General features: G+C 59.1%; 87 protein-coding genes and 17 pseudogenes (1 of these 104 running past the window's edge). 49 read left to right on the plus strand and 55 right to left on the minus strand.

The window, feature by feature from the left end; translation table 11 throughout:
- Positions 1 to 24: 24 nt before the first annotated feature.
- The 4 genes from FHT86_RS12440 to FHT86_RS12455 all read right to left on the minus strand — a co-directional run bounded on the left by FHT86_RS12440 (position 25) and on the right by FHT86_RS12455 (position 3934).
- Positions 25 to 654 (minus strand): HlyD family efflux transporter periplasmic adaptor subunit, encoded by a 630-nt coding sequence (locus tag FHT86_RS12440; protein WP_133707142.1) that lies wholly within the window; start codon positions 652 to 654, stop codon positions 25 to 27.
- A 12-nt stretch (positions 655 to 666) separates the two neighbouring features.
- Positions 667 to 1563 (minus strand): fructose bisphosphate aldolase, encoded by an 897-nt coding sequence (locus FHT86_RS12445; RefSeq protein WP_133707143.1) that lies wholly within the window; start codon positions 1561 to 1563, stop codon positions 667 to 669.
- Between the two features lie 558 nt (positions 1564 to 2121).
- Entirely contained in the window at positions 2122 to 3351 is a 1230-nt protein-coding gene (locus FHT86_RS12450) for a type II toxin-antitoxin system HipA family toxin (protein WP_133707144.1), read from the minus strand.
- Positions 3344 to 3934 (minus strand): helix-turn-helix domain-containing protein, encoded by a 591-nt coding sequence (locus FHT86_RS12455; protein WP_133707145.1) that lies wholly within the window; start codon positions 3932 to 3934, stop codon positions 3344 to 3346. The genes FHT86_RS12450 and FHT86_RS12455 overlap by 8 nt, the downstream gene beginning before the upstream one ends.
- A 253-nt stretch (positions 3935 to 4187) precedes the next feature.
- Between FHT86_RS12455 and FHT86_RS12460 the strand changes: the two are divergent.
- Positions 4188 to 4433, plus strand: a pseudogene (locus tag FHT86_RS12460) (DDE-type integrase/transposase/recombinase); the annotation flags it as partial.
- Between the two features lie 241 nt (positions 4434 to 4674).
- Here FHT86_RS12460 and FHT86_RS12465 read toward each other — a convergent pair.
- From FHT86_RS12465 to FHT86_RS12490, 6 genes are all read right to left on the minus strand, one after another.
- A complete protein-coding gene (locus tag FHT86_RS12465) occupies positions 4675 to 5727 on the minus strand; it encodes an asparaginase (RefSeq protein WP_312862305.1) in 1053 nt (350 codons plus the stop codon).
- Positions 5694 to 6590, minus strand: a complete 897-nt coding sequence (locus tag FHT86_RS12470) for a polysaccharide deacetylase family protein (protein ID WP_133707147.1) — start codon at positions 6588 to 6590, stop codon at positions 5694 to 5696. Before FHT86_RS12470 ends, FHT86_RS12465 begins: the two co-directional genes overlap by 34 nt.
- Positions 6591 to 6865: 275 nt before the next feature.
- Positions 6866 to 8077, minus strand: coding sequence for an alpha/beta hydrolase family protein (locus tag FHT86_RS12475; protein WP_133707148.1), 1212 nt, complete (start codon positions 8075 to 8077; stop codon positions 6866 to 6868).
- Positions 8078 to 8098: 21 nt separating this feature from the next.
- Entirely contained in the window at positions 8099 to 10678 is a 2580-nt protein-coding gene (locus FHT86_RS12480) for an ATP-binding cassette domain-containing protein (protein ID WP_133707149.1), read from the minus strand.
- Positions 10675 to 11616 carry a branched-chain amino acid ABC transporter permease gene (locus FHT86_RS12485; protein WP_133707150.1) on the minus strand — a complete coding sequence of 314 codons (942 nt, stop codon included), beginning with the start codon at positions 11614 to 11616 and terminating at the stop codon, positions 10675 to 10677. The genes FHT86_RS12480 and FHT86_RS12485 overlap by 4 nt, the downstream gene beginning before the upstream one ends.
- Positions 11617 to 11680: 64 nt before the next feature.
- Positions 11681 to 12835, minus strand: coding sequence for a branched-chain amino acid ABC transporter substrate-binding protein (locus tag FHT86_RS12490; RefSeq protein ID WP_133707151.1), 1155 nt, complete (start codon positions 12833 to 12835; stop codon positions 11681 to 11683).
- 216 nt (positions 12836 to 13051) lie between these two features.
- Here FHT86_RS12490 and FHT86_RS12495 point away from each other — a divergent pair, with 216 nt between their 5' ends.
- The 3 genes and pseudogenes from FHT86_RS12495 (at position 13052) to FHT86_RS12505 (ending at position 15283) form a co-directional block, all read left to right on the plus strand.
- Complete coding sequence (locus FHT86_RS12495) at positions 13052 to 13645, plus strand: cupin domain-containing protein (protein ID WP_133707152.1); 594 nt, start codon at positions 13052 to 13054, stop codon at positions 13643 to 13645.
- A 338-nt stretch (positions 13646 to 13983) separates the two neighbouring features.
- Positions 13984 to 14496: pseudogene (locus FHT86_RS12500) on the plus strand (IS5 family transposase); the annotation flags it as partial.
- A 104-nt stretch (positions 14497 to 14600) separates the two neighbouring features.
- Positions 14601 to 15283 (plus strand): annotated as a pseudogene (locus tag FHT86_RS12505) (IS6 family transposase).
- Between the two features lie 66 nt (positions 15284 to 15349).
- Here FHT86_RS12505 and FHT86_RS12510 read toward each other — a convergent pair.
- The 6 genes from FHT86_RS12510 to FHT86_RS12535 form a co-directional block, all read right to left on the minus strand.
- Positions 15350 to 16357, minus strand: coding sequence for an ABC transporter ATP-binding protein (locus tag FHT86_RS12510; protein WP_246779488.1), 1008 nt, complete (start codon positions 16355 to 16357; stop codon positions 15350 to 15352).
- On the minus strand, positions 16354 to 17322 hold the full coding sequence (locus tag FHT86_RS12515; protein WP_133707153.1) for an ABC transporter ATP-binding protein: 969 nt from the start codon (positions 17320 to 17322) through the stop codon (positions 16354 to 16356). The genes FHT86_RS12510 and FHT86_RS12515 overlap by 4 nt, the downstream gene beginning before the upstream one ends.
- Positions 17319 to 18170 (minus strand): ABC transporter permease, encoded by an 852-nt coding sequence (locus FHT86_RS12520; RefSeq protein ID WP_133707154.1) that lies wholly within the window; start codon positions 18168 to 18170, stop codon positions 17319 to 17321. Before FHT86_RS12520 ends, FHT86_RS12515 begins: the two co-directional genes overlap by 4 nt.
- Positions 18167 to 19096 (minus strand): ABC transporter permease, encoded by a 930-nt coding sequence (locus tag FHT86_RS12525; RefSeq protein WP_133707155.1) that lies wholly within the window; start codon positions 19094 to 19096, stop codon positions 18167 to 18169. The genes FHT86_RS12520 and FHT86_RS12525 overlap by 4 nt, the downstream gene beginning before the upstream one ends.
- A gap of 86 nt (positions 19097 to 19182) precedes the next feature.
- Complete coding sequence (locus tag FHT86_RS12530; RefSeq protein WP_166656803.1) at positions 19183 to 20697, minus strand: ABC transporter substrate-binding protein; 1515 nt, start codon at positions 20695 to 20697, stop codon at positions 19183 to 19185.
- 155 nt (positions 20698 to 20852) lie between these two features.
- On the minus strand, positions 20853 to 21626 hold the full coding sequence (locus FHT86_RS12535) for a DeoR/GlpR family DNA-binding transcription regulator (protein WP_133707157.1): 774 nt from the start codon (positions 21624 to 21626) through the stop codon (positions 20853 to 20855).
- A gap of 136 nt (positions 21627 to 21762) precedes the next feature.
- On the opposite strand from FHT86_RS12535, the gene FHT86_RS12540 reads away from it, so the two are divergent.
- Genes FHT86_RS12540 through FHT86_RS12565 form a run of 6 tightly spaced genes read left to right on the plus strand, consistent with a single transcriptional unit; the run spans position 21763 to position 28191 of the window.
- On the plus strand, positions 21763 to 22890 hold the full coding sequence (locus tag FHT86_RS12540; RefSeq protein WP_133707158.1) for an SIS domain-containing protein: 1128 nt from the start codon (positions 21763 to 21765) through the stop codon (positions 22888 to 22890).
- Between the two features lie 32 nt (positions 22891 to 22922).
- Complete coding sequence (locus tag FHT86_RS12545) at positions 22923 to 24104, plus strand: SIS domain-containing protein (RefSeq protein WP_133707159.1); 1182 nt, start codon at positions 22923 to 22925, stop codon at positions 24102 to 24104.
- Between the two features lie 9 nt (positions 24105 to 24113).
- Positions 24114 to 25022, plus strand: coding sequence for a carbohydrate kinase family protein (locus FHT86_RS12550; RefSeq protein WP_133707160.1), 909 nt, complete (start codon positions 24114 to 24116; stop codon positions 25020 to 25022).
- A 16-nt stretch (positions 25023 to 25038) separates the two neighbouring features.
- Positions 25039 to 25767, plus strand: a complete 729-nt coding sequence (locus FHT86_RS12555) for an aspartate/glutamate racemase family protein (protein ID WP_133707161.1) — start codon at positions 25039 to 25041, stop codon at positions 25765 to 25767.
- Position 25768: 1 nt separating this feature from the next.
- Positions 25769 to 27295 carry an amidohydrolase family protein gene (locus FHT86_RS12560; RefSeq protein WP_133707162.1) on the plus strand — a complete coding sequence of 509 codons (1527 nt, stop codon included), beginning with the start codon at positions 25769 to 25771 and terminating at the stop codon, positions 27293 to 27295.
- A gap of 14 nt (positions 27296 to 27309) precedes the next feature.
- On the plus strand, positions 27310 to 28191 hold the full coding sequence (locus FHT86_RS12565; protein ID WP_133707163.1) for a polysaccharide deacetylase family protein: 882 nt from the start codon (positions 27310 to 27312) through the stop codon (positions 28189 to 28191).
- 58 nt (positions 28192 to 28249) lie between these two features.
- On the opposite strand, the pseudogene FHT86_RS12570 reads toward FHT86_RS12565, so the two are convergent.
- The 6 genes and pseudogenes from FHT86_RS12570 to FHT86_RS12595 form a co-directional block, all read right to left on the minus strand.
- A pseudogene (locus tag FHT86_RS12570) lies at positions 28250 to 28651 on the minus strand (DDE-type integrase/transposase/recombinase); the annotation flags it as partial.
- A gap of 6 nt (positions 28652 to 28657) precedes the next feature.
- Positions 28658 to 28864, minus strand: a pseudogene (locus tag FHT86_RS12575) (IS6 family transposase); the annotation flags it as partial.
- Between the two features lie 317 nt (positions 28865 to 29181).
- Entirely contained in the window at positions 29182 to 29811 is a 630-nt protein-coding gene (locus FHT86_RS12580) for a hypothetical protein (RefSeq protein ID WP_183868794.1), read from the minus strand.
- 75 nt (positions 29812 to 29886) lie between these two features.
- On the minus strand, positions 29887 to 30690 hold the full coding sequence (locus FHT86_RS12585) for an ATP-binding cassette domain-containing protein (protein WP_133707165.1): 804 nt from the start codon (positions 30688 to 30690) through the stop codon (positions 29887 to 29889).
- Positions 30691 to 30692: 2 nt separating this feature from the next.
- Positions 30693 to 31604, minus strand: coding sequence for an ABC transporter permease (locus FHT86_RS12590; protein ID WP_208116646.1), 912 nt, complete (start codon positions 31602 to 31604; stop codon positions 30693 to 30695).
- Between the two features lie 245 nt (positions 31605 to 31849).
- Positions 31850 to 32851 (minus strand): substrate-binding domain-containing protein, encoded by a 1002-nt coding sequence (locus FHT86_RS12595; RefSeq protein WP_166656804.1) that lies wholly within the window; start codon positions 32849 to 32851, stop codon positions 31850 to 31852.
- Positions 32852 to 33060: 209 nt separating this feature from the next.
- Here FHT86_RS12595 and FHT86_RS12600 point away from each other — a divergent pair, with 209 nt between their 5' ends.
- The 4 genes and pseudogenes from FHT86_RS12600 to FHT86_RS37955 all read left to right on the plus strand — a co-directional run.
- Positions 33061 to 34881 (plus strand): alpha/beta hydrolase fold domain-containing protein, encoded by a 1821-nt coding sequence (locus tag FHT86_RS12600; RefSeq protein ID WP_133707168.1) that lies wholly within the window; start codon positions 33061 to 33063, stop codon positions 34879 to 34881.
- Between the two features lie 33 nt (positions 34882 to 34914).
- Positions 34915 to 35603: pseudogene (locus FHT86_RS12605) on the plus strand (IS6 family transposase); the annotation flags it as partial.
- Between the two features lie 235 nt (positions 35604 to 35838).
- On the plus strand, positions 35839 to 36447 hold the full coding sequence (locus FHT86_RS12610) for a J domain-containing protein (protein ID WP_133707169.1): 609 nt from the start codon (positions 35839 to 35841) through the stop codon (positions 36445 to 36447).
- Between the two features lie 53 nt (positions 36448 to 36500).
- Positions 36501 to 36599 (plus strand): annotated as a pseudogene (locus FHT86_RS37955) (DNA mismatch repair protein MutT); the annotation flags it as partial.
- A 15-nt stretch (positions 36600 to 36614) separates the two neighbouring features.
- Here FHT86_RS37955 and FHT86_RS37960 read toward each other — a convergent pair.
- Positions 36615 to 36938: pseudogene (locus FHT86_RS37960) on the minus strand (transposase); the annotation flags it as partial.
- Positions 36939 to 37303: 365 nt separating this feature from the next.
- Here FHT86_RS37960 and FHT86_RS37965 point away from each other — a divergent pair.
- Both FHT86_RS37965 and FHT86_RS37970 read left to right on the plus strand, forming a co-directional pair.
- Positions 37304 to 37546, plus strand: a pseudogene (locus FHT86_RS37965) (Mu transposase domain-containing protein); the annotation flags it as partial.
- Positions 37533 to 37661, plus strand: a pseudogene (locus FHT86_RS37970) (IS110 family transposase); the annotation flags it as partial. The pseudogenes FHT86_RS37965 and FHT86_RS37970, both read left to right, overlap by 14 nt.
- Before the next feature lie 56 nt (positions 37662 to 37717).
- Here FHT86_RS37970 and FHT86_RS12620 read toward each other — a convergent pair.
- From FHT86_RS12620 to FHT86_RS12635, 4 genes and pseudogenes are all read right to left on the minus strand, one after another.
- The gene (locus FHT86_RS12620; protein ID WP_133707170.1) at positions 37718 to 38548 is read right to left on the minus strand and encodes an ATP-binding cassette domain-containing protein; all 831 of its coding nucleotides are present in this window, start codon (positions 38546 to 38548) and stop codon (positions 37718 to 37720) included.
- The gene (locus FHT86_RS12625; protein ID WP_133707171.1) at positions 38545 to 39630 is read right to left on the minus strand and encodes an ABC transporter permease; all 1086 of its coding nucleotides are present in this window, start codon (positions 39628 to 39630) and stop codon (positions 38545 to 38547) included. Before FHT86_RS12625 ends, FHT86_RS12620 begins: the two co-directional genes overlap by 4 nt.
- Positions 39631 to 39723: 93 nt before the next feature.
- Entirely contained in the window at positions 39724 to 40821 is a 1098-nt protein-coding gene (locus FHT86_RS12630; RefSeq protein ID WP_166656805.1) for a sugar ABC transporter substrate-binding protein, read from the minus strand.
- A gap of 211 nt (positions 40822 to 41032) precedes the next feature.
- Positions 41033 to 41212, minus strand: a pseudogene (locus FHT86_RS12635) (IS6 family transposase); the annotation flags it as partial.
- A 290-nt stretch (positions 41213 to 41502) separates the two neighbouring features.
- Between FHT86_RS12635 and FHT86_RS12640 the strand changes: the two are divergent.
- From FHT86_RS12640 to FHT86_RS37975, 3 genes and pseudogenes are all read left to right on the plus strand, one after another.
- Positions 41503 to 42618 (plus strand): helix-turn-helix domain-containing protein, encoded by a 1116-nt coding sequence (locus FHT86_RS12640; protein WP_133707173.1) that lies wholly within the window; start codon positions 41503 to 41505, stop codon positions 42616 to 42618.
- 101 nt (positions 42619 to 42719) lie between these two features.
- Entirely contained in the window at positions 42720 to 44297 is a 1578-nt protein-coding gene (locus tag FHT86_RS12645) for a serine hydrolase (RefSeq protein WP_133707174.1), read from the plus strand.
- 357 nt (positions 44298 to 44654) lie between these two features.
- Positions 44655 to 44791 (plus strand): annotated as a pseudogene (locus FHT86_RS37975) (IS6 family transposase); the annotation flags it as partial.
- 14 nt (positions 44792 to 44805) lie between these two features.
- Here FHT86_RS37975 and FHT86_RS12650 read toward each other — a convergent pair.
- Entirely contained in the window at positions 44806 to 45027 is a 222-nt protein-coding gene (locus FHT86_RS12650) for a hypothetical protein (protein WP_166656806.1), read from the minus strand.
- Positions 45028 to 45098: 71 nt separating this feature from the next.
- Here FHT86_RS12650 and FHT86_RS12655 point away from each other — a divergent pair, with 71 nt between their 5' ends.
- Positions 45099 to 45377 carry a TOBE domain-containing protein gene (locus FHT86_RS12655; RefSeq protein ID WP_166656807.1) on the plus strand — a complete coding sequence of 93 codons (279 nt, stop codon included), beginning with the start codon at positions 45099 to 45101 and terminating at the stop codon, positions 45375 to 45377.
- A gap of 251 nt (positions 45378 to 45628) precedes the next feature.
- Here the strand turns inward: FHT86_RS12655 and FHT86_RS12660 are convergent.
- Together FHT86_RS12660 and FHT86_RS12665 are read right to left on the minus strand one after the other, a co-directional pair.
- Positions 45629 to 46484 (minus strand): annotated as a pseudogene (locus FHT86_RS12660) (urea carboxylase-associated family protein).
- A 120-nt stretch (positions 46485 to 46604) separates the two neighbouring features.
- Positions 46605 to 48179: a diguanylate cyclase domain-containing protein gene (locus FHT86_RS12665; RefSeq protein ID WP_246779489.1), complete on the minus strand. Its 1575-nt coding sequence runs from the start codon at positions 48177 to 48179 to the stop codon at positions 46605 to 46607.
- Between the two features lie 211 nt (positions 48180 to 48390).
- On the opposite strand from FHT86_RS12665, the gene FHT86_RS38860 reads away from it, so the two are divergent.
- A complete protein-coding gene (locus FHT86_RS38860) occupies positions 48391 to 48594 on the plus strand; it encodes an NAD(P)-binding domain-containing protein (protein ID WP_133707176.1) in 204 nt (67 codons plus the stop codon).
- A gap of 32 nt (positions 48595 to 48626) precedes the next feature.
- Here FHT86_RS38860 and FHT86_RS12675 read toward each other — a convergent pair whose 3' ends face one another.
- The 7 genes from FHT86_RS12675 to FHT86_RS12705 form a co-directional block, all read right to left on the minus strand.
- A complete protein-coding gene (locus tag FHT86_RS12675) occupies positions 48627 to 49682 on the minus strand; it encodes an aldo/keto reductase (protein ID WP_133707177.1) in 1056 nt (351 codons plus the stop codon).
- A 185-nt stretch (positions 49683 to 49867) separates the two neighbouring features.
- Positions 49868 to 50503 carry a dihydroxyacetone kinase family protein gene (locus FHT86_RS12680; RefSeq protein WP_133707178.1) on the minus strand — a complete coding sequence of 212 codons (636 nt, stop codon included), beginning with the start codon at positions 50501 to 50503 and terminating at the stop codon, positions 49868 to 49870.
- A 10-nt stretch (positions 50504 to 50513) separates the two neighbouring features.
- Positions 50514 to 51515: a dihydroxyacetone kinase subunit DhaK gene (locus tag FHT86_RS12685; protein ID WP_133707179.1), complete on the minus strand. Its 1002-nt coding sequence runs from the start codon at positions 51513 to 51515 to the stop codon at positions 50514 to 50516.
- A 16-nt stretch (positions 51516 to 51531) separates the two neighbouring features.
- The gene (locus FHT86_RS12690; protein WP_133707180.1) at positions 51532 to 52566 is read right to left on the minus strand and encodes an ABC transporter permease; all 1035 of its coding nucleotides are present in this window, start codon (positions 52564 to 52566) and stop codon (positions 51532 to 51534) included.
- Positions 52563 to 54119, minus strand: a complete 1557-nt coding sequence (locus tag FHT86_RS12695; protein WP_133707181.1) for a sugar ABC transporter ATP-binding protein — start codon at positions 54117 to 54119, stop codon at positions 52563 to 52565. The genes FHT86_RS12690 and FHT86_RS12695 overlap by 4 nt, the downstream gene beginning before the upstream one ends.
- Positions 54120 to 54217: 98 nt before the next feature.
- Positions 54218 to 55228, minus strand: coding sequence for a substrate-binding domain-containing protein (locus tag FHT86_RS12700; protein WP_133707182.1), 1011 nt, complete (start codon positions 55226 to 55228; stop codon positions 54218 to 54220).
- Positions 55229 to 55249: 21 nt separating this feature from the next.
- Positions 55250 to 56281 (minus strand): ABC transporter permease, encoded by a 1032-nt coding sequence (locus FHT86_RS12705; protein ID WP_133707183.1) that lies wholly within the window; start codon positions 56279 to 56281, stop codon positions 55250 to 55252.
- 201 nt (positions 56282 to 56482) lie between these two features.
- On the opposite strand from FHT86_RS12705, the gene FHT86_RS12710 reads away from it, so the two are divergent.
- Both FHT86_RS12710 and FHT86_RS12715 read left to right on the plus strand, forming a co-directional pair.
- On the plus strand, positions 56483 to 57577 hold the full coding sequence (locus tag FHT86_RS12710; RefSeq protein ID WP_133707184.1) for a LacI family DNA-binding transcriptional regulator: 1095 nt from the start codon (positions 56483 to 56485) through the stop codon (positions 57575 to 57577).
- Between the two features lie 102 nt (positions 57578 to 57679).
- Complete coding sequence (locus FHT86_RS12715) at positions 57680 to 58609, plus strand: aldo/keto reductase family oxidoreductase (protein ID WP_133707185.1); 930 nt, start codon at positions 57680 to 57682, stop codon at positions 58607 to 58609.
- A 229-nt stretch (positions 58610 to 58838) separates the two neighbouring features.
- Here the strand turns inward: FHT86_RS12715 and FHT86_RS12720 are convergent, their stop codons facing one another.
- Both FHT86_RS12720 and FHT86_RS12725 read right to left on the minus strand, forming a co-directional pair.
- Positions 58839 to 59216, minus strand: coding sequence for a glycoside hydrolase family 95-like protein (locus tag FHT86_RS12720; protein ID WP_133707186.1), 378 nt, complete (start codon positions 59214 to 59216; stop codon positions 58839 to 58841).
- Between the two features lie 435 nt (positions 59217 to 59651).
- Positions 59652 to 60464, minus strand: coding sequence for an IclR family transcriptional regulator (locus FHT86_RS12725; RefSeq protein ID WP_133707187.1), 813 nt, complete (start codon positions 60462 to 60464; stop codon positions 59652 to 59654).
- Positions 60465 to 60546: 82 nt separating this feature from the next.
- Between FHT86_RS12725 and FHT86_RS12730 the strand changes: the two genes are divergently transcribed.
- From FHT86_RS12730 to uxuA, 12 genes and pseudogenes are all read left to right on the plus strand, one after another.
- Positions 60547 to 61839 carry an MFS transporter gene (locus FHT86_RS12730; RefSeq protein ID WP_133707188.1) on the plus strand — a complete coding sequence of 431 codons (1293 nt, stop codon included), beginning with the start codon at positions 60547 to 60549 and terminating at the stop codon, positions 61837 to 61839.
- Between the two features lie 75 nt (positions 61840 to 61914).
- The gene (locus FHT86_RS12735; protein WP_133707189.1) at positions 61915 to 62658 is read left to right on the plus strand and encodes an SDR family NAD(P)-dependent oxidoreductase; all 744 of its coding nucleotides are present in this window, start codon (positions 61915 to 61917) and stop codon (positions 62656 to 62658) included.
- A gap of 27 nt (positions 62659 to 62685) precedes the next feature.
- Positions 62686 to 63585, plus strand: coding sequence for a polysaccharide deacetylase family protein (locus FHT86_RS12740; protein WP_133707190.1), 900 nt, complete (start codon positions 62686 to 62688; stop codon positions 63583 to 63585).
- A gap of 127 nt (positions 63586 to 63712) precedes the next feature.
- Positions 63713 to 65320, plus strand: coding sequence for a gamma-glutamyltransferase (locus FHT86_RS12745; RefSeq protein WP_133707191.1), 1608 nt, complete (start codon positions 63713 to 63715; stop codon positions 65318 to 65320).
- 242 nt (positions 65321 to 65562) lie between these two features.
- Positions 65563 to 65724, plus strand: a pseudogene (locus tag FHT86_RS38865) (mannitol dehydrogenase family protein); the annotation flags it as partial.
- A gap of 39 nt (positions 65725 to 65763) precedes the next feature.
- Positions 65764 to 66402, plus strand: a complete 639-nt coding sequence (locus tag FHT86_RS12750) for a hypothetical protein (RefSeq protein ID WP_409527593.1) — start codon at positions 65764 to 65766, stop codon at positions 66400 to 66402.
- Positions 66403 to 66622: 220 nt separating this feature from the next.
- Positions 66623 to 67336, plus strand: coding sequence for a GntR family transcriptional regulator (locus tag FHT86_RS12755; protein WP_133707193.1), 714 nt, complete (start codon positions 66623 to 66625; stop codon positions 67334 to 67336).
- 47 nt (positions 67337 to 67383) lie between these two features.
- Positions 67384 to 68235, plus strand: a complete 852-nt coding sequence (locus FHT86_RS12760) for a substrate-binding periplasmic protein (protein WP_208116648.1) — start codon at positions 67384 to 67386, stop codon at positions 68233 to 68235.
- A 43-nt stretch (positions 68236 to 68278) separates the two neighbouring features.
- Positions 68279 to 68944, plus strand: a complete 666-nt coding sequence (locus FHT86_RS12765; RefSeq protein WP_133707194.1) for an amino acid ABC transporter permease — start codon at positions 68279 to 68281, stop codon at positions 68942 to 68944.
- Positions 68941 to 69600 carry an amino acid ABC transporter permease gene (locus FHT86_RS12770; protein ID WP_133707195.1) on the plus strand — a complete coding sequence of 220 codons (660 nt, stop codon included), beginning with the start codon at positions 68941 to 68943 and terminating at the stop codon, positions 69598 to 69600. Before FHT86_RS12765 ends, FHT86_RS12770 begins: the two co-directional genes overlap by 4 nt.
- Entirely contained in the window at positions 69597 to 70376 is a 780-nt protein-coding gene (locus tag FHT86_RS12775) for an amino acid ABC transporter ATP-binding protein (protein WP_133707196.1), read from the plus strand. Before FHT86_RS12770 ends, FHT86_RS12775 begins: the two co-directional genes overlap by 4 nt.
- A gap of 40 nt (positions 70377 to 70416) precedes the next feature.
- Positions 70417 to 71613, plus strand: a complete 1197-nt coding sequence (gene uxuA / locus FHT86_RS12780) for a mannonate dehydratase (protein WP_133707197.1) — start codon at positions 70417 to 70419, stop codon at positions 71611 to 71613.
- Between the two features lie 307 nt (positions 71614 to 71920).
- On the opposite strand, the gene FHT86_RS12785 is transcribed toward uxuA, so the two are convergent.
- Positions 71921 to 87439, minus strand: coding sequence for a VCBS domain-containing protein (locus tag FHT86_RS12785; protein ID WP_133707198.1), 15519 nt, complete (start codon positions 87437 to 87439; stop codon positions 71921 to 71923).
- A gap of 241 nt (positions 87440 to 87680) precedes the next feature.
- Here FHT86_RS12785 and FHT86_RS12790 point away from each other — a divergent pair, with 241 nt between their 5' ends.
- Both FHT86_RS12790 and FHT86_RS12795 read left to right on the plus strand, forming a co-directional pair.
- A complete protein-coding gene (locus FHT86_RS12790; RefSeq protein WP_133707199.1) occupies positions 87681 to 88871 on the plus strand; it encodes a hypothetical protein in 1191 nt (396 codons plus the stop codon).
- Positions 88872 to 89129: 258 nt separating this feature from the next.
- Positions 89130 to 90080, plus strand: coding sequence for a transglutaminase-like cysteine peptidase (locus FHT86_RS12795; RefSeq protein ID WP_133707200.1), 951 nt, complete (start codon positions 89130 to 89132; stop codon positions 90078 to 90080).
- Positions 90081 to 90142: 62 nt separating this feature from the next.
- On the opposite strand, the gene FHT86_RS12800 is transcribed toward FHT86_RS12795, so the two are convergent.
- The 4 genes from FHT86_RS12800 to FHT86_RS12815 are packed head-to-tail and all read right to left on the minus strand — an operon-like array spanning position 90143 to position 95725.
- Positions 90143 to 90760, minus strand: a complete 618-nt coding sequence (locus FHT86_RS12800; protein ID WP_246779490.1) for a ribbon-helix-helix domain-containing protein — start codon at positions 90758 to 90760, stop codon at positions 90143 to 90145.
- 44 nt (positions 90761 to 90804) lie between these two features.
- Positions 90805 to 92109: an HlyD family type I secretion periplasmic adaptor subunit gene (locus FHT86_RS12805; protein ID WP_133707202.1), complete on the minus strand. Its 1305-nt coding sequence runs from the start codon at positions 92107 to 92109 to the stop codon at positions 90805 to 90807.
- Positions 92106 to 94259 (minus strand): type I secretion system permease/ATPase, encoded by a 2154-nt coding sequence (locus tag FHT86_RS12810; protein WP_133707203.1) that lies wholly within the window; start codon positions 94257 to 94259, stop codon positions 92106 to 92108. Before FHT86_RS12810 ends, FHT86_RS12805 begins: the two co-directional genes overlap by 4 nt.
- A gap of 29 nt (positions 94260 to 94288) precedes the next feature.
- Positions 94289 to 95725 carry a TolC family outer membrane protein gene (locus tag FHT86_RS12815; RefSeq protein ID WP_183868796.1) on the minus strand — a complete coding sequence of 479 codons (1437 nt, stop codon included), beginning with the start codon at positions 95723 to 95725 and terminating at the stop codon, positions 94289 to 94291.
- Positions 95726 to 96527: 802 nt separating this feature from the next.
- On the opposite strand from FHT86_RS12815, the gene FHT86_RS12820 reads away from it, so the two are divergent.
- Positions 96528 to 97274, plus strand: coding sequence for a hypothetical protein (locus tag FHT86_RS12820; protein ID WP_312862308.1), 747 nt, complete (start codon positions 96528 to 96530; stop codon positions 97272 to 97274).
- Between the two features lie 448 nt (positions 97275 to 97722).
- Positions 97723 to 98172: a hypothetical protein gene (locus tag FHT86_RS12825; RefSeq protein ID WP_133707206.1), complete on the plus strand. Its 450-nt coding sequence runs from the start codon at positions 97723 to 97725 to the stop codon at positions 98170 to 98172.
- Here FHT86_RS12825 and FHT86_RS37980 read toward each other — a convergent pair.
- From FHT86_RS37980 to FHT86_RS12840, 3 genes are all read right to left on the minus strand, one after another.
- Positions 98143 to 98382 carry a transposase gene (locus tag FHT86_RS37980; RefSeq protein ID WP_312862361.1) on the minus strand — a complete coding sequence of 80 codons (240 nt, stop codon included), beginning with the start codon at positions 98380 to 98382 and terminating at the stop codon, positions 98143 to 98145. The genes FHT86_RS12825 and FHT86_RS37980 overlap by 30 nt on opposite strands.
- A gap of 313 nt (positions 98383 to 98695) precedes the next feature.
- Entirely contained in the window at positions 98696 to 99055 is a 360-nt protein-coding gene (locus tag FHT86_RS12835; protein WP_246779492.1) for a hypothetical protein, read from the minus strand.
- Between the two features lie 135 nt (positions 99056 to 99190).
- Positions 99191 to 99517, minus strand: coding sequence for a transposase (locus FHT86_RS12840; RefSeq protein ID WP_246779493.1), 327 nt, complete (start codon positions 99515 to 99517; stop codon positions 99191 to 99193).
- Between the two features lie 144 nt (positions 99518 to 99661).
- Here FHT86_RS12840 and FHT86_RS12845 point away from each other — a divergent pair, with 144 nt between their 5' ends.
- On the plus strand, positions 99662 to 100030 hold the full coding sequence (locus tag FHT86_RS12845) for a hypothetical protein (RefSeq protein ID WP_133707208.1): 369 nt from the start codon (positions 99662 to 99664) through the stop codon (positions 100028 to 100030).
- On the opposite strand, the pseudogene FHT86_RS12850 reads toward FHT86_RS12845, so the two are convergent.
- Positions 100031 to 100476, minus strand: a pseudogene (locus FHT86_RS12850) (Fic family protein); the annotation flags it as partial.
- 451 nt (positions 100477 to 100927) lie between these two features.
- On the opposite strand from FHT86_RS12850, the gene FHT86_RS12855 reads away from it, so the two are divergent.
- Positions 100928 to 101548, plus strand: a complete 621-nt coding sequence (locus tag FHT86_RS12855) for a GGDEF domain-containing protein (RefSeq protein ID WP_246779494.1) — start codon at positions 100928 to 100930, stop codon at positions 101546 to 101548.
- A gap of 123 nt (positions 101549 to 101671) precedes the next feature.
- On the plus strand, positions 101672 to 102178 hold the full coding sequence (locus FHT86_RS12860; protein ID WP_246779495.1) for a helix-turn-helix domain-containing protein: 507 nt from the start codon (positions 101672 to 101674) through the stop codon (positions 102176 to 102178).
- Positions 102179 to 102212: 34 nt separating this feature from the next.
- Here FHT86_RS12860 and FHT86_RS12865 read toward each other — a convergent pair whose 3' ends face one another.
- The 5 genes from FHT86_RS12865 to FHT86_RS12885 form a co-directional block, all read right to left on the minus strand.
- The gene (locus FHT86_RS12865; RefSeq protein ID WP_133707847.1) at positions 102213 to 102398 is read right to left on the minus strand and encodes a GMC oxidoreductase; all 186 of its coding nucleotides are present in this window, start codon (positions 102396 to 102398) and stop codon (positions 102213 to 102215) included.
- 106 nt (positions 102399 to 102504) lie between these two features.
- Positions 102505 to 102870, minus strand: a complete 366-nt coding sequence (locus FHT86_RS12870; protein WP_133707211.1) for a hypothetical protein — start codon at positions 102868 to 102870, stop codon at positions 102505 to 102507.
- Positions 102871 to 102945: 75 nt separating this feature from the next.
- Positions 102946 to 103473, minus strand: a complete 528-nt coding sequence (locus tag FHT86_RS12875; RefSeq protein ID WP_133707212.1) for a universal stress protein — start codon at positions 103471 to 103473, stop codon at positions 102946 to 102948.
- A gap of 238 nt (positions 103474 to 103711) precedes the next feature.
- Positions 103712 to 105166 carry a GntP family permease gene (locus FHT86_RS12880; protein ID WP_133707213.1) on the minus strand — a complete coding sequence of 485 codons (1455 nt, stop codon included), beginning with the start codon at positions 105164 to 105166 and terminating at the stop codon, positions 103712 to 103714.
- A gap of 3 nt (positions 105167 to 105169) precedes the next feature.
- On the minus strand, positions 105170 to 106210 hold the full coding sequence (locus tag FHT86_RS12885) for a patatin-like phospholipase family protein (protein WP_133707214.1): 1041 nt from the start codon (positions 106208 to 106210) through the stop codon (positions 105170 to 105172).
- Between the two features lie 315 nt (positions 106211 to 106525).
- Between FHT86_RS12885 and FHT86_RS12890 the strand changes: the two genes are divergently transcribed.
- Complete coding sequence (locus FHT86_RS12890) at positions 106526 to 106918, plus strand: hypothetical protein (protein WP_133707215.1); 393 nt, start codon at positions 106526 to 106528, stop codon at positions 106916 to 106918.
- Between the two features lie 428 nt (positions 106919 to 107346).
- Here the strand turns inward: FHT86_RS12890 and FHT86_RS37985 are convergent.
- A pseudogene (locus FHT86_RS37985) lies at positions 107347 to 107454 on the minus strand (transcriptional regulator); the annotation flags it as partial.
- A gap of 581 nt (positions 107455 to 108035) precedes the next feature.
- On the opposite strand from FHT86_RS37985, the gene FHT86_RS12895 reads away from it, so the two are divergent.
- The 5 genes and pseudogenes from FHT86_RS12895 to FHT86_RS12915 all read left to right on the plus strand — a co-directional run bounded on the left by FHT86_RS12895 (position 108036) and on the right by FHT86_RS12915 (position 112346).
- Positions 108036 to 108383, plus strand: a complete 348-nt coding sequence (locus FHT86_RS12895; protein WP_246779496.1) for a hypothetical protein — start codon at positions 108036 to 108038, stop codon at positions 108381 to 108383.
- Positions 108287 to 109240, plus strand: a pseudogene (locus FHT86_RS12900) (GSU2403 family nucleotidyltransferase fold protein); the annotation flags it as partial. The gene FHT86_RS12895 and the pseudogene FHT86_RS12900, both read left to right, overlap by 97 nt.
- A 265-nt stretch (positions 109241 to 109505) precedes the next feature.
- Complete coding sequence (locus FHT86_RS12905; protein WP_133707217.1) at positions 109506 to 109748, plus strand: hypothetical protein; 243 nt, start codon at positions 109506 to 109508, stop codon at positions 109746 to 109748.
- A 237-nt stretch (positions 109749 to 109985) separates the two neighbouring features.
- The gene (locus FHT86_RS12910) at positions 109986 to 110357 is read left to right on the plus strand and encodes a hypothetical protein (RefSeq protein ID WP_133707218.1); all 372 of its coding nucleotides are present in this window, start codon (positions 109986 to 109988) and stop codon (positions 110355 to 110357) included.
- 612 nt (positions 110358 to 110969) lie between these two features.
- Entirely contained in the window at positions 110970 to 112346 is a 1377-nt protein-coding gene (locus tag FHT86_RS12915) for a PLP-dependent aminotransferase family protein (protein ID WP_133707219.1), read from the plus strand.
- Positions 112347 to 112910: 564 nt separating this feature from the next.
- Here FHT86_RS12915 and FHT86_RS12920 read toward each other — a convergent pair.
- Positions 112911 to 113567, minus strand: a complete 657-nt coding sequence (locus FHT86_RS12920; protein WP_133707221.1) for a phosphotransferase-like protein — start codon at positions 113565 to 113567, stop codon at positions 112911 to 112913.
- A 903-nt stretch (positions 113568 to 114470) separates the two neighbouring features.
- Here FHT86_RS12920 and FHT86_RS12930 point away from each other — a divergent pair.
- Positions 114471 to 115343, plus strand: the 5' portion of a protein-coding gene (locus FHT86_RS12930) for a nucleotide disphospho-sugar-binding domain-containing protein (RefSeq protein ID WP_133707222.1). The gene runs 423 nt beyond the window's last position; 873 of the gene's 1296 nt are visible here — the first part of the coding sequence; it begins with the start codon at positions 114471 to 114473; the stop codon falls past the right edge of the window.

The following is a 115343-nucleotide window of genomic DNA, read 5'->3' on the forward strand; positions in this document are numbered from 1 at the left end:
CGATGGCCTGCTTGATGAATAATCTCAATATACGGGCCGTATACGGGCCTTCAGAAGATTGAACACCTCGCCGTTCCTGAGCATTTCCACAGATCTATGCGGCCAGCACCAATGAGGCCGCCTTGAAGGGTATCGAACCGACTCCGGAACAGCGTCTGTCGCGACCGAGGTGACATGACCGTGGATCACGCCATAACGCGTGAACGGGAAGGCTTCGACCTTGATCACCGCTTCCTGTCCGGCCGCGACGAAGCCGATGTCGCTGTTAGGAAGGAAGGCCTCGATTTCGAGGGCGGTATCGGCCGGTACGATGCGCATCAGTTCCGAACCGGGATTGACGACCTGGCCGATGGTGGTGATGGCCGAGGCCGTGACGACACCGTCGATCGGACTTTCGATTGTCATCGCCTGGCGGCGCTTGCGGGCTTTGACCAGTTGCTTGTCCAGCTCGTCCGCCTGTTTTGCGGCATCGCCGAGTTTCTCGGCATTATCGGCGATGAAGGCGTGCAGGACCTTTTCTCCGTCGCCGGTCGCGACAACCAATGCGGCCTTCGCCTCGGAGAGCTGTCCGACCTCTTCGCCGACGCGCCCTGCGTTAGTATAAGGAAAGCTTCGCCTAGGCGGCAGCGACGACAGCTTCCGTCGCGATGCCAAGGTATTTCGTGCTCAGACCTTTGTGACGCTCGCGTCATGGATCTGATCGATGGTCGTGCCGAGGCTCGCGTCGAATTCTCCGTCGCTCATCGTGACGCGCAGATCCTCCGTCAAGGCGCGCGAGAAACTGGCGATCATGCCGTGGTTATGGCTGAGCTTCTCGCAGGCGTCGACGCGGCTGTAGCCGCCCGACAGGGCCACGACGCGGGTGACCGCCTTGTGGGCGATCAGGGGAGCGTAAAAATCGGCCACGGTCGGGATGGTGAGCTTCAGCATGACCTGCGTGCCCGACGGCAAGGCGTCGAGTTCCTTGGCGATCGCGTCGCGCAAGATGGCCTCCGCCTCTTGCTTGGTCGGGCTCTTGATCGAGACTTCCGGCTCGATGATCGGGATGAGCCCGTGGCCGAGGATCTGTCGACCGACTTCGAACTGCTGCTTCACGATGGCGGCGATGCCGGTCCTGGCCGCATTGGCGATCACCGAGCGCATCTTGGTGCCGAAGATGCCCTTTCTCACCGCGCGGGCGAGCAAGGCATCGAGATCGGGCATCGGCTTCATCAACTGCACACCATTCTCCTCGGCGGCCAGCCCCTTATCGACTTTGAGGAAAGGCACCACACCGCGATCCTCCCACAGATAGGAAGGGACCGGCTTGCCCTCGGCCTCGCCATCCATGGTCCTTTCGAACAGGATGGCAGCGATGACCTTGTCGCCGGAAAAACTAGGCGCCGTCATGATGCGCACACGCATCTCGTGCATCAGTCTGAACATCTCCTCGTCGCCGCTATAATCCGAACCCGCGATCCCGTAGAGACGCAAGGCGCCTGGAGTGGAACCACCGCTCTGATCGAGGGCGGCGATAAAGCCCTTCTTCTCGGCCATCTGCGACATCTGCTTAGCGTCGACCATGTCTCTCTCCTTGTGACATTCGTACTTGCGTAGACCGAAGCTGGCGCTAGAGCTTCACGAGCTCCCAGAAGGTGATTTCCTCTGGATGCGCCGATTTCGATCGACCTCTTATGGGCTCCCGAACGGGGCATGTCTTACCACCAGAGTGGAAGCGCGCTGTAAAGTGCGGCCTAAAGAAAATTCAACCGACTCCGAGAAGTCTAAACATTATTAAATCGATTTTAATTTTTTGAACCGATTTAAACGTGGACGAGAACTTGAGCTCGGATGCATGCTAACAAGGTGTTGTCGCACTTGCAGCCGACAGCGATATGGGGCGGTGCCCTCGACGCCGGTTATCGGACAGGACGGAACCTGTCTATGAAAGCCGATGTAAGCGAGCCAGAAACGAATGGAGTTCGCCATTTAAATGATCGAAGGCTCCGATCACCTTGTCGAGCACATGGTCCAATGCTCGCCGCGTCTGCCTTCACCGAAGACGCACGGAGCCGCGGCTGGATCTACTCTGGGCTGACAGGGCATCATCCTCCAGGTTGGCGGCCCACCTTGCCTGTCGGACTATTGCGTGAATTCGCGGTACAGCTCGATCGTCGGCAGGTGCGCATCGATCGTCCCGGCGACTTTCCTGGCCATGGGAAGGTTGTCTTTCTCGGCCTCCCACACCTCTCTGAAGTGCTCGACTGTCTCCCGCGCCGTGTCGATCACCAGCTTCTCTGAAAGCTCCGCCTTGGCGGCCAGATGCGCCAGCTCGTCCTTCGACAGTGCCGCCATTTTCTTGGTGCGGGAAAAGTTCAGCGCTGCCGTATCTTCACCTTCCATATAGGGAATCGTCGATAGAAAGTCATAGGCTGGCGATAGCGCAGGCGTGCGACGGTCGGGATAGACGAGCGACCAGTTCTTCAGGTGCATGTCGCCATTACCGATCAGTGTGCTGAAGACAAGGCGGCGGATGAACTCGGCTACGTCGGCCGTGCTCGTCTCGATCCCCAGTACACGACCAATCATCCGGTAATTGCCCTTGTCGTATTTATGGTCAGGAAACACCCCGAAGACCTGCGCGAAATCCTCGATATGCACCGGACCTTCCGGCCTGCGGTCAAAGCGTTTGATCGCCAGCGCTTGCCCGCGCAGCTCACCTACGCCCTGCGGCAGGCCGCTCACGGCGTCGAGATCGACCAGCTGGATCTCGGGCACGTCCATGCCCATCCTGCGGGCAATGGTCATCATCGAAAACTCGTTCTCGGGCACGCCGGTATATTGCTGTGACGGCAATTTCACGATCCATGAGCCACCGGTACCCTCGGCCGGAATGGTCAGACCGCCGCCCTTGTTGTCGTTCTTGAAGGCCGAAAACTTGAGCTGCACACCGGCCAGCGAAAAGCGCAGCGCATTTGGCCTTGCTTTGATTTCCCCCTGTTCGTCATCCGGACGTGCGTCGTCCCCTTCGGAGGGATGCACTGTCACAGCGCCAGGCAGGTCGCGGCCGAGCATCCAGAGTAGGAAGAACTCTCGCGTCGGTTTGACGCCGGCGCGCGCGGCGAGATATTTCCGTAGCGGTCCTTCCGGCAGCAGGTTCGAGAAGAAGGGCGGGACAACTATGTTGTACGGCCGGAACTTGGTGATCAAGCCACCGAAAGGGTCTTTCAATGAAAGGCTGAGCGTCGGCCGCTTTTCGTCTTCGATATAAGCATCGTTGAATACGAAGATGGTGCGCCCGTCCTGCAGATTTGTCAGGGTTGCTACCGGTTCGCCGTAGAGCCTGACATCAAGCACCGTGACCTTAGGCATTGTCGTCCTCCTCTTCCAGCGCATAAGCCGAGCGGGGAATCGCATCATCGCGGTCGCGATGCACTGCCGAGTTACGCAGCTGCCTCACGCTGTGCGCGAACTCGCTCAGTTCCTTACTGGAGGGAGGATCGGCCTGCCAGCGATCGAGACGTTCGGTCGCGTCTTTTAGCCTGTCCAACTCGTCGGCCGACAGGGGTAAATGCCGCAGGAGTGCGAGGCTATCCCTGAATGTGTCAGCTTCCGAGGCGATGGCGAACCCATCCCTGAATTGTGCGAACCACCGCTCAAGACGTCCAACCAGCTTGCGCTGCTCCAAGGTCAGCGTATCGCTCGTGGCCGATGCACTCTCGAGGATGTTACGGATCGCTGGCATCAGTTTTTTCGGGGCAAGGACGATCTCGAGGTCGAGCGCGCGCGCAACATCCACTAGGCTGGAAAGCCCCGGCTCCATAGTACCTCGTTCAATCTGGGAAATATGGCTTTGCGTCAGACCCGAGCGCGCGCTTAATTCACGCTGGCTCATTTTCATGGCCTCGCGCGCTGCGCGTATCCGCTGGGTGAGGTACTCGGTCTTGTATGCCATATCATTATCCTGTATCAGCCGCCATTTTTCATACAGAATAATATATAGAGAATTCCGCAAGCGTGCGCAATCATGATACATAGAAGCATATCATTGCGCTAAATTATGCATTATACTATATGAGGCTCCAGATTGGCCAGCGCCCCTGCATGGTCAGTCGAGATCGTGATGCCGTCCAGACGTTCCAGATTGATATACCTGCTTAGCGCATTCACGTAGGCGCTCGCTCGGCAACGGCACTGTAACGCTAACCAAGCATCGATCCCACAAAGGCCTGAATAACCGGGCAGAGAATTCCCATCAACCGACCCGGCGGCGAGAGAGGATCATGAAGGGCTTCAAGTCAGCCCGACATCTCCGACGTTTTGTGTCCATGCATGACCCGGTTGCTAATCTTTTTCACATTCCCCGCCAGGACATTCCTTCCGATCATCACTGCGAACTGAGAACCGCAGCAATGCAGATGTGGAATGAGATCGCACGCCTGCAGTTCGCATAAGTCAAAGTCGAAGGCGACACTTTCGATCGGAGCCCGTTAACTTTACGGTGCCCTTTGCTGTGTTCGGGTGAGGAATGGGTCACGATCGTGGACGTCGACGTTGTGACCTCTTCCTCCAGCATGCCGCGTAAGGAAGTGGCGAACTGATTGACAAGCTGAGCGCGAGGTCGCCGCTGCTCGAACTGCGATGAAGGCCTTGATCCCTGAAAAAGCCAAACCGGAGAAGGTCGCGCCGGCGCAGTCAGGTTCGTTGCGCGGAACTATGGAACCCGTATTTCAAAAATTGATCTACACTCCTTGCAGAGATCCCCGAAGCCAACAACATCGACAGCAAGAGCCTCGCCTTAAGTGCCGACAGATAACCCGCCGACCAAACGCCACGTGAGAGAAGATCCCGTTCCGAGCCCGAAAAGCCGTAAGTATCGCGCAACGTCGGGCCGTTTGGAACGCGGCTTGCCAGGACGATCGGCATTTCCATGACAGTCGCTTCGATCGAAGGGACCATGTTGGAGGGAACATGTCCGACACCCATGGCGGCAAGGACCACAGCCTGATATCCGAGCCGCGGCAATTCGCGAAGCAGGCGACCATCGTCTCCAAGTCCGACCGTCAGCAGCGCCACCTGGGGGCTGAAATCGATCGGCATCGGCATTGGTGGCAAGCGCTCGATTTTCGTCAGAATATGCGCCTTGCCTTCGATCACCAATCCTAGTGGCCCGAGCTGTCCGGATGTGAAGGCACTGGGCAGGGTCGTATGGGATTTTTGAACGTAGCGGGCGGCATGAATCTGGTCGTTGAGGACGACCAGGCAACCCAGACCCCGTGCGGCCTTCGCGCTGGCAACCGTGACGGCAGCCAGAATGTTGGCAGGACCATCGGCGCCGGCTGTATCGGCACCGCGCATTGCGCCCGTCACGATGACCGGCTTGTCACCATCGATCAGACAATCGAAAACCCAGGCGGTTTCCTCGATCGTGTCGGTGCCCTGAATTATGACGGCACCGTCACAATCACTCGCCAGTCGCATCGAAACCTGTCTTACGACATCGGCAAGAAGGGAGAGCGTCAGGGACGCGCCGGGTAGCCTGAACGGAGAAATCGTCTCGATGTCGGCATAATGATCGAGTTGCGGCACGGCCGCGACCAGATCTGCAGCATCGAGAGTGGGGGCAATGCCCCCTGCCCCTGTTTTCGTCATGGTGATCGTGCCGCCAAGCGAGACAATCAGGACTCTTGGGCGAGTCGATGGGCTCGTCTCGGTCATGCGGATGCTTTGGGTTGGGTCTTGTACCAATCGAGGATCTCCGCTCCTGTCCACATCACGACGCCTTCGTGGCCGAGGATATAGTCGTAAAGTGCTTCGAGATACTTGATCCGGTGGGGAACCCCGGTCAGGTAGGGATGGATGGAAATCGCCATGACACGCGGGGCCTTCGCACCCTCAAGATAGAGGCGGTCGAACTGATCCTTGCCACGGCGCAAGATCTCGTCTGAAGGCTGCTGCTGAACGGCACTCATGACTACGTCGTTGATTTCGACGGTGTAAGGCACCGAGACGATCGGGCGACTGCGCGTTTTCAGTTCCACTGGCTGATCATCGAGCACCCAGTCGGCGACATATTCGATACCGGCTTCGGCCAGAAGGTCGAGCGTTTCGTCGGTTTCGGTCAGACCCGGGCTCTCCCAGCCGCGCGGGGCATGCCCGGTGAAGTCGGAAATTGCCGCGATGGTATCCCTGATCGCCGCTTTCTGATCGTCGACCTTGTGCATGGGACGCTGAATAAAGCCGTGACCCATAAAATCCCAGCCGGCATCGCGCGCAGCGGCGCAGGCCTGGGGATAGACCTTGCAGGCCGATCCGTTCACCGCGAAGGTCGCCTTGAGGTTGCGCGACGATAACGCTTCAAGAAACCGCCAGAAGCCGACCCGCATGCCATATTCGTGCCAGGACCAATTGGGGATGTCAGGAAGAAGAGGCTGACCCATTGGTGGCGGCAGGACAGCGCGGGGCATTGCGCCGGCGGGGCTCCAGTTTTCGACATTTACAATCGTCCAGACGGCAACCCGGGCATCGCCGGGGAGCTTCAATCCTGGACGCTCGTGAATTGGTTGATAGGCAAGCCGATCTCGCAGGGAATATCCAAGTTCGGATGTCATTCTTTTCTCCTTCAAGGTGATGACGACTCGTAGATATACGAGCCAACCACAGGTGGAATGCGATCGGCGAGCGGGCGCCATCAGGAATGCCAGGCATCAAGGGTAGTCCGATGCGGGAGGAAATATTGTGCGCCGCACGGGCGGCGCACGTTCCAATGGACGACTTGACGATCATTCAGACGTGCATCATGGCGCTGGCCGATAGCGTAACGTTCTGCCTATCAATGATCGTCTCGTATGCAATCCGATCGCCTGGCTTGATCTATGCGGCTATCCTAAAGTCGCGCGACGCGGTGGATGAGCTTTTGAGCGACGGGCTTTCCGTCGAGGCGATCACGCAGCCAGTCTGCCGACAATTCATAGGCTTCGACCGCCACGCCTCCCATCGGATGGAATTCGTTCTCATAGATGCGCATCTCATGAGGAGCCTTGGCATTGGCGAGAATGGCCTCGACCTGGTCCGGCGTGCAGAGCTCATCAAATTCGCCCTGAACGATCAGGATCGGGCAGGTGATTTCGCCGATGTCCTGCCGAAGATCATGGAGAGGAGCCTTGCTGTCAAAGGCCTCTTCGGAATCTTCGCCTGCCATGTACATGTAGTTGCTCTTGAAATTGGGCTGCGCATACTCGAATTCAGTGACAAAATGCGGCTCCCATTGCGCCGCGAGACCGCCGGCCGCCTTGATACGGTTCTTGTGCCGCGCTTCCCAGATCGCAGCCCGGGGCGACCAGTACGAGCCGGTGCTGACGCCGAAAGTCGCAATGCGGCTGGCGTCGATTTCCGGCCGTGTCTCGAGGTAATCGATCGCGGCACTCACTGCGCGTTCGTAGTTCCAGGTATCGACCCGTACCTTCAGCATTCGCAGCAGGCTCTCGCCCTGACCCGGCCCATCCAAAGCCAGCACGGCCATACCGCGCTTGATGAATATGTTGTCTTCCGGGTTCGGCACTTGCTCCTTGTGCATGTCGGTGCCGGGAATGAAGATCACACAGGGAAACGGGCCTTCGCCCTTCGGCAGATGAAGGACGCCCGGAAAGGTCGTTGCCTCGTAGGCCGGCTCATCGACGAACGGAATCTCCACCTTCTCCATGGGATAATCCGCATATTTTATTACCTTGGCGAAGGCGTTCTGGCATTTGTCATGAAGCGCCTTCTTCAGCGGGCTGTAGTCCTCCTGCACCGTGTACTGGGCAAAACCGTAGGCGAGCGAAGCGTAATAATAGTGCCTGCGTGCAGTCACGGTGTAGCCGTCCGACTCTGCGGATTTCGCCAGGTTCGCACGATAATCTCCGACCTTGCGGTAGGTCTCGCGCATGCTCACGACACCCTTGGTGTGGGCCGAGATATAATCGAGATCGGCGTTGTTGAAGCCGACAATAGGGCTCGCCATGAATGTCATGAAGCCGGGCATCAATGCGTTGACGCCGAGCGTTCCGATAAAACGGTCGAGAATCCAATCCTGTCCGGAACGGGCGATCTTGGGCATGTAACCTCCTTTGAGTAATTGTTATGCGCCTAGGTAGGCAGCCTTGACTTCGGGATTGTCGAGCAGTGACCGGCCGCTGCCGGAAAGACGGATGCGGCCGCTCTCGATTACGTAGGCACGGTGAGCGATCTCGAGCGCCATCTCGGCATTCTGTTCGACCAGGAGCACGCTCACGCCTATGCGATTGATGTCGGTGATGACGTCGAAGATCTTCTCGACGATCTGGGGCGCCAGACCCATGGATGGCTCGTCGAGCAGCAGCAGGGATGGCTTCGAGATCAACGCCCGGCCGATTGCCAGCATCTGCTGTTCGCCGCCGGAAAGCGTGCCGCTTTGCTGTGCTGCCCGCTGCCCCAGGATCGGGAATAGATCGAACACGCGCTCGATGTCGGCCTGGTCGACGATCGCTTTTGAATAGCCGCCCATCAGCAGGTTTTCACGGACCGTCATGTGCGGGAACACGCGCCTGCCTTCAGGCACGTGAGCCAATCCGAGCGATGCAATGCGGTGCGCCGGCAAGCTGGTGACAGGCGATCCGGCAAAGGTCACGACCCCGGATGCAGCGCGCTGGATGCCGGAGATTGCAAGGAGCGTCGACGACTTGCCTGCGCCATTGGCGCCAACGAGGGCGACGATCTCACCACGCGCGACAGACAGATCGACCCCGTGCACCGCCTCTATGGGCCCGTAGGATACCTTGACCTCCTTCAGTTCGAGGATCGTCGTTGCCTCTGTGGAAGGCTGCGCTGTGGCGGCCGCTTCAGCAGAGGACCCCCGCGCGGCGCGGCGACCCAGATAGGCCTCGATGACACGCGGGGCATTCCGCACCTCATCCGGCTTGCCGGACGCAATGACCGCGCCGCTTTCAAGCACCAGAACATGGTCTGAGATGCCCATGATGAGGTTGATGTCGTGCTCGACGATGACGACCGTCACCCCGGCTTCGCTGATGCGGCGGATCAACTGCGCCAAAGCCTTCCGCTCTGTGGGGTTCATGCCCGCGGCCGGTTCATCCAGCAGCAGAAGCTTGGGCGAGGAGGCGAGGGCCCGCGCGATCTCGACACGACGCTGGTCGCCATAGGACAGGCTCGAGGCCTGGGCATGGGCGAGGTGACCGATCTCGCAGAAGGCAAGTGCCGCCTGGGCAATGGCCAGGGCATGCGTCTCCATTCTGCGCGCGACCGGTAAGCCCAATGCGATCGATACGGGGTTGGCTCCGACATGCACATCCGCACCGACGAGGACGTTCTCGATCACCGAGACGGACGTGAACAGGCGGATCAGCTGGAAGGTGCGAGATATGCCGGCGGCGGCAATATCATGCGACTTAAGGCCGGCCATCGACTTACCGTCGAGCAAGACCTCCCCGCCATTGGGACGCACATTGCCGCTGATGAGATTGAACAGCGTACTCTTTCCCGCACCATTGGGGCCGATGATGGCAAATATGCCGCCAGCCGGTACCGCCAGATCGACGCCCTTTACCGCGGTCAGTCCACCGAAGCGCTTCACGACGCCCCGGCATTCCAGCAGAGGCCTGCTCTGCTGCTCCGTGCGGCCGGTATCGAGCTTGAGGTTGCTCGCGTCGGCAGGCGGCAGCTTCCGATATCGTCGCGGCCGCAAGGGGAATAGGCCTTCCGGGCGCAAGATCATCATGACGACGAGGATGCCGCCGAAGATCAGAAACCGTGCGGTGTCAAACGCGCGGAAGATCTCGGGCAGAAAAACCACGAGCGCCGCGCCCACCATGGCGCCCTTCATGTTGCCCATACCGCCGAGAACGACAGACGCCAAAACCATGATCGCCGCAAGCAGGACGAAATTCGATGGGATGATGTAGCCCACATAAGAGCTATACACTGCGCCTGCAAAACCGGCCGTCGAAGCCCCCGTTGCAAACGCGATCAGCTTCATGCGGAAGGTTGGAACACCAAGAATCTCGGCCGCATCCTCGTCCTGCTTGGTGGCATACCAGGCGCGGCCGACACGCGACCGCCACAGATTGGCGATCAGGAAATACAGGACGCCGATGAAGAGCCAGATCAACGCAACGTAGTGGCGCGGATCCAGCCCGAAATCGAACCCGAACAGTACAGGATGGGCGATATCGGTGATGCCGCTCGGCCCGCCGGTGACACTGTCCCACGAGTTGGCGATAATGCGGACGATTTCGCCGAAACCGAGCGTGACGATGGCAAGGTAGTCACCGCGTATGCGCAGGGTAACCAGTCCAAGAAAGACGCCACTGACAACCGCAGCCAGGATTGCGATGGGGATCGCTTGCCAGAAGCCGAGAGCAAAAGGATGGAAGGGTGCCGCGCCGGTCACTATGGCGGTCGTGTAGGCGCCAACCGCCCAAAAGCCCGCATAGCCGAGATCCAGCAGGCCGGCGAACCCGACCACGATATTGAGGCCCATCGCCAGGAGCATGTAGATGCCTGCCATGACGATGATGGCACTGAGATAGGGCGATCCGATACCGAACGGCTGCAGACCCAGGATCCCGAGCCCGATCACGATGACGATCGGCGTCGCCTCGCTGATCATTCCGCCAATGGTTTGCGAATTCGACAGTTTCGCTGATGTGTGGGAGCTATTCATGTGCGGCGTGCGACCCGTGCGCCCAGAATGCCATTCGGCCTGAAGATCAACACCAGCAGCAGTGCGCCGAAACCAACGACATCCTTGAGCTGCGCCGGCAGGCAGATAGCGCCAACATTTTCCATGATCCCAAGCAGCAGCCCGCCGAGGACCGCGCCCGGCAAGTTGCCGATGCCGCCCAGAATTGCCGCGGTGAGACCTTTAAGACCAGGGATGAAACCCAGGACATAAGACGTCTTGCTGAAGTAGAGCCCATAAAGGACGCCGCCCAGCCCGGCCGCTATACCGCCGACCAGGAACGCGGTCAGGATGGCCCTCGAGATGTTGACGCCCATCAATTCGGCTGCGACCGGATCCTGGGCCAATGCCCGGATGCCCCGGCCCGATTTGGTTTTGGAGACAAACCAGTTCAGCACGAGCATCATGACCAGGGTGCAGACCATGATCAGCGCCATCTTGAAGGTAACGCGGCCGCTACCGACGGTGAACAGCGTGCCCAAAGGCAGAAGGCTCGGATAGGAGATATTTGCGCGGCCGAAGGCCAGGGCGAAGATTTCCTGCAGTGCAATGCTGCAACCCATGCCGGAGATCATGGTGGCATGGCGGGGAGCCCGGAAGCGGCGCAGAGGCCTGTAGGCCACAATCTCGAGGAGCATCGCGGCCCCCCCGGACGCAGCCATGGCTGCGATCGACCCAAGGATGACAACCAGCGTGACCGTGGCCCAGCCGGCATTGAGGTCGACCCCAATTGCCGAAAACAATCCAAGGGCCGCGAAAGCGCCGACCATAAATACTTCGCCGTGCGCGAAGTTGATAAGGTTCAAAATGCCGTAGACTATGCTCAAGCCAAGGGCGACGAGGGCGTAGATCGAGCCGATCGCGAGGCCGTTGAACAGCGCCGCAAGAAATTGTTGTTCAAGATTGGCAAAGCAGCTCATTGTCATTCCCCTCGATGCGGGATGAAAGGGCTGCGCGGTTCGCGCGCAACCCGCTGGAAAAGCTTCACTTGGCTAGGTCGGTGCTAACGCCCAGCCATGCTATCTTGCCATCCTTAATGCGGTAGATATTGATGCTTGGGGCACCCTCAGGCTCACCGTTGGGCTGAAATTTGTAAGCCCGGGCGATACCTTGATATGATTTGGTCCGAAAGAATTCGACCATACCCTTGCGATCTCGCACGCCTGCTTTGATGGCGGAAATAATCATGTTCGCCGCGTCGTAGCCTTCGGCGCTGTAAGCCTGAGCGGGAACATTGAAGCGCTTTTGGTAGGCTGCGTAGAAATCGGCCATAGGTCCCTGAGTTGGCCCGCCGTAATCGGCGACAGGAGCTGCTTGCGACGTAAAATACGTTCCGTTCGACGCTGGTCCCGCAAGTTTAATGTAGTCGTTCGAAAGCGTCCCGTCGGGAGCGAAGAAAGCGCCGTCAAACCCGGCTTCGACCAGCTGTCTGTTGAACACCGTTTCTGTGTTGACACTGGCGCCAAGGAAAACACCTGTCGCGCCGGCCGAAAGAATCTTCGTCACCGTGCTTGAGAAGTCGTCGGCATTGGGATCGATCGCCTCCTCGACGACAACTTCGCCGCCGTTTTTGCGCACTTGAGCCTTGACGGCTTGGGCAAGCCCGTGACCGTATTGGGTGCCATCATCAATAACGCCTATCTTCGTCATTTTAAGCGCTTTGCCGAGATAGTCGGCGACAGCGGCAGCCTGGATATCGTCGTTGGGAACCACCCGGAACATGGTCCAGCCTTTGGTCGAAAGGTCGGCTGCTGTTCCCATGCTCAGCATGACGACGTCTGCCTGCGTGTACAGGGGGCCGACCGCGTTGGTCGTGCTGCCGAAAATCGGACCGACCACCCCGATCACCGACTGATCCTGGATCACCTTCCGGGCAATGGTCGGCGCCTGTGCCGCATCGACCTGATCGTCGGCAGGAAAATACTCAAGATCGATCCCCTGCTTGGCAAGCTCACCCTTCTGTTCCTCGATCGCCAATTCAACGGCATTGCCGATCGGGATGCCGAAGAAGGCAATGCCTCCGGTCAAGGCACCTTCGTAGGCAATCTTGATTACCTGATTTTCAGCATGACTTTGCCCGGCAGCAGCGATGCTGATGCCCAATGTCATTGCCGCCATTGCGGTTTGAAGCTTCATCATGTCACGTTCCCTCTTGATTGGACTTGCTATCGTTTGAATGAGATGCGATTTTATTCAAGTCACTTGAACTGTATGACGCAGACTTTCTCTGTGTCAAGTATCTTTCATGAGGTGTAGAATTCTTGCACTATTGAAAGGTGTGTTCATGTTGGTATCGCTACTTGATCCATGCGACACAGTCTTTCATAAGCGCACAAAACTGCCCGAGGAAACATTATGCCCAGACCGAGAAAAGCCGCGCACATAACTGAAACCGACGACAAGTCCCCTATCCAGGTCGGCGCGAAGTTAAAGCACACACGATTATTGCTGGGCATGACGCTCAAGCAGGTGGCGGAAGCGTCGCAATGCTCAGAGAGCCTTCTCTCGAAAATTGAAAACGGCCACGCATATCCATCGCTTCAGACGCTTTATCGGATCGCCGTCAGCCTCGGCACGAATGTGGCGGCCCTGCTTGCCTCGGGAGGTGATCCATCTGCTGTTGTTTTTTACCCCGAAGAGCGCCTTGCGACATGGATCGATGTCGACGGCATCCGCCTTGAACGGCTTTTTCCATACAAAGATGGTAACCTCCTCGAAAGCACCATCCATATGGTGGCGCCAGGAGCGGGGATCGAACCGATTTCGCACCAAGGCGAGGAACTGGGCTATGTGCTCGAAGGAGAGATAGCGCTGACCGTCGATGGCAAAACTTACCAAGTCCCAGCGGGGGCGTCGTTTCATTTTCGCTCCGAGCAGGCGCACAGTTTTCGCAACACGACGCAGCACCCCGCCAAAATCCTATGGGTGAGTACGCCGCCGACATTCTAACTGCGACCCGCCCTGAACGGGAAAAGACCAAATTCGGCAGTATACCCTGCGCATTAGACCGCCCACCTTCGCTGCTTTTTATTGGGCGAAGTCCGAACTTGTCACCGCGCCGATGAGCGGTGTTGGTCGGGCGCGCAGCCCCTTCTGCGCGGCGTCATACAGCGGGACGAGATTTTTGGCAGAAGGCAGAAATGATACCTCATGCTCTTGATGAGATTCGAACCGGCGACCTGGTTTCGGCGCATCGAGGAATCAATGAGCATTGGTGCAGGGATCGAATTTCAACGATTACCGCCTATGGGTCTGCGATCGCTACCAGCGTGATTGATCCGCACACCATGCCGCATAAGCATAACGCCGCCCGCGGTCATCGCGTCTGCAAGATGAAATTCAAGGTGACGAACTGGCGGGAGTATGACGCGGGTCTTCGCCGTCGCGGCAGTCTGACGCTGTCGCTGACACCGGAAGCGCTTGCCGGATGGGCTGCGCCAAGACGCACGACACGCGGCGGCCAGCCGCGCTATTCGGATCTCGCCATCGAGACCACCTTGACGCTCGGAATGGTGTTTGGGTTACCGCTCCGCCAGGGTGAAGGATTGCTGGGCTCGGTGCTTAAGCTGATGGGACTGGAGCTTCCCGTGCCCGACCATACGACCCTCAGCCGGCGGGCAAGAACCTGGAGGCCACCTGCCAAAGGCAATGACCGTCAGCCAATCGCGGATGGCCCCCTTCACGTTCTGGTCGATAGCACCGGGCTGAAGATCTACGGCGCGGGCCAAGGGTTGGAAGAAAAGCATGGCGCGAAGTCCCGCCGTGGCTGGCGCAAACTGCATCTGGCGCTTGATGCCGACTGTCGCCAGCATGGTTTTGTCGCAAACTTCGCTGGATTTGCAACCTGTATGGTCGTGCCATAGATTTGGGCTGAAGACGAGCAGGCACGTTGAGTTTCCCGATCATGGTTGATTTCAAAGGCAGCCACTACCCGAAAGACGTGATTTTATACGCAGTGTTTTTTACGTCAGATATTCGGTCTCTTATCGTGATTTGGAAGAGATTATGGCCGAGCGCGGCGTTGCTATTGACCACGCGACGCTCAACAGATGGGTCGTGAAATATTCGCCGCTTATAGCCTGCCAGGCCCCAGCGCTGTAAATCCGGGACCAGCAGTTCCTGGCGAATGGACGAGACCTATATCCAGGTCAAAGGCAAGTGGACCTATTCCTACCGCGCTGTCGACGAATTCGGCAAAACCCTTGATTTCATGCTATCTGAGCACCGCGATGAGGCCGCGGCCAGCGCTTTCTTCGCCCGCTTGATCAAGAACAATGGTTGGCCCGAAAAGGTCTTCATCGACAAGAGTGGTGCGAACTTGGCAGGATTGCAAAACATCAACTGGCTGCTGCTGTTGCATGGATGGTTCTGGCTGATCGAGATCCTGCAGGTCAAATACCTCAATGACATGATCGAGCAAGACCATCGGTTTATCAAGAAGCTGACCCAACCCATGAAGGGCTTCAAATCCTCCAATCTGCGTCAGCAACACTGGATGGAATCGAAGTCGTCCACATGATCCGCAAACACCAATTTTCAACCAGTGGCCAATCGGCATTTCAGCAATTCGCTGCACTCGCCGCATAATTGTGTCCAGCAATTACCGTCTCCGCGGCCTTTTCAAAAGTTTGCGACAAAGCCCCAGCGCATGCATTATTCCATATGTAGCCAGCAAGCGACGGAATGGCCCGCTGTTACCGTTTCCAGGACAGGATCTCTTTGGCGGCAGATATCCATGGCATGCGGGCATCGTGAGGCAAAGCGGCATCCCTGGAAAACGGTGGTCGGAGATGGCACATCGCCGACGAGGCCGGCGATCTCGCGGTGACGCTCCTTTTCGGGGTCGGGAATGGGTACGGCATCGAGAAGCGCCCTGGTATAGGGGTGCAGCGGGTGATCGAAGACCTCGTCCGGACCGCCCTGCTCGACAATGCGGCCGAGATACATGACGGCGACCCGGTCGGCGATATGGCGCACGACGGCCAGATCGTGGCTGATGAAGAGATAAGTCAGGGAAAACCGCGCCTTCAAGTCATCGAACAGATCGATGATCTGCGCCTGCACCGAGATATCCAATGCCGAGATCGGCTCGTCGGCAACGACGAATTTCGGCCGGGCGATGACGGCCCGGGCAATCGCGATGCGCTGGCGCTGGCCGCCCGAAAACTCATGCGGATAGCGCTCCGCCACACGGGGCTCGAGGCCGACGACGTGGAGGATCTCGGCCACTGTCTCGCGGGCCTGGCGTCCAGTCTCGATGCCATGCACCCTGAGCGGCTCGGCCAGCGTTTCGCCGATTTTCATGCGAGGATTGAGCGAGGAAAACGGATCCTGGAATACCATCTGCATGCCCCGGCGCAAGGGTCGCAACAGAGCCTGTGACAATGCCGTCAGATCCTGGCCGTCAAAGCGGACGACACCTTCGGTGGGATCTTCGAGCCTGAGCAGCGCCCGGCCGAGGCTCGACTTTCCGCAGCCGGATTCCCCGACAAGCGCTACCGCCTCGCCTTGCGCAATCGCAAGATCGACGCCGTCGACCGCTCTTACATAGCGCGTTGCGCTCCGCCCAGCCCAGCCGCCGCCCGCAATGGGATAGTGCAGCTTCAGGTCGACAGCTTCCGAGATCAAAAAAGGAGGAGTATTCATCGCCGCTTCGTTCATCGGTTGCCTCCTGAAAGGTGCCAGCAGGCGGCCGCAGCACCATCGCCTGTTGGAAAGAGCGGGGGTGCCTCGACACATTTTTCGAAACGAAGAGAGCAGCGCGCCGCAAAGGCGCAGCCCGCCAAAGGCTTGTCGAGCGCAGGCGGCGCTCCGGGGATCGCCCGGGCTCGCTGACCGCGCGGCTGGTCCAGGCGGGCAATGCTGCCGAGCAGTCCGATCGTATAGGGATGGCGCGGACGGCTGTAGAGCACTGCTGCCGGCGCCTGCTCGACGATCGAGCCTGCATACATGACGACCACCCTATCAGCCACGCGCGCCATCAGCGCGAGGTCATGCGTGATCCAGATCAACCCCATCTTCGTTTCGGCCTGCAGGCTGCGGATCAGCCGCACGATCTCGGCCTGCACAGTCACGTCGAGTGCTGTGGTCGGCTCGTCGGCGATCAGCAGCTCCGGCCGGCCTGCAAGCGCCATCGCGATCATGATGCGCTGGCGCATGCCACCGGAAAACTGATGCGGATATTGCCTGGCGCGCCGTGCGGGATCGGGAACGCCGACATGCTCCAGCAGCCGAACTGCCTCGGCGGCACTTGCGCTTTTATCCAGGCCGCGATGGCGCCGCAGCACCTCACCGATCTGGTAGCCGGCGGTGTAAAGCGGATTGAGCGAGGCTAGCGGGTCCTGGAAGATCAGCCCAGCCTTGCGGCCGCGGATGTCGCGCATTGCCCGCTCCGAGGTGGCCAACAGATCTTCCGTCCCGAGCCTTAGCCGCTCGGCCGTGACATCGGCCTGCTTCTTCGGGTGGAGGCCGAGCACGGCGAGCATGGTCGTGCTCTTGCCGGAGCCGGATTCGCCGACGACGCCGACGGTCTCGCCGGCCTCGACCGAAAATGAGACATTGCGGACCGCATGTACCGGCCCGAACCGCACATTGAGATCACGGACATCAAGAAGGGGGGCGTTCATCGCAGGCTCCTCGGGTCGAGTGTGTCGCGCAGCCAATCTCCGAACAGATTGACGCCGAGAACCGTCAGCGCGATCGCGAGACCGGGGAAGGTGGCAATCCACCAGGCGCTCTGCAGGTAATCGCGGCCGTCGTTCAGCATCGCGCCCCAGGACGGAATGGAGGCGTCGATGCCGACGCCGAGAAAGCTGAGGGCCGCCTGCGTCAGGATCGCCTGGGCGGTCGAGAAGCTGGCGACGACGATGATGGGCGCGGTCGCATTCGGCAGGATGTAGCGCAGCAGCGTGCGTGTCGTGCCGACGCCGACCGAGCGCGCGGCGGTCACATAGTCCTGCACCTTGACCGTCAGCACCTGGCTGCGCACGACGCGGGCATAATTCACCCAGGTCGCGAGCGCGAGCACGAAGACCACCGCGGTGAACCCGCCGCCGAACGTGCCGAGCAGGAAGATGGCAAGCAGCGTGAAGGGAAAGGCGAGCTGGACATCGACGCACCAGGAGATGACCGTATCCACCCTGCCGCCGAAATAGCCGGCGAGCAGGCCCATCAGGCTGCCGAGAACGGCGCCGAGGAGAGCGGCAGCCGTGCCGACAGCAAGCGAGATGCGGCTGCCATAGATCAGCCGCGAGAGGATATCGCGGCCGATATTATCCGTGCCGAGCAGATGTTTCGGCGAACCACCCACCACCCAGGAGGGCGGTGAAAGCCGCGCATGCAGATCGATCGCCGTCATCGACATCGGAGCGACGAGCGGCGCAAAGACGGCAATTGCAATGGCGGCCAGAATGATTGCCGCGCCGAAAACGCCGAGCCAGTTGCGGGCCAGCTTCGCGAGAAAGAGGGAGATCATCGCAGGCTCACCCTGGGATCGATACGCGTATAGAGCCAATCGACGAAAAGGTTGATCATGACGAAGCAGAAGGCGGCAACGAGAACGGTGCCTTGCAGCAGCGGGAAATCGCGCGAGGAGACCGCAGTGATCGCCAGCCTGCCGATACCGGGCCAGGCAAAGATCGCCTCGATCACCACGGCGCTCGAAATGAGATCGCCGAGTTCGAGCCCAGCCATCGTGACGACGGGCAGAAGAGCATTGCGAAAGGCATGGATCCAGATCACCCGTCCTTCGAGCAGGCCCTTGGCGCGCGCCGTGCGCACGTAATCGGCATTCAGCACCTCGATCATGCCCGAGCGCACCAGCCGACAGAGCCGCGCCGTCGATTGCATCGAAAGCGTCAGCGCCGGCAGGATGATCGAGGCGGCGTCTTCGGAACCCGAGACGGGAAACATGTGCAACTGGACGGCAAAGATCAGGATCAGCATCAGGCCGAGCCAGAATGCGGGCACGGCGAGCCCGATCATCGTGAAGCCCGTCACCAGCAGGTCGATCCAGCTATTGCGATAGAGAGCTGCAAGCACGCCGAGTGTCAGGCTGAGGACCAGCGCAAGCGAGAAGGCCGATGCCGCCAGGATGAACGTATGGCCAAGCCGATTGGCGACGAGGCCGACGACGCTCTGGCTGTAGAGGAAGGACTGGCCGAGATCGCCGTGCAAGGCGCGCCACAAGAACAGGCCGTATTGTACGATCAGCGGCTGGTCGAGCCCGAGATGCGCCGCAAGTTCGGCGCGCGCTTGAACCGTCGCGTTGCCCGGCACGAGCAGCGTTATCGGATCTCCCGTCGAATGCGCGACCAGGAAGGTGGCAAAGCTGACGCCGAGAAGGACGAGGACGGCGCGGACAAGACGCCGCAGAAGATAGGTCAAGATCATGGTCTCCATGCTTTCGCCCTTCTTCCGCCTGCAGAACGGAATGGACGAAGGGACCCGCAGCCTCTGCGAGCCCCCGAATGTTATTTTTGCTCGTCTCAGGCCTTCAGCTTCGACCGGTACATCTCGACATAATCGTCCGGACGCGCCGCAAAATCGAGACGGCTGCTAACGCCGTAGATCGCCGGCAGGTACCAGAGATAGATCCAGGGGCAATCGTCCCAGATCGCAGTTTCGGCCTTGAGCAGCAGATCCTTGCGCTTGGTCTCGTCGAGCGTGATTGACGCGGTCTTGACCAGCTTGTCGTAGTCCGCGTTGTTGTAGCCGTTCGAATTGTCGACGGCGTCGCTTGTTAGGATGACCAGCTCGACCGACGGATTAATGAGCGAAGCCCAGCCGTGATAATAAATGCCCTTGAAGGCCTTCTCGCGCAGCATCTGCGTGAACTGACCGGTTTCATAGGCTTCGAGCTTCGGCTTCAGGCCGATCGCTTCCAGATAGGCGGCAACGGTTTCAGACACTTCCTTGGCGCCCGGATATTTGCCATAGGCGACCGGGATCTCGAAATCGGTATGGCCCGCTTCCTTCAACAGCGCCATCGCCTTGTCCGGATCATAGGCGAAGGGCTTGAGATCGGGATTATTGTTCGGCGGATTGACGATGGAAGCGAGCGGCTTCGTCATGTCGTGTTCGAGCGTCTGGATCATCGTCGTAACGTCGACGGCATGGTTCAGCGCCTGGCGCACGCGCTTGTCCTTCAGCGCGTCGATGCCGGTGAAGGAGATGCCCATGTGCATCTTGCGCAAGCCGTTGACGGCAACAACCGTGGAGCGATCGGACTTGGCAAGGTCGGCGCTGTCAGGGGTCAGGCCAACGGCAATATCGACGCTGCCGGCCTTGAGCTCGTTGACGCGGGAGGAGAGTTCCGGAATGTCGCGGAAAATGACATCCTTGATCGAGGGTTCGCCGTTCCAATAACCGGGATTGGACTTCAGCACGACGCGGTCGCCCTGTTTCCATTCCACGAACATATAAGGGCCGGAGCCGATCGGACTGGCGCCGACGACGTCGGGAGCGGTGTTCTTCATATAGGCCGGCGCGCCGATGAAAGCCTCTTCCAGCCAGTAGAGCATGTTGATCGTCGGCTCGCTGGTCACCAGGTCGACGGTCATGGGATCGACGACATCGACGGACTTCAGGTTGGTCTGCGGCCAGAGCTGGCTCTCGGCATTGTAGGGCGAAACGTTCATGCGCTCGAAATTGAACTTCACCGTCTCGGCGTTGAATTCCTCGCCATTGGTGAACTTGACGCCGCCGCGCAGCTTGAAGCGCCAGCGGGTCGGCTCGACCTGTTCCCAGCTCAGCGCCAGCCGCGGTTCGTGCGTGCCGTCGGCATTGCGGCGAACGAGGCTGTCGAAGACCGACCAGACGACGCTGCCGATCGGGTGGTTGTTGCGGATGAGATGCGGATCAAGCGTCGAAACGTCTTCTTCAGAGGCGATGACGACCGGGGCGGCCTGTGCAAAGGCCATCCGGGGAAGGCCCATGAGAAGTGCTAGCGTGGCGGCGCCCTGGCCAAGCTGACGCCTGGTTAAGGAAGGACCTGATGTCATGTGCTGGTTCCCTTTTCTTTCTGTTTGTTCCCGGCATCGATGCTTGCGTCTTTTCTCGTTTTTGACAATGGAATTTTTTCGAAAGTTGACAACGATGCCTGTCAAGCGCCTCGAAGATGACCACAAAAACGGCAGGAGACCGCCGGATCTGCCCATCACGCGGTCAGCACGCGAAGCCCTTCCGCTTCGAAAAGCCGCAATGTTTCGGGGGGCGCATCGCTATCGGTCACCAGTAAGTCTGCCTTCTTCAAATCGGCGACGCGCGCGCTACCGACATGGCCGATCTTGCTGTGGTCGGCGAGAAAGACGCAGCGGCTGGCCGCTGCGATCATCGCTTTCTCGACCTCCGCCTCTTCCCAGCTGCCTGTCGTGAAACCCTTGTCGACGGCAATGCCGGTGCAGGAGACATAGGCCGTATCCGCGTTCAGCTGCTCGATGATCAGCGTCGAGAAGGGCGCGGTCAGCGACCGCTGCACGCCCCGCAGCGTACCGCCGGTCACAACGACGCGAATGCCGGGATGGTCGGCAAGCGCTATGGCAACGTCGAGCGCGTTCGTCACAACTGCCACATCATTCAAGGACTTGGAAAGCGAGCGCGCAAAGGCGAGCGCCGTGCTCCCGGCATCGATCATGATCGTCTCGCCGTCGCGCACCAATGCGGAAGCGGCCTTGGCAATGCGTTGCTTTTCTTCCGTGAAGGCCTGGCTCGCCAGGTGGATCGGGCGCTCGAAGCGCGCTGCGCGAACGGCAAGCGCCCCACCCCGGATACGCCGAAGCACCTGCTGGCGCTCGAGCAGTTCCAGATCGTTGCGGATGGTGACGACGGAGACCCGCAGCGTGTCGGACAGATGCATCACCGACACTTTTCCCTCGGCCTCCAGAACCTCCAGAATCCGCGCGTGCCGGCCCATCGCATTCAATGCCGCCATGTCTGCACTCCCCGCTCCTTAGTTGCCTAAAATTTGATCTCATATTTTTTAAATCGGCGCTATCGAAATTTTTCGAAAATTTTCCTTGCGCGCAGCAGGGACAATGAGCAGTTTCTGGGAAATCAGGAGTTTGACAATGACCGATACGACAGCGACCCAGCCACACATGCTGGTGGATATCATGCGGCAGGCCGATGTTCTGGCCCGCCTTCTCGACCGCTTCCCGGAATTTTCCGCAATCGGCGCCGAGCAGCTTGCACCGGGCGCCGGCGGCAGCCTTTACGCCTTTGGCTGCGGCGACGGCTGGTTTGCCGCAAGGACAATCGGCGGCATTGCCGGCGAAGCTTTCGACATGCCACTCGAAGGCGTCACCAGCCTCGATTTCCTGCTGTCGAAGTCCCGGCAGCCGACATCGGCGGATCGGGCCGTTGCCATTTCGATGTCCGGCACAGTCGACCGCACGATTGCCGCGGCCAATCGCATCCGCGAAGCCGGCGGCCGCTATGTCGCACTGACCAATGAGGACGGCGCGCAGATGGGTGCAGCGGCCAATGGCGTCGCTTCGCTGAAGATCGACGATATCGCCCCGTTCCTGACGGGCACCACACGCTACAGCGGCACGATCCTCGGTCTGATGATGCTGGTCGAAGGTGCAGCGCATGCAGCCGGCCGCAAGCCTGCCGTCAGCTGTCGCGGCCCGGAAGTCGCCCGCCTGCTCGAGACGACCATTCCGAAGACGCTTGACATCTGCAACACCCAGCTTCCTGCGATCTGCGCCGAAGTCTTCAAGGCCGGTCTCGGCGGTGTACGCGTGCTTGGCGCCGGCCCGGAATGGGCGACCGCCGATTATGGCGCGGCAAAGCTGGTGAAGGTCATTCAAGCCCCGGTCTGGAGCTGCGAGATCGAGGAATTCGCCCATAGTCTCTTCTGGTCCAGCCGCCAGGACGAACTCGTGGTGCTGCTGGCCTCGACGCCGGAGATCAGCCGCCTTGCCTCCAACACGGCGACAGCGCTTTCGCATGCCGGCATGCGCACGCTTGCGATCGAAACGGCGGGCGTTGCCGTCGAAGGCGCCACCTACCGCCTCAGCGTGCCGGAGACACCGGCCTGGCTCGCACCGCTTCTTGTGCCGGCACCCCTGCAGATGCTGGCCTATGCCATGGCGATCGCCAGCGGCTACGATCCCAATCGCAGCCAGGATCAGGCGGATCCGGGCCGTTTCCTTGCCGCCCAGCTTCTCAGCCGACGCTGCGAACTCGTGTGACATCGCCTCTTGCCGAACCAGAAAGTCCCGAAATGACCGAGCAATTCGTCACCCCTCTTCTCGCACCGGACTCGCCGCTCGATCAGCATTCGCGCAAGTTGGTGGAGGAGCTTTTCGAGAAGGAGGCGCGGCTGATGGATGCGCTTCCGACCGACGATCCGCTGGATGAGAAGCGCCGCCGCCGCGTCGAACTCACACGCGTCGAGATCCTGGCCCAGCCGCAGGCGATCCGCACGACGCTGGCCGAAGAGCGCGAGGCGACGAGAGCAACGGCCGCCGCCTTCGCCGGCCTCGGCATCAAGCGCATCGTCATGACCGGCTGTGGCGATTCCCTTGCCGTCATGATCGGCGCCCGGCTGTTTTTCGAGGAACTGCTCGGTCTTCCCGTCGAGCCGATCCAGGCGCTCGACTATGCCTATTATGCCAGCCGCACCAGCGGCCCCGATACGCTCGTCATCACGCTGAGCTCCAGCGGCATGACCACTCGCACTGTCGAGGCGATGCTGATCGCCCGCTCGCTCGGCGCCCGCACGCTTGCCCTCAGCAACACGCCCGGTTCGGCGCTGATGACGGAATCCGATCATGGCCTGATGGTGCGCGCCGAACGTAAGGGTTGGCCGACGCAAGCAAGCACTGCGGCCTTGGCGCTCCTTTGCCAATTTGCGCTCGATTGGGCGCGCACCACCGGCCTGAACCCGGATCTCGTCGAGACCTGGCAGGCGGCGCTCGATGCCGTGCCCCAGCAGATCGCCGGTGTGATCGAGGTCCATGAACCGGCGATAGAGGCGATTGCCAAGCGCGAGAGGGATCGGCTCGTCTATCTCTATGCCGGCGGCGGCCCGGCTTATGCCAGCGCCATGTTCGGCGCGGCCAAGGTCAAGGAATGCTCGCCCGATCAGGGCATTGCCATTCCGCTCGAGGAATTCCATCATTACAATTCCCAGAAGGAAGGTGATCCGCTGTTTCTGATCGCGCCATCTGGCCCATCGGTCTACCGCGCGCGAGACACGGCTTTCGAAGGCAAGCGCTGGAAGGGCCAGATCTACAGTGTCGTCACGGAGGGCGAAGCTATGCTCGATCCATATTCCGATATCGTGCTGAGATTGCCCGCTGTGCCGGAAAGCCTTGCCGCACTTGTCTATTCCGTGCCGGTGCAGCTTTTTGCCTATCATGTGGCGATGGAAAAATTCCGCCGCGCCGAAAACGGGAGCTGAAGACAGGTGATGACGCCCCCTCGCCTCGTCTGCCTCGGAAATCTGACGATCGACGATGTCGTGCTGCCCGACGGTACCGAGAAGTCGGACTGCACCGGAGGCGACGCGCTCTATGCCTGCCTCGCCGCCCGCTTTTTTGAAACTGCGAGCGAGATGGTCGCCCCCGTGGGCTCCGACTGGCCGAAAAAGATCGAGGAGCAAATCCGAAAGGCCGGACTCTCCGATCTCGGCCTGCCGCCGCGCAATCTGCCGTCACTGCACAACCGCATCGATTACGATGCCAATGGCGGCCGCGTCTGGACGCTGTTTAATGGCGAGGAGGCTTTTCAAACCCTTTCGCCGGTGCCGGATGACATTCCGCAGCTCTATCGCAGCGCCGAGGCCTTTCTCGTTCTCGCGATGACACTCGAAGCGCAGATCGATCTCGTCGCTGCGCTGAAACGCGACAGCCACGCCCTGGTCGCGCTCGATCCGCAGGAAGACTACATCGCCGGCAATGAGGAGCGCCTGAAAGCATTGATCTCCCAATGCGATATCTTCCTGCCGAGCGCGGAAGAGGCACGGCAACTGCTCGGCCATGACGACTGGAGTGCCGCCGCACGGACCTTTGCCGAGCTCGGCCCGGAGATCGTCGTGGTCAAGCTCGGTCCGGATGGCAGCCTGCTCTACGACAGCCGCAATGGCCGCGAAATCAGGGTTCCGGCGCTTGAGGCAGATGTCGTCGATACAACAGGCGCCGGCGACAGCTTTTGCGGCGCCTTCATGGCGGCGCTGCTGCAGGAAAATTGCGACCTGGAAACGGCCGCGCGCGCCGGCAGCGTCGCCGCCTCCTTCACGGTATCGGGCTACGGCGTCGACCCGCTGTTTGTGGCGACATCTGCGCAGGCGAAACGGCGTCTGGTGGACTGGCGGCGGTGAGAGGCAGAACCTGATCATGCGTATCCAGATCATCAATCCCAACACTACCCATGCTTTCACCGAGCGCCTTCTGCGAAGTGCCGTCGCCATCGCGGCACCGGGCACCGAGGTTCTCGCCGCCAATCCCGACATTGGCGCGGCCTCGATCGAGAGCCACGCGGAAGAGGCTCTCGGTGCACTCGGCGTTATGCAACTTGTGACGGAGGGCGAGGCAAACGGCATCGATGGTTACGTCGTCGCCTGCTTTGGCGATACCGGCGTGCATCAGGCCCGTGAGATCGCCAGGGGACCTGTCGTTGGAATGACGGAAGCAGCACTCTATGCAGCGGCGATGATTGCCTCGCGTTTTGCGATCGTCACGCTGCCGCCACGCACACGAGCGCATTCGCTGCGTGTTCTCCATGAGACCGGCCTATTGCATCGCTGCTCGCTGCACGCAGTCGAAGTGCCCGTTCTTGATCTGGAAGACGATGTTGCGGCGAGCTATCCCATCATCGCCGCCGAAGCCCGGCTCGCGATCGAGAACGACCGTGCCGAGGCGATCATCCTTGGCTGCGCCGGACTGGCCGAAATGGTCGCGCCCTTGAGCGCCGAACTCGGCGTCCCTGTCATCGACGGCGTGCTCGCCGGACTGAAGATGGCGGAAGGGCTGGTTGCGACCGGGATCAGAACCTCGAAACGATCCACCTACGACTTTCCGCCTTCGGGCTTCACTATGCCGGCGCTGCGCCGGCCGGAGACATGAGATGGCAATCCTCTTCAGGAACGTAAGGGTGTTTTCCCAGGAGCCTGCCGAAGGTTCCTCCGGAGAGACCCATGTGCTGGTCGACGGCAACACCATCCGCGCCGTCGGAGATGAGGCCGCGCGCCTAGCGCCGGCCGATGCCGAGGTCGTCGAGGGCAAGGGAGACCTCTTGATCCCGGGCCTGATCAACGCGCATTTCCATTCGCCGGTCAACCACATGAAGGGCATGCTGCCGAGCCTGCCGCTCGAAATCTTCATGCTCTACGAATCCCCCGATTTCGAGCCGCTGCGCCCCTCGCCGCGCGAAGCCTATGTCCGCACCATGCTCGCCGCCATGGAGATGCTGCGCAACGGCACGACGTCCGTCCAGGACGACGCCTTCTTCGTGCCGCATCCGACGCCCGACATCATCGATGCGGTGATGCAGGCCTATCGCGATGTCGGCATCCGCGCGACAGTCGCGCTCGATCAGCCGGAGCTTGCGGAACTCGACAAGCTGCCGTTTCTCGCCGAGATGCTGCCTGAGACGCTGCGCGCGGAACTGCGCGAGCCCCCGGTTTTCGGCAGGGCGAGGCTGCTCGAATGTTATCGCCACCTCATAGAAACATGGCACGGCCACGACGGCGGACGGCTGTCGGCGGCGGTCTCCTGTTCCGCGCCGCAGCGCGTATCGCCGGACTATATGGGTGAACTCGACGCGTTGAGCCGCGCCCACGACCTGCCTTTCTACACCCATATGCTGGAGACCAAGCTGCAACGGGTGCTTGCCGATGAACAGCCGCGCTTCGCAGGGCGCTCGCTGGTGCGCTATACCGCCGATCTCGGCTTCCTCTCGGAGCGGATGAATGTCATCCACGCGATCTGGATGGACGATGCCGATTACGACCTGATCGCCGAGGCCGGCACATCGGTCGCCCATAATCCGATCAGCAATCTGCGCCTCGGCAGCGGCGTCATGCCGTTCCGCAAGCTGCGTGATCGTGGCATCAACATCTGCCTGGGTACGGACGAGGCCATCGCCGACGACGCAGTCAATATGTGGTCCGTCGCGAAGATGGCGGGCCTGATCCACAATATCGGCGGACCCGACTATGGACGCTGGCCCACCGCCTCCGAAATTCTCGAATGCCTCTTCCAGGGCGGTGCCCAGGCGATGCGGCGCGGCGAAAGCCTGGGAAGCGTGGAGCCCGGCAAGCTCGCCGACCTTGCGCTCGTCAATCTCGACAGTGGAGCCTTCACGCCGCTGAACGATGTGCACCGCCAGATGGTCTATTGCGAAAACGGCAGTTCGGTACGCCTGACCATGGTTGCCGGCCGCATCGTCTTCGATGGCAATCGTCTGGCGACCGTCGACGAGGCGGCCATTCGTGCCGAAGCGCGTGAGATATTCAGCGGCCGTCAAGGCGCCTTGACGGCAGCGCGCCTCGAAGCCGACCGCTGGCTGCCCTACTACCAGCAGATGGTCTCAAAAGCCGCTGCCAGCGACATCCACATGAACCGCTGGCTCGGCTACGCCGACGAGCACTGATCGGGAGAATTGCAATGCTTCCAAGCCACGGACGATACGAGTTTTCCCCCATCACCGAACGTCCCGACTACCGCTGGCCGAACGGCGCCGGATTGGCGCTTTATGTCGCGCTCGGAGTGGAGGAATACCGCTTCGGCGACGGGCTGACCGAGGATATCATTCCGGGCGCCAGCAAGCCCGACATGGTCAATACCTCGTGGCGCGATTATGGCAATCGCGTCGGCGGCTTTCGCCTGCTCGACCGGCTCGCCTCGCGCGGCATCGCACCTGCGATCCTGTTGAATACCGAGGTTTACGACCATGCGCCTTCCCTGATGAAGGCCGCGGCGGAAGCTGGCGCCGAGATCGTCGGCCATGGCCGCACCAATTCCGACACCCTCGCTGGCATGGAGCCTGCCGAGGAACTCGCCTATCTCAAATCAGTCCAGGAGCGCATCACATCAGAACAGGGTTTTCCGGCCAAGGGCTGGTCGAGCCCCTGGCTCGCCCATACCGACAATACGCTGGACCTGCTGCCGCGGGCCGGCTTTTCCTATCTTCTCGACTTGCGCATGGACGACCAGCCGGTCTGGTTGAAAACCACATCCTCGCCCGTGCTCGCCCTGCCCTATGCGCTGGAACTCAATGACAGCTCGACGCTGATCGGGCGGCAGACGACGGCGCGCGACTTCGCAACGATGATCATCGACGAATTCGACGAGTTGCTTCTGGCGGCCGAACGTCAACCGCTTGTCATGAGCATTGTGGTGCACAGCTTCATCTCGGGTCAGCCGTTCCGGCTGGCGGCCCTGACCCAGGCACTCGACCATATAGCCGCGCATCGCGACCAAATATGGCTGACGCAGCCCGGGCGCATTTTTGATTTCGTTTCAGCCGACGCGGCGCTAGCTATATAGGCTTTGTTGCGTCGCCTTAACTGGTAGCACTTCGTGGCGAGGATTTGTGTGGCGAGTTTCAGGCAGCGATCGACCAGGCGATTTTACGCCATGTCGAGATGGCGTGAGCTCGGAGCTGGCGGTGATCGGCGGCTGTCAGATGTTTGCGATGAAGGAGGAAAAGATTTGCAATCTGGCCATGGCTTGAGACGAAGCGCTGGCATTGCCGTGTCGACTTGAAGCGCATCATGCGTCGCTCTCGCCGTCGAAGAGGAAGATGAGAGTTTTCTGCGCGGTTGTTTAGGCCCTTGTGCGAACGATGCCCGACGCTCGGCATCAATCCAGCTTTCGCGGTGGCGTAAGAGCGCAGCTTGTCGGTCACCATGACGCGCGGTGCTACCCCTTGGCCCTTGAGCAGCTTGCGCGGCATCGTAAACTTAATGGGCGTGGGGCAGTCGTAGCCTGCTTGCAGCAGGGCGTTTGATGCCCGAATGATTTTTACCCACAGGTTGATCGCCTCTGAACGTAGTGCGCGATGATCGCTGGAGGAGATGTCGTGTCTGGGGATTTGGAACAGGTTGGCAATCGGATCATGGATGGAGACGAAGCGCTGCAAATGGCGCTGTGACTTGAAGCGTTTCATGATCCGTTCCCGTCGCCGGACTGGCTGGTGGGTATTTTCCGCCCGATCATTACGCTCGGAGCCGAAGGCAACATGGCCAATGCGGACCATGATCGGCGCGCTTGTTCTGACCGTGATTTCGGTCGCCGCCGCGGAAGTCGCCCGGCCAGTTCGATACCTGAACGTGCTTCTGGGAGGCGCACTATTCATCACGCCATTCGTCTACGAAGGTACCCTTGTTGGAACACTCGGAAGCGTCTCAGCCGGGACCGCCTTGATCGGGCTCCGCTTTCGTCGCGGCCTAATCAGGGAGCGTTGCGGCAATTGGAATCCTCATTGAGCAGACCGTCATTCTGAAAGCAGAGACGCGTGCACCAAGTCTGCGAATTTCATGCGGTTCGGCGCAGAGCGGCGCTACTGCCGGGCGACGTCCTTGCGACCGGCACTCCCCCGGCGTCGGGTTCGGCAAGGGCCGCTTCTTGGCGGGAGGTGATGTCCTGGAATGCAACATCGCTCACCTCTGCACACAACGCCACGTGATCCTTGCTTGAATACGCCTGCACAAGCTGACACTCGACGAGCTCGGTCTCGTTTGCCGCCGGAGAGCTTGTCAGCTCGCCGGCGTCCGGCCACGTCCGCGAGAAACGATTGCCAATGAGGCCAAGCCTCGCGTCATATTCGCCAAGTCCATTCTCACGAGCAAAAGCCGCAGCGAAGTCGGCTGTTGTGATTGGCCGTCCCGCTTCCTGCAGGGTGCGCAGCACGAAACTGCGGCGATCAAAGCCTTTGAAGAGCACAGAGATGCCGTTCATATCGACTCCATCCAGCTTTCGGCGGCGGCGCACGGCACTGCCATCCGACACTGGCGAGTAATCCGGCTCATAGGATCTGATGACGACATCAAACGCAGCCTGCTGCTGCTCAAGTACCACGATCTGCTTCACAGTTCTTCGATGTGAAGGCCGATCTCGGCCCGCTTTCTCTTCAATTCGTCTGCAACAAAAACCATAGGCAACCACTCCATCGGATCGCGACGATCCTATGAGTTCGGCGGATCCGAGTCTCGTGGCAGTTGCTACCTAATTCCGAAAACATCAGATCGATGCAAGGCTCGTTTCTGCTTCCGTCAGCAAAGACCTTAGCTCTTCGCCTCCCGCCATTAGTTCGATAACTTCACCTACAGACTTCTCGCCTTTCTTAAAGCTTGCGAGAACCTCACCACGCCGCAGAATTAGAAACGCGTCACCGACGGAATGGGCATGGTAGGCATTGTGGGTGATGAGAACGACGGCAATTCCCCGCGAGCGTACAGTGTGAATGAGTTTCAAGACGCTGGCGGATTCTCGAACACCAAGCGCCGCTGTAGGTTCGTCGAGAACGAGGAGACGTGCACCGAAATGAAGCGCACGGGCGATTGCCAGAGCCTGCCGTTCGCCTCCCGACATCGTCCCCACGAGCTGGCTACCGTCAGTGATACGATTGATGCCAAGTTCCCTCAGGCCTGCGATGGCGATCGCACTCGCCTTGTCGAGATCCAGGCGTCGGAAGGGTCCCCAACCTTTTGTTGGCTCCGCAGCCAGGATGAAGTTGCGGGCCACGCTCATGAGCGGAAGCGTACCCACCTCTTGGTAGACAGTCGCGATACCGCGCTCGCGTGCATGGCGCGGCGATGTGAATTCTGTGACTTCACCATCGACCAGGATCTCACCGGTGGTCGGACGTTCGACCCCCGTGAGCATTTTGATGACCGTCGACTTGCCGGCACCGTTTTCTCCGAGGAGGCAGAAAACCTGACCCGGCAGAACCGCCATGGATAAATGACTGACAGCCTGGACACCTAGGAAAGATTTGGATGTGTCGCGCAGTTCAATGACCGGAGTTTGTTCATAGCTACTCATTCTCAACGCCCCATCGCAAAGCGGCGCAGACGATTGTTGGTCATCACTGCCATCAACAGCAGCGCTCCGATAAAGAGCTCCGTCAGGTCCGCGTTCCAGCCCAAGAAAAACACACCCATTGAAACAATCCCGTAGGTCATTGCGCCAAACGCGGTGCCGACGAGGGATCCGTACCCGCCGGTCAGCAGGACGCCACCAATTACACAGGCAGCAATGCCACTGAAGACATACTGCGCCCCAAGCGTGACGCTGCCGTTCTGGAACGTATAGGTCTGGAGTACGCCGACAAATGCAGCCCCCATCGCGCTCAGCACGAAGAGTATGATTTTCACCCGGTTTGTCGGGACGCCAGCCAAGCGAGCGGTGTCCACATTTCCGCCAGTCGCGTAGATCCAATTGCCGAACCGGGTGCTCTGCAACACCCATGTTGCCAACGAAGCAAGGATCACCCAATGCAGGAGAGAGATGTGAAATTCGTTCCACTTGTAGGCAAAGATGAAGCTCGCCAACCCGGTTGGCACGGCAGAAATACTGCTTGATCCCGTCAGGGCAATCGACACGCCAAGAATCGCGCCGGTGGTCATGAACATGGTGGAGAGGGTGACGATGAAAGAGGGCAATTTCGTTTTGACGACGATCATGCCGTTCATGAAGCCGACCAGAATGGCTATCGCGAAGGCGACGCCAACACCGACGAGGGGGCTTAGCCCATAATACCCGGTGCAGATCGCCACGATCATCGAGGCGGCACCGACCATCGCGCCGACGGAAAGATCAAACTCACCGGCAATCATCAACATGCCGACCGGAATTGCGACAATTCCCAGCTCCGACGCCGTATCGAGCCAGTAAGCCGTGCCAAGAACGCTGAGGAACCCGGACGAACCCGCCGCGATCGCGAAGAACAGAAACACGATTATAGCCGAAATGGCGCCCCCGATTTCCGGTCGAAGGATGATGCGCCGGAGCGCAGCAGCGCTTCCCGTCGCCGTCGCCCGGCGCACGCTGACCGCTGGAAGTGCATTTGGCGGCTGTGCCTGTGAGATGGTTTCTTTCCCAATCACCAACTGATCTCCCTGACCATGAAACGCTGAAGGTGCTTTCGCGCATGCTCACGCTCCTCATGGAGCAAGCCACATGCGCGAGCACTGCTAATCGATCACTTGGAGCCGATCACATTCGGGTATGTGTCAAACACGGCGCTGATCTTGTCGACGTTGACCTTGTCGACGACGCTGGGACCTGTCGAAACGACGCCAACCGGCGCCAGTCCGAACTTCGCGTAGTGGTAGGCAAACAACACGCCGTAGTAGCCATCAAGATAGGGCTGTTCGTTGATGAGGAATAGCAACTTGCCGTCTTTGATCTGCTGGAGAGCCACCTTGGAGACTTCCATGGTGCCCACTCTGACTTTACCCGTCATCTGAGCAACGTCCACCGCATTGGTCGCCGCCGTACCGACGGCAGCGTTTTCCGTGAAGATGCCGTCTATACCCTGGTGCGATTGCATGAAGGCGCCAATGTCGCGGGCCACCTTGCCTTGGTCCGTCGAATCCGCAGTCGGCAATTCGAGATTGATGGATGCCACACCCAGCGTTTTCGCTTCTTCAGCTAAGCCTTTGCAGATTGCCTGAAGGTACGCATTACCAGGAACGTTGATGACGCAAAGAATCTTCTTGGAGCCAGCTTCCTGAAGCTTCTTTGCCGCGACCTTCCCGACATCGGGGCCCTTTTGGCCGACGAAGCCAAATGCGCCAACATTTTCCCAGCTGTCCTGTCCGGACTGGTTGACGTAAACCGGTATTCCTGCAGCAACGGCCTGTTTGATGAAGGGGTCGACAACGTTGGTGATGAAATCTCCGACCACGATCACGTCCGGATGCTGGGCGATGGCGGCTTGCATCGTGCGGGCAGACGATGCTTCGATGTCAGCTTCGTCAATCGGAATATAATTCAGATCGACCCCCAGGGCTTTCGAAGCGTCCTGCGCACCCTGATACAAAGGCGGAAAAAATGAGTCATTGAGCGGCCCCGAGACGAAGGCGACCTTGATCTTCTTTTCTTCCGCCGACGCAGGGTTGCTTGCAGCAAAACTCACCGCGCCAAGAAGCGCAAGTGAAATGCAGCCGAATTTGGTGAAAGTCGTCGAGCGTTTGAACATGATGTTTCCTCCCATGGAAATCCTCAGACCAACAAGCCTCTGCTTGATGGTTTAATCCGACTGCATTTGGCCGAACTGTCCCGCAATCTCCCTGTTGTCGGGCTAGTTCGCATTTCCTATTTCATTTCTCAGACAACGTCAATCGAATGGACACTGTTGTCGGAGTTATGTAGAACACCGCACAACACGCGTTCAATTCGGAGCGATCCATGGCATTGCTGCTGGACAGAAGTACCCTAGGCCTGGCGGACAACATCATTTCGAGTGATCTGTCCCGTAGGATGACCGAAATTGACCGGGAGGTTGCTTCCCAGGAGGACGGCACATACGACTTGAGCAGTGCGCGCCGCTGGATCAACGAGTACGCCGACGCCGCCTCCAAAGGAGTGTCCCTCGATGTAAAGTCAGAAGATCGGATATTTTCTACTCCGACAAGAGACGTCAAAGTAAGGGTGTATAACCCCGAGGAAATCGGGCCGACCGTAATTTTCGCTCATGGCGGCGGCTGGGCGATTGGCGGCATCAGAAGCCATGATCATATTACGCGCTGGCTGGCTTCGGAACTTGGCGGTCGCGTCATGTCGATCGAATACAGCTTGGCGCCGGAGCATCCCTATCCAGCCGCGATCAATGAATGCCTAGCCGTGATTTCTATGGTGTTGACTGAAAGTCTTGGCTCGCCGGTCTTCATTGCGGGGGATTCGGCCGGGGCCAATATCGCGGCGATGGCAATCCTGCGGCTGCCCATTCATGAGCGGCGCAGCGTTGCCGGATTTATCTCGATTTACGGGGCCTATTCTCCCCAGATGAACCTTTCCTCCCATCGACTTTATGGAGATGGGCGGTTTGGACTGAGCGAAGCGCAGATGCGTTGGTTCTGGAACCTCTACGCTCCTCACATTCCCGTCGAGAACAGAAACGGCCTTCTCAGTCCGCTCGGAGCTGATCTATCGACGTTTCCTCCTACTTTGTGCATTGGCGCGGAATGCGATTTGCTTCTGGATGACACCCTGGCATTCTACGGAGAGTTGGCCAAGGCATGCACAGATGTGTCGCTGTCCCTTTGGTCCACGCTCCCGCACGGATGCATGCATTTTGTCGGTGCTGTCGACAGCGTGACCAATGCGGCGAGGTCGATCGTTCAGTTTATCAAGAACCGTGAGACCAGTGCGGTCGCTCGCGAGGTCGTCAGTGAAAAGCCCCGGATGCAGACACTCCTTCTCGATGAACCGCCGAAGCGGTTCGGGATTGATCGAATTAATCTTAGTGACGTTCTTGTCGACGCCGATCCCCTGTTCGCCACCAGCCGGTCCAGACTGCATGGGACGGTAACCCACAGAATTGCCGCGGATATCATAACCGGCGCGCTGCCCCCTGACTCGCTTCTGCCCAATGAGGACAACGCCAGTGCATCTTTGGGGGTCTCCCGAAGTGCCTATCGAGAGGCGATCAGGACGCTGGCGGCGAAGGGATTGGTCTATGCACTTCCCAAGGTCGGTACTCGCATTTCCCCACGATCTGAGTGGCAAATACTGGACCCGGATATCCTGGCTTGGCATTTCGAACTCGGTGCGAGTGACGAGTTTATTCATAATCTGTTCGAACTGCGGAAGATCGTTGAGCCCAGCGCGGCCGCCCTGCTTGCGAGGCGGAGAACCGACCAACAATTGTCAGAACTCGCTGACTCCCTTGCCAGAATGGCTGGTATAAATCCGCGCACAGGAGGTTGGCTCAACGCCATCATCGAGTTTCATAAAAATATTCTCCTTAACTGCGGAAACGAGGCGGTGGCATCGTTATGGCCAGCGATCCAGACGACGCTACGCTGGTCCGTGAAGCTACAGGTGATGCTTCCAACACTAACGCATGATCATGATCCTGTTGGCGACCACGCAAAAGTATTTGAAAAAATTGCGTCTCAGAATGCTGAAGGTGCCCTTGAAGAAATGGCCATGCTGGTAGACAGCTCACTCGCAGACACGATAACCAACATCCGTCGAATCAAAGCTTCGAGGGCATCGTCAACGTAACGAAACGTGGACGTCGATATGAGATGGCGGGCCATGACAGACCGTGACCCACTCTACCGCCGCCATCGCTTTCCTCCCGAGATCATCGCCCATGCTGTCCGGCTCTATTTCCGTTTTCTTCTCAGCTTGCGGATGGTCGAGGACATGCTGGCGGCACGAGGGATTATTGTCTCACACCAGACGGTCCGGCTTTGGGCAGAGAAATTCGGGCGGGCCTTTGCCAGCGAGATCCGCCGCCGCTCAGCCGGTCGGCTGGGTGACAAGTGGCACCTCCACGAGGCCGATGTTTCGATCCGCGGTAAGAAGCACTGGCTCTGGCGCGCCGTCGATCAGAACGGTTTCGTCCTGGAGGTTCTGGTGCAAAGTCGCCGCAATGCCAAGGCGGCCAAGCGTCTATGCGCAAACTGTTGAAGGGCCAAGGCCGCGCGCCGCGGGTGATGATCACCGACAAGCTTCGATCCTATGACGCTGCAAAGCGCGAGATTATGCCAAGTGTCGAACACCGTTCGCATAAAAGCTTGAATGATCGGGCGGAAAATTCCCACCAGCCAGTCCGGCGACGGGAACGGATCATGAAACGCTTCAAGTCACAGCGCCATTTGCAGCGCTTCGTCTCCATCCATGATCCGATTGCCAACCTGTTCCAAATCCCCAGACACGACATCTCCTCCAGCGATCATCGCGAACTACGTTCAGAGGCGATCAACCTGTGGGTAAAAATCATTCGGGCATCAAACGCCCTGCTGCAAGCAGGCTACGACTGCCCCACGCCCATTAAGTTTACGATGCCGCGCAAGCTGCAGGTCTTGAGCGGAATCGAACCACCAACCCGTGACAATCTCATTCGCACTGCAGGTGGTTGGTGAATTGGCTGGAATATCCGCAGATGCTTGGAACCCGCTAACAGCCAATTCGTAATTTCTTGCCGACATGACGCGCTGCCGCCATATAGGTGGCATGACGCTTGATTCGAAGATATTCGTTGGCCTTAAATCGGCTCGTAAGAGATCTGTTCCGCAGAGCGAACCCACCGGTCCTAGATGCCAATGGGACGGCTGCGAAAAGAATGGCACGCACCGCGCGCCTGTCGGGCGGGATGCTGAAGGCCTGTATCTGTTCTTCTGTATTGAGCACGTGAAGGAGTATAATAAGGGGTATAATTTCGCGACGAATCTATCTGACAAGGATATTGCCCGCTATCAGAGGGAAGCGGCCACCGGCGGCCGTCCGACCTGGGGGACCAGCGTCAATCAGGCTTCCGAAACTCCGCTCCCGTCCACTGTCCGTTCCGGTTCTGCAAAGGCGTTGAATGCCCGCAAAACCGCCGCGCAGCGCCAGGCGCAAAAGACTGATTTCCAAATACGCAAACTCAAGGTGCTGGAAACCAAGGCATTTGAGACACTCGGTCTTTCGCCGGATGCGACACCGGAGGAAATCAAAAGCCGCTATAAGGAAAGGCTCAAAATGCACCATCCGGATGCCAACCAAGGCGACCGCACTTCCGAGGGTGAGCTTCGAGCATCGATCGAAGCGCATAAGATCCTTAAGCTGAACGGATTTTGCTGAAAGTTTTCTTCCATTTGGTTATGTGCAAGCTGCTGTTCCTTGAGCGACGGGATACCGAGCTAAGATGGTTTACCGCTGCCGCGATAGGGTGCGAAGCCGAGTTGGCGCTGCCTCAGCTTGGTGAAATGCTCGGGAATCTAGCTGTGCGCTGAAGAGCGGAGTCCGCCTAGTTCCTCCACGACATGATCCACGCAAGCCCGACGACGAGCGGGGCTCAGAAGTTTCCCCTGGCGGCCTCAGCCAGGATCATCTGGTCCAGGGTGAGATCAGAGACAGCAACACGGAGCCGGGTATTCTCCGCTTCCAGTTCCTTCAGGCGCTTCACCTGATCGCCCTTCAGGCCCTGTATTGGTCCGCCAGCGATAATATGTAACTTTTGCCACGTCTATCGACCGCATCGCCTCCGCCATCGATTTTCTCTGCGCGTTCAGCACGTCAACCTGACGGAGTTTGGTGACGATCTCTTCTGCCTTGCGTCGTTTCGCTGCCATTTCAATGTCATTCTTCGGCTCATAAGCCATACTTCATGAACGATCTCATTGCAGGGGGCAGACTAGAGCTCCATTCTGTGATGTGGCGGCCGTGGTTGACGGCAAACCCGCCGACGATTGGCTTGAGCCGGTCCGCGAACAAATTGGTCAATCGAACGGCGCTGGACTCGATGAAATGGCTCCGCCCGCTCCCGTTTCCGAGGCGTTTCACGATCGGCACGGATGACGGCCGGCAAGTGCCGGTAGATTTGAATGCATCCTATAGCCAGCCGGAACGAGGTCTCACGCTCGCAAAAGCAGGTCGAAACCGTCCGGAGTCCAGACGGTTTGTCAGTGCCCGATCAATACTCCCCAATCGTGGAATCTTCCGCAATCTCGATGATCTAAACGCCCCGTTCCGACATTGGTTGGACACGGTTGCCAATCCAAAGGTTCTTGCCACGCTGACGCGTCGTCAACCAGGCCTTCGCCGAAGAGCGGCCGCATCTGGGACCGCTGCCCTGGCTCCGTTCCGCGCAGTGTTGAAGCTGGAACGTCGCATCTCGCGTGAAGGCATGGTGAGCGTGGGCGGCAACGCCTACAGCGTGGAGGACGCTTCGAACCGGCGATGGCGGGATGGCGTCGAAACATCTGAAAGCCGAGATCTGCCGAGAACTCGATCGCCTCGAATTGTTGCTCACACAGATCAAGACCGTGGAAGTAAAACGAGATGCGTTGATGTCCTACGGCCACCTCATTTTCGGACTGGAGCCAAGGATGGCATTTGGCAACCGCAATTCCTATTGAATGCCACCGACCTCAATCGACCTCTCGGCCTCGGTAATCGCACGCTTGCCAAGCCCCGATTTGACGATGCGGATCAGTTCCTCTTCGCTTGTCTCGCTGGTCGCTGCATCGAGTACGATCTCTCCCGAATGCAGGAAATTGATGCGGTCGCAGACCTCGAATATTTGATTGTAGTTATGCACGATCAGGACGACTGAAACCTCACGCTGGCGCCGGAGATTCTGGATCAGCCCAAGCACGTGAGCACTCTCGCGGACGCCGAGTGCCGCAAGCGGCTCGTCGAGGATCAGCACAGTCGGCGAGGAATAGATCGATCGTGCCACCGCGATGCACTGCCGCTGGCCGCCGGAGAGCATATCGACCGTGCTGTTGACGCTCGGTATGGAAATGCCAAGCGTGTCGAGATAGGTGCGCGACAGCTGCCGCATGCGTTGATTGTCGAGCACGTTCAACCCTAGAAACCGCCGACGCTGTTCACGGCCCAGGAACATGTTGTGATAGACGCTGAGGTCGCCGATGAGCGCAAGATCCTGATAGACGGTCTCGATGCCACGGGCGCGCGCATCACGTGGCGAATTGAACCGCACCTCCGCGCCGTCGAAGAGCATCTTGCCGCGATCCGGCGTGTGAAATCCGGACATCGTCTTGATGAGCGTCGACTTGCCGGCGCCATTGTCGCCAACGAGCGCCAGCACCTCTCCCTTTCGAAGCTTGAGGCTGACGTCGACAAGCGCCGTAACGGCTCCGAAACTCTTGCTGATGTGCTGCATCTCCAGAATGACGGAAGCATCCTGCGGCAGGTCGGGAATGGGCTCGATGGTCATTTGCGTCTCCGGGTGCGAAGCCTGTCGACCTGCACGTTCAGGATCATCGCTGCGACGATGGCAGCGCCGAGATAGATGTCGGATGTCGTCGCCTGCGCGCCGACCATCACAAGTCCGTTGTTCAGCGATGCCACGACAAAGGCGCCAATCAGCGAGCCGATCGCAGTTCCGGAGCCGCCGAGTAGCGATGTGCCGCCGATGACTGCCGCCGCGATCGCCTGCAGCGTCAAAAATGGACTGCCCGCCGTCGGGTCGGCAGATGAGAATTCCGCTGTATTGATAATGCCGGCCAAGGCGGCGATGCCGCCAGCGATCATGAAGTTATAGATCTTCATCCAGTCGGTTCTGACGCCGATCTCACGGGCACCGGTGATATTGCTGCCGGTTGCGATGGTGTGGAGGCCGAAGCGTGTCTTGGTCAATACCAGCGCGAGGGCCACGACGACCAGTAGCGCCCAAAGGAACGGCGAGAAGGCCGTCAGCCCGTGCAGGGAAAGGAGGGAATCGCTGGGAGTGTAGAGACTCTCGCCAAAAATCGAATTGAACGGCTCCTCGACGGGCGCGACGATCGGCTGGCTGTCATAGATCGAGACGGTGATCCCCTGGAGCAGGAAGAGCGTGCCGACTGTGGTAATCAGCGAAGGAACACGCAATCTGACCGTGATGAAGCCGTTGACGAACCCAACGGCGATGCCAAGCAATATTCCGATGATCGCACCGACAAAGAGCGGCACGCCCCATGTGATCGACATCAGCACCATCAAATAGGGCGCCAGGGAGAACGTGCTGCTCAGCGAAAGATCAATCTCGCCGGTGATCATCAGCATGACCTCGGCGACCGAGATCATCCCCAGGCGGCCGGTATCGCGCAAGACAACGCTCATCAACTGCGTCGTCAGAAAGCCGCCATTGCTGCCAATCTGGAAGTAGATGACAAGCAGAACCGCAACGACGGCGATACTAGCCTCCTTGTAGCGCGACAATATCGCGGCGAGTCTGCTTCCGATGGCGGCGTTCCCGACGCTTGGTGGTGAAGCATCGCTTCGCGTGGCCTTCTCCAGGCTCCCGGATTCCATATTCATGTATATTCGACCTCGCCGTTGATCGGCCGATGCTGGCCAACAGAACAGCGCACAGGCGGTACGGCCTGTGCGCTTGAATTTCGCCAATCGAGCTTATTTCGGCTCGTCGGCCGTGCGGCCTTCGAACCGGGTCTGGCCAAGGTAATTATCGACGTTGTCCTTGGTGACATAAGCCTGGCTGGTGTCGCTGTTTGCAGGACCAACGAGGCCTCCGGAGATCTTGTAGAGGAACATCTGTTGCACCGGCAGGAAGCCTTGCAGATAGGCTTGCTGGTCGGTGGTGAAGGTGACGTCACCGCTCTTGATGAAGGTCAGCGTCTGCGGGAACAGGTCAAAGCCGGCCACGACTCCGCCCTTCTTGGCAAGTCCATACTTGTTCGACACGAAACCGCAAGCATAAGTGTCGGAGCCCCCGGTACCGAAGAGACCGGCAACGTTCTGATGGCTCAGATAATAGGATTCGACACGCGAGATTTCGGTCTGTGGATCCGGGCCAGAATTGACGACGTCGTAAGTGATACCATTGCCGAAATCCTTGATCGCCTGGATATAGCCGTCGAGGCGCGGCTGCGTATTGAGCGAGCCTGGAACACCGATCGTCAGCATAACATGCGCCTTGGCCGGCAGCAGCTTCAGCCATTTCATAGCGACGTTATAGCCGGCCTGAAAGAGGGGCTGGCCGACATACGAAAGCCGCTTGTTCGGGCTCCCCGTTGGAACGTCGGCGTTGAATGCGACGACGGGAATGCCGGCAGATATCGCCATGTCGGTCGCCGCGTCGAAGGCCTTCGGATCGACCAGGCATACCGCAATACCGTCGGCCTTCTGTGCAATCGCCGTCTGCATGGCGCTGACCATCTCGGAGACAACGTTCTTCTGCGAGCCCGTCCACTGATAGGAGGCGCCGAACGCCGCGCACGCATCCTGTATGCCGTAAATGCAGGGGGTGAAAAACTGGTCGAGTGTCACATGGCAAACGAAGTGAAACTTGAATGGCTTCTTGGGCAGGCCGGCGCTCGCCGTGGCTGCCGCCTGCGCCATTGCGAAATGCGGGTTGGACGTTAGGGCTGCTGCTCCGCCGGCGAGTGCCGCAGCCCCGAGACCTGCCTTCGCGGCGAAGCCGAAGGCTTGCCTGCGGCTCAGCATTCGCTGGGCAAGGAGTTCGTCATTTCTATCGTGATCGTCATTCAAAACTGCATCCTCCATTTGAGGACAGGAGCCACACCTCCCGTGCGCTTGCTGTCGTACGGTTACATTGTTGTACGACAACTTTCATGTCAATATGAATCCCTGCCTGCGGCACCTCTTGCTCACCCCTTTACGGCATATCCGGGCCGCTCAATGCAGCCCTTCGACAGGCCGCCGCAAAGTTGCACGCGATGGCGGCACGGCCGGAATAGTGCGGGCCGAACTTCTTCACCCAAGACCGAACCGTCTCATACGAAACGGCGATGCCGCGTTCCAACAACATCTCTTCCACCAGACGCAGGCTCAGCGGAAATCGAACGTACAGCCAGACCGCATGAGAAATCACAGCGGGCAGAAATCGATGATGTTTGTGACTGACAGCGGCTTGGATCATAACCGCCGACTATCAGTCGAGGCTTCAGCTATCGTCAATCTGATATCACCGACCAGCCCGCTCTTGCACAAGATCATCTCCGGGTGAATCGTGACAGGTGCACGATGCCCTGTCGCAGCCTGGTTTTTGAATCCGCGCTTTCATCCAGACGAAAGCGCTTGTAACGCCCCCGAAAATCCGAGCTAAGTTCGCTTCCGCCGGCAACCCGCGCATAGTATATCTTCCCAGGCGAGGAGCGGCGCCGATGATTGATCGCTATTGACCCGCGTGGCGGAGGAGGCTTCCCAAGAGTGAGTAACGCGGGCCTCATCGCTCTCGATAACGGCTGCCGCGGCGCGGCTGCGGGATTGCTGCTGATGGCCGCCGTCGTTTTTCTGCGCCATCGTCCTGTTGAGCTCATTCGCGCTGCCCTCGCAGGCGCCGGCGCGGCCTCTGCGATCATCGAAGCGCCGGGCTTCCCATCGCAATGGCATTGGGCAAGCTTGCCGCTCATTGCACTATCGTCGAGCGGGCCGGTCGCCTTCTGGCTCTGGGCCAGGGTGGCTTTCGACGACGACTTTGTCTTCCGGCCTTGGCACGGCGGCGTCTGGACGGCTGCGGTCGGTCTAGGGCTGCTAACTTCCTATGGCGCCGAAACAGGATCTGCTGCTTCAGCGATCAACGGGGCCTTGACGCTCGCCAATCTAGGCTTCGGCGTGCTCGCCGTGATGCAGACGATTGCCGGGTGGCGAATAGATTTGGTCCTCGGGCGGCGACGGCTGCGTGTCGCCGTGCTGATGGGAACGCTAGCCTATATCGCGATCAACGCGGCCGCGAATCTCTCCTCCGTCGCGATACTGACATGGTTCTCTCCCGCCCGAAACCTTGCCAATGCGCTCAGTCTTTGCTTGTTGGCAGTCCTCGCCGGCTGGTACCTTTTCCGCACAGCCTCGCTCTATCCCGCGCTCACGCTGGAACCGGTCGTTGCGTCCGCCGACCGAGTTTCTTCCGCTCCGATCAGAAGCGGCGACCGTCCAGGGATCGAACCGGCGCTGCTCAATCGCCTGGAGCGTCTGATGACGACCGAGCGCGCATATCGTCGCGAGGGGTTGACCATCGGCTCTCTCGCAGCGCTCATGAGCCTGCCGGAATATCGGCTGCGCCAAATCATCAACGAGGGCCTTGGCCACCGCAATTTCAACGCCTTTCTCAATCGATACCGGATCGAGGAGGCCAAGGCGGCTCTCGCCGATTCCAACCAAAAGGACGTGCCGATCCTGACGATCGCCATGGATGCCGGCTTCCAGTCACTCGGCCCGTTCAACCGGGCCTTCAAGGCAGACACGGGCCTGACACCGACCGAGTTTCGTCGTCTGGCTCTCCGCCAGGTACCTGCCAGGCCGCAGAGCGAGGCAAGAAATTTCTAGTATCGGCGAGCCGTATCGAGAAATCGGCTAGCCGTTTTCCAATTTCCGGCGAGAAGACGCCGCCTCCCTTCGCCATAGTCTCCACGAGATAGGAGACAATCATGGACAAGCGCGTCAAAGAACGTTTCGTTCTAAGTGTGGCGTTGAGCATATGCGCTCTGCTGACTTCCGTTTACCTCGGGTCGGCATACGCACAGGACCTGGATAATTCGGTGTGGCCAACCAACCAATGGCTGACGTCCACGCCGGAAGAGCAGGGCATGGATTCGTCCGCGCTCGCCAGGCTTGTCGCTTTTGGGGAAAGCCACAGTTTCGACAGCCTTCTCGTTGTGCGTCATGGGCGAATTGTCACCGAGGCCCATTACGCCCCCTACAACGGGGATGTGCCGCACGAGATATTTTCGTCAACAAAGGCGATTACCGGCACGCTTCTCGGTATGGTCTACAAGGACGGCCTGCTCGACAGTCTCGATCATCCCATACTTGATTTCTTCGCGGATCGCCGCATCGCGAATGTCGATGACCGAAAGAAAGCCATCACAATCCAAAACCTCTTGGACATGACCTCCGGGCTCGATTGGGATCAGGGATTTGAAGGCGGCAAGCAGCAGACAATGCAGGACATGTATCGAGCCTCCAATCTGGTCCAATTCATTCTCGATCGTCCCATGGCACATTCACCGGGAGAGGTTTTCAATTATAGCAATGGTAACCCGGATCTCATTTCCGCAGTCATCACCAGGCTGACGGGCAAGCCTCTCGAGGATTACGCGCGGGAAAAGCTTTTTGCTCCGTTAGGCATCGCTGATTGGCACTGGGACCGCGATCCCCAAGATCTGACAATCGGAGACGGGATGCTGTTCCTGCTGCCGCGCGACATGGCGAAGATTGGCTATTTGTATTTGCACCACGGCGAATGGGCGGGAAGGCAACTTCTTCCACCCGGCTGGGCGGATGTTTTAAGCCACACGATCGTGAATACGCATGCGTCATACGATCCCAGCCTGAGCTACTCGAACTTTTTCTGGATATTGCCCGAACGGCACGTTTACATGGCAAATGGCAAGGATGGCCAGAATATAGCGGTGTTTCCTGATCTGGATGTTGTGGTGGTGACCACCGCCAGAAAATATGTACCGCTCCGCGGTCTGGCCGACAGTGTGTCCTCGGCGATCAAGTCCGAGTCGGCGCTTCCTCCAAATCCGAACGCGGCCGAACAGCTTGCCAATGCGATCAAAGATGCCGCAGTCGAGAAACCGACGGCCGTTGGCTCAACGCCGGAGCTGGCGTCCGCTATTTCTGGCAAGACCTACAAATTTCCTGACAACGGCCTCGAGTTAAGGTCGCTTACCCTATTTCTGACCGACCCTCGTCCGCATGTCGAATACGAAGAATATTTGCGTTATCCGGTCGGCTCTTCAGTCAGGCAAGACGTACCGATCGGACTTGACGGGTTCTATCGTAAAGGCCCGCCCGCGCTCTCTGGTTTCTATCCAGGACACATCCCGGCCGCCAAGGGAAAGTGGCTGGATGGGCAGACATTCGTGATCGACATGCAAGATATAGGATACGGGACACAGATCAAATATGTCCTGTCGTTCAACGGCGAGAAGCTCACTATTCGCCGTATCGACGAGGAGGGTTGGGAAATATCGGCTACTGGCGAACAGGATGACTGACGCGGCGGTTAGCCCGGTTCCCGATCGCTGGCCAAATTGGTCCATAGCGTCATGTCAACCTCCCATGCAACGCCGTTCTCTGCGCGATGAAGGTGACCATTCTTTATCTCCGTTAGGTGCCGTCGCAAATCCGGACCTGCACGACCTCCTGCCATGGGTATCTGCAAGAACTCGCCTTCTCACATCAAATCCACTGAAGCCTCGCCCAACGAGGATGAATCGCCGATTAGGAATCGGCCTATGGTGGTGTCGCCTTAATGGTTCGTGCTGATCGGAATGGTAATGCGTGCAGATGACACTGAACCTTCGACCAAACCCACAGTGCAACGCCACTAGCGCCACCGCTTCCCGCCCGAGATCATCGCTTACGCGGTCTGGCTGCACTTTCCGGTTTCAACTGAGCTTGCGTTACGTCGAGGACCTGCTGGCTGAGCTGGGGCATCGAGGTCTCGTTTCAGTCTGTCTCGGAGTGGGCTTTGAAATATGGTCGCCCTCGCGCCAACAGCGGTCATACCGTGAGCCGATAGCCCGCGCTTTGCAGGATCCAGATCACGACCAAACACACGCCGATCTCTACCGCCATCGCGATCATCAAGGCTATTCGATAGGCCAACTGCCGCCCTATGCTGTCAGAGGCGGACGTTGGGTAAAATCTCTGGGCTATAAATGTTGCTCCGCTCTTCAGAGCGAGAAATACAAAAATCCCGTAAAAGAAATAGACCTTCTTCATGGCCTTCCTCGCAATGCTCGAATGAACGCGTTTTCCAAAGTCAGTTAAGTCGTCGAAGTTGGACAGCCAGATTGCCCGAGCCGGAAAACCGCCACGAGCTCGTCGGGAAGTCGGTCGTCTATGGGTTGCGGCCGGAAGATGTTTCGATCGGCGCCGGACCTGTTCTCGCCACGGTAAGGATAGTGGAACCGACGGGGCCGGAAACGCTGCTGATCACCAAGGTCGGTTCGCTGGATGTCGTGATGCTGTCGCGAGACCGTATTCGGGTGCAGCCTGGGGACCAGCTACGGATCACCCCTGCTTTCGACAGGATTCATCTCTTTGACAAGTCCTCCGGCACGCGTCTGTGAGCAGACAGCAACGGCCACCAAATCGGCACCGGCGCCTAACCACTCAAAGTGGTGGCAGAATTGGCCCCATATCGACAAGACTTGGAGCGCTGACTGCCAACCGATCAAGGGGTAAAGACCAAGAGCTACCAAGTAGCGGTCTCGAGAGGAGTGGAACTCCGGACTGCCATCTGTTCAGTCTCAGCACAGGCTTCACCGATACGAAGGCCCTGAAATCAGGCTCACGTGCTCGCGAAGACGGCCCTTTGAGCCTACGCCCCATGCGTACGGGGGTAGGCGTCGCTCTGGCGACATCCAGTTTGCAAGTGTCGCCGGATCCGTCTGCCACACCTCGACCTTCAACGGATAACATTCGGCCGTGTCGCTGGAGTGGGTCATGCCACAATCTCCTCCGGGGCATGCCGAAAGCGCCCAAAAGATCGATCTCGGCGAAGAATTCAATGAAATCCCCTGGCCGCACGGGGCTGGCCTTCATGAAATACTGACGTGTGTCCTTGGTGAAGCCGGTGCACATGAAGACGTTCAGCACGTCATGCACATGCATCTCGGCATCCTGGAGTGGAATGTTCCTCTCGGCAGCCAGGGCCCGCGTCAGGTTCGAATGGCAGCAGTGATGATAGTTGCCGCCCTTCAGCAGACGGTTGGTATAGGGATCGCAGCGCGTCCGATGACATCATGGACGGCGGCACCGTCCTCGTCCCAACCGTACCAGCCGAGCGTGTCGTGCGTAATCGTCGCCAGGGGCCTCAGATGCGGCAAGGTGCTCCACAGCCGGTCGCCGATCCCGACATGGGTGGCGTGAAGCGCGCGCGTCTTGCCGCTGAAGAAACGCTCGGAAAGATCGCCGGCATTCCACAACTTGAGGTCGCCGACCTGTGGGCCGTCCACACTGACGATGCGGAAGAAATGTCCCTGAGGAACGTGGAAGGCGCGCGCCTCGCGAGGCGGCACGATCGTCTCGCTGACCTTCGTCAGCGTTTTTCTAGCCGCTTCCAGGAGGCCCAGATCCGGAGGCGGAAGCGTTTCCGATGGGTAGACCACCACCGGCGGTTTGGCTCGTCGTTCAGCGGCATCGGAGGGAGCTGGCATTGTAGATGATTTCGGCATTCGGGTCTTTCTGCTCTGCTGGCGATACCCTGATGGCTTGACGGCCCCGGGGCATAATAAATCAAATCTGCCGGCACTTTTAGCGAGACGCCGCTATCGGGCAACTGTTTTATCGCGCGTTCAGACGCTGGCCCGCCCTGGGGCCGGCCGGTCGTCGGAGGCCGTCCGCCAGGTATTGCGGCCCTCGGCCTTGGCCCGGTAGAGCGCTCGATCGGCCTCCTGAACGAGCGCTTCGCCGGTCAACCCTTGGGTCGACGCGGTCGCGATGCCGATACTGACCCCAATGCAGATCGCCAGCCCTTTGATCAGGAAGGCCGCCCCGAAGGCGCCGATGGAACGCTCCGCGAGATCAACTGCGTCGCTCTCACTCCCGACCATCAGAATCGCAAATTCGTCGCCACCCAGACGGGCAACCATGTGGCCCTGCGCTTCGGTCTGCAGGCGCTGGGCAACGATTTTGAGCACGTCATCGCCGGCGGCATGCCCGAAGGTGTCGTTGACCGGCTTGAAACCATCGAGATCCAGACAACAGACCGTGATGTCGCCCCCGCCGGGCGATGACAGAGCCTGGTCCAGCGTTTTGTAGAACTGCATGCGGTTGGGCAATCCGGTCAGGACGTCGTGGTGAGCCAGACGGCTGGCCTCCGCCTCTGCGAGAATCCGCTCGCTGACGTCGGCAATGGTCAGCAGAAGCCGGCGATCGGATCCGTCATGAAGCAGACGGACATAGATCATCACATGCCGCTCCCTGCCGGCCGCAGTATGCTGCAACCAGACCGTTTTCGCCTCGCAATCGCAATCAAGGTTGAGAAGAGCCTTTGCAAATCGGTCTGCTCCGCCATCGACATGCATGTCGCAGGCGCGCTTGGACAGGAGGACTGCTTCGGGGAAACCGTAAAATTCGACGGCCGCCTTGTTCGCCTCCAGAATTTGCAAGCTGTTACCCTCACAGAGAAGCATTGGCATCGGATTGGCGTCGAACAACTGATGGAGCCATTCCTCGCGCTGCTTCAGTTGGGTGATATCGATACGCATGCCGATTGCACCGCCGTCGGGAGTGCGCCGATCATCGTGGCGAAGCCACCGCCCGTCGCGCAATTGCTGCAATTCCTGGGAAACGGGTTGGCGAAATTTCTTCATGCGTTCGCGCAGCCACTCATCCTTGTCGGCAACGACCTCTCTCATGTCGTCGCCCGCAAGACTCCTCTTTAAGATGTCCTCGAAGTGGATGCCCGGCGTCAGATATTCGGCGATGTCGGCATAAAGCTCGGCATACTTCTCATTCCACAGGACGTAGCGATCCTTCGCATCGAAGACACACACCGCTTCGGGCAGCATCTCAATCACATATCGAAGGCGGAGGGTCGCCTCACGTGCTGCGAGGCCCGCGGGGCGGTCCTCGTCAGCCGGTTCGATCAGGACGGCAGTGCTTTCTCCCACCGATAGCGGCCAGGTCATCACCTTTGCGTGATATGAGCTCGTATTGCCGCCGGTATCCCTGATCTCGCAGTAGGATTTCGGTGCCAGCGGCCATGCCGGCAATAGGTCGCTTATGGCGGTTCCCAGCAATTCACCGCCGCGGCCAAGCGAGTTGCGGGCTTCGACATTCGCGAATGTGATCACGCCGACCGCGTCAACGAGAAGCGCCCGCATCGGAGATGCCTTCAGAAAGGCCGTAATTTCCTCGCCAAGCATCGGTAACCTTGCCGCTCAGTCGTTTCGGAACGTATCGCAGCGACACTTTACGGATCGATAGTAAAGGAATGGAATAAGCCTCCGCAAAAACAGTTCTTGAGCGGTTTAGAGTGAGAAGAGTTCAAGCATGTGTACGCTCGTGTTTTGTCACGCGAAGAGTGCAACCCGTATGCTTGAGATAAATCCGACCAGCTACTCGAGGACAATTTACATGAGTATCGGCATTGTTGGTGCAGGCCATATCGGCGGCACGTTGACGCGTCGTTTGTCGGCGGTTGGTCACAAGGTTTTAGTCTGTGCTCTTGAACCATTACGAACCGCTGACCTTGAAGTTGTGCAAAAACATTGCTCCGCACTATGGTCGTCAATCTGCCTCCGAAACTATCCTGCAACCGTGCGGTTGATCGTTACGTGATCAGCCGCTCCGTTTTCTTCGCCAGTTGTGCATCACCCCAAGTAAGGGGCAATGAGGCTCAAATCGGCGGGTCCAAGGCGATCCGAAGCCGTGTTTCTCTGGTGCCAATAGGGGTACTGAAGCCATGGCAGACTGACCTTATCGAGCCTTGATCGCTCTTCCTCTGTCAGCTTGAGGTTGACTGATGCAAGGCTATCCTTGAACTGCGCGTCTGTGCGGCCGCCGACGATAAGAGACGTGACGGCGGGACGACCCAACAACCAAGCAAGAGCGACCTGAGCCGCGGACACTCCCCGGCCCTCACCAATCTCGACGAGTGCATCGACAATATTCCAAAGCCTATCCTCATCCCGGATAGGTGGTTCGGTCCATCCAGCGAACTGACGAGTGCCTTCCGGCGTGGCCTGATTACGGCGATGTTTTCCCGAAAGGAGACCTCCGGCGATCGGAGCCCAAACCAGAACCCCAAGTCCCTGGTCAATGCTGATGGGGATCAGCTCATTCTCGGCGTCGCGGGTTTCGAGCGTGTAGTGAATCTGCTGGCTCACAAAACGCTGATAGCGATCACGCTCGGACACGCCGAGAGCCTTCATGATATGCCAACCGGAAAAATTCGAACAACCGATGTAGCGGACCTTGCCTTGACGGACCAAGGTATCAAGCGCCTCCATCGTTTCTTCGACCGGCGTCAGGCCGTCCCACTCATGTACCTGATAGACATCAATGACGTCGGTCTTCATGCGCTTCAAACTGGCTTCGCAAGCTGCGATCAGGTGCTGGCGTGATAGACCTGCGTTATTCGGTCCATCGCCCATCGGGAAGCGTGCTTTCGAGGCGATCAACACACCATTCTTGCGCGGCCCGCCGATGATTTCACCGAGAATTTCCTCGCAGACGCCAGCGGAATAGGCATCGGCGGTGTCGATAAGGTTTACGCCTGCGTCGAGGCACAAGTCGACGAGACGGCGGGCGTCAGTAATCCCGAGATCGCCGACTGTCTTCGCCCAACCGACGCCGCCAAAGGTCATCGTTCCCATCGTAATCGCTGATACTTTCAAACCTGAACGGCCAAGCTGGCGATATTCCATCCATTCATCTCCCAGAATATTGTTGCTGTTAGGTCTCGAGTACGGGGATACATCCGCCCCCGCATCTTCGATGCTCGAAAGAACCGAATTCACACGCCAATCGTCTCAGGCGCCTTCGCTGTCCAGTTCTTCGCTATCTCAACGCGCAGAGATAATTGTTCATCCCCAACGCCCGCTGTCTCTCATCACGAGACGAAGTCACCCAATTTGCGGACCAACATCGTACCAACGGTTGCACCTGCGTCCTGGAGACCAACCGTCTTCTCTTGAAACGCAGCCGCTTTTCCATGTTGCGCGACCAGTGACTTGGTGTCTTCCAAGGCCCTCTCCGCGACGACGGAGGCGTTGGCGAGTGCCGTTTGGAGAGACAGCCCGTTGGTGGCTGCCTGCTGCAGGCTGGCTGCCACCGGGTCAAGCACGTCGACAATCGTCTTGTCACCCAGCTTAGCCTTGCCGCGTTCGGCAATTCCGTCCTTGAATGCTAACCAAAACGCCGCCATTTCCGGGGTTCCAAGCGCGTCCGCGCCATCGACCGCCTTGCTTGCCCTCAGGAAACCCGTCGCGGTCAGCGTCCCCATGGTCGAGGGTGCCGTGCGGGCGATGATCGCTCCTGCTGTCCTTAGCAGTTTCGAAATGCCAGCCGCTTCGCCTTCGGTCGTAACCGCCTCGGCCGCCGCCGTGAACGCCTTGCTCATGGTGATGCCAAGATCGCTGTCACCGACTTTGCCGTCGAGGGAAATGAGGAAGTCGCGCTCTTCGACGAACAGCCGTTTCCAAGCGTCGAAAAGCCGGATGAGGTCTGATGCTGTGATGACATCCATCGTTTCCGCCTCACGCAGCAATGTGTTTAAAGAAGGGGGTGTTCGCGGGCGCAGCCATGAACCGGTCGAGTTCTGCATCAAGATGAAGGATCGACACAGACGCGCCCGCCATCTCCATCGACGTGGCAAATTCCCCGATCCAGACGTGCTTGACCTTGACCGAACGGCTCTCCATGAGCTGCGACACCCGGCGGAACATGATATAAAGCTCTTCCAGCGGCGTCCCGCCGAGGCCATTCATCAGAACCGCCACTTCATCCCCGGCCTTGTAGTCCTGCTCGGCGAAAATGCGATCCATCATCTGGTCGATGACGCTGTCGGCAGCTGCCAATTTCGTGCGGCTGATACCGGGTTCCCCGTGGATGCCCATGCCGATCTCCATCTCGTCCTCGCCGATCGAGAACGTCGCATGGCCGATTTCCGGTACCACGCAGCTGGAGAGTGCGACCCCCATGGTACGCGTCCGCAAGCGAGCTTTCTCTGCCACGTCATAGACCTGATCAAGTGACATGCCTTCCGCCGCGGCAGCGCCTGCGGCCTTGTAGACGAAATAGACGCCAGCTACGCCGCGTCGCTTGTGTTCCTCGCCAACGACCGAAGAGGCGACGTCGTCGTTTCCGACGACTTGCCTGACGCGAATATCGTCAAGTTCTGCCAGCTCGGCCGCCATATCAAAGTTGATAAGATCGCCGCTGTAGTTCCCGTAGATATAGAGAACGCCGCTACCTTGATCGATGGCCTTCGTGACTTGATAAATTTGCTCCGAGCTAGGTGACTGAAACACCCCGCCGACGCCCGCTCCATCCAGCATGCCATCACCGATGTAGCCTAGAAACAGCGGAAGATGACCGGAGCCGCCCCCCGTCGCGATGCCGACTTTGCCCTTCTTGGACTTGGAAGTGACCATGCAACGCATGTCGTCCGCGACGAATGTCACTTCGGGATGGGCGCGATAAATCCCATCGAGCATTTCATCGACGAAATCGGCCGGGTCGTTCAAAAATTTACGCATGATGCTCTCCTAAAATTTATCTTTTGCGCTGGCGTGTCACGAAGAACCCTGCCGCGAGAAGGATGAAGACGCCGACGACCAGTCTCTGCCAAGTGCTTGGTATACCCACGAGAACCAGCACGCTGTTGATCACGACAATCAGCAGCACCCCCAGGATCGTGCCCAGCACGGTTCCGGTGCCGCCTGTTATTTTCGCCCCGCCCAGCACTACGGCCGCGATGACATTGATTTCCGTTCCGACCAGATCGAAAGGATTGGCCTGACGGTTCGCGCAGACGTGAATGATGCCCGCAAGCCCAGCCAATGCACCCGCATATCCGAAAAGAAAGAGGTGTACGGTCCTGAGGTTGTAGCCGAGACGGCTCGCAATGTTGGCATTGCCGCCGACGGCGAAAATCGCCCGACCCATCAAGGTGCGGTTCAAGATCCACCAAGTCACCAGGGCCGCGATTGGCAAGGCCAGGAAATAGAAAGGCAGAGTCACGGTGGCTCCGTTTGCGGTCTCGAACTGCAACAGTGGTAGCCGTCCGAATGCGCCCATTTGCGGGGGCAAGGACATGATCCACACCGTGCCGATGAACGAAAGCAGGAAGCCTCGGAACAGATATTGGGTTCCGATCGTGACAATGAGCGAAGGCACTTTCAGCTGATGAACGAGCAAGCCGTTTATCAACCCAAGCAAGGCTCCGCCGACTGTCGCGATGATCATGATGAGAGCGATCGGCAGCCCTGGCAGCTTGGTCTGGACCAGCACGGTCATCGAATACATCGTGAAGGCGGCGATCGCCGTGAACGATACGTCGATGCCGCCCGCTGCCAAGATGACGAAGACACCCAGGGCAAACAGCCCCATGACAACGCTAGACCGACCGATGTCGATCAATGTCGAGGGTTGCAGGAACGCTGGATTAGCGATCGAGACCGCGACGCAGATGGCGATAAGGATCACGAAGGTGATCGTTTCCGGGCGCCTGCGAACAAGTTCACCGAGACTGAACGAGCCAGACTTGGAGAAGCTCTGAGGGGCCTTTTCCGACTCTAATGCACTCAATGGACCAACTCCGGCTTGGCGGCGAGCATCGCCTGGTACAGCTGGTCCTCGGACGCCTGCTCCGTTTCGAATTCCCGGACGAGCCGACCGTCGAGCATCACCAGTATCCGGTCCGTATTTTGCAGAAGTTCGGGAAGATCGTCGCTGACGATAACGATCCCCATTCCCGCTTCCGCCAATTTCTGGATCGCGCGGTAGATCGTATCCTTGGACCCAACGTCGACACCGACGGTTGGCCCATGCAGAACGAGCAGTTTCGGATTGATGCTTAGCCAGCGTCCGATGAGTACGCGTTGTTGGTTGCCACCGGACAAGGCGCCGACAGGTAGGTCGAGATCCTTCGTGTTCAAACGCATGTCTTCCGACAGCCTGCCCGCGATGGTCCGACCCTTGCTCCGGTCCACGACGCCGAACGAATTGCTAAGCTTCCTCAATATCAGGGCGATCTCGTTTTCGAGAATTGACTTGTCGAGGAACAGTCCCTCCGCCAAACGATCCTCTGGTACATAGCCAATCCCGTGGTCGATCGCCTCCACCGGACGACAGATCGCGACCTCGATGCCTTCGAGCCGGATGCTTCCACCAGTGGCGGGCCTGACACCTGTGATGGCCATGGCGAGTTCGTTGCGGCCCGAATCCGCGAGACCCGTGATACCCAGTATCTCGCCTTTCCGCAGATTGAAGCTCATGTCGACGAGACCCGGGGCGCTGAGGTCTTTCACCGCCAGCGCCACTTCTTGTCCGGGCTTGCCGTGTCTGTATCGAGCGGAGTCGATCGAGCGTCCTGTCATCAGCTGGGAAAGCTGTGTCTTGGTGTATTGAGCGATTGGGCCTGTCGCCACACACTGACCGTCGCGAAAGACGATGGCCTGGCCACCGATACGATAGCACTCGTCAAGCTTGTGGGTCACGAATAGGACCGCGACATTCTCCTGCCGCAACCGCTCAACGACGCGAACGAGGTTGTCGACCTCGCGCCGGGTAAGGGACGTCGTCGGCTCGTCCATGATCACGAGCTTCGCACGGGTCGCCACGGCGCGGGCGATGGCCACCAGCTGTCGGCTCGCCAGGGGAAGATCCGCGACGATAGTGTTGAGAAAGGATCTATCCGTTGGCAGCCCTGCGATGGCGAGCGCGTTCATCGCAGTGGCCGTCAGGCGTTTGCGATCGAGCATTCGCGCCAGGCGACCGCGACCGGAGACAAGTTGCTCGCTGAGCGCCACGTTTTCAGCAACCGTGAGGTTCGGCAATAGCGACAGGTCCTGGTAGACAGTCTCAATCCCGTGGCTTAGGGATCGGATCGGCGTCATCGCCGGGAAGCTCGCTCCCTCAAGTACGATCTCTCCTTTGCTCGGCGAGATGGCACCCGACATGATCTTGATGACGGTGCTCTTCCCGCAACCGTTCTCACCCAGCAGGTGATACGCCTCGCCGAGATCGATCGTGAGGTCGATGCCCCGGAGCGCGTGGACGCCACCGAACCATTTCTGAATATTTCGAAGCTCCAGGAAACGGTCCGAAGCCTGTGGGCTTTCGTTTAAATCCGCTGACACTTTTGTATGCCCTCGATTGCCGTGGCCGCCGCGCAGTTGCGCGGAAGATATTTCAACTGGCGCCGCAAAGGGGCTGCGACGCCAGCTGGCTCGGGAGATTAGAAAAGGTGCGGTTTGTATGTGGACTTGTCGACAAGGACCATGCCGTTGCCGATCACCAGCAAGCCGTCACCGGCACCCTTCGTGACTTTCACCTTGTTATAGCCCTCGACGCCAAGGTCCATTCCGTCGGTGATTTCCTTCTTGGCAAGCAGAAGCTTGGCAAGCGAGTTCATGGCCATTCCGGCCTTCTGCGGATCCCAGAAGCCGATAGCTGTGATAGCTCCGGATTCGAGAAGATCAGCCGATGGGTTAGGCAGTCCGGTGCCTACCAGGCATACCTTTCCGCTCAGGCCAGCTTCATCAATGGCGCGGCCGACGCCAAGGACGTCGTTACCAGCGGAAGTCTGGAAGCCCTTGATGTCGGGATGCTTGCGCAGGATTTCCTTGGCTTTCTCGTAGGTGGCGTTGGCGTCGTCGAAGGACTCATTATTAGGATCAACCAGTTCCATGCCCGGGTACTTCTTGGCGTTGGCTTCACCGGCGCCGACCCACTGCATATGCGTACGGCTGCCTACGGAGCCGACAAACGTGGTCCACTTGCCTTTCTGGCCCATGCATTGCGCGAGACGTTCATTGAGAGCGGTCCCGTAGTCCTTGTTGTCGAACGCCTCCACGTCCGCCTGGGTATTCTTCTCGTTGTCCGCTTCATGGGTGACAACCACGATGCCACGATCCATCGCACGCTTGAGTGCGCCTTCGATGACGGCAGGATCCATCGGTACCACCGCAAGAGCGTTTACGCCCTTCGCAGTCAGGTCCTGAATGATCTGCAGCTGCTGGGCGGCGTCTGATGTTGGCGGACCGCTCTGGCTTGCGACAACGTCGGGGTTCGCCTTCTGGAAGGCTTCGACGCCAGTGTTCATGCGGTCGAACCAGGGAATGCCGCTGATCTTGACAACGGTTGCGATGACTGGCTTGTCGGCCGCCATGAGACTTCCGACGGTGCCGCTGAGCAGAGCGGCTGCCGCAACGCCCGCAATCAAGATGCGCTTTGACATGGTTTTCATTTTCTCCTCCACAAATGGCCCTCAGTTGTTAGGCTTCGGCGCCTGAGGGACGGGCGACGAAGGTTTGAAGTGCCCGTTCGAGGGCGTGAGAAATCCAACGACGTCGTAGTGACCGACGGCGAGAAACAGCAGGAGCAGTAGCCCCCAGGCGAAATCGCGAACGAAGTTTGAAAGGCCGCCGAAGTTCAGCAGGCTCGACATCAACTGAAGCGCGATGGCGCTGAGAACGACCGAGACGACCCTTCCATGGCCACCTTCGGGCTTCACACCAGCCATCACGGCGATGAGAATGGCGATCAGCAGATAGGAGCTGCCATAGTCGAACTTCACGTTGACGTTGCGGGCGGCAATAACGATCCCAGCCAAAGCCGACAGCGTTCCGCTCAACGTATAGGTGCCGATCAGAATCCCGCCACGCGGAAAGCCTGCGTAAACCGCAGCAGTCGGGTTGGTGCCCGTCAGCATCAGCCAGGAGCCAAACGGGGTCAGTCTAAGCACCGCGCCGAGAATAAGCGCAATAACCGCGAATGCGAGAAAGCTGATCGGAACTGCGAGTATCATGTCGTTGCCGATGCTCGACAGCAGATCTGGGCTCCCCACCGTGACCGCCTTCCCTCCTGCCACGACGACCGCGAGGCCGGTGAAAGCCATCTGTGTCCCAAGCGTACAAAGAATGGGGGTGATGTTTAGCTTTGCGATCAGAATGCCGTTGATCGCGCCGCCGATCACACCGATCGCGATGGCAACCACGATGAAGGCGAGGCTGAAAGCCAGCTCGTTGTCGGTCGCGGAATAGAAGGACGACACGATGACCGCCGAAAGAACTCCGGAGAGATTGGCAAGCGCAATACCCGAAAGATCGATCCCTCCGTTACCGGCACACATGGCGAGCATGACGCCTATCGCCAGCAGACCAATTTCCGGAACTTGGCCACCCATCGACTGAAGATTGAATAGTGAGAGGTACGACCCCCCGGAAATCGCTGCGCCGACAACAAGAAGGGCAACGTTGATGATGACCAGCATCAGCAGTTGAGCGTTAGCGTTTCGCATGGCCTCCCTTCCATGTTTACTAAACAAATAGTATCTTTAGTAAAACGCTATCAAACGGAATTTTTGTTTGCAAGCGATATTTTTGAACGATACGCGTGATTTTTGAGCATAATTCAAAATTTTTATTTGCCGCTATGCGCAATGTTTACTAAACAAGAAACTTGGCACTAGGATTCTACAGCTTGCTCCTTGGGAACTGATATGGCGCAAAACGTCAGCACAATTAGAGACATCGCCGAGGCCGCAGGTGTCTCACCGGCAACCGTGTCGCTTGTATTGAACGGCAAGGGCGGAATTTCTGAAGAGACCCGCGAGAAGGTCTTGGCGGCTGTTAACCGCCTGAACTATGTGCCTCGTGCCGTCAAACAAATCTCGGAAGCAACGAGAGATAAGATTCGGTTTCTAAAGATTGCGAAGCATGGGCATACCGTAAACCGCGATCACAGCGTCTTCATCTCAGATTATATCGATGGCTTGTCGGCAGAGGCCACGCGAAAGGGTTACACGCTCGAGGTTGTGTCTTTCGAAGGTGCCTCTATGAACTCCATCGCAGAAACGTTGGTCGGCGCATCGATAAGCGGTGTGGTGGCCTTGGGGACGGAGCTTTCGGACTCAGACATTCGGGTCATACAGAGCGCCGGTCTGCCAACCGTGTTTATCGACACGCTTTTTGACGTGGTTGATGCGAATTTCGTCGACATGAACAACGAGGACGCTGTCTTCAAGGTCCTTTCCCAATTTAGGCAACAAGGTTTTGAACGCATCGGATTCGTCGCGAGCCACGTGGACACCCACAACTTTCGGATGAGGCGCGACGCATTCTTCAAGAACATGGTCCGACTTGGCCTCAAGGCACGCGAGAAGGACGTCCTGTCGGTGGAATCGACTCACGACGGGGCCTATGCGGACACGCGCGATTTGCTTGCAGGGGGTATCGAACTGGCGGAATGTTATTTCTGCACGAACGACGTCATTGCCTTCGGTTTCATCCGCGCACTCAAAGAATTCGGGGTTTCGGTCCCTAGTGACGTTTCCGTAATCGGCTTCGACAACCTACCGCAGAGCGCGACCATCGACCCTGCCCTGACCACGGTGGAAGTCTCGAAGCGAAAGATCGGGTATTTCGCCGTCACCGTGCTCGACGACCTGATCAGGGCCTCCGAGCGGCAGCCTTTCGTGAAAATTCAAGTTGGCGCGGAGCTTGTGCTTCGCCAAAGCCATTCCAAGGAAGCAAATCAGAAGATCGATTACACAAAGAGGCATTCGGCCCGGAAGGCGCACCCACAAACGGAATAATGATGTTTTCACCACCAGAACCATGCATAGGTGCCCGCCTATTCGACTGACCAAAAGCTCCAACGCAGTCCATCGATTTACGCCCCCATGAGGTATTGATCAATGAAATCATACACGCTTCCGCGCACCGACCTCGACGTGTCGAGCATCATCCTCGGAATGATGCGGATCACCAATATGAGCAATGGCGAAATCCAGCAACTGTTTGGCGGCGCACGCGATGTCGGCGTGACCTTTATCGACCACGCGGACATTTATGGCGGTGCGCCGCATCGCTGCGAGGCTCGTTTCGGCGAGGCGATTTCCCTCACCGCCGCTGAACGCGAGAAGCTTGTCATCCAGAGCAAGGTTGGCATCCGCAAGGGATTTTTCGATTTCTCTGCCGAGCATATTCTGGCCTCGGTGGATCAGTCGCTCGCGGCGCTGAAGACCGACTATCTGGACGTGCTTCTGCTACATCGCCCTGATACGCTTGTCGAACCCGAAGAGGTTGCTGCGGCCTTCGACACGCTCAAATCTGCCGGCAAGGTCCGCCATTTCGGCGTTTCCAACCATACACCTGGCCAGGTCGAGCTGCTCAAGACAGCGGTCACGCAACCGCTCATCGTCAACCAGGTGCAGCTCAGCATCACTCATGCTCCGCTGATCGCATCGGGCGTTGCCGCCAATATGGCCGGGCTTGATCAATCGATCGATCGCGATAACGGCCTGCTCGATTATTCTCGTATCAACGGCATGATGCTGCAGGCCTGGTCGCCGTTCCAGAAGGGCTTCTTCGACGGTGTCTTCCTCGGCGACCGTGAAAATTTCGCCGATCTGAACGACGCCATCGACGAACTCGCGAAGGCCTATGGCGTAACGCCGACGGGTATTGCCGTCGCCTGGATCACCCGTCATCCGGCAAAAATCCAGGTCGTGCTCGGCACCACGAAGCCGGAACGTGTCGTCGAAGCCGCGGCCGGCTCTTCTGTCTCACTGACCCGCGAGGAATGGTATCGGCTGTTCCGAGCTGCAGGACATACTCTGCCCTGACCCGCATGCGACGGTGGCGCTCGCGAATGTCGAATTACTCTCAGAGACTCGCCGATTGCGACCGCTGGCACGAAGCGAGCAGGTGTCGCTAAGTTTTCGCTCGCGCCCCGCCTCGGAACCATCGCCACGACACCGCACCACAAGTATCTCTAGTTGGGCGAAGTCAGCAGTGCCGTCACGCTAAGTGACCGGCAAATCGAAATTTTCAGCCGATCTCATCCGCTCTTCGCTAGATGACCGTCGTCCAGTCTCCAGCTCTCAAAGCAACCTTCTGCATGCCGGCGTTGCTGCGAATGAGAACAGTTTGTTCGCGCGTAGATTTCAGTCTCGCACGCTGCACATTCCCCTCTGACCATTCCATATCCAATTCAATCCCGCCGCGCAGCCGCAAACCGGATACCCGACCCGTGGACAGGGCTCGGGAAAGAGCGGGAAGAAGTCTGATTTCACCGCGGCGGCTATGGGCGAGCATCTCGCAGATTCCAGCCGCAGCGCCAAAGTTACCGTCGATCTGGAATGGCGGATGCGCATCGAAGAGATTGGCGTAGGTGCGAGATGGGGACAGCTGGCTCTTCAGAACAGACCAGGCACGCTCGCCATCGCCCAAACGTGTGAATCGGCACCGAAGGCTGACCCCTCGTGACAAGAGCGTAAGGCTCTGATTTACACACCAGAAAATGGAAATTGGGTGGGGTCAAGATTGGCGCCGATGATGACCACACTCATATTATGAATTTGTCAGCGAACTCATGTGCTTAATGGCAGTCGGTAAATAGATCGAAGGTAATTCTAATTTTGAATCTATCAACCGGTCTCCTGATTGCTCAGGAGGACATCCCATAATTAACACTTCGCCGGTTCGCCCGAACGATCGCGCCGGATACAGCACCGACCACGAACATAGCAAACACTAAAGAACAATATTCACGAATGACATCCGGCCGGATCGAGATTGTTGGAATGTCGAATGTCGTCGCATGGCTAGCCACCGCGACGGCCGTTCCGGCCACCACCTCCAGCAACCGCAGGCTATACGATCCTGTCATCGTGCCCTATGCGTTATGTGGCGTTGGGATCGACTGAGCGACTGTGCCGTCTCGATCACCAGCGGCGCGAAACGCTCCCTGAAGGCCTCGGGCGTCCAGTCGGTTGCGGAGGCCGCGATGTGGACGGCCGCGATCGGGCGGGCGGCGGCGTTTGTGACGGCCGCCCCCACGGTTATTTCGCCGAGCACTGTTTCTTCCAGCGCCAAGCCGAAACCGTTTTCCCGCGCCTCCTCGACCTTCTCCATGATTGCCCGGGGGTCGACAATGGTTTTCGGCGTTTTCGGTTTCAGGTCAGACTTTGCAATGACAGCCGCAGCCTCGTCCGCCGTCAGCTGCGCCAGGATGGCGCGTCCGCCGGCGGTGCAGAACACCGGAATGCGACGGCCGATCAGCGAGCCGTCGAAATACTCCCGCTTCGTCTGCTGGCGAATGACATATATCGTGGTGGTTTCGTCGTAGAGCGACAGATTTGCGCGCTCCCCGCAGGAATTCCTGAGATCGATCAAAGCCGGGGTCGCAAGCTCGATCAGCGCATTCGAGCGCAGATAATAATAGGACAAATCGAGCACCGGCTTGCCCAGCCGGAATCGCCGGGTGCGCTCGTCCTTTTCCAGATAGCCGAGCTGCCAGAGCGTATGGGCGAAACGCTGCGTCGCGCTTTTGTCGAGCCCGGTATGGTCGGCTATCTCCGACAGGCTCAGATCGGTGATCGTGTGACTGAAAGCCTCCAGCACGCGGAAGGCCTTGGCGACCGAAGCGACATAGAGCGCATCGCTCCGCTCTGCGACCGGCGACTCACTGTTTGACATCCCTAGGTGTTCCTCTTATAATTTTTGATATTGCATTACAATACTAAAAATCAAATTGCAAGACAAAACAAAGGGAACAGATATGAGCAACAGCATTTCGGCAAATTTGGCGGATGATGGCGCCCGCTCCAGCATGGAAAGCTGGCGTGCCGTGAGCGCTGCCGTGGCCGGCAATATCCTCGAATGGTACGATTTTGCGATCTACGGCTATGTCGCGACGATCATCGCCAGGAATTTCTTTCCAAGCGGCGATGAGGTCGGCGCGCTTCTCGCCACTTTCGCGACGTTCGGCATCGGATTCGTCGCCCGCCCGCTCGGTGGCATCATCATCGGCAGAATGGGCGACACCCGAGGAAGGAAAACGGCACTGCTGCTGACCATCTTCCTGATGGCCTTGGGGACGATCGGCATCGGCATCATTCCCGGCTACAATTCGATCGGCCTTCTTGCGCCGCTTCTGCTCGTCATTTGCCGGCTGATGCAGGGCTTTGCCGCCGGCGGCGAATGGGGCGGTGCGACGGCCTTCATCGTCGAATGGGCGCCGAAGAACCGGCGCGGCTTCTTGGGGAGCTTCCAGCAGGCGAGCGTTGCCGGCGGCCTGTTGCTCGGCTCGGCGGTCGCCGCCATTTGCAGCACGCTTCTTTCCGGCGAGCAGATGGAATCCTGGGGATGGCGCATTCCGTTCCTTCTCGGCATCATCCTCGTCCCGGTCGGCATTTATATGCGCAGCGATATCGAGGAAACCCCCGTCTACCGCAAGGCTCAGGAAGCGCCGTCCGATCCACAGACGCCCGGCTGGATTCTTGCAGCCAAAGCCTTCGGCTTCACGATCCTCTGGACCGTTTCCTACTACGTCATCCTTTACTACATGCCCACCTTCACCGAGAAATATGCGGGGCTCGGGCGCACCGCGTCGCTGTGGTCGAACACGATCGGGCTCATCCTTCTCGTCGTCGCCATTCCGGTGATGGGCTTGCTGTCGGACAGGATCGGCCGCAAGCCCCTGCTGATCGGCTGCTGCGTTGCTTTTGCAGTCCTCACCTATCCGTTGTTCTCCTTCATGCTTTCCGGCACCTCGCTGGTGACGGTGATCGTGGTCCAGCTCGTGTTCGGATTGATGATCGCGATGTTCTCCGGCCCCGGCCCGGCGGCAATCGCCGAGATATTCCCCACCCATTCGCGTTCGACGTGGATGTCCACGGGATATAGTCTGGCGACCAGCATCTTCGGCGGCTTCGCGCCGTTCATCGCGACCTGGCTGATCAGTTCGACCGGCTCGCCGATCTCGCCGACCTACTACCTCATCATCGCAGCCATAGCCTCGGCCATCGTCATCGCGACGCTGAAGGAGACGGCACACGAAGAGCTGCGCTGATAGTGCCAAGGCGGCGGCTTGGCCAGACCGGAGCCGCTGCCCCTTTGCCGACACCATACATGGAGGGCCACGGACATGCTCGATTTCACTGGGAAGACAGTGGCGGTCAGCGGCGCGGCGATCGGCTTCGGCCGCGCCATCGCCACCCGCTTCGCCACGGCTGGTGCGGCCGTCTTCGGCTGCGACATCCTCGATGCGGAGGATGGTCTGCACGATAATATCACCCTGTCCAGGATCGATCTTCTCGACCGGCGTGCCGCGGCCGGCTGGATATCATCCATCGAGGAACGGACGGGCCGCGGCATCGATATCCTCGTCTGCAACGCCGGCGGTGTCGCCGGCCAGGCGGAAAAGCCCCTGGAAGACGTCACCGACGAGGATTGGGATCGGATCATCGCTATCAATCTGGGGGCGGCATTTGCCCTCTGCCGCGCGGTTGCCCCGGGCATGAAACGGCAGGGATCGGGCGCGATCGTCACGATCACCTCTGGTGCTGCCCTGCAGGCGTCGCTGACCGGCGTGCAGGCCTATTGCTCTGCAAAACACGCGGTCCTCGGCCTGACCCGCCAATTGGCCCACGAGCTTGGGCCGCATGGCATCCGCGTCAACAGCGTGGCGCCGGGTTTCGTGCGCACCAATGCTGCGACAGAACGTCAGTGGGCCTCTTACAGCGCTGACCGCCAGCGCGAGATTGTGCAGAATATCGCCTTAAAACGCCTGGGAACGGCTGACGAGATCGCCAAGGCTGTCTTGTTCTTCGCCTCGGATCTCGCCAGCTTCGTCAACGGGCAGGTGCTGCCCGTCGATGGCGGAAAATGAAGTCTTTATCGAGAAGGATCAGGTCTGATGAGCAATGAGATGGATGCGGCACGCGAGCCGTGGCAATGGGAAGAGGCGCACTGGCGCAAGCTGGTGAACCAGACGCGGGCCGGCCGGCGCTTGGCGCCTTCGGACTGGAAAGACGGTGCGCGTTGCGCCGTCGCGCTTTCCTTTGATTCCGACCATGAAACCAACGAGCTGCGCGAAGGCGGAAAATCCATCGGCCGCATGTCCTGGGGTCAATACGGCAACCGCGTCGGCGTCCCGCGCCTTCTTGAGCTGCTGAAGCGCCATGATGTCAAGGCGAGCTTCTATGTTCCCGCCGTGGCCGCCCTTCTGCATCCGGACGAGCAGCGCCGGGTCGTCGCCGAAGGCCATGAAATCGGCATTCACGGCTGGATTCACGAATTGAACTCGGTCCTGCCCTACGAGGCCGAACGCGAGTTGATGTTCCGCTCGACGGATACGCTCGAAAAGATCACCGGCCTACGTCCGGTGGGCCTCAGAACGCCGTCCTGGGACTTCAGCCCGAATACGCTGAAGATCGAGACCGAGCTTGGCCTGCTCTACGATTCCTCGCTGATGGCGGATGAGGACTGCTACGAACTGGTCATGGACGGAACCCCGACCGGGATCGTCGAGGTTCCCGTCGAATGGGTTCGCGACGATGCGGTCTATTTCCTGATGCATCGCTTCCAGTCGCTCAGACCCTACACGCCGCCGAAAGATGTGCTGGACATCTTCCTGCGCGAATTCGACGCCGCTTACGAGGCCGGCGGCCTGTTCCAGCTCACCATGCATCCGCACATCATCACGGCACGCTCGCGCATCTGGATTCTCGAAGAGGTCATCCGTCATGCAAAATCGAAGGGCGACGTCTGGTTTGCCACGCACGCCGAAGTCGCGGCGTTCGTCAAGGATCTCTGACACCACCTAGTCTGCGAAAGGCCAAGGCTCGACCAATGCCAAGCCCATGGTCATCTGCCGCCTCCCGGCGTCTGTCCCATAGGATGGGCGCCGCAAGCCCCTGCTTCACTCCACAAGGGAAGAGACCATGACAGCGGACCGCTCGTCCTATCAGACGCAAAACTGGATCCTGACCAAGCCGTCGGCCAAGGGCAAAAACGGCATCGTCGTCTCGCAAAGCAGCGACGCGGCCAAAGCAGGCGCAGCCGTGCTCGAGGTCGGCGGCAACGCGGCCGATGCGGCCGTCGCTGCCTGTTTTGCGCTGGCAGCAGTCGAGCCCTGGAACAGCGGGCTCGGCGGCATAGGTTTCGCCGTCGTCCTGCGAGCCGGTGAAACCCAGGCCAAGGTCGTGGATTTCGGCCCCGTTGCCCCTCATCGTGCCGATCCGGCGGACTATCCTCTGACCGGCGCGATGAAGCAGGATCTCTTCACCTGGCCGGAAGTCGAAGGCGACAGGAACATCCATGGTCCCCTCTCCTTCTGCACGCCGTCGGCAGTCACCGGCTATGCCAAGCTGAAGGAAGCCTTCGGCACAGGGATGCCGGTTGCCGACCTGATGGCTCCGGCTATCGCGCTTGCCAAACGGGGTCTGCCGCGGGACTGGTACACGACCCTCAAGATCGCCTCATCGGCCTCCGTGCTCAGGCTCTACGAGGAAAGCGCACGCATCTATCTGCCCAACGGGTTACCCCCGGTGCCACCATATCAAGGCGTTCCCGGCTTCTTCCGGCTCGGCCGGCTCTCCGCAACGCTGGAACGCCTGGCGGAAGCCGGTCTGGACGACTTCTATCGCGGGGATATCGCTGCCGATCTGTCACAGGACATTGCCAGGATGGGTGGCGTTGTCGATGCGCAAGACCTCGCCGGCTGCCAGGCCGTGGTTCGGGACGCGCCGACCATCGACTGGCGCGGCACCCATCTCATCCACACGGCCGGAGGGCTGACCGCCGCGCCGACGCTTGCGGATGTCGTCGCGGGCATGACCGATCATCTTCCGGCGGATGCCGGCCCGGGGGCTGACTGGTTTGCGGGTCTGTCGCGCGTGTTGCGCGGCGCTTACTCAAGTCGTCTCGAGGGGCTTGGAGCGGCACGCGCTGCCGTCGAACCCGGCGATACCTGCACGACCCACCTTACGGTCGTCGACGGCGACGGCAATCTGGTCACCGTCACCACGACGCTGCTGTCGTCGATGGGAAGCCGCGTCGTGCTGCCGTCCACCGGCGTGCTGATGAACAATGGCATGATGTGGTTCGATCCCCGGCCCGATAGCGCCAATCCAATCAAACCCGGCGCGCGGCCGCTCTGCAACATGTGTCCCGTGATCGTCACGCCAAGAGATGGCGGCTGGCCGCGCATGGCGGCAGGCGCTTCGGGAGGACGCCGCATCCTTGCCAGCGTCTACCAGATGCTCGCGTGGACGCTCGATTTCAACATGACCGTGACGGCGGCGGCGCACGCGCCGCGCATCGACGTGTCCGGTCCCGACGAGACCAGCGCTGACCGGCGATTGCCGGAAGACATCCTTGCCGCCTTGGCGGATGCCGGTCCGCTTTCCGTCATCGAGCACGGCGTGCTGCCGATCAACTTTGCCTGTCCCAATCTGATCGTTGCGGATCGCCATGGTGCCGAGGGCTGCAGCGACGTCGTCTCTCCGTGGTCTGCCGCCATTGCCACCATGCAAAGCGGCGCGACATGAGGTTCAAAACACATCGAGTCTCGAAAAGGCTTGATGGAGTTGTGAGCAACCGCAGAGCAGTTCTGCAATTGCCCGAAATGAAGAAGCGAACCGGCTGCGGTTGAGGACATTGCCTTGTAGCCATTGGTCACACCAGCTTCTCAGTTGATGGCCTTGAAGGGCCTAGAACCGATACCCCCATAGCCGGCCTCGACGCCAGCCCACTCCTCCGGTCGCGCACTTAAAGATTAGCCGAGGGCTCGGTTCCTTTCCCGAACAGCATGGTGGACCGCATCGTTCCAGCGACGACGTACGACGATCTCGCAATGGTGCGCGAATTGACGGGACTTCGCGACGCGGCGCCCGTCCTGCACGAGCCATTCCGCCAATGGGTTCTGGAAGACCGCTTCGTCGATGGCATCCGGCCACGCTGGGAGGATGCCGGCGTGCAGTTCGTCACCGATGTGGAGCCCGTCGAACATGCCAAGCTGCGCATGCTCAACGGTTCGCATTCGGTGCTCGCCTATCTCGGCTATCTCGCAGGCCACAAGACCGTCGCCGCGGCCGCTTCGGACGAGGCATTCGCTCTTTTCCTTCGACGCTTCTGGCGTCGGGAGGTGATGCCGGTGCTGGCGGCGCCCGCAGGGCTCGATCTGGAGCATTATTCGAAACAGCTGCTTGAACGCTATCAGAATCCCGCGATCCGCCACCTCACCTGGCAAATCGCCATGGACGGATCGCAGAAGCTGCCGCAGCGCATTCTGTCATCGATCAGGGATTGCCTTGCCAAGGGCAGCCCGTTCCCCTGCCTCGCCGCCGTGGTAGCGGGATGGGTGCGATTTGTCGGAGGATGGGACGAAGCAGGGCAGATGATCGACGTGCGCGATCCCCTGATCGAGCAGATAAGGAGCCGCCTTGCAAAGACCGGCAGCGATCCGGTTGCCGAAGTACGATCCTTGGCCTCGATCGAAGCCATCTTCGGCACCGATCTGGCAAACAATGCGACCTTCATGACCGCCGTGACGGACGCGTACAAGACCCTGCTTACCGAAGGCGCCCGCGGGCTTGTGCAGGCGCTGGGATCTGCTTCCGCCACCGTGTGAGGCTGGCCCGGCCGTCGAATAGATTAATCGCATCGAGAGCGTCGAGCCCGCGGCCATATGTGGAATCGCGGGTTCTCTTTCGCATGTGCGATTGCATGTCCATTTTGGCTTCATCCCACGACTGAGGCTTCGGAAGGACTTCTCCGCTCAAGCATCATTTCCTACGAGCAACCCGAAAGATCACGTTGACAAAAGCGCAAAAGGATACTTGTATACTACCATGTCTCTAACGCCCCACCCCATTGATCGCCGACAGAATGCCGCTCAGCAGATTCACCGGCAGCTGCGTGACTGGATCATCACCGGCCAGCTCAAGACCGGTGCCATTCTGTCAGAGCCGCGCCTTGCGGATCTTTTCGGCATCAGCCGCACTCCGATCCGGGAAGCCATGAAGAAACTTGAGGAAGAGTCGCTTCTCGACATCTTTCCGCAGGTGGGTTCGATGGTTGCGCCGATCGAGATCGACATCGTCCGGGACAGCCAGTTCATCCGCGAAACGCTGGAAGTGCGGACCATAGAGCTCGCAACCGAGAATGTGACGAGCAGCAATATCGCGACGCTTCGCGGCATCATCGAGCGTCAGCGCGTGCTGGTCGAGGCGAAGGATCCGCATGGCTTCTTCGTTGCCGACGACGAGCTCCACGACACTTTCATGCGCATCGCCGGACGCCCATCCGTATGGTCGCTGCTCACGACGACCAATGCGCATCTCAACCGGGTTCGCTACCTGTCGCTCGAAGACCTCTCGTGGCTGCGCATGGTGTTCGAGGAACATTGCGACATCGTCGAGGCGGTCGCCGCGCACGATGTCGACCGCGCGACCCATTCCATGCGCGATCACCTGCGCTCCGTCCTTGCGGCCGTCGAGCGCGTGGCGATCGCCTATCCCGAATATTTCAAACAGGAGAACGAAACGGCCAAGTCGCTCTCGTAGCGAGTTTCGGTCTTCGGTTCAAAGTGCCCAACTAGGAGGAAAAGCCCGTGTCCCGGAAATTCATGACCACATTGATTGCCCTTGCCGGTCTGGCAAGCGCGTCGCTCGTCTCGGTCTCTGCACATGCAGACGACGTCCCGTCTGCCCCGGCGGCGGGCGCAAGCCAACGCATCGACGCCATTCGCATGTCCGGTGTGCTGCGCGTGGCGGTTCTTGCCAATGCCCCCTGGCTGATCGAAAACACGACCGGCTCGGGCGATCAGTGGACCGGTCCCGCATGGACCCTCGCCAACGACTACGCCAAGCTGCTCGGGGTGACCCTGCAAGCGATACCGGTGTCGCACGAGACCAAGATCCCGGTCCTGGCGTCCAACCAGGTCGACATGTCGATCACGCCTCTTGCCGAAACGCCCGACCGCGACAAGGTCGTGGACTTCGTACTCTATTCGGCGACCAGCGTCTGCATGTTCGGCCGCGTCGACAATCCCAAGTTTGCCGGCGTCAAATCGATCGACGATCTCAACAATCCGAACGTGACGATCGCCTATTTTACCGGCGGCGGCGAAGAAGGTTGGGTCAAGGACCGCTTCCCCAAGGCGCATCTGCGCGGTGTGACCAGCTCGAGCGCGGTTGCACCGATCGAAGAAATCATGGCGCGTCGCGCCGACGCTGCACCGATCAATCGCATTCCCTGGGTCGGATTGAACAAGAAGGTAAAGGGGCTCAAGGCGCTTCCGGCGGAGAACAACTGCCAGGACAGCCAGGAGAAGACCTCCCCCGTCGGCCTTGCCATCGATAAGGGACAGGCTGCCTATCTCGACTGGCTGCGGGCAGTCGCCAAGGCCGAGCAGCCGAAGCTGCAGGCCGAAGAGGCCAAGATCGTCGAGAACCTGCCCTGACGGGCCTCTTCCAACTGGTTCGCAGCGGCAATAGGAGCATTGCGTGGATTTCGATTTCTCGCCCGTCCTCGATAGCTGGCAGTATCTGCTGGGAGGATTCGGGGTCACCTTGCTCCTGTCTGCCGCGACGGTCGGCTTCAGTCTTGTTCTCGGCACGGCGGTCGCGCTCGGGCGGGTCTATGGGCCGGTCTACCTCCGTCTGCCACTGACCTTCTATATCGACAGCATGCGGGCGATCCCCGTGCTGGTCGTGCTGGTCTGGATCTATTTTGCTCTGCCGATTCTCAGCGGCGTCAATCTGCCGCCGTTCTGGGCGGCAACCGTGGCGCTGTCGGTGCATATCGCCGCCTATGTGGCCGAGATCATCCGGGCGGGGATCGAATCCGTTCGTCAGGGGCAGATCCGGGCCGGAAAGGCGCTCGGCATGTCGAGCGCGCAGATCACCCGCAAGATCGTGCTGCCCCAAGCGCTCATCCGCATGTTGCCCGCCTTCGGCTCCATCATTTCCATCACCATAAAGGATACGGCGATCGCCTCGGTGATTGCCGTGCCGGAACTCATCAAACGTTCCGAGACCGTCGCCGGTCAAAGCTATCGGCCCATGGAGGTATTCACGGTCGCAATGGTCGCCTATTTTCTGCTCCTCCTGCCGATCACCCGCATGATCGATCTCCTCTATCGCCGTTTTGCGCATCTGGGCCGGTCATGACCCTGGATTGGAGCGTCATATGGCAATTCCGCCAAGAACTGCTGAGCGGAACCCTCCTCACCATCGCCTTGACGGCGATCACCATGGTCATCGCGGTGCCGGGCGGCATCCTGCTCGCGCTCATGCGCCTCTCCCCGTCGCGGATTCTCTCGACACTGAGCCTTTGCTTTGTGGAATTGTTCCGCAACCTGCCGATCATTCTCGTGGTCTATTGGGCCTTCTACGTGATGCCCGTCCTGCTCAACATAGAATTTTCGGCCTTCACCACCGGCCTCATCGCGCTCTGCCTCAACGTCTCGGCCTATAATGCGGAAGCCTTTCGCGCCGGCATCAATTCGATCCGCATCGGCCAGACCAATGCGGGGCTCGCCCTGGGGCTGAGCCGCTGGCAAGTGATGCGCAAGATCATCCTGCCGCAGGCGGCGCGGCGCGTCCTTCCCGTGGTCGCCAGCACCTGGGTTTCGCTCTTCAAGGATACGTCGCTCGTTTCGGTGATCGCGGTGGGTGAACTGGCACATACCGCGCTGCAGATCCGGTCGCAGACCTTCCGCGTGCTGGAAGTGTTGACCGCCATGGCCGCCATCTATTGGCTTCTGGGCTATCCCCAGGCCAAATTCGTCGACTGGATCCAGCGCAAATTCGAGGTGAAGGAATGAACGCGACAACACAAGCAAAGAACAAGGACGAAGCCGTCGCTCCCATTCTTGTCTATGAGAATGTCCGCAAGCAATATGGCGCTTTCGTCGCCCTCAACGGCGTCTCCCTAAGAGTGAACGTCCGCGAAGTGCTATGCCTCATCGGGCCATCAGGTTCGGGAAAATCGACCTTGCTGCGCTGTACCAATGCGCTTGAGGCCATCGATGGCGGGACGATCTCCTTTGAGGGCCGGCCGCTTCCCAAGCGCGACAGCGAAACGCGCAAGATACGCCAGCGGATGGGCATGGTGTTCCAGAATTTCGAGCTCTTTCCCCATATGTCGGCGCTCGACAATGTCGCCATGGCGCCGATTACCGTTCTCGGCATGAGGGAAAGCGAGGCACGCGAGCGGGCACGCGCATTGCTTTCGAAGGTCAATCTTGCCGACAAGGTCGACAATTTTCCATCTAACCTTTCCGGCGGCCAGCAGCAGCGCGTCGCGATCGCCCGCGCGCTGGCGATGGAGCCGGAGGTGATGCTGTTCGACGAGCCGACCTCCGCCCTCGACCCGGAAACGATCGGCGAGGTGCTGAACGTGATGAAGGCGCTCGCCGAGGAAGGCATGACGATGATCGTCGTCACCCACGAGATGACCTTCGCGCGCCGCGTTGCCGATCGCGTGGTCGTCTTCGAGCGAGGCGCCATCATCGAGGAAGGGTCGCCAAAGCAGATTTTCGAGAATCCGAAGGCGGGCCGGACACGCGATTTTCTCAGCCATCTCGGCTGGAACGGCTGATAGCGGCAATCACTGACTGAACATTCAAGCGAGGACCACAATGGAACAAACCTGGCGTTGGTTCGGGCCGGACGATCCGGTCAAGCTCCACGAAATCCGGCAGGCAGGGGCGACGGGCATCGTCAGCGCCCTGCATCATATTCGCTATGGCGAGGTCTGGAGCATCGAGGAAATCGAGGCTCGGCAGCGCATCATCGGCGCGGACCCTTCGCTCGGGTTGCGATGGAGCGTCGTCGAAAGCCTGCCGGTCGCCGAAGCGATCAAGCTCGGCGAGGGCGACCTGACGCAGCTGTTCGACAACTACCGACAATCGCTTCGCAATCTGGCGAGCTGCGGCATCACCAACATCTGCTACAACTTCATGGCGATGCTGGACTGGACGCGCACCGAACTTCGTCGCGTTCTCCCCGGCGGAGCGACAGCGCTACGCTATAACGCCGAGGAAGTGGCTGCATTCGATTGCTATATCCTGCAACGCCCTGACGCCGAGGCCGATCACCGGCCCGACGTGCTGGAACGCGCCAGGGCATGGATGAAGAAGGCATCTGAGAGCGACAAGCACAATCTCCTTGCGACCATCATGGCCGGCTTGCCCGGCGCATACGAACGCTATGACGTGCCTGGCATGCGCACCATGCTGAAGCGTTTCGACGGCATCACGCGTGACGACTTGCGAGCGAACTACAAGCGGTTTCTGGAGGAAGTCGTCCCGACCGCAGAAGAGTTAGGAATCAGGCTTGGCGTCCATCCCGATGATCCGCCATTCGATGTATTCGGTCTCCCGCGAATTGTCTCCACCGCCGCCGACATCGACTTCATCGTTGGGGCCGTGCCATCGAAAGCCAACGGGATTACCTTCTGCACCGGCGCATTTGGCGCTGGCCCCGCAAACGACGTGCCGGCAATGGCCGAGCGATTTGCGCCCCATATCCAATTCGCCCACCTGCGCAATGTCCTGAAGGAACCGGATGGATCCTTCATGGAAGCCGACCATCTCGGAGGGGATGTCGACGTGGTCAAGGTCATCCGCACGCTGCTTGCGGAACAGGCCCGCCGCAAGGGCGCCGGGGAAGACGACTGGCGTATTCCATTTCGGCCAGATCATGGACACGAGTTGCTTAACGATGGCGAACGTGGAACGCATCCGGGTTATCCCATGGTTGGCCGTCTCAAAGGCCTCGCCGAGTTGCGTGGTGTGATGATGGCCGTCTCGGCCATCGACCATCAATCGCGCTAAGATAGCCACCGCCGCGACTGCGTTGACGCTCTCGACGGCGCCCATCCTGCCGCAAGCGCAAGATGGGTTCCGAGACTGGCAACATTCATCAACCATGCCTGTTGGGTCAACCGAAGGCGGACCCAATGGTGCTGCTCTTGATGCGAATCGAACCGGCGGCCTCTCAAGAGTAAGGGATGAATGTGCCAATCGCCTTGAATTGGCAAAGCCATCGTCAGCATAGCCACGCCGTGGCGGCATCCATTTCAATGAAAAGCGGCGCGTCCGAGACGCACCGCTTCGAGATTCGAGTGCCCGCTTAAAGGCGTCAGGCGCCAGCGGTTTGCGTGTGGGTCGCAAGCTGCTCGTCGTGATTGTTGAACAGCACGTGGACGGCATCGTGGCCGGTCGGCGTGTAGTTCTGCAGCGTTGCGACCACATGAGTTTCCGAGCCGGTATTGATGCTGATCTTCGTCGAATTGGTTGCGGTATCGACCGCCGCCGTCATCGACGCGACAGCACTCGCCTCGGTCATGCCCGGATGTTCGCCGACCAGCGCGGTCAGCAGGTTCGAAACATCAAGCCGATCGCCCTCTCCCTTCGGGCTGAAGTCGGTGATGACATCGGCCATGTTGAGGTTGTGCAGGGCCTGGGCATCGAGCACGAACGTATCCGCGCCAGCGCCGCCGGTCATGGTGTAGCCGCCGCCACTCGTCAGCGTGTCGCTGCCATCGGTGCCATAGAGGTGGCCGACCCCACTGAAGTCGATCTCGGCATAATCGCCATCGTGGCCGAGCGAGAAGTCGCTTGCCGAGTAGTCGCCGGTGAGACCGATGGTGGCGTTGTGGGCGCCGTCGGTAACAGTGAGGACGCCGCCAGTCTTCGCCGCGTTTTCCACATAGGAGAAGCTGGCGGTCGCGGCAGAGATATCGCCGAACCGCAGCGCATCATTGCCGTCGAGGCCGGCGATCGTGCCGGTGAAGGCCGCTGCATGGTCGACGGTGATGGTGGCCTGGGCGTCCGTGCTCAGCGTGATCGCCGCGCTGAACGAGCCGCCGATTTCGAGGCTGGCGTGACCCGACAACAGCGTCGTGCCGCTACCGTCGACATTGCCCTCGAGATTGATGTTGCCGCCGTTCGCCCACAATATGCCGTCATTGACGACGCTGCTGTGTATGTCGAGGCCGCCGGTCCCGGTCGCCTCCAGCGTGCCGGTGTTGCTCACAGCGTTGACACCAGTGTCGATGACGAGCGCATGACTGCCGTCGGCAATGATCGTGCCTTCGTTGATCAGCGTCAGGTGACCGTTGCCGAGCTGGCCTGCACCGGAGATAGTGTTGTCAACGTTGGTCAGCGTGACATCGTCGCCGCTTCCGAAGATGATATTGGACGCATCGTCGGACAGCGTCACCGTGCCGCCGCCGGTCAGCGTGAGGCCATGCTGCACGATTTCGAAGGCCGTGTCGCTGCCGGTGGAGGCGAGATGGATGCTGCCGGTGTTGTCGAGCGTGCCGCTGAACGGCATCAACGCGCCGTCGCTCAGCACCATGTCGCCGGTATTATGCGTCACCACGGTCTCATTGAAAAGGAAGTCGTCCGCCGTGAGAGCCGCGGCGCTGACGCCTGCCAAGGTGATGGTCTCGCCATCGCCGAGCGTGATGACGGCATTGCCCGACGCGTCGGTCGACAGATGGGCCTGAACGTCCGCGAAGCTTGAGAAGCCCGCGAAACCGACCAGGTCGATCTTGTCATGCGCCGTATCGAAGTTGTGCACGATGTCCGTACCGATGGTGTTCGCGAAGACCAGCATGTCGTTGCCGCTCGATGCGGTAAGCGTATCGTCACCCGACCAGGCGAAAATCGGCGCATCCTTGGCGTAGGCTTCGACGTTGTCGGACACATAGGCCGTGCCGGTCGTGCCGTCCGCATTGATCCAGGTCTCGGTGACCTGAAGAACCAATGCGCCGGTGACGCCATCGGGCGAGGTGACCGTCAGCGACGACGGATCGTTCGTCACCACGGACCAGGTGCCATTGGCGTTATGCGTGCCTTCGCTGAGCACCCAGCCGGCGGGAAGGCCAGCAACGGTCAAAGTGACCGCACCGACATGATGCGATGGATCTGTGAGCGCGAGGTTGATGGCTTCGCCGGATATACCCGCGGGCATATTCATATAGTTGACGGTTACATGTGCAGCGGAAGATGTTCCACCATCGCCATCGTTGACGGTGAAAGTAACGGTCCTGTTACCTGCGGTACTCGATGTCGAACTGAATTGAATATCCTTTAGCAAGGCCGTGACCGCGGCTTGTGTAGCGTTCGTTGAGGTGAATGTAACCGTCAACGTTGCACCATTGATCGAGTACGTACCGATTGTCTTGTTGCCGTAGGTAACGTTCCCGCTGTTCGTACCGGTAATACCGATTTGACCAGTCGACGTTCCTTGGTTCTTGATGCTCACCTTGTCTGAGGAACCGGACGACGTAACGACGAGGCTTCCGCCGTTGAAATTAGACGAGTCGGTGTCTGTGACAATGGCGCTCGGCGCCAAAATAACGGCACTACTCGACTTTGTGTAACTGACCGATGTGTCAACGCCGCTCGTCGAGCTGCCGTTTAGGTCCAATACCGGCGCCTCGTTCGCGCCAGTGATCGTCACAATAATATCCTGTGAGGCTGTCCCGTCTGCTGACGTTACAATTAGCTTGTCCGTAATTGTCTGCCCCCCGGTCAATGCCTGCACATTTGCGGCGGAGTTGTTGAGCGTATAGCCCCACGCACCGCTTGTCCCGTCGAAGGTGAATGTACCATACGTGCCGGCCAGCGATGACGGCGTCTGGAAATGGTTCTCGCCGTGGTCGACGTCGGCAACCGTCAGCACACCGTTCGCCGTCAACTGGCCGTCCTCGGTGACCGAACCGGTCGCCGAGCCCGAGATCGAGGCTGTGTCGTTGACGCCATTGACTGTCACGGTAACGTCCTTCGTCACCGTTCCCCCATGACCGTCGCTGAGCGTCAGCGTGTAGGTCTGGTTGATATGGTCCGTGGCGCTGAGCGACTGGATGGCGCTGTCGTTGACGCTGTATGTCCAGTTCACTTTATTGGTGGTGGTGTCGACGCTGGCGGCGAACGTGCCGTAATAGCTGCTACCCGCCGGGGTCGTGTAGGTCACCGTATGAGTATACCCGGCATGGGCATCCGTGAACGCGATCGCTCCCGAGGCCGTTTCAACACCCGGCGTTCCTGTGCCTACCGCTTTTACGGACACGTCATCAACGTAGAACGCCCCAAACGGTTGGTCCGGCGACCAGAACTTGATCACGGTACTCGAAGCCGTGGCAACAAACGTAACAGTATATTGCACGTAAGGACCGAGACCAGAGCTATATGTGTAACTAATAGCCTGCGTCTGCGACCCTATCGTAACATCAAAAATTGCAGGCACATATGAATGCGTTGTATAGTTGTACGTATTCGAGTCTGTTGCGAGATCAGAGAGATAGAACGTGAGCTGATACGCCTGCCCAGCCACCGTCGATACTGACTGGGACAGCGTGTTGGTCCCGTTGTCGGTATTGTCGTTGAGTATCGCGGAGTAGCTACCGGTTCTACCGGCACCATACGTGCCCCCGACATTCCCCGTAGTTGACCAGCCAGTCGCATGATAGTAAGCGCCGCTGCCCGCGGTTTCCGTCTCGAAACCGCCATTCGTTATCAGTTCGGAACCCGTGGTGTTGTAGGACGCATCCTCCGTCACCGCTCCCGTCGTCGTTCCAGTGCCAAAAGCCAGCGCGCTATCCACACCAGTGATGGTGACCGTGATGTTATGCGGCGTTCCGTCAGCCGAGGTGACGGTCAATGTGTCGGTCAGCTTTGCACCGCCGGTCAGCGCTTGAACCGCCGCGTCATTGTTGTTCAGCGCGTAGGTCCACGCTCCCGTGGCTGAGCCATCATTGGTAAAGGTAAACGTCCCGTGTGCGCCGGCGATTGAGTTTGAGGAGACGGTCGTGAAGGAGCTTTGGTTCGCGTCCACGTCGGAGACGTTGATCTTGCCGCTGATAGCGGCAGTACTGCCCTCCAGAATGTTTCCGGTATCGCCAGTAAAGGTCGGCGCGTCGTTCGCACCGTTGATCGTGATGTCGATCTGCTGCTGCGTGCCGTCCGTCGTGCTTACTGTGATCAGGTCGTGCAGCGTCGTGTTGCTGCCCGTGCTGTTGAGTGCCTGCACGGACGCGTTGCTGTTGTCGAGCATATAGTTCCACTGCCCGTCAGCACCGATCGTGAAGTGACCGTAGCTCGTCGCCACGTTGCTTTGTGCTGTAAACGAATGATCGCTGTCGACATCCGTCGCCGAAAGTGTGCCATTCGCCGTCGGTACTCCAACCATCCCGTTGCTGACACCGCCGGCTTCCGTGACGCTCTTGGCAACGTCACCGCTGATCACCGCCGCATCGTTCGCACCGTTGATCGTGATGTCGATCTGCTGCTGCGTGCCGTCCGCCGTCGTCACCATGATCAGGTCGTGCAGCGTCGTGTTGCTGCCGGTGCTGTTGAGTGCTTGCACCGACGCATTGCTGTTGTCCAGCGTGTAGTTCCACTGACCATCAGCGCCGATCGTGAAGTGACCGTAGCTCGTCGCCACATTGCTTTGCGCTGTAAACGAAGGGTCGTTGTCGACGTCCGTCGCCGAAAGTGTGCCGTTCGCCGTCGGTACTCCAGCCGTCCCGTTGCTGACACCGCCGGCTTCCGTGACGCTTTTGGCTATGTCCCCACTGATCACCGCTGGATCGTTCGTGCCGTTGATCGTCACGACGATATCATGTGTCGTTCCATCAACCGAGGAAACCGTGAACGTGTCGGTTTTGCTCTGGTTTGCACCCAGGCTCTGCACAGCCGACAGGTTGTCATCGACCTTATAGCTCCAGTTGCCGTCCGCATCGATCGTCAGCGCACCCAGATGCGTGCCGTCAGGGGCTATGGTCGCCGCCTGGAATTTGCCTTCACCCCGATCCGCATCGTTGATCGCCAATGTGCCGCTTGCCTGCAGATAACCGTCGGCGGAAACGTTCAGGTCTTCCGTGACGGCGGCGCTATCGGCACCGCCGATCTCCGCCGGGTGATTGACGTGGTCCACAGCGACGGTGAAGGCGCCTGTGCCCAATGTCACCGAGTCACCATCGGAATCCGTGGCCTTCACGTATTGCGAGAAGTCGAGCGTCTGATCCTTGGCACCATCGATCGTCTGGTCAAGCACGAACGTCGCATGGCCGTTGCTGTCGACGGTCAAGGTGAAGACCGTGACGCCTCCCGCCGAGCCGGTGATCACATGACCATCCGTGCTGGCAAGCGTGATGGCCGCACCGTTATACGTCAACGCGGTACCACCTGTCAGAGTGCTGGAAGAGGTCCCGGCTGCGACGGCGTTCGCCGACCAGCTCAACGGACTGTCAGCGCCGGAGTTAACGAGCGAGGTCAGTTCCGCCGTCGCCGTTGCGGAGTGCTCGGCGGCCGTGACCACACCATCGTCGGAGACGGTTGCGGAAATCCCGGTACCGGTCAGCGTCGGCGCGTCGTCGGCGATATTGAACGTCAGGGTCTCCTGCGCCGTTTTGCCGTTCATGTCCGTCACCGTATAGGTGAACTGATCCGTGTCTCCCGATGGGTTCGAGCCCGCATGGGTCAACGTGTAGGTATATGCGCCGTTCGCATCGATTACGAGATCACCGTAGGAACCGTGGATCGTAGTCGTCTGGCTGTCTGGGGCCGTTTGATCGACACTTACCGTCGTGCCGTCGGCACCCACAACGCTGGTGATGTGCGGATTATCCAGGGTGCCCAGGGCAATGCTGCCCGTGGCTGTCAGTTCAGAAGGCTGCGGGTTGGAGCCGCCCGAAAGATTGGCTTCCGACAGCGGTGTCGGATCGACCGTCGGAGCAAAGACCGTCGGGGCGATGACAGCAGACGTCGTCTGCGTTGCGACGTCGCTGAAGCCCTGGCCATCCGTATAGCTCACCGTCAAGATCAACGAATGCCCGACATCGGCGCTCGTCACCGTGTAGGACGATCCGGTTCCGATAACCGTATGGGACTGATCGTCCGCCCAGCTCCACGCATAGGTCAGACCGGACTGCCCATGATCCGGATCGTCTGTCGCGATCGCCGCGTTCAGCGTGTCGCCTGCAACGAGCGCTTTGCCCGTATGCGTCGTCTGATCGGCAATCGAGACCTTCGCCGCACCGTCGTCAGCGGCGGTCACGGTGACTGTCATCGTATGAGCGGCCGACGTGTCGACGCCGCCGTTGGCCGTGCCGCCATTATCCTGCACCGTAAAGCCGAAGTTCGCGGTTTCGGTCGCGCCGGCAAACCCCGACGAAGGCGTGAAATGAAGCGTTGAAAGAGCGCTCGCGGCGATGTGCTGACCAACCGTGACTGCTGTCCCGCCGAGATAAAGCGTCCCGTCCGTCGGAAGGCTGGTGATGGTGACGGATTTCAGCGTATTGACGTCGATGCTATCGCTGAAGGCGAAATCCTTCGACGAGAAATAATAGGCCGCATGTTCTCCGGTGGAGACGCTTCCGTCCGCCGTGGTCGGCGCGTGGTTGACGCCGTCGACCCTGATGGTGAAGGTGCCGCTGGTCTGGCTGCCGTCGCCGTCGGTGACCGTGTAACCGATCGAGAGTGTCGAGGAGTGGCCGAGCGCCACGGCATCGAGTGCGCTGCCCGGCGTAACGATCACGTGACCGGCATCGATCGTGACCATGGAGGTGCTCAGCGTCGACCCGGCGAGATCTCCGCTGGCGCTGACGCTGTCGACATGGATCGCGCCGCTCTGCGCCGCTCCGTCGGCGCCAAAAGCGATGGTTCCGGAAGCCAGCGTGAAGGTCGCGCTGCTGTCGTTCTCATGCATCGATCCAAGCCAAGCGGTGTGCGCAACCGGCTTGTCGTCAGTGATGTTGAAGGTCAGAGTTGCAGTCTGGCTTTCACCGTCGATCGGCGCGTCGCTGACCGTGACGGAGAAGGCGTCATGCTTGCCCGCCCCGCTCGTGGCGCCGGTCAGCGTATAGGTATAGTTGATGGCCGTCGTGGTGACGCTGAGGATGTGCAGCGTTCCGTAGGCACCCTGAATGGTGGCATTGGTATCGCCATCGGCGATTGTGGCGCCGACATTGAATGTATGGCCGCCGATCGTCACGGTCGATGGCGCATCGCCTGCAGTGATTGCGATACTACCCGAATGGACATTGGCGACGCCAGCCGCTCCGGTACCACCGGGCAAGCCGCTTTCGCTGACGCTCGATATCAGCCCGGCCGAATTGATTGTCGGAAGGCTGTCCGTGGCCGACTGACCGACGATGGTAACGGAGCCGCTGCCCAGGGTAACAGCATCGCCGTCGAAATCCGTCGCCGTCACATATTTCGAGAAGTCGAGCGGCAGCGTTTTGCCGCCGTCGATCGCATGGTAAAGGTCGAATGTGGCGTGACCGCTCGTGGAGTCGACTGTCAACGTGAAGACCGTGACGCCTCCTGCCGAGCCGGTGATCGTGTGTCCATCCGTGCTGGCGAGCGTGATGGCCGTGCCGTTGTAGGTCAGCCCGGTACCGCCCGTCAGGTTACCGGAAGACGTTCCAGCGGCAACCGTGTTCACCGACCAGGTCAACGGGCTGTCGGCGCTGGCGTGGACGAGCGAGGTCAGATCTACCGTTGTCTCGGCAGGATTATGGGTGGGCGTCGTCGTCGTGTCGGTGACATGGATGTTGTCGACCGTGACTGTCAGCGAGTTGTCATGCGGATCGATCTCGAGCGACGTCAGTTGTTTGCCTTCGAGCGCCGTGCCGGCGGCCGAGAAGGTCGTACCGGTAGTTGTCACCGAATACGTATGGCCTTGAGCATCGGTGCCGATGATCGTGACGGTCTTGGACGACGCACCTTTGTGGTCAAAGACGCCTATATCCATCTGGGTGAGGACAAAGGTCGTCCCCGTGTTGGACACGAGCACGATATCCCCCCCCTTGGACGACGAGCCCACATGGCCGTCGCTGACGCTGCCCTCGCTGACACTCAATTTGGCTGCCGCAGGGTTCACCGTGTCGAAATCGACCGTGTAAGATGCCGTCGTCACTACGGGAGCATTGATCGCCGTTTCCGAGACGGTCGCGGAAACCGAGGCATGATCAACCAGCGTCGGCACATCGTCGATCACATCGACCGTAAAGCTCTGCGTGCCGTTCGTGGTGTCGCCGTCGCCATCATGGCCAGCAACCTGGAAGGTCAGCTTGATATCCGAGAGGTTGGTTTGACCGTTGACGTCATCGAGCGACTTGTAAAGCGTGAAGTTGTAGGCGCCGTTGGCGTGGCCGCTGTCCTGGGACAGGGCAACTTTGAAGACCCAGCTCGACTGGTCGGCGGCATTGCTGCCGGTGTAGGCAATGAGCGTCATGCCGTCACCGCTGAGCGAGTAGGACAGCGCATGGCCGCCAGAGCTGAGCTTGGTCGCATCAAGCGTCTGATTATTGCCGTAGCTTGCAGTGAAATAGCTGCCGTTCGAACGCGCTACGAAGGTGACAGCATGGGCGGCCGGGCCGTCAGCGCCGAAGGCGAGATTGAGCGCAACCGCGCCAGTGCTGATGCCCGAGGGCGACAGCGCACCCGAATTCGTCAGAAGGTCATGCTCTGCAAGTGTCTTCGTCGATACGGCACCGCCGATCGACGGGCCGTCATCATCGAAACGAATGCTGCTGCCGATGGAAACGGACTGGGCGACAGTGTCGCCGTCGCTATCGGTCGCGCTCAGCACCGCCGAGAGCTTGCCGGTGAGATCGACCGTATCGCCGTCCGACTTCGACGTGTTCGGGTTGGCGAGCGACATGTACTGGGCGATGCTGACCTTGCCGCTGTTGTCGAGGCGGATCGCAAAGGCGATCTCGCCGTCGGCGATCTTGCCAACGACGGTACCGTCGGCGAGCTGCGAGAGCGTGATCGCCTGACCAGCAGTCGTCTTCAAGCCGGAGTCGGCATTGTCGATATGAAGCGTCAGACTGCTCGTCGTACCCGACGCATCGTCGGCGCCCATCGAGACCGACGGCGAGACGACGTTGTGCTGAGCGTAGACCGTCGACATATGGGGATCGTTGCCGCCAGTGATGCCGGCAAACAGGCTCTTGACCGCATTGCTGGCGCTGACGTCGTTGTCGCCGCTGCCGCTCTCGTCGATCGTGATCGAGCCAGTGAGGGCCAGATCGACCTTCGGCGTGTCATCGACGATCGTGACTTTCAAAGCGCCGGTCAGCATCACGCTGTCGCCGTCGCCGTCAGTCGCCTGGATGACTGAGCCGAAGTCGATGGCCGAGATCGAGCCATTGCCCGAGCGCAGATCGTTGCCAGGACCGGCGACATTGTCGAGCTGATCGTACTGCTGAAAGGTGAAATTGCCGTCGCCGGACAGCGACAATGACAGGACCGGGCGGTCGAGAAGCGGATTGTAGCCGCTGTGGTGGTCATTATCGACATAGCCGATGATCATGTTGTTGACGACGGCATAGGAGAGCGCTGCGCCACCCGAACTCAGATGCAGAGCGGTAAGGGTCGACGCCGCATTGGCGGTGAAGCTGAAGCCGCCGCCGAGCGCTGCGCCATCGGCGCCGAAGGAGACGGTGGACGCAACGGAGCCGGATATCGTGGCCGCAAAGCCGAAACCGAACAGTGCCGGCTGCGAGGACGATCCGTCATGCGTGCCGTCGAGCGGGCCGTTGCCATGCGACAGGAGATTGTAAATGTCGCCTTCGTCGGCCCTGACCGCAACGGTCGTGCCGGAGGCAACCGGGACGTCGTCGATGATGGCGATCGCCAGCGAGCCGTTCGCTGTATCCCCGTCGCCATCCGTGACAGTGAAGCCGAAATTCAGCGTCAGGCTGTCTTCGGTCGTCGACGACGTCGAATGAACAAGCGGTGCATCCGCGGTGAAGCTGTAGGAACCGTCCGAATTGATCGTTAGAACCGCAACGGTGGCATGGCTGGAGGCGCCGGTTGCCGTCCAGGTCGTCACACCGTTTGCCGCAGACGACGTCCAGGACACCGCTTCCTGATGGCCGATGCCGTGGCTGTCGAGGTAGATCGCCTTCAGCGTCGGCAGGCTGTCCATCGACACGCCCTTGACGCCATCGGCACCGGCGGAGAACAGAGCCCCTGCGTCGCCATTGATCGTCTTCGCGTCGGCGGCGCCATCCAGGTTGCCATGTGCCTGCACGTCGTCGTTGAGCGGCGTGGAGATGGCATCGACCTTATAGGCGATTGGTGCATCGTCCTTGACGGTGACCGTCAGCGAGCCACTGGCCGTATCGCTGTCACCATCGGTGACGGTGAAGTTGAAGGTCAGATCCTGCGTGTTTTCCGCGGTCGGGCTTACCGCATGGGCGACCGGCGCACTGAGCGTGAAGCTGTAGGAACCATCCGTGCCGATCATCAACGTGGCGACCGTCTGGCCGCTGTCCTTGCCCGTCGCGATCCAGATCGTCTCGCCGCCTGCGGCCGTCGTCGGGCTGCCCCAGACGACCGACTCGACATGGGCAAAGCCGTCCTTGCCGGTATAGATGGCGCTGAAATCCGTCGTCGCTCGGAGCGTCACCTGATGGACGCCATCAGCGCCGCCCGAAAAGAGCGTGCCGCTCGCGCCACTGACCGTGTCGGTATCGGTTACGCCGATCGTGCCGGGATTTCCGCCCTTCAGCGCGTCGTCGTTCAGCGACACGCTGGTCACGGTGACGGTGTTTGCCAGCGGCACGTCATCGGTAACGTGCAAGGTCAGCGACCCCGTCGACGTATCGTTGTCGCCATCAGTCACCGTGAAGGTGAACGTCAGCGACAAGCTTTCTTCCGTCGCGCCGGAGGTCGGGTGGACGAGCGGCGCACTGGTACTGAACGTGTAGGAGCCATCGGCATTGATGGTCAGCGTGGCGACGGTCTCGTGATTGGCGCTGGAAGCAACCCAGGTCGTCGCACCGCCGGAAATCGTCGGCTTGCCCCAGGCAACGTCTTCTTGCTGTGCGAAGCCGTTGGCGTCGACATAGATCGTCTTCAAAGCCGGAAGGCTGGACTGATCGATCGAGACGCTTGCATAACCGTCGGCGCCAGCGCTGAATAGGGCACCGGCAGTGCCCGAGACGCTATGCGCGTTGGCGTCGTTGGCATCCAGGTTTCCGCCGATCTGCGCATCGTCGTTGAGCGGCGAGGCAGTATTGTCAATCGTGTGAGCGACCGGCACGTCGTCCCTGACGCCCACCGTCAGCGCGCCCGTTGTCTCGTCGCCGTCGCCATCGGTGACGGTGAAATTGAACGTGAGGGACAGAGCCTCTTCAGCCGCTTGCGCGGTCGGATGCGCAAGCGGCGCACCGGTCGAAAACGTGTAGGAGCCATCGGCATTGATGGTCAATGTTGCGACGGTCTCTTGATGCGCGCTGCTCGCCACCCAGGTCGTGCTGCCGTCGGCGACCTGCGCCTTGCTCCAGGTCACGGCTTCCTGATGCGCAACGCCATTTGCATCGGTGTAGATCGTGGTCAGCTTCGGCAGATCCGAATGAGCAATCGTGACACTCTTGAACCCATCTGCACCCATGTTGAACAGGGTGCCCGATGCGCCGCTGACGCTGTTGTATTCGTCGGTCTTGTCGGAATTGCCGCCCGGCAACATATCATCGTTAAGGAGGTGATCAGCCGCGACATTGCTGGCGACCGGAAGATTGTCGACGACGTTGAGCGCCAGCGAGCCCGTCGCCTTGTCACCGTCACCATCGGTGACTTCGAAGGCGATCTTGAAATTCTCGTTGTCGGAGCCCTTGGCGTCAGCGAAGGCGCCAGACTGGACATAGGTGTAGCTCCCGTCAGCATGGACGGTCAGCGTGAAGATGACGTGGCCGGAATCCCTGCCGGTCGCCGTGTAGATCGTGTTGCCGGAATCGTCCCTCGAGGTGCTGTAGGACAGGCCTTCCTTGTGGGCGACGCCGTTTTCATCAATGTTGATGGCTTTGAGACCGGTTGGATTGGTGAAGGTCAGTCGCGCGAAGCCGTCTGCTCCGGTTTTAAACAGGCTGCCGGATGCGCCGCTGACGCTGTCGGTGTCAGTTTTGGCGCCATCTGACGGCGTCGAGCCCCCGATCGGCTCTTCGAGAAGCAACCGGACGGAAGGAGGATTCGTCCCCGAGGAGGTCGACGCGGTGTCGTGGAGGCTGCCGGAGTCGACTGTCACATTATTGGCGAGCGGAAGACTGTCGGCGACGTTGAGCGTCAGCGAGCCCGTCGCCTTGTCGCCGTCACCATCGGTGACTTCGAAGGCGATCTTGAAATTCTCGTTGTCGGAGCCTTTGGCATCGGCGAAAGCGCCGGACTGCGCATAGGTATAGCTGCCATCGGTGCCGACCGTCAGGGTGAAGAGAACCTGGCCCGACTCCTTGCCGGTTGCGGTGTAGATGGTGTTGCCGAGATTATCCGTCGTGGTGCTATAGGACAGACCTTCCTTGTGAGCGACGCCATTGGCATCGATGTAGATGCCCTTAATTCCGTTCGGATCCGTGAAGGTGACCTGCTGGAAGCCGTCAGCGCCGGCAGTAAACAGGCTACCCGATCCGCCGCTGACGGAGTCGGCGGCGCCTTCGGATGGCTTCGGCTCTTCGCTCAGCTCGACGAGTGAGCTGAGCGGCATCTGCTCAACCGGCGTCGTGTCGTAAAGGCTGCCTGTGCCGACCGTGACGCTGCTGGTGACAGGCTTGTCGTCGGCGACGGTGACAGTGAAGCTGTTCGTTGCGGTGTCACCGTCAGAGTCGGTTGCCGTATAGCCGAAGGTCAGCTTGACGGCATCAGAACCCTTGGCGTCATCGAGCGACTGGACCAGCGTGAAGTTATAGTGGCCGTTGTCGGTGTCCGAGACCGTCGCGTAGAAGACGACGTTGGATGCGGAAGTTGCCGTCGGAGCGGCCTCGCCGGTATAGCCGACCAGCGTGCCGTCGGCCAGCAGTGCCGTATGAACGGCCAGACCGTGCGAGCTCAGCGCCTCGCCATCCTGGCCCTGTGTCGCGACGGTGGCATCGGTGAAGGCGACAGACCGGTCGCCAGCCCCACCCTTGTCGGTGTTGGCGTTATCAGCACCCCAGGAGATGTTGAGCGAGCCGGTGGTGTTGGCATCGGTCTCGACATGCGGGTTCTCGTTGCCGCTCGCCAGCGCGCCTTCGGTGACGGAACCGGCGTCGCCGGTCGAGGCAACAGGCTTGTCGTCGGCGACGGTGACGGTGAAGCTGTTCGTGGCCGTATCGCCGTCGGAATCGGTGGCCGTATAGCCGAAGGTCAGCGTGATGGCGTCCGAGCCCTTGGCGTCATCGAGCGACTGCACGAGAGTGAAGTTATAATGACCGTTATCGGTATCCGAAACCGTCGCGTAGAAGACGATGTTCGAGCCAACCCCGCCCTTGCCATCCACGACCGTCGTCGGGGCGACGTCACCGGTGTAGCCGACCAGCGTGCCGTCGGCCAGCAGCGCCGTATGAACTGCAAGACCATGCGAGCTCAGTGCCTCGCCGTCCTGACCCTCCGTCGTGACCGTAGAATTGGTAAAAGCAACCGAACGATCACCGGCGCCGCCCTGATCGGTGTTGGCGTTATCGGCGCCCCACGAGATATTAAGCGAGCCAGTAGCTGTCGCGTCGCTCTCGACATGCGGGTTCTCGTTGCCGGCCGGCAGAGCGCCTTCGGTGACGGAACCGGCGTCGCCAGTCGCGGCGACAGGCTTGTCGTCGGCGACGGTGACGGTGAAGCTGTTCGTGGCCGTATCGCCGTCGGAATCGGTGGCCGTATAGCCGAAGGTCAGCGTGATGGCGTCCGAGCCCTTGGCGTCATCGAGCGACTGAACCAGCGTGAAGTTATAGTGGCCGTTGTCGGTATCCGAGACCGTCGCGTAGAAGACGACGTTGGATGCGGAAGTTGCCGTCGGAGCGGCCTCGCCGGTATAGCCGACCAGCGTGCCGTCGGCCAAAATCGCCGTATGAACGGCCAGACCATGCGAGCTCAGCGCCTCGCCATCCTGGCCCTGTGTCGCGACGGTGGCATCGGTGAAGTCGACAGACCGGTCGCCAGCCCCACCCTTGTCGGTGTTGGCGTTATCAGCACCCCAGGAGATGTTGAGCGAGCCGGTGGTGTTGGCATCGGTCTCGACATGCGGGTTCTCGTTGCCGCTCGCCAGCGCGCCTTCGGTGACGGAACCGGCGTCGCCGGTCGAGGCAACAGGCTTGTCGTCCGCGACGGTGACGGTGAAGCTGTTCGTGGCCGTATCGCCGTCGGAATCGGTGGCCGTGTAGCCGAAGGTCAGCGTGATGGCGTCCGAGCCCTTGGCGTCATCGAGCGACTGAACCAGCGTGAAGTTATAATGGCCGTTGTCGGTGTCCGATACCGTCGCGTAGAAGACGACGTTGGATGCGGAAGTTGCCGTCGGAGCGGCCTCGCCGGTATAGCCAACCAGCGTACCGTCGGCCAAAATCGCCGTATGAACGGCCAGACCATGCGAGCTCAGCGCGCCGTTGTCCTCACCCGTCGCCGAAACTGTGGCATTGGTGAAGGCGACCAAGCGATCGCCGAGGCCGCCCTTGCCGGTGTTACCGCCGTCAGCGCCCCAGGAGATGTTAAGTGAACCAGTGGCGGTCGCGTCGCCGGTCACATGGGTCAGGGCTGCGTTGCCGGCAGACAGAGCTGCTTCGGTGACCGAACCCGCCGTGCCAACGGCCGCAACCGGCACGCTGTCCGTGATATCGACGGTCGCGACAGCCGAAACCGTATGGCCGCTCGTGTCGGACACCGTGTACCGGAATTGCAGTTCAAGCACATCGCTGGCCGAATTGGCGCCGCGGGGATGGTCGAGAGCAGCGAGCTGGGTGAAGGTGTACGCGCCGGTCGAGGCGTTGAATACCAGCGTGAAGACCGTGACGCCATTAGCGACGCCGGTGACGGTCTGGCCGTTCTGGGTGACGACAACGGGAACGCCGCCGGAAGTCAGCCCTGATAGCTGCTGACTGCCGCTAGCGGTAGTTTCTGCCTCGCCGACCAGCGTGACGGTGGTGATCGCGGCGTTATGGCCGCCAAAGCCGAAGCGGCCGGTGCTGCTTGTCGTGAGGAAGGCGCCAGTGCTGCTGCCGCGTTCGATCAGCGAGGCTGTTTCGGTCGCCTGCTGAAGGATAAAGGGAACGCGAGTCTGGGTGCCAGACAGATTGCCGCCGTTACCGTTGCCGAGTATGTCGCCAGGACCGAGGAGACCAATCAGATTAAGCGGCGTGCGAGCATTCCCAGGCTGGTTGTCCGTGAACTGGTGCCCGGAATCCGTGCTATTGCCGGCGTGAACCGAACCGTCGGGACCTTCAGCGACGTTGATGCCCTGCTGCTGTAGCGCAGCGACGACGGCCTGCTGCGGCAGCGTGACTTCGCCGATCAGGAAGGTTGGGACGTGCAGCGCACCGTTGATGATGACGATGCGCGTGCCGTCGGCCTGGATGAGAACAAGGTTGCGCCCCTCGACGTGGATGTCGTCTATCGAGGTGTTCGCCGGCAGATGGACGACGTTGCCATTGTCCGGCACGATTTGGATCGGCTGCCGGGTGTCGGCGTTTTGCGGCTCGTTGGCGGCAACGCGCGCAGTCTTGCCGTTCGCCTGCTGCTCGGCGGCCTGTGCCAGCTCGAACGCGGCAACATCAGCATTCTGCGACAACGGCAGCGACCGAGATGTGTTGATATCGGCTGCAAGACCCTCGTTCCGGTCGCCCGACGCGAAATCGTTCGAAACCGCTTCGTGGTCTACCGTCGAAATGCGCGAATCTTCCATAAGTCTAACTCCCGGTGTCTCGTAATGTGGCGCCAATCAATTACGAGAGCGGGGTGATTGCAATACTTCGTTAACCTCACCGATATAACCGGTTATGCACGACCGCAGATATATTTACCCATGGTTAACTCAACAACCCAACAACTCCTTAAGTATACCGCTTGACTTTGCGCCAGCCGCTGTGTGCAAATGCGCCACCATAGGCTGTCGCAGCCTGCGTTGGAGAATTGGGGAGTGAGTTTTGCCGTTTGCGATCAGCCTTTCGTTGAGCCGTTTGACCAATTGGCTGCCGCGACCACCACGTGGTGCCGTTCTTATCCTCTGCGCCGGCCTCGCCGGCTGTCAGATGGATGGTGCCGGCCTAGGCGGTAACAGCAAGAACGACGACATAAAAATGCCGTCCACCGCCATCGAAGAAACCTATGGTGGCGACAGCGGCAACGAAATCACCCTGCTGCTGCGCAAGGGCGCGGCAGGCCTCTACGAAGGTCCGGCCCGCGACGTGCGCGACGGGGCGGTGCTTGGCGTCGGCGAACTCGGCAACAATCAGATTCGGCTGCGCGTAAAGGATGTAGGCCTTGCCGGAGCCGCGGCGCAGGTCGCGGCAGCCAAAGGCCGAAATGCCGCGCTGATCGTCAGCTATCTGCCGCCGGCCGAGACCGCAGCCATCGCCGCCATTCCCCCCGCCCAACGCCCGCCATTGCTGAACCTTGCGAGTGCTATGGCCTCGACCGGCGGCGATGTCTTCAATCTCGCCTCGGACGAAATCGACAGCGCGACCGAGGGCGTCAAGGCGGCCGGCCCCGGAGGTCATAAGAAGGTGTCGGCGCTGGTGCCTGCGGATTTTTCTCAATCCGACAGCACGAGGTTGGGCAACGCCATCTGGAACAGTGGCAACACTTTCATGGGCCTCGGCCGCTACAATACAAGCGATCAGGCCGCGGATGTCCTTACCAAGAACCGGCCGCTTATCCAGTCGGCCGAGATCGTGGTCATTCTCGGCGGCACGTCGGAAATCGGAATGGTGGCGAGTGCCGTGCGCAGCGCCGCCATTCCCGGCCAGGCGCTGGTGGGGACCAACAGATGGCCGCAATCGGCTTATGCTTTCCCGGCTGTGACGGGCGCATTTGTCGCGACGGACGATACGCAAAGCAGCGGGCTCATTGCCGAACGCTACCAGCGCCACTTCAACCACCCGCTGACCACCTACGGCGCCTATGGCTACGACGCGATGGCGATCGCCTCCGGCCTCATCCGCTCCCAGGGGCCGCAAGCCATCACCGCCGCTAACCTGCTGAACAAGGTCGGCTTTCGCGGCACGACCGGGCTCTTCCGCTTCAATGCCGCCGGCATGGTGGAGCGCAAAATGATGATCAATACGATCGACGGCGGCAAGCTGAAGGTCGCAGCGCAGCCCTCACAGTCGTTCTGAAGCAGATCGAGCGCATCGAGCCGAAGGCGCGTTAGCGCGCGCTGTCGCCGCTGCTGTTGCACTGAGTCATCGGTTCCCGCGCCACGCCGGTTCATTTTGATGCGCACGGCGACATCATCCTTAATGCTTTCCCACCAAACCCGGTGGAATTTTATACTTATTTGATCGCTTAATTTATACTTAGATTATCTACGCTTCCGAACGCCGTATTCAGAGATGTCGCGCATTATTCCCTCAACCAGGGAGAATAATGCGCCAATGCAACACAAGAACAATAAGGTTATACTTGCAGTATTTGCTGCGGCTTCCCTTGCCATTGGTCTTTCGACCTCGACCACTTGTCTAGCGGCGAGTGGCGATACCGTCCGCCCGGTAATCAACCTGCTTGCAGATCCGCGACTGGATACCGTCCTCGATTTTTTTTCGCCGGCCATCGCAAACACGGCGAAGGCGATTGGGGGCGTCGACCTTGCCGCGCTGAGCCAGAGCCTCGCCATCGAGCCGGCAGGCCTTCCGAATAACAACACAGCCGCGCTCCAGCCGGTACATTCCACACAGGCGACCAACACCCCGGCGGGCGACTCGGTGTTCGGAACCGTTGCCATTCCCTTCAAGCATCTTGCGGCGCTCGACAAACTCGCAGGCCCGCTCGCCGAGATTCGGTCCGGCAAAGCACTCGATTGCGGCGCGGGCGGATGCGACGCGGCCGCAGCCGCCGTTGCGACTGCCGAGGCAAAGACTGCCGGCGCCTCGATCCGCGACAAGGTCAACACAATTAATTTCACGGTCAACCATGCCATCCGTTATGCCAGCGACATGGATACCTATCATGTGACGGACTACTGGGCGAAGCCGAGCGAGGTCTTGTCGCACCAGCAGGGTGACTGCGAAGACTATGCCATATTAAAGATGGCCGCCCTCTACAAGGCAGGCGTCGATCTCGACCAAATGGCGCTCGTCATCCTCTACGATCAGCAGCGGCATTTCTACCACGCCGTCCTGTCGGTCTCTGTCAACGGCAACTACCTCATCCTCGACAACATGCGCGATGAGGTCTTGTCCGACAAGCGCATTGCAGAATATCTGCCACTCTATTCGATCGTCGCCGGCCGCGGCTATCTGCACGGCTTCCGCGATCCTCACGCGCAGGCGGTTGTCGCCGCAATGCCGCTGGCTAAGGTGGCCCCCGGCGAAGGCGAGATCCACTGATCGGACTCGCCTTTTTCGACTTTCGGGGACGAACGTCGCACACAGCGATAGCGACGACATTCTCAATAGACGGAAATATAGCCGATCAGCATCGGCGCCTCATGCGTCGGCGCCAGCGCCAAGTTGATCTGGCCCGTCAGCGATTGCGAACCGAGGCCGATCTTGAAGCCAGTGTTCAGCGTCTTGCCACGATTGGCCGATAGGACGGAGAGCACTTCCTCGACCTGGGTGTCGATAGAAAAGCGCAGAGTGCGCGCCGTCTGCTGGACATCATCAATCAGCGGCAGGCGATGGCGCAGCATCTTCAGGAAGGCATCGTTGAAGAGCTTGATCCCGCGCTCCTGCGTCAACACCACCGCCGGCGTCGGCGATGCCTGAAGGACTGCGTTGAGATTGGTCAGCGACGCCACATCCTCGATGGCGTCCAGACGGCTCAGCGCCCATTTGAAGCTCAACACGCGCAACAGCGAGGCGAGGTTGCCGGTTTCCGGCATGTCGGCCGCGGTGTGGTAGACGAGGTCGCCGATGCTGATGCCGCCAGCTTCGGACATCCGTCCGAGGCTGTCCCAATAGATCCGCTCTAGGCGAATGCCGCGACGCTCGCCGCCGCCAGTCACGGCGCGGAAACGCGGCTCCAGTTCGTCACCATCGACAGACGGCAAGGCTTCGCTGCGGACCATCGTCGTGACTTCCTCCTTTCCGGCCCCTTTGCGCATAGCCGCCCTCACCGTTCCGTCAGCGCTTCGGAGCGCGCCTTGTTGATTGGCTTCATCAGATAAGCGAGGATCGCTTTGCGGCCGGTGATAATCTCGGCCGAAGCTACCATGCCGGGGATGATCGGATTGCGCTTGCCGTCGCGCTCCAGCTCCGACTTGTCGGTTTTGATGCGCACGACGTAGTAGGTCTCGTTCTTGTCCTTATCGACAAGGCTGTCGGCGGAGACGTTGACAACCGTACCGTCCAGCGCGCCGAAGATCGAGAAGTCGTAGGCCGAGATCTTGATGACCGCCGGCTGGCCGACGCGCACGAAGGCAACGTCGCGCGGTGAAATCTTCGCCTCGATCAGCAGATTGTCGGCTGTCGGCACGACTCCGGCGATGACCTTGCCGGCGTCGACATAGGCGCCGATCGTATTGACCTCCAGCGTATTGACGATGCCGTCGACAGGGGAACGGATATCCGTATGCTTCACGCGGTCGGATGCCCCGCGGATCGTCTCGTCGACGACCGACAGCTCCGACAGTGCCTGCCCCTTGTCGGTCAATGCCTGCTGGCGTAGCTGCAACCCGAGGTCGTTGACCTGCAGCGTCGCCTCCTTGATGGCCGCCTGCAGGCGATCCAAACTTTCGACATAGACTTTTAGCTGACCCTGCAGGTCGACCAAGTCTCGCTGGACCTTCAGGATTTCAGTTTCGGCGACGAGCTTCTTCTCGCCGAGCGGCTTCAGCAGATCATACTGCTTCTGGGCGCCGACGATATTCTGCGTCAGTCGGTCTATGTTGGCATGAGCCTCGTCCAGCTCGTTCTGATGCTGCTTCAAACGCTGATCGAGAACATCGAACTTGTTCTGATAGGCGGCACGATCCGCCTCGAAGAGCTTTTCCTCGTTGTCGCAGACATCCTTGGCGGTGGCCAGAATATCGGCCGGGCAGATGAATTGTGCGTCGTAGGTGCCCGCCTCCTCTAAGGCGAGGCGCTCGACCTTGGCACCGAGAGCGCGGGCCTTGGCCACCGACTCACCAAGCGTCGATTCCGTCGTGGTATTGTCGAGCTGCACCAGAAGATCGCCCTTATGGACGACCTGGCCGAGATTAACATTGATCTCCTGGACGATGCCGGGCTCGGACGACTGTACGATCTGCGTCTTCGATACGGGTATCACCTTCCCCTCGCCGCGTGCGATCTCGTCTATGTCGGCCAAGGCCGCCCAGGCGATGAAAGCGGCGATCATCAAGGCGCAGATACCGAGGATCAGCCGGGCGAAAAACGGGGGGTTGTCGTGGATATTGCGACGATGAGTACGCATCATGACCCCGCCTTGCGCTGCATCGCCTCGATGACGGCGTGCTTCGGTCCATCGGCAATGATGCGGCCCTTATCGATGACGATCAGCCGGTCGACCAGCTCCAACATGCTGTGGCGATGGGTCGCTACCATCAGCGTTGTTTCCGGACCGAAGGCATTCGTCAGCTTGTTGATCAGGTGCCGTTCGGTCGCCAGATCCATCGCCCCGGAGGGCTCATCGAGGAAGACGATCTTCGGCCGGGTCAGGAGCAGGCGAGCGATGGTCAACGCCTGCTTCTGGCCATTCGAGAGGTTCGAGCCGCGCTCGCCAACCGGCATGTCGAAACCGCGCGGGTGCACGGCGACGAATTCCTCGACACCCGTCATACGCGAAACGGCCAGCAGCTCCTCGTCGCTGGCATCGGCCCGGCCGAGCAGCAGGTTTTCCTTCACTGTGCCGGAAAACAGGTCCGACGACTGACCGGCGACAGCCACGGCGGCACGTACCTCCGCCACGTGATACTGGCGGATATCGACGCCATCGATCAGCACGCGGCCGCTGGCCGGCTGGAAAAGTCCGTCGAGCAGCCGGCCGAGCGTCGTCTTGCCCGAACCGATGCGGCCGATAATCCCGATCTTCTCGCCCGGCGTGACCGTGAAGGACAGCTGATTGATGACTGACTGGTCGGAATCCGGATACTGGAAGGAGACATTCTGGAAGCTGAACCCGCCACTGCGGATCTGCCGGTTGACGAAGCCGACAGTCGACGGGCGGTCATCGGGCTGTTCCATGATCTTATCGAGAATGCGCAGCGACATGGTGGCCTGGCGGAAGCGCGCCAATGTCATGGCGATTTGGCCGAAAGGTGCACCGGCACGGCTCGCCAGCATGACGGTCGCGACGATCGCGCCCATGGCAATTTTTCCATCGGCGAATTCATAGGTGCCCGCCACGACGATGAACACGCTAACCATCTGCTGCAACAACATCGTCAAGTTGATGGCGTTGGACGAGATGTGCTTGATGTCCTCGCTGGTGCGGCTCGAATATTTCGTCAGCTCTTGCCAGCGTCGCAACATGGTCGCCTCGGCTCGCAGGCTCTTCAATGTCTCTATCGTCGAAATGGTCTCGACGAGCATCGACTGGCGACGCGACGCTTCATTCGTCGCAGTCGCCATGCGCTTGCCAATCCGAGCCTGGGCCACGAGGCCGATCACGACAGACAGAACGAAGGCGACGGCCGGAATAACCACCAGCCAGTCGGCGATCATATAGATGACGATAAGGAAGATGACGACGAAGAGGCTGTCGATCAGCACGCCAATGGTGTTCGAAGTGAAGAATTCGCGCACGAATTCATATTGCGTCACCCGGTTGGCATATTCGCCCGTCGACATCGGGCGGGACGCCAGCGTCGAATTCAAGATCTTGTCGAAGATCAGCTGCGATAGACGCATGTCCGCCTTGCGGCCGGCATAATCTATCAGCGACGCGCGGGCCGTCTTCAGCAGGAAATCGAAGAGATAGGCCAGCGAAATGCCGACAGTCAGCACCCAGAGCGTTGGAAACGCCTTGTTCGGCAGCACCCGGTCGTAGACATTCATGGTGAAGAGCGGTGAGGCGAGCGCGATGACGTTGATAAACAGCGCCGCCAGCATGACTCGGGCATAGGTGCGCCAGTAGGGCACCAGCGTCGTCGCCAGCCAATGACGCTTCTCGATCTCCATCGCATGACCGACTCGCGCTTCTTCCGAAGCATTCTGATAGAAGAGCGTGAAGGCAAAGGCTGCCTGCGGATTGAGCGCGGCAAGCTCGTCCCGCGTCAGGCGAAGCGACGTCCCGGCCGTTGGCGCGACGTCGATGACATAGGAGCCGTTTTCTGCCATTTCGAGCAACGGGAGCACGCCGCCACCTGCAAAGGTGACGATGGCGGGACAGTCAAAATTGCCCAGCCGGCAATCGCGCTCTTTGTGACTCAGCACCTGCAGGCCGACGCGTTCCGATAGCCGCTCTACATCGTCCTGCTCCATGGCTTCCAGAACCTCGTCCGGAACACCCGAAAACAGCACCGTATCCGAGCTCGGACGGCCGTAAAACGCAGCGACCGCTTTAAATGCCGACTTGAAGGACTGCAGCGATACGCTCGCAGACACGTCAGGTGCTACGTTCAACATGGAGTATTACCCAATCCGGATCGCGACGATTAACGAATCGGCTCGAGCAGATCCATCGGCAAGCCGGGCTTCTGGTGCGAGTCGTATTTGACATAGCCGGGATCAGCCGTGTTCGACGAAACCCCAAACTGATCACGGGCATAAGGAGTCGCCTGATCCACCGGCTTCAACTTCATCGTCGACAATAAACTGCCCGATGCGGCAAGGATCTTGTATTCGGCGAAGAGCGAGGCGACGTCTGCCGTCTTGGCCAAAACCTCGGTGTTGAAGCGGGTGTTCTGGGCATCCAACAGATCGAGCAGCGAACGCTGACCAACCTTAAATTGCTCACGATAGGAAGACACGAGCTGGGCGTTTGTCTTTTCCTGACCGTCCAAGATACGCGCAAGTTGGGCCTGATTGGTGCGCTCGCTCCAGGCGGAACGAACAGACTGATCGACCTCGCGATAGGTCTGACTCAACGCAAAACGCTGTTCGGCGGCGCGACGGACCAGTTCCTGCTGATGGGCAGTATCTATGCCGCCGTGATAGAGGTTCCATTTGGCGACGACACCGACCTGTACGTCATTGGTGTTACCCTTGTTACCGTCAACATCGTCACCAATGCGGGCGCTGCCGACAAGATCCAACTTCGGCAGGAAGGCAGCCCTGGAACCGCGGACATCGGCGTCAGCCGCATTGACGTCAGCTTTACCCGAGGAAATCTGCGGATTATTCTTTTGGGCGATAAAGACAGCGTCATCCAGGGTCTTCGGCAGGTAATGGGCCACAGAGGCCGGACGCTGCGCATTGCTGATCGGCTCGCCGACGACCTGAAGGTAGCGGATCTTCGTCGCATCCAGTTCCTGCTTGGCTTCCTGAAGACGGGCATTGGCCGCCTGCAGGCGCTCGCGGCCCTGAAAACGGTCGGCATCGGTAAGGGCACCGCCCTTGATGCTATCCTCGATGTTGCCGACCATCTGCTTATGGAAGGCGACGTTCTTTTCCGCCGCCGCGACGATTTCCGTCTGCAGCATATATTCGAGATAATTCTGGGTCACTTCAAGCGCCAAGGCTTCCGAGCGCTGCTGGACGCGAAAGGATGCGCCATCGACACGAGCCGCCTGCTTGTCCTTCTGTGCCTTCCGGTCCCCGCCGTCAAACAACGTCTGCGTAATAGTCAAGCTTGCATCGGCCGGATTCAGGTAATCCGTGCTGGAGTTCAAAGCTCCGGACGTGGTGTCCGACAGTTTACGACGACCATAACCTGACTCCAGATCGACAGATGGCAGGTAAAGTCCCCGCGCCTGACGCAATTCGAACTCGGTCGCCTCGCGATCCTGGGCAGCCTCCATGATCTGCGGATTGGTTTTCATCGTCTTGTCAATTGCCTGCTGCAATGTTGTAGCGTAAGCAGCACCACTCAATAAAGAACTAATGGCTACCGAAGTCCCGATCGCCCGAATCAATCGCTTTCCATAAGTCAAAATGGTAACCTTCCCCTATAACAATGCTTTTCTAATATAGAATATACTTTCTAAAGCTTATTCATCTATTAGACCTAGACGAAATCACGTCTGCAGCAAAGTAGATTCGCACCTATTTCTCTGAAACAGTTAATATCGCGGCGCGCAAGCCTTAGTGCCAACAATTTTCTGACCATTTTTGAACTGTTCACAGACGAAGCAAGAATGTTGGTAGTGTTTGCGATCACCCCAATTTTGAGCGTTGCTCTGCCAAATATATTTGTTCATCATTATGGGTCCGCCGTGAGGCAGAGTCCCAACTCTTACTGACTCATGCCCAGACTGTCACCAAAAACAGAGCGGCCGGCTAAACGTGGGCAACAGTGATGTAAAGCGTCAGTCCTGCATCTGGTCAAAGGATGTCGCGTGGGTTGTCTGCTGCCGCCGAAAACCGTTTCCTTATATAGTTAAAGTACGGAAATATAAGTGTTTCGCTAAGCAGATTAACCTGTGAGCATCAAGTAGGCTCGGCGAATATGATGCAGATCACCTGCTGACAATCTCATTGAGCGAGAATAATTGGGATGCTCAAATTTTCGTTTTATGCTTCGGAGCATTATCATGGGATAAATCCCCTTGCACAAATACCATACAAGCAGCTTTGATCATGCTGCTAAGCGGCCTCGAGAAAGAATGAATTGCAACACGCATGGTCCTCACGGCAAGAGAACTTCATCGCAACAAAAATTTTCTATCGGCCATATTGCGGAGCTCACATGAGCTTATACCCATCTACCACTGGAACCCAAGCGTAGCGTCGATAATGGCGTCACAGCAAAGATGGCTTTTGGCCCACTCGGGCTTTGCCTTATTTCTCGGCTGTCCGGACGATCCGACGCCAGGGCTTTATAGCGGCCGTTTTATGGATTTCGCCATGAAGCACCGGATAGCTAGCCGCAATACTGCGGCTACCTTCCTAAAGGAGATGTTGGACCAAAAGCTCGTCCGGCCTGCCCGAGCCAGTCCAGATCGCCGCATCACGTTACTCGAGCCCACCGAAATAGCTTTAGAATACATGGCAAAATGGGTTCACACGCATCTCGCTTCTCTGGACTTCCTGGATGGTGGAAAAAGAATGGCGAAGGTCGCCGTCGATATGCAGGCTGTCTGGCGGATGCAACCAGTCATTGCCAACAGGATGCTGAACAGCAGAATACTTCGACATCCGGGAGTGACCGTTAGCCTGTTCAACTCCGCGACCTCCGGCGGAATGGTAATGGACCATCTCGTGTCGCAGATAACCAGCCTCAATCCATCGGAACACAGGGTGCTGATCGGCGAAATTTCCCCCAAGGCAATATCAAGCCAATTCATGATTTCGAGCACGCATCTAAAGCGCCTGCTCAAACAAGCTGCGCAAATCGGCAGCGTCGGCTGGGCTGGTGCGCCCGGAAAGAGTACCTTTTGGCTTTCTCATAGGTTCGTTTCGGAGTATTTACGCTATCACGCCGAGAAATATGCGATGATAGACGCCGTCAGCCAAGCGGCGCTCAATCAGTCGGACATATGACAATATATAAAAGCGCCTCTTGATGAGTCGAATCCGAAGTCGTACAGCATTCATGCACTTGGGCCAATGAAACATTCAGTTCATGGCCAACCCCTCCGCAAAAACCATCCATTGCCGCTCCGGAGATCGGAACAAATCGCCAGGCGAACAACGGCCACCGGAGAGCAGAGGCGACCGAATCAGTGTCGCGCGATCAATATGTTTTCTGACCAGAACGTTATCGTTGCAAACTCCAGCTCTTGAGAGGATTCAAACCTGCGACCCGCGAAGCTTTTCATCAAGTAACAGGTAGAGGATCAGTGCCTTCGCTTAGGATAGCGATGTATCTGCGATAGGTGAAAACACGGCCACGTTTACGGCCTGTCACTTCCTCGACAATCCCTAAACGCTCTAGGTCTTGTTGACAAAGTGCTGTTGCCGGTGCGATCCCTGGCGTTAGGGGGACGCCATGGCAACGCTTAGGATTTACGATCTGAAACGAAACGTCCTCGCTCTTGATCTCAGAGACCTACTGCGGCTTTTGGCACCTCGGTCTTTAGAGGCAAACTGGACAGTTTCGACCGTCAAGTCATCCAAACCGGGGCACGAATGGTTCGAGGCCACAGGTGAAGGCGGTGAGCGACTGGAGGAATTGGCGCAGTACGACGCCCGAGTTTCTGGCCGCGACCTAACAGTCTTAGCCGAGAAGACGCGGCAGGTTATCTGGGGCGAGTTTGTCGGCTGGGGACCGACGCAGTCAGACAAGAAATGGGTTACGATCCGAGCTGTCGACAGCACGTTCTACGAGATCGACACCGATGATGAGACGGCGTTGAGTAAGATCAGTTCGACCTACAATGATGTCCGAACCGGAGAGGCTGCGATTACATCATGGCTTGCGGACCGTTCCGGTCAATGACAGCCAGACGCGAACGGCAGCCAGAGCAAGGAAAGCAGCGAACGACCTTGCCGTTTTATGGTAGCGGGTGGCTATGCGCCGGAACTGCTTGAGCTTGTTAAAGAGGCGCTCGATACGGTTTCGATCCTTATAAGCCCGAAAGTCACAGGCGGGCGGGTCTTTCCGGTTGGCCTTCGGTGGGATGACGGGCCTGATCCCGTGGATCAGCAGTTCTTCGCGTAGCTAGTCGTTATCATAGCCTTTATCGTCGAGAAACAATCTCGGTTTGCCGACCGGCATTCCCAGCAAGCCTGGAATGACACTGTAGTCCGATGCTTCGCCACCCGTCAGGATGAAGCCGAGAGGCCGTCCTTGACCGTCTGCACGGGCGTGGATTTTTGTCGTAAAGCCGCCGCGTGATCGTAAACGGTGTCCCGGTCACACCTCGACCAAGATGCTTTAGGCATTTCGAAGATTGCCGTCATGACGGCACGGCTGCTTCACGCTAATTGCGGCCATCAGAGCTAGTCAAGGAAAGGTGCTGTCACTGCTTGTCGACCAGAAGAGGGGCTGCCAAAGGTTTAGGTTTGTTGCCCTTGTAGAACATCAGTCGCGCCAACTTACAGTAGCTATCAAGATCGCTTTTGGCGTCCTTCTCAACCCGCGCCATCTCAGGCTGGAAATTGGGATCGAGGGGCGGATAAACTCCGGTAGCGTATTCGTATCCCAAGAAGAAATCGGCGTTTAACTCGAGTTTCCCGCAGTACATGCCTGCAACGACCGCGCCAGCGGCGTAGGACAGAAACTGCTCCCTATTCAGTATTGGATGGGGCTGCGGTTCCTGGGCCACTGCCGTCGAACAACTGATCGACAATCCAGCGAAAACCAAAATTGCGCTTTTCAAACGGCATCTCCCACGCATTGTTTTGTTCTCACAATGTCTTGCAATAAATCGGTTAAATAGGTCTCAACCAATGCCGTAATGGTCCAGACTGGACCTGCCGTCTACGACGCGCCACGTGATCGACCAAAAGCCTCTTTATAAGTCCCCCTTTAGCGCCCGCCGCCTGAGAGTGGCCTCGACCGTGGTACTGTCGATCATGTGCTGCCAGTCATCGGTCAATCCCAACTCGACGAGCGCCTCGAGCAAGGCATCCCATACACCTTGGTCGGCCCAGCGTCGAAATCGCACATAGACCGAGTTCCATTTCCCATATCGCTCATGCATGTCAGGCCACGGGCACCCGACGCGCAAGGCGTGCAGCATTCCATTCAAAAACATCCGGTTATGAAGAGCGGGTCGGGCTTTCCGGCCGCGCTCTGCTGGTAACAATGCCCCGATGATCCGCCATTCCGCATCGCTCAAATCGCCTCTCGCCAAACCGACCTCCTAAAAGGAAGTGTTGAATCATGCTTCAGGTGATTTGCGAATTGCAGGAAGCGAGATAGCCTTCGCCAGCAATAGTGTTACCGTCAGACGGCCGACTTGGCCGCAAAACGGGAGACGCCCTTGAAAGACAATTGGCGGAGTTTGACCGACAACGAAAAACGTATTGTCAAAAAGCTCTTGTTCGGAATGGACATATCGCCCGCATGGGAACTTCAAGGGTATGTCGGCCAGGTGATCGATGAATATGGATCACTGGCACTGCTACCTCTCGATGGCAACCAGCTTCCCAACAGCATGAACCCACGCTTGGTTGCCTCGGGATATTTTGACGACGACAATCAGTTGGCAGTTATCGGGCCGATGGTCGAAATACTACTATTCGAGAAGAATGGCGTTTTGAGCGAACTTCAAATCCTCCGTAGCGACGGCTCAGCGCTCAAACGGCATATCGATCCCGAAAAGATATTCATGATCGAGCAAAGGCGGTGACCTGCGCCGCCGCCACCATCTGACTTTGTCAACAGGGCCTAGATCGCTGAGTGCCGCGTTGACAGTCGGCGCGGACAGACCTGTCATTTGAACGATCTGATTTGCTGTATGGAAGGGATTTTGCTGGAAGAGCTCATGAATACGAAGGGAAGATCCGGCTCTGTCGCTTTCGGTTGTCTGCTCCCGGTGTTCCTTGAAAGATCAACGATCTGAGTGGCTGCTCCAAATGCTTGTTTGGCAGTGTCGGCAACACCTGTCAGGAAGAAGTCTAGCAAAGCCTCCCAATTTCCATGCTCACGGACCTCTTGCAGCAATCGATAGTATTCTCTCCGATGGGTCTTCAGGTAAAGACTGAGGTAGAGCAAAGGCTTACGCAGAACGCCGTTCATGCAGAGGTAGAGGGTCACAAGTAGACGGCCGATCAGACCATTGCCATCAAGAAATTGTAAATAAGCATCAAGTAACGACCCCAGACACTGCAGCGAAAACAATTGCTTGTTGTGCCTATCGGCGTCGTGACCCCATGCCGATTCACACGCTGAAGATGAAACACGCCCAGGACATGGATCGAGATGAAGCGCTGGGGTTCTGTCGCAAACCGGGCACCAAGCGCAAACGACGGTTCCGGATATCCGTTCGAAGACAGTTCATTCGTGAAAACAACTGTGCAAAGCAACAAATTTTACGGGATTTCTTAAGCCGGTTTTTTTGGGCCTCTGTTTAGCTAACGCAGCATTACAGAACGGGTATAATTCCGATATGATTCTACAACAGCGACATCCCTCCGCCACCATTTTCAAAGCTCTGCGGAGGGCCACGCTCGGCGCGCTTTGCGCCGTGGTCGGTTCCGTTGGTCTTTTACTTATATTAAACCTATTGATGCCGGATCGACCATTTTTGGTCGGATTTGTCGGTGCAGCACTTATTTCCGCATTTGTGGCCTTTCCGCTGCTTTTTGCCTTGCAGCTCAACAACAGCGTCGTCCGCAAGATGCAGGAAAACGTCACCCAGGCGGCGCGCCACGACAGCGTGACGAAGACGCTGAACGGCGCCGCCTTTGCCGCGGCCGTCGAGCACTTTATCGACCGGCGCAAGCATACCGCCACCGATGCCGGCGGCATCGTCATCGCCGTCATCGTCGATACGCTCGACGACATCGGCCGCCGGTACGGGCCGCAATGGGCCGACATCGTGATGCAATCGCTTGCCTCGATCATCAAGTCCTCGGTTCGTCGTGGCGATCTCGTGGCGCGGCTTGCAACCAACGAACTCGGCATCTTCCTGCCTGGCGCCACGGTCGGGGACGCCCGCGACATCGGCACCCGCATCCGCACGCGCGTCTCCGCGGCCACCTTCAGCGCCGACGGCGGGCCGCTTTCCGTCTCCATCCGCCTCGGCGGCACCTCCTTCGACGGCCCGGCCGACTTCAACCAACTCCGCCAGCTCGCCGGCCAAATGGCCTTCGAGCGCGGCGACGAGAGCGACGACATCCCGATCAGCGCGCTGCCGGCCGCATGAGGCTGGCGACCCCACCGCCGCGGCAGCGGCGGCCTGGGGTTGGCCCTCTGGATCCGCCGAGGCTGATCAGGCCTTGAGGGATGAGATGTCGGTGTGGGGTCTCGTTAAATGCGAGAAACGACCTTGGAAATCATCGCTCCAGTTGGCATTTTTATCCTCGCCGCCGTCCTCAATGACCAAGTCTATCTTCAATCCGCCAGAACATTGGAACCATCCAACATTCTGATGATTCCCGCAGAAAAAGTGCGCATAGCCATGGAGACCGATCAAGCCTTCATGCGTGCAATCGTAATGGAACTGGCAGCAAGCTATCGCCGGGCAATCAAGGACCTTAAAAGCCAGGAATTGCGGACCGGCGCCGAACGGCTGGCAAACTGGCTCTTGCGCACGCAAATGGACCAGGCGCGCCATGGTTTGGTGGAAATTCCCGTGGAGAAACGTGTGCTGGCTTCGCGCCTGGGGATGACACCGGAAAACTTGTCGTGCGCCTTTCTTACCCTCCGGTCTTACGGCGTGAAGGCGCATGGTTCACGTGTAGAGATCGCCCAACTTCGAGCACTTCTCGATTTCGCAAAACCTGATCCGCTGGTCGAAGACCCTGAGAATATCGTTCGTTTCGACCTCGACTAGAAGCGGCAGCTTTCGAACAAGGAATGCCATAGGCTCAAACCCTTGCCAGGTCCGAATTCAGATGATCGGCCAGCCTTATTGCAAAGGCTAAGATCATTAGTGTGGGATTTGCGTGGCCGCTGGTTGGGAACACTGAACCGCCGGCAACATAAAGGTTAGGTAAGCCGTAGACCCTATAATTCTGGTCGGCACGCCGTTTCTCATCCGCTGCCGCGGACATCTTCGACACGGGGTATCGCTCGGGCGATCCATGCCGGAGGCAAGTTGGCCGGCATAAACCCTGGTTCCTAAGCGCCCAAGCAACTCACGCACACGGTCCGAGCACATCACATCAGACTTCTGCCGAAGGGACCGATGTACTCGGTGCAAAGCCCGTTCACTCGTGCCCGGCCGAGGAAGCTATTTGCCGCCTGGAGCGACAATGTCAGTTCATCTCTGTCGATGGCAGGCCCATTGGCTCGGAGCCAGGCATTGCCTCTTTGCGTCAGGATACGAAGACGCCAATTGCCGGTGTCGATCTTTGTCAATTGAAAATCGGCCTTCTCAAATGAGGCAAATGAGTCTGAAGTCTCCGTCGACCAATGCGCGTCCATTGCTGTTCCTCCGTTTCGCATCGACGCGCAGAAAAGAAGCAGGTTCTCCCAGCCTCGTCTTTGAGCAAGATCAAATATAAAAATTTCGAAATCCAGCAATTAGCTTCAGTTACTGCGGAGGGCTACCACAGATAGGAAAATTAACCCTCCGCGACCTAAACGCAGTACGCGCGACTACCGGACAGTCACGCAGGTAACCGGGCTAAGCTGGGCAATCTTGGTGGATACACTGCCGAGCACTAGTTGCGACAGGCTCGAAAGGCCCCTCGCTCCACAGACGACGAGGTCGGGACGCTCCTCCTGGACTACCTTGGCGATCTGTTCGACGGCATCGCCTTCCATGAGATGTGTTGAAACTTGCTCTACGCCGCGCGCCTTGACGACGGAGCTGGCTCTGTTGAGAATTTCAGTGCCGAGAGCCTGCAAGACGCGAATGGAGGCTGGATCCGTCGCCGAAAATCTGACTGGAAGACCGGGCACGAGTTGGGCAGAGGCCAGAGAGTCTCCGCCGTCCTGACGATGTAAATCATCGAGATGCTCTGTTTCCACCATGCGTCGGAGATCGTCGTCGATCTCACCGGAAAGCATCACATGCACCAAATGGACCTCGGCCTCGTGCCGCGCTGCAAGATCGGCACCGATCTCGACCGCCTTCTGTGCATGAGCGGACCCATCCGTGGCAATTAGGATTTTCTTAAACATGTCATTTCCTCCCAAGCCGGTTTCATTGCAGACAATGGCCGTGCAGATTCCTGTTAGAGTGACGCCTTCCTGTGCAGACTGCGTTGAGGCGGATCAAAGCTGATCGATATTTCCGATCTGACGCCAACCGCTTAGCGGCCCCGGTCTGCACCCAAGATATGATCCGCGTTTAATGTTAGCGCATGCTGGGCGTTGAATCCAACGGCGCCCTGCGCAGGCTTCCCGTTCAGAAGAAGTATCAGAATGACCCGAGAATGGTCCCCAAAACGATGACTGCGATCAGTGCCAGGATCGCTCCAATAATTCCGACAACAACGATGTCGCGGTAGCTTTCACCGTGTGTCGACCCGCAAACGGCAAGCAGCGTAACGACTGCCCCATTGTGGGGCAGGCTATCCAGTGTGCCTGCCCCGATGACCGCGACGCGGTGCAACAGAGCCGGGTCGAGACCTGTTTCCTGCGCGCGCATCAGGTAGGTACTGCCAAGCGCATCGAGGGCGATCGTGAGGCCGCCCGAGGCGGAGCCGGTGAGCGCCGCCAGGATATTGGTGGCCACCGCAATCGAGACAAGCGGTCCCCCACCGATACCGAGCACCCAATCGCGTACAATGGCAAAGGCAGGCATTGCCGCGACAACCGCTCCAAAGCCTACCAGACTGGCGACGGAGACCGCCGGAAGGACGGACGCGTTGGCGCCTGCGTCCATCGTCGCGCGTAACGCCGGCAATCGGCGGAAATTCAACACGACGACAGTCGCGACCGCGGCTGACAGCGCCGTGACGACGGCCCACACACCGCTCACCGCGGAACGGGAGGTTCCGCCCCATCGATCTTCCGAAAGAAACCCGAGATCAAGCGACGGCAGGATTAACAGTGACATGCTGAGATTGACAAGGATAACCACAGCGAGTGGCAACACCGCGAGCAGGATGGGTGGTGAAGCTTTGGCATGCCGGCCGTGCCCGATTTCGGCGGGGTCGAACTCCCTACCGACCGAGGCGCGTTCGCGCAGCCGGTCGTCGGAAGCGAGATCTTCGGGTGTCGCGGGCATGCCCTCACCGAACCCTTCGCCCGACACGCGCGCAGCCGCCTCGATGCGACGAAGCCACCATAGGCCGAAGCAGAGCATGATCGCCGAAGCGATGATGCCGAGTCCTGGCGCAGCAAACGGCGTCGTACCGAAGAAGGGCATCGGGATGGCATTCTGTATCGATGGCGTTCCTGGAAAGGCCGACATAGTGAAAGTGGATGTTCCAAGCACGATCACTGCGGGCATCAGCCGCCGCGGAATGCCCGCCGACCGGAACAGTTCCTGCGCCATCGGCGCGAGAACGAAGAAGGCAACAAAGAGGCTGACACCGCCATAGGTGATCAGCGCACCGGCGATGACGACGGCGAGGATTGCGTGGTTCTTGCCGAGGCGCCGCATCATGAAATTGGCGATGGCGGTTATTGAACCGCTGTCCTCCATCAGTTTGCCGAAGAGCGCGCCGAGCAGGAACAGCGGAAAGAACTGCGCAAGGAAATGTGCGGCACCGTTCATGAAGGTCTGGGTCCAGTGGGCCAGCACTGGTTCGCCGGCAAAGAGCGCGGCGACGAGAGCGCCAAGCGGTGCCAGGAGCAGCACGCTCCAGCCCCGGAAGGCGAGCCAGACCAGCAGCCCGAGCCCAATCAGTATGCCGAGAAGCCCCACCCGTCAGACCCCTTCCAGCAAGATATCGAGATCAAGCGACGAGCGGCGACCGAGATCGTCGCCATGGGCGTTCAGAAATGCATCGGCGGACCTGCGCCCCTCGTTGTGCAGCATGGTCAGAAAACCCCATTCCGCATTGAGTTTTGACGAGTAGCCGAGGTCAGTCATGACGTCGCTCGCGACCCTGTGGATGCGCATCGACGCCCAGCGCGCGCCCTCATCGTCATCCAATTGGGCGACCTTTCGTAGCAAGGCGATCATCTTCAGTTCCTTCAGAAGGACTGCGTTGAAAGAGACTTCGTTGATGCGATTGAGGATCTCGCGTGCGGACCGAGGTGAGCCCGGCCGTTCAACCGGATTGATCTGCACGAGGATGGTGTCCTGCAATGTGCATTCGCGGACCAGCGGCGTGATCGTCGGGTTGCCGGCGTAACCGCCGTCCCAATAGGCTTCACCATCGATCTCAATGGCTTGAAACAACGTCGGCAGGCATGCAGAAGCAAGCAGTACGTCCGGGGTCAGCCCGCCGTTGCGGAAAACACGGCCGCGGCCGGTGCGGACATTCGTTGCCGTCACGAACAGTTTGATTGGACTGGCCGCGAGCCGCTCGAAATCGACGGTCTCTGCCAATATGGCGCGGAGCGGGTTGGCGCCGGCAGGATTGAGATCGTAAGGCGAGAACACACGCGCCATCATGTCCATCGCCATGAAAACCGGCGAGTGGTCGAGCGTCCAGCGACCGAGTAGGAAGTCGAGCGGACCGCGTTGAAAGGGACTGAAGCGCGCCGCCTCGGATACCTTGCGCCAGAATGCCTCCAGCGCCTCACGAGCGCCTGCGGCGCCGTTGACGGTATAGCCGTGCGCCATGACCGCCGCGTTCATGGCTCCGGCCGAAGTGCCGGAAATCCCCTCGATCAGCAGCCATGGCTCCTCCAAAAGGCGGTCGAGGACACCCCAGGAAAAGGCACCGTGGGCGCCGCCGCCCTGAAGGGCTAGGTCGACGCGGAGCGGCTCCCGTTGCATTGCCTTCGCAGCTGCCAGCATCAGCCTCGCCCATTTTTAGATTGTGCGGCGCACAAACAGTATCTCAGAATTGTACGCGAGTCATCTTCGCGCTCTCATGACGGCATTGCTTTTGCGATATGCGACACACCGGGTTCTGTCGCAAACTTTTCGATAATAGGGTTGAGGCATGAGCGCTCTTCGGTTCTGAAGAGCTTGTGATGTTCAAAGGTCGCCATCTTGAACCGTGGGTGGGCGATCCGCGCAGGGCTTACGGCCCCAATGAGGCCCCCTCCGAATTGGCAGCGCTAATCGGTCCCGAACTGGACCGGCTGATACAGGAAGGAAGTGAGACCAATGGCTGATACTTCGGCCAATGGTTCGATCATCCACTATCCTTATCTCTGGACATGGCAGCGCGACAAGGGAGAAACCGAAGAACGGAAGGTACGCCCAGTTTGTATGGTTCTGGCAATCCCGAAAGGCAATCAGACAAACCTGATCCTATTGGCTATCTCGGGCACCCCACCCCGCTCCGATCAAACCGCACTGGAAATTCCGCAACTCGAAAGTCGCCGCGCTGGAATCCGTGAGTGGAAATTCAATCACGATATAGCCGAACAGTGCTTCCACTATGATCCAAATGCAGAAGTGCTGGGATCGTTCAGTAAGGGATTTCTTGCAAAGATCGCGGCAGCCTTCAAACCTTTCCTCGCGCAGCCGAGCGGGCGTGTCAGCCGAACCGATTGAGGAAAACACGTGCCCCCGCTCGTCTTCCACCGCAACGTGACTGCATAGCCGCCTTGTCTACAATCACCCTGCCGCCGATCTGACAATCGCAACGGCCGCTCCAACCCTTTCGGATCTAACGGGAGCCGGACCGAAATCTGTTTTGTGGCTGTTTATCGTCTGTAGTGCCGGGGCGCTTTCCAAACGCTAGACCTATCAAAGCTGCGGTGAAGGCGTCGGGTTTAAGCGGCAGCGCAGCCAGAGCCTCTTCGCGTGTGAATGTCGAGCACCCGGTCATAACCTTTTTTCGGTGTAATCATCCAGGGAAAGCATCCGCTGATCATACGCAAACCAAACAAAATAATAGGGGTTTTGCATATGATTGACGGCAAGCATTACGAGGCCCAACGAAACACATGCCATCCAGACATGACATCACCCGCGCCAGTTCAATCTCTCGGTTTGGAAAAGCGGACGCCGACGCCGCCACCATTTTCAGGAATAAACTCGATGCCAGCGGCCTCGAATGCTGCACGGATGTCCTTGAGCAAGGCGGCTTGTTATCGCACATTCTGAGAGGAGGCGCTGGCATAGCGGATACTTCTGCTTTCCGCCAAACCACACCAGCATAGCTGGCATGTCCTCGAAACCAGGATAGTCGAAAAGGTCGGGCCAACCGGGATGCGGACGCTTATGCCGGGGAATTTGATAGTCTGTTTTGAGCCACCGATCCGGGACAGTGACGCCCCTGGGTGGCAATCTTTTCGTCTTCTTGCCGTTAAGGGGCAGTTGAAGAAACCGCGCATGAGGCCATTTGGCATAATCAAGTGTGGCCGGAGTAGTTTTTATCTCCTTTCCAGATGGCTCAGCGGCGGCGGGCTCGCCGATCCAAAACTTGCGTTCGTTGGTAACCTCGCCGAGCTTGCGGTCACTGTCTACGAGTCAGCCAATGGATCGGGTTGGCAGCTTGCCGAAGCTTTTTAGGTGTGGTCTAGTCCTCGTTGACGTGGCACTTAAATGTGCCTCGCTAATGGTCACGTAGGCAGAGCAAATCCGGCAAGTAAATAGTTGCGCCGAGATGGTTGGGCGAGCGTTTCGATGAACGAGCGACACAATTTCCGACATGAGAGGGTGTGATTTGATCGAGACTCAACAACTGTGGGAATGGCGCGAGAAGATCGCAAATCTCTATTACGAGGTACGTTCCAGCCCGGACGTGGTTGCTGCCTGGGGGCTTTGGTGCGACACCCGTTCGACCCTGTTTCGCGACCATCCTCAGTCGCCAATTGAACCGGTGGACCGCAAGACGTTCGAAGGGCCGACAACATTTCCTTATGATCCCTCATTGCGCCTGGCGGTACAGCTTGTCCCGGTAACGCCGGAACGGGTCGCGATTACTGGTATTTCGATCTCCCTACTCAAGAGGGCAAGGACAAGCGGAGCTATGTCGGTCCGCAGAGCGATGAAGAGATCACGGCGCGGGTGAAGGCCCATAAGGAGATCAAGGACGACCTGCGGGAGCGGAGGCGGATGGTCAGCACGCTACGTCGTGCAGGTCTCCCCGGTCCAGACGGATTTGCGGGAGACGTCACGAAGGCTCTTGCTGACGCCGGATTATTCCGGCTGCGGGCCGTCCTCATTGGATCGGTGGCGTTCAGCACCTATGCCGGAATGATCGGCGTTCGGCTGCCCTCGTCGGCAATGCAGACAGGCGATGCGGATTTCGCGCAAGACTTCGCGATCTCGGCCGGGGTCGAAGACAGTTTGCCTCCGATTCCGGAGGTCCTGCAGTCGGTCGATCCAGACTTCCGGGCGGTCCCGCACCAGGCGGACCGAGCTAAGGTTGTCGCCTTCCAGAACGCCAAAGGCTACAGGGTGGAGTTCCTGACGGGAAACCGAGGATCAGAGGAATACACGGGCAAGCCGTCGCCCATGCCCGCGCTCGGCGGTGCGTCGGCGGAAAACCTGCGGTTCCTGGATTATCTGATTTATGAACCTGTCCGCACGGTGCTTCTCCACCGCGAAGGCGTAAACGTGCTGGTCCCCGCCCCCGAGCGGTATGCCGTCCATAAGCTGATTGTGTCCTCGAGAAGGCTCACAGACACGCTAGGACGCGTGAAAGCGGACAAAGACCTATCGCAGGCCTCCTTGCTCTTCGAAGGCCTCGTGGAGACGCGGCAGAGCGATGCAATCGCCGCCGCATGGGAGGAGGCATGGGATCGAGGGGATGCGTGGAGAGAAGCCATCACCAAAGGCCTCGCCAGGTTGCCGCCAAAGGGCGTGAAAGCCCTTGGGCAAGCTCTCGGCCCCGAAGTCGTCGAAGGCCTGCTGAAAAGGGAGTAAGAGCAATGATGATCGTGCCTGCCGACGTCCCCGGGCTTGAGAGCCTATGCTGGAACAGGAGCAAGACGGCTCCCATCGGTCGGGAAGCGGTCTTCGGGCTGCAAGGAAGTGACAATTCGAAAGTCTAAGTTCGCTCGCTTGCAATTGCGGCAGGTGTGAGCAAATTTTTCTCAGGCGCATGTGGCCCATCGATCCCCCGCCGGCCAATTCGATGGAAGCGGAGTTGAATTGCGGGCCATCAAACTTCTGATTGAAGGAAACTCATGTGACCAGCTACAACGAGCTCCGCAAGGCGATTGGGCACGCAATGATCGAAGCCGGATTCCTCGACAACGACTCGTCCGTTGGCCAAGGTAGTGGCGGTGATCTCTATATCCGTCTTCGAGACCAGGTGTTTAGAATTGACATCGAAGAGATCGAGCGAATCGGCGAACATTCGCACGCCTTTCGGGAAGCTGAGAGGTTCATGGCGACCTTGCCGTATCGCTGTGACAGGGATGGCAACTGATCGCTCAAATTGTAGGCGATCCCGTTACTCGCGTTTAGCCAACCTCGGCTATGGTATGTCCACGATACGGGGGCGCGCTTGCTAGACGAGATCGAGATCACACATTTCAGAAATCGGATCGATGACATCCTTCGGAATGGACAGCCAACCAGGTGGCAGCGTCAATTTCTCTATGACGTCCAGCAGAAGTTCGTCCGCTATGGGGTCCGGACTCGTCTCACTGAAAAGCAGTTGTCGATGCTGAGGCGGTTGACCCAGCCTTCCGGTGCTTCGGTCGTCCAGCTTGCAGACGGGCGTCCGGCCTCGCCCGTTTCGATCCCACGGAAGTTCCCACGGAGAACCTATGGCTATCGACGCCTGCAGGTGAAGGTAGCCCTCTTCCTAGTCCTCCTGACGGTAGTGCTGGTAAGCCGTGTCTTTCACGGTGGCATGACCTCCCTGTGGCCGTCATCAGGTTTGGAAGACGCGACCACGGCGACGACCTCGCAGTTTGCGACCCAGAGCTTTTCGATCACAGACGGCGACACCATTCGCATGGGCGACGGAACTCGCGTCCGCCTCGTCGGCTTCAACGCCCCTGAGGTATTCCATCCTCGATGCTCGAGCTAAGCTGCCCTTGGCAGCAAGGCGACGGAACGCGTGAAGCAGCTCGTGGCGAGCGGATCATCGACGGTGACCGGAGGTTGAGTGTTCCTGCAAACCCGGAACGGAAGGAACGGACAAGTGCAACTATGGCCGTAGCTGCGGCACCCTTAGGGTTGATGGAGAGGATGTTGGCCAGACTTTGATAGCGGAAGGGCTGGCCGTTCCATTCGTGTGCGGGCGGGATGGATGTCCCCCTACCCCACGTCCGTGGTGCGGTTGAATACCAAAGGGCACTTCCGTGAAGACCAAGGCGATCCCGCGTGAGATATTGACCAGCCTATGAACATCTCCTTGGGCCGGACAACCGGCCGAGCCTTGTCGCGTGGATCCGGGCGGCCACCATGGGCGAACTTCTCGCCCCTAGCTTCCATACATTTACCACTGAGGTGAAGGGATTTTGTCGATCGTGGAGCGACAATGTTGGGCACAAACGGATCCAGAAACGCTTCGGAGCTTGCTTGGGACCTACCGCCGCCTGCGACACTTCGCGCGAGTTCCGAATTAGGCTTCATTTCTGAATGTCTGGATGGTATGTGAAGTGTATGGATATACAGCCATACACTATCGGTTAGGGTTATGTGGAAAGCGCGAATTGTCGGCGGCGGCCGTATGAAATATATCGGCTTGGCGGATGCTCTGGAACAGGACATCCAGGCCGGTATCATTGCTGCGGGTGACCGGTTGCCACCGCAGCGTTCCATTGCCGAAGCGCTTGGCGTCGACCTGACAACGGTGACCCGGGCCTTCAATGAAGCACACCGCCGCGGGCTTATTGAAGCGCAAATCGGCAGGGGTACCTTCGTGAGGGACTATTCGAGCAAGCGTACCTCGAAGCCTCGTCCCGCGGCACTCGATCTCAGCATGAACATTCCATGCCAGCCGGAGGGCGTCGATTTTCAGCGGTTGATGCCCAAAGGGGTTGCTGCAGTGCTCGCGAACGGCAAGGGACTGCTGAACTTGCATTATCAGGATAGTGCTGGTGCTGAGCCGGATAGGCAAGCGGCGACCCGATGGCTCAAGCAACGTATCGAGAACGCAGATATCGACCGTATCGTTGTTGCGGCTGGCGCCCAGAGTGCGCTTTTTTCCGTCTGCGAGCTTTTGCTGTCTCGAGGTGACCTCATCGCCGCCGGCGAATTTACCTATCCCGGTTTGAAGGCTGTCGCAGCGCAAATGCGCTTGGTAATCGATCCGATCGCAATGGATTACGAGGGACTGCTACCCGAGGATTTCGAGCGCAGTTGCCGGATCAGGCCGCCAAAGCTTCTGTACGTGATTCCCAATATTGACAACCCGACGGCCGCGACGATGCCCGAACCGCGACGTGCGGCTATTGTGGAAATTGCGCGCCGCTACGGCGTGATGATCGTGGAAGATGATCCTTACGGTCCACTGCTTGAGGGGCCGAGCCGCACCTTTGCGGATCTCATGCCGGAGGCGACCTGGCATATTTCGACACTTTCCAAGTGTGCGACACCGGCGTTGCGGGTTGCCTACGTCCTCGTGCCCAAGGCAGCAGACGCGCTGCAACTCGCATCTGTTACCAGAGCCATGATGCTGATGGCGCCTCCGCTTATGTCAGCACTCGCAAGCAGTTGGATAATGGATGGGACACTGGCGGAAGTGACGGCGGCCATTAGACGCGAAACGCTGACAAGGCAGATGCTCGCATCGTCGCTGCTCAGCGCCTTCGATCGCTCCGCTAACATGTTTGGCCACCAACTCTGGCTTCGGTTGCCCAGCGGCCAGCGCGCTGACGACCTGGTCGAGGCTGCGGTGCGCGCGGGCCTGCTCATCGTTCCAAGCTCTGCCTTTGCCGTCGGGAAGTGTACGACGGAAGCGGTGCGAATTTCCCTCGGCGTCGCGTCCGACCGCAGTGAGCTCGAGGACGGATTGAACCAACTTGCCGGTCTTCTCACCCAGCCGGCACCGCTTGCCCGGGTGATCGTCTAAACAACCTGTCCGGAAACATGGGGCAAGCACACTTATGCCGTGTGATGGGAATGTTATGATCGAAGTTAGATTTGACGATGGTTTGAACAAAAAATGAAGCTGCTGAAGCAGCAGTTTTGAGGCAGTGCTCCTCACGATAGATAGTGTCAAGTAATAGCTAGGAAATATTCAAAACGATGGATTGGGTCCCTATAGTCTTCATTGCGTTCAAGGTTCTCGTGATAGGCACGGGCATGTTCTTCGCCATCAAGTGGCATCACGATCAAGGAACCTCGTCCGACCCAACTGACATAATCAAAGTCACGTTGGAGTGCGCTTGCTATATCCTAGTGGTGGTGATCGTGTTCGCGCTGATCTACGGCTTACTAGACCATCTCGATTTACTTCCGGCCGGTTTGGACTTTGATTGAAACGGAAGCAGAAGCTCGGAACCAACGTCATCAATCTCGGCCTTTGCCTCTAGCAGGGTGAGGTCGACGGCATCTATGGGGGCGGAACAAGATCTGCCCCGCCAGACACGCTAAGGCCGAACGGACCGTGAATATCAGATATTCGACGACCGGGTCACGTTTGTCCGCCGCGTGCGGCCTCAGCCAATCTCTCAAACGCCGTTGGCCCTTCGTGAAGCCTTTCGAGACACCGCAGGATAATAACCGCACATTCATGAGGGGTGGTAGATGAGGAGTCGACCTCAAGATCGTAGATGCCCGGACTATGGACTTCTCTTTGCCATGCCATCACGGGAACTGGCACGGGATCTTGATCCGAACCTGTCAAATATAGATTTTCTCGTCCAACTTGGCCTTGTCGCCTGCACTCCATAACGACCTCGATGGAGCAGTGAACGCCGACGAACAACACTGGCAGCCCGGATAATCGGCGCGCGCAGTCCGCCAGGATATAACTGGGTTTCGCGTAGGCATTGTGGTGCCCTACGCCGACAACAACATTGAGACCCAACCGGCTATGAGCCGCAAACGACTCATAGAGGGCAGCATAAAAGACCGGTATCAGAGGTTCGAGATCCGGCCGCTCACCTCCTGGTCGAACGCCAATACCTGGTCGGTAACGGCTGGGTGTCATCTCCCTGACGTAGACATCGACGCCGAGATTGAGCCACGGGTTGTCGAAGGTTTCCTGGATGACTTTGACAATGCTCGATTTTCCCGACCGCGGAGGCCCGTTCAGAATCACAATTTGTCCCGCGTCCTCTATGTTCAATTGGATCTTCTTCCTCGGGTGTGAGAAGGTTGACCATCGAGCAAGCACGCGGCTCACCGCGTTTCCAGGCTATCAGGCCGCGGTTTAGCGTTTCGCCGTCGATGCGATCCGTCTTTGCGCGGCGATGACGGCGCGGCATGGCAATGGATGAGGCCTCCACCATATGGCTCTCGATCCAGGTTTCCTTGCTGAGCACTCGACCCAGCCAGAAGCCATCAAGCCCAGCCTCCTGGATCACGACCAGCGAATAAAGCCTGTCTTTACGCCGCTGCGTTTTCTGGCGAAGGGCGGCAAAAACATGAGAACAAGCCGGCATGTCGCCTCCGGTCACTGTATGGCGAGACATCTTTTCGCTTCCTGGCGAGAGAGCCGTCACGAGCCATGTCGATTTGCTCAATTCCAACGAAACGAAAATTGCGCCAAGAGCGACGGAGGTAGCGGTCTGTGCTCGAGTTTGATCTGCTTTCATCGGCATGATTGGCCTTTAGAGAGTTTTCTAGCGACCTCACTCTGCCACGGTGCAGGCCGCTATCCACCCCTGATGGGATCTAAAGAGCATTAGACAAATGCGGGCACCCCCACGCTTGTTCAAGCGGCCTCGAAGAATAGTGCGCGGGAATTCCAAAAGTGCGCCGGCGGTCATCGTTGCCTTGTCGACGGCGATACGCTCTGGATCAATGATCAGGTCTGCACTTTGATACGCACGTCGCGGCTCAACATCAGACCAAGTGTGGATGTTATCGGTGATGGACGGAAGCCGACGCCCTTGTAACTACAGTCGTAATCAAAATGCTTTTTGCTGAAACCGCCAGAAAACATACGACGCCTATTCCTCGAGATCAGACGCCGTCAAATCCCAGCCAGTCTGGATAGACGGCATCCATCGGGAAAGGACCCTCTGGGATGAAGATCATCTTTGCAGCAACGCCAATCGGCGGTCACGTCAATCCGCTACTCGGCACGATGCAGTTCCTGACTCAATCCGGTCACGACGTGGTTGGTTACACAGGATCAACGTTGCGCGACTCCGTGGAGCGTACCGGTGCAACGTTCCGGCTGCTTCCTTCGGACGTCGATTTCGATTTGCGTGATATCGACAAGGGTTTTCCGGACCGGGCCTCATATGCGCCGGGCATCGAACGTATGTTCTATGATTTCAAAACGTTCTTTCTTGGCACGATGGAAAGCCAATATGTCGGTCTCGAACAGCTCGTTGACGACTTCGATGCCGACGTGGTCGTTTATGAACACCTCTTTTACGGAGCCGTCCCGCTGCTGCTGAAAGAGCGGAGTGCCCGGCCAGCGATGATCGGTTGGGGCATAACATACTTGAGCACGCCGCGTCAGGATGGCGCCCCGCATGGACCGGCACTGCCATTCGCAACAGACGAAGTAACGCGCAAGATTTACGTTGATGACGCCTTTCCAGGGGCCACAGCTGCCTTGGCCCCTATTCAAGAGCTCTACGACACCATCTTGCGTGGACTTGGATTCCAGAACCACGCGTCTCACTTCGGGAACTCGACTACGCTTCTCGCTGACGCATTTTGCCAGACCACGGTGCCCTCGTTCGAGTATCCACAGGATCAAGACAGCTCCATCACCTTCGTCGGAGCTGCGCCCCAGATCCGTTCTACAACGCCGCTCCCTTATTGGGCTGACGAACTTGAAAACTTCAGCCGTGTGGTACTCGTTACTCAGGGGACGGTCGCCAATGAAGATTTCGGGGCCCTTGTCGCACCCAGTCTGACGGCGCTCGCCGGTGAGCCGGACACG

Source organism: Rhizobium sp. BK313, assembly GCF_014193655.1.
Taxonomy (GTDB): domain Bacteria; phylum Pseudomonadota; class Alphaproteobacteria; order Rhizobiales; family Rhizobiaceae; genus Rhizobium.

Bases quoted from the DNA above. Each gene is read 5' to 3' on its own strand.
- FHT86_RS12600 (WP_133707168.1), top strand. From the start codon at position 33,061: ATGGCATTGCTGCTGGACAGAAGTACCCTAGGCCTGGCGGACAACATC.
- FHT86_RS12620 (WP_133707170.1), bottom strand. From the start codon at position 38,548: ATGACCATCGAGCCCATTCCCGACCTGCCGCAGGATGCTTCCGTCATT.
- FHT86_RS12520 (WP_133707154.1), bottom strand. From the start codon at position 18,170: ATGATCTCCCTCTTTCTCGCGAAGCTGGCCCGCAACTGGCTCGGCGTT.
- FHT86_RS12805 (WP_133707202.1), bottom strand. From the start codon at position 92,109: ATGATGCGTACTCATCGTCGCAATATCCACGACAACCCCCCGTTTTTC.
- FHT86_RS12650 (WP_166656806.1), bottom strand. From the start codon at position 45,027: ATGAAGAAGGTCTATTTCTTTTACGGGATTTTTGTATTTCTCGCTCTG.
- FHT86_RS12770 (WP_133707195.1), top strand. From the start codon at position 68,941: ATGACCCTGGATTGGAGCGTCATATGGCAATTCCGCCAAGAACTGCTG.
- FHT86_RS12725 (WP_133707187.1), bottom strand. From the start codon at position 60,464: ATGTCAAACAGTGAGTCGCCGGTCGCAGAGCGGAGCGATGCGCTCTAT.
- FHT86_RS12470 (WP_133707147.1), bottom strand. From the start codon at position 6,590: ATGACATCCGAACTTGGATATTCCCTGCGAGATCGGCTTGCCTATCAA.
- FHT86_RS12885 (WP_133707214.1), bottom strand. From the start codon at position 106,210: ATGCTGGCAGCTGCGAAGGCAATGCAACGGGAGCCGCTCCGCGTCGAC.
- FHT86_RS12745 (WP_133707191.1), top strand. From the start codon at position 63,713: ATGACAGCGGACCGCTCGTCCTATCAGACGCAAAACTGGATCCTGACC.
- FHT86_RS12510 (WP_246779488.1), bottom strand. From the start codon at position 16,357: ATGAACGAAGCGGCGATGAATACTCCTCCTTTTTTGATCTCGGAAGCT.
- FHT86_RS12700 (WP_133707182.1), bottom strand. From the start codon at position 55,228: ATGAAAACCATGTCAAAGCGCATCTTGATTGCGGGCGTTGCGGCAGCC.
- FHT86_RS12475 (WP_133707148.1), bottom strand. From the start codon at position 8,077: ATGCCCAAGATCGCCCGTTCCGGACAGGATTGGATTCTCGACCGTTTT.
- FHT86_RS12705 (WP_133707183.1), bottom strand. From the start codon at position 56,281: ATGCGAAACGCTAACGCTCAACTGCTGATGCTGGTCATCATCAACGTT.
- FHT86_RS12495 (WP_133707152.1), top strand. From the start codon at position 13,052: ATGCCCAGACCGAGAAAAGCCGCGCACATAACTGAAACCGACGACAAG.
- uxuA (WP_133707197.1), top strand. From the start codon at position 70,417: ATGGAACAAACCTGGCGTTGGTTCGGGCCGGACGATCCGGTCAAGCTC.
- FHT86_RS12450 (WP_133707144.1), bottom strand. From the start codon at position 3,351: ATGCCTAAGGTCACGGTGCTTGATGTCAGGCTCTACGGCGAACCGGTA.
- FHT86_RS12525 (WP_133707155.1), bottom strand. From the start codon at position 19,096: ATGGAGACCATGATCTTGACCTATCTTCTGCGGCGTCTTGTCCGCGCC.
- FHT86_RS12485 (WP_133707150.1), bottom strand. From the start codon at position 11,616: ATGAGCTGCTTTGCCAATCTTGAACAACAATTTCTTGCGGCGCTGTTC.
- FHT86_RS12490 (WP_133707151.1), bottom strand. From the start codon at position 12,835: ATGATGAAGCTTCAAACCGCAATGGCGGCAATGACATTGGGCATCAGC.
- FHT86_RS12515 (WP_133707153.1), bottom strand. From the start codon at position 17,322: ATGAACGCCCCCCTTCTTGATGTCCGTGATCTCAATGTGCGGTTCGGG.
- FHT86_RS12740 (WP_133707190.1), top strand. From the start codon at position 62,686: ATGAGCAATGAGATGGATGCGGCACGCGAGCCGTGGCAATGGGAAGAG.
- FHT86_RS12555 (WP_133707161.1), top strand. From the start codon at position 25,039: ATGCGTATCCAGATCATCAATCCCAACACTACCCATGCTTTCACCGAG.
- FHT86_RS12915 (WP_133707219.1), top strand. From the start codon at position 110,970: ATGTGGAAAGCGCGAATTGTCGGCGGCGGCCGTATGAAATATATCGGC.
- FHT86_RS12865 (WP_133707847.1), bottom strand. From the start codon at position 102,398: ATGTCCGCGGCAGCGGATGAGAAACGGCGTGCCGACCAGAATTATAGG.
- FHT86_RS12545 (WP_133707159.1), top strand. From the start codon at position 22,923: ATGACCGAGCAATTCGTCACCCCTCTTCTCGCACCGGACTCGCCGCTC.
- FHT86_RS12785 (WP_133707198.1), bottom strand. From the start codon at position 87,439: ATGGAAGATTCGCGCATTTCGACGGTAGACCACGAAGCGGTTTCGAAC.
- FHT86_RS12910 (WP_133707218.1), top strand. From the start codon at position 109,986: ATGCTGAGGCGGTTGACCCAGCCTTCCGGTGCTTCGGTCGTCCAGCTT.
- FHT86_RS12775 (WP_133707196.1), top strand. From the start codon at position 69,597: ATGAACGCGACAACACAAGCAAAGAACAAGGACGAAGCCGTCGCTCCC.
- FHT86_RS12455 (WP_133707145.1), bottom strand. From the start codon at position 3,934: ATGGCATACAAGACCGAGTACCTCACCCAGCGGATACGCGCAGCGCGC.
- FHT86_RS12800 (WP_246779490.1), bottom strand. From the start codon at position 90,760: ATGGTCCGCAGCGAAGCCTTGCCGTCTGTCGATGGTGACGAACTGGAG.
- FHT86_RS12680 (WP_133707178.1), bottom strand. From the start codon at position 50,503: ATGGATGTCATCACAGCATCAGACCTCATCCGGCTTTTCGACGCTTGG.
- FHT86_RS38860 (WP_133707176.1), top strand. From the start codon at position 48,391: ATGAGTATCGGCATTGTTGGTGCAGGCCATATCGGCGGCACGTTGACG.
- FHT86_RS12810 (WP_133707203.1), bottom strand. From the start codon at position 94,259: ATGTTGAACGTAGCACCTGACGTGTCTGCGAGCGTATCGCTGCAGTCC.
- FHT86_RS12540 (WP_133707158.1), top strand. From the start codon at position 21,763: ATGACCGATACGACAGCGACCCAGCCACACATGCTGGTGGATATCATG.
- FHT86_RS12530 (WP_166656803.1), bottom strand. From the start codon at position 20,697: ATGACATCAGGTCCTTCCTTAACCAGGCGTCAGCTTGGCCAGGGCGCC.
- FHT86_RS12715 (WP_133707185.1), top strand. From the start codon at position 57,680: ATGAAATCATACACGCTTCCGCGCACCGACCTCGACGTGTCGAGCATC.
- FHT86_RS12480 (WP_133707149.1), bottom strand. From the start codon at position 10,678: ATGAATAGCTCCCACACATCAGCGAAACTGTCGAATTCGCAAACCATT.
- FHT86_RS12730 (WP_133707188.1), top strand. From the start codon at position 60,547: ATGAGCAACAGCATTTCGGCAAATTTGGCGGATGATGGCGCCCGCTCC.
- FHT86_RS12795 (WP_133707200.1), top strand. From the start codon at position 89,130: ATGCAACACAAGAACAATAAGGTTATACTTGCAGTATTTGCTGCGGCT.
- FHT86_RS12665 (WP_246779489.1), bottom strand. From the start codon at position 48,179: ATGCTTGGCGAGGAAATTACGGCCTTTCTGAAGGCATCTCCGATGCGG.
- FHT86_RS12685 (WP_133707179.1), bottom strand. From the start codon at position 51,515: ATGCGTAAATTTTTGAACGACCCGGCCGATTTCGTCGATGAAATGCTC.
- FHT86_RS12675 (WP_133707177.1), bottom strand. From the start codon at position 49,682: ATGGAATATCGCCAGCTTGGCCGTTCAGGTTTGAAAGTATCAGCGATT.
- FHT86_RS12625 (WP_133707171.1), bottom strand. From the start codon at position 39,630: ATGAATATGGAATCCGGGAGCCTGGAGAAGGCCACGCGAAGCGATGCT.
- FHT86_RS12535 (WP_133707157.1), bottom strand. From the start codon at position 21,626: ATGGCGGCATTGAATGCGATGGGCCGGCACGCGCGGATTCTGGAGGTT.
- FHT86_RS12890 (WP_133707215.1), top strand. From the start codon at position 106,526: ATGGCTGATACTTCGGCCAATGGTTCGATCATCCACTATCCTTATCTC.
- FHT86_RS12445 (WP_133707143.1), bottom strand. From the start codon at position 1,563: ATGGTCGACGCTAAGCAGATGTCGCAGATGGCCGAGAAGAAGGGCTTT.
- FHT86_RS12735 (WP_133707189.1), top strand. From the start codon at position 61,915: ATGCTCGATTTCACTGGGAAGACAGTGGCGGTCAGCGGCGCGGCGATC.
- FHT86_RS12595 (WP_166656804.1), bottom strand. From the start codon at position 32,851: ATGTTCAAACGCTCGACGACTTTCACCAAATTCGGCTGCATTTCACTT.
- FHT86_RS12610 (WP_133707169.1), top strand. From the start codon at position 35,839: ATGACGCTTGATTCGAAGATATTCGTTGGCCTTAAATCGGCTCGTAAG.
- FHT86_RS12565 (WP_133707163.1), top strand. From the start codon at position 27,310: ATGCTTCCAAGCCACGGACGATACGAGTTTTCCCCCATCACCGAACGT.
- FHT86_RS12875 (WP_133707212.1), bottom strand. From the start codon at position 103,473: ATGTTTAAGAAAATCCTAATTGCCACGGATGGGTCCGCTCATGCACAG.
- FHT86_RS12560 (WP_133707162.1), top strand. From the start codon at position 25,769: ATGGCAATCCTCTTCAGGAACGTAAGGGTGTTTTCCCAGGAGCCTGCC.
- FHT86_RS12820 (WP_312862308.1), top strand. From the start codon at position 96,528: ATGGCGTCACAGCAAAGATGGCTTTTGGCCCACTCGGGCTTTGCCTTA.
- FHT86_RS12825 (WP_133707206.1), top strand. From the start codon at position 97,723: ATGGCAACGCTTAGGATTTACGATCTGAAACGAAACGTCCTCGCTCTT.
- FHT86_RS12755 (WP_133707193.1), top strand. From the start codon at position 66,623: ATGTCTCTAACGCCCCACCCCATTGATCGCCGACAGAATGCCGCTCAG.
- FHT86_RS12710 (WP_133707184.1), top strand. From the start codon at position 56,483: ATGGCGCAAAACGTCAGCACAATTAGAGACATCGCCGAGGCCGCAGGT.
- FHT86_RS12585 (WP_133707165.1), bottom strand. From the start codon at position 30,690: ATGAGTAGCTATGAACAAACTCCGGTCATTGAACTGCGCGACACATCC.
- FHT86_RS12550 (WP_133707160.1), top strand. From the start codon at position 24,114: ATGACGCCCCCTCGCCTCGTCTGCCTCGGAAATCTGACGATCGACGAT.
- FHT86_RS12645 (WP_133707174.1), top strand. From the start codon at position 42,720: ATGGACAAGCGCGTCAAAGAACGTTTCGTTCTAAGTGTGGCGTTGAGC.